Source organism: Actinocorallia sp. B10E7 (genome assembly GCF_039871655.1).
Classification (GTDB): domain Bacteria; phylum Actinomycetota; class Actinomycetes; order Streptosporangiales; family Streptosporangiaceae; genus Actinocorallia.
This window is the reverse complement of the sequence record NZ_JBDPLZ010000001.1, coordinates 674,130-783,208: the sequence shown is the minus strand read 5'-3', so window position 1 is coordinate 783,208 and position 109,079 is coordinate 674,130. Positions and strand designations below refer to the sequence as shown.

Sequence of the window (109,079 nt, the reverse complement as noted above, 5' to 3'; positions counted from 1 at the left end):
CTGCTCGAACTTCAGGTAGGTCTCGAAATCCTGCCGGAGGACGCGGCGTTGGCCCGCTCGTTGGATGGCGCGGTGGATGCGGATGAACAGGCCGTCGTTCTCCTGCCAGCCGTCGGTCTTGAAGTAGGTGTCCACGTCGAGGGCGGACTGTTCGGGGACGGGCTTGACGGTCTGCTCCAGCTGGGAGACCCATTGGGGCGTGCAGCCGAGGGCCCTGGCGAGCTGGTTCATGGACAGGCCGGCGCGGGTGCGCTGCCGCCGGAGTTCGATCGCGAAGTGGGCGCGTAGCGCGTCGGGGTCGGACTCGTAGGCGGCATGGGACATCAGTGTCCTCCGGCGCGTGGTTGGCGGGGGAACGGGCGGGTGGCCGTCCGGTTGACGCGAATTCGTAGCCGAGAGTAATCGCCTGGCGGCAGCCTGTCCGGTGGTTCCGGCATTCGGCCGGGCGTGCATCGGCCCAGGTGAGAGGACACGCGGAGCATGAAGAACAGCGCTACGGCGGGCGTCGAGCGGGACTTCCCCGACTGGCAGGTATGGCTGTCGCGGCACGGCGAGTACTGGGGCGCGGTCCGGCGGCGTCCAGTACCCGACCTCATCCCCACGATCATCATGGATTCCGAGGAGGAGCTGCGCGCGGCGCTGGCGGAGGAGACGGCGAATGCGCGTCGGGACGGGTGAACGGGGAGCAGGGCCGGTCGCGGGAGCGCGCGTCCGGCCCTGCGGGGTCACTGCGTGACGGAGACGGGGACGGCGGGGAGGTCGCCGATCTCGGCCGTGGTCGTGGGAGCGGAGGGGAGCTGGAGGAGTGCCCAGAAGTGCTTGGTCTCCTTCGGGTCGAAGTTGTTGGCGCCGATCCAGACGCCCGAGGTGGAGGAGCACAGGCAGAGGTTGGCGCGGGAGCTGCTGTCCCTCACGGTGTAGCGGGCGGGGCGGATGCGGTGGTCGCCGTCGGCCAGCTCGACGTTGATGGCGGCGTTGAAGCGGATGCGCTGCCAACCCTCGTCGTGGGACATCTCGTGGCGCCACGTCTCTTCAGGGTTGGTGTTCGTGACGGTGTAGGTGAGGACGCCGAGGCCGCCGCCGATGGGGCGCAAGGCGTCAGGGGCGACGGTGAAGCCGTCGGCTTGGGAGCTCGTGGAGGACGTGGCGGGCGCGGGGGTCTGCGTGGCCTCGGTGCGGGTGAAGGTGATGGTGACGCGGCGGTTGCGGCGGCGGCCCTCTTCCTCGTCGTTGGAGTAGAGAGGGCGGCGGGAGCCGAAGCCCTTCGGCTCGAACACCGCGCCGGGGACGAGGGCGCGCAGACGTTCGGCGACGGCTTCGGCGCGACGCTGGGAGAGCGGATCGTTGATCTCGTCGGTGCCGGTGGAGTCGGCGTGGCCCTCGACCCTGACGGTGCCGCCGCCGATCCGGGCGGCGGTCTTCTCCAGCAGGCGGCCGGCGGCGGGGGCGAGAGCGGAGGAGTCGACGGCGAAGAGCACGTCCGAGGAGATGCTGACCTCCACCTCGCGGCCGTTGTCGCGGACCTCGGTGTCGGGGTCCTCGGAGTGGGCTTCGATCGGGTAGACGACCTTCTCCCCGACGGGCGGCGGGACGGCCTGGCCGGGCGGAGCCGTCGGGGGTTCGTCGCTGATCGGGACGTTGAGGAACGGGGCGCCCATCTGGTGCAGCACCGTCGTCGTGCGGGCGCCGCCGGACGGGGCGGGGACCACCGCGAAGAACGTCTTGTGCTCGCCCGGGTCGAGATACGACTTGTAGTCGTCCTCGTCGGTGGAGCAGACGCATCCGCCGGGGGTCCGCAGCGGGGCGAGCACCTGCCGGGCCTCCGCGTCGACCAGGGCGATCCCGGTCGCGTGCTGAAAGTCCGGCCGGTCGCTGACGTGGTCGTTGATCTGGTGCATCGGGTTGAGGTGGTCGTCGTGGGTGTTGGTGATCCGGATCTGGACGAGCACGTGCTCGGGCCCGTACCGGTTGAGCCCGACGAGTTCCAGCCGCGACCTGTCGTTGGTGTCGACGTCGACCGTGGCGAGCGCGGGCCGGGTGTCCGGTCCGGCGGGCGGCGCGGGCAGCCCGGAGGCCGTCTTCTCCGGCGATGGCGACGGTGACGGTGACGTGCCGTCGGTGCAGGCGGCGGTGAGGAGGAGAAGGACCGCGGTGCAGGCGCGCCACGAGCCGCGTCGGGTGAGGCGGGGGAACATGGGGGACTCCTGAGAAAGGGGGGGATTTCCTCGATGAGAGTCTCCGGACGTCCGCCTGGTTCAGGGCGAGAGCCGGTTGATCACCCCGATCCGGTTCCAGGCGTTCATCGCGGTGATGACCGCGACGAGGGCGGCGAGCCGCTCCTGCGGGTAGTGCTCGGCCGCCTCCTCCCAGACGGCGTCGGAGACGCCCTCGCGGCCGGGCAGGAGGGTGCCTTCCTCGGCGAGGGCCAGGGCGGCGCGTTCGGCCGGGGTGTAGAAGGGCGACTCGCGCCAGGCGGCCACGCCCCAGATCCGGCGGTCGTCCTCGCCGTTCTTCTTCAGGTCGGCGCTGTGGAGGTCCACGCAGTAGGCGCAGCCGTTGAGTTGGCTGATGCGCAGGTACAGCAGGTCGATGGTGGAGTCGGGAAGCCCGGACGACCGTATGTACTTCTCGATCGAGGCCAGCCCTCTGTAGAGATCGGGGGCGGTGTTCCGGAGGTCAATCCTCATCGAGGCTCCTGAGTTTGTCGGGGTTCATCTGGATGTCGATCTCGCGGATCCGTCCGTCCACGACGGTGAAGCCGAAGACGCCGTTGACCGAACCGTCCTGGACGCGCAGCAGGCCGGGAGCGCCGTTGACCGTCGCCGGGGCGAACACCGAGGCGGAGGCGAACTTCGTCCGGACTCCGACGAGGAACCGGGCGACCCGTTCGGCGCCGGCCACGGGGTTGCGTGCCGCGCGCACCCGCCCGCCGCCGTCCGTGCGCAGGACGACGTCGGGGTCGAGCACGCCCAGCAGCTTCTCCAGGTCGGCGCCCGAGACGGCCTCGGCGAAGGCCGCCACGGCCCGCCGGTGTTCCGCCTCGTCCACGTCGAACCGGGGAGCCCGGGCGCGGACGTGCCGACGCGCACGTGAGGCCAGCTGACGGCACGCCTCCGGGGTGCGTCCGACGGCCTTCGCCACTTCGGGGAAGGCCAGCCCGAACACGTCGTGCAGGACGAACACGGTGCGTTCGGCCGGGCTCAACGACTCCAGGACGACGTGCAGGGCCAGGCTCATCGACTCGTCCAGGGTCACCCGGTCGGCCGGGTCCGGGGCGGTGACGTCGGGCTCTGGAAGCCAGGGCCCGACGTACCGTTCCCGGCGGTGCCGGGCCGACTTCAGCACGTCGAGGGCGAGCCGCGACACCGTCACCACGAGCCAGCCCTCGACGTCCCCGTCGACCCCGGCGCGCCACATCCGCAGCCACGCCTCCTGGACGACGTCCTCGGCCTCGGCCAGGTCGCCGAGCACCCCGTAGGCCACCCGGACGAGCCGGGGCCGCAGCACGTCGAAGCCGTCGGTCACGAGATCGTTCACATCCAGAGCACGAGACGGCCCGCCGAAGTGTGACATCGGAGGGGACTTTCGCAGGAGGAGAGCGCCGCGGTGTCACGGGCTCCTGGTGGGGTGGGTCTCCGCTTTCTTCGGCGGTGAGGAGCGCGAGGTGAGCCGGTGGTAGGCCAGGCCTGCCAGGAGGCCCCAGAAAGGTGCGCCGATTCCCAGGGCGGTGATGCCTGAGGCGGAGACGACGAGGGCGATGACGGCGGCCTCGCGGGCGTCGGGGTCCTGGACGGCGGCGTGCAGCGAGGAGGCGAGGGCGGCGAAGAGGGCCAGGCCCGCGACGGACTCGATGAGCAGGGGCGGGGCGGTGGAGATGAAGGAGACGGCCAGGCCCGAGGTGAGGCCGAGTAGCAGGTAGACGAAGCCGCCGGTGACGGAGGCGATCCAGCGGCGGTCGCGGTCGGGGTGGGCTTCGGGGCCCGCGGCGAGCTGGGCGGTGATGGCGGCGAGGTTGATGGCGTGCCCGCCGAACGGGGCTCCCAGGACGGTGCCGGCGCCGGTGGTGGCGAGGATGGGACGCAGGTCGGGGTGGTAGCCGTTGGCGGCCATCACGCTCATGCCGGGGATGTTCTGGGACGCCATCGTCACGATGTACAGGGGTAGGGCGATGCCGATGAGCGCGTTGAAGGAGAAGGAGGGCCACTCGAAGGTGAGGACGGGCCAGTAGCCCGACAGGGCGGGGGTCTCGGGGGAGCGGGTCAGCCAGATGGCGGCGACGGCGACGGCCAGGGAGGCGGGCACGGCCCACACCTTGGTGCGGGCGAAACGCCCCAGCACCAGCCAGGTCAGGACGACGGGGACGGCGGCGCGGGGCAGTTCGGCGACGGCCTTCACCGGCGCCAGGCACAGGGGGAGCAGGACGCCCGCGAGCATCGCCGAGGCCAGCGGGACGGGGATCGCCGCGAGCAGCCGGGCGAGCCGCGCGGACAGCCCGGTGATCGCGAGGAGGATCCCGGTGACGGCGAAGGCCCCCAGCGCCGCCCGGTAGGTGATGCCCTGGCCGACTCCGGCCGCCAGGAGCGCCGCGCCGGGCGTGGACCAGGCGATGCTGATCGGCGTTCGGTACCGCAGCCCCAGGTAGACGGCGCTCAGCCCCATCGTGACCGACAGGACGAGCAGCCCCGACGCGGCCTGCCGCTCGTCCGCGCCGATCGCGCGCAGGCCGGAGAGCACGACGGCGAACGAGCTGGCGAAGCCGACGATCGCCAGCACGATTCCGGCGAGTACCGGTTGCAGTCTCACGTGCGCCACCACCTCGCGGGCCGGGGGAGCCCGAGTGTTCCGTTTACGGAACAGTGAGTGTAGAACGCCCCGTTCCGTGAACGGAACACCCCCGTCGGGCATGCTTGGGGCCCATGACCGACGGACCGACCTTCGCCGCCGAGATCGGGCGGCGCATCCGTGAACTCCGCCGGGCCCGGGGGATCTCCCTTTCGGAGCTGGCGCACCGCGCGTCCGTCGGCAAGGCCACGCTGTCCGCGCTGGAGTCGGGCACCCGCAACCCGACCGTCGAGACGCTCTATGCGATCACGGCGCAACTGGACGTCCCCCTGGCCGCCGTCCTCGCGGACCCGGGCGCCCGCGCCGCCGAGACCGTCCACGGCGAGGCCGTCTCCGCTGAGCTGCTGGAGACGTTCGACGACCGGGACCACATCACCGAGCTCTACCGTCTGCGCATCCGCCCCGGCCGCCGCCAGGTCTCCCCGGCGCACCCCGAGGGCGTCACCGAGCATCTGACGGTGTTCGCCGGCACCGCCAGGGTGGGCCCCCTCGACGCGCCCGTCGTCATCCCCCCCGGAGCCCACGCCTCCTGGCGTTCGGACGTCCCGCATCTCTACATGACGGAGACGGGCGAGGAAGTGCACGCGGCACTGCTCATCCGCCATCCCCGCGCCTGACTGACGGAGCCGGCGGCTCCCCGGATCAGCCCAGCGTCCACTCTCCGGTCTGCGGGGCGAAACCGCTGTCCAGGGCGAACTGGAAGCCCGCGAGCTTGGTCTTCTTCGGCACCGAGAAGACGATGACGCCCTGGCGGCCCTTTCCGGGGGCGAGTTTCACCGTGTCCAGGAGAGGGCCGGCCGCGACCCCGGTGACCAGGGCCGCGTCGTACTGCTGGTCGTCGGCGTCGATGAGCTTGGCTCCGTTGGAGGGGGAGTCGTCGTAGGCCTGGGAACCGACGTTCTTGAGGGCGAGCCGCACGGCGACGAACCGGTTCCCCTTCTCCGGAGTGGTGAACTCGTCCGTGCTCTTGGTGTTCACGACCTTGAGCACCGTGACCGCGATCTTCAACTCCTCGTCGCTGCCCGCCAGGGTGATCTTGTCGCCGACCTTCGCCGCCTTGGCGGCGTCCTGCTTCTGCCCCTGCTCCTTGTCGGCCCCGTCCGGGGTGTTCGTCACCTCCGGGGCCGCGCATCCGGTCAGAGCCAGAGCCAGCACGGCGGTCAACGCGACGAAGGCCTTCTTCATGTCCACTCCCTGAACGGCGTTCTACAAGTGATCAGGCCGATTCTGGAGGGTCTTCTGTGACGTCTTCTGTGCCCCCTGACGCAAGTGACGGGAATTCACACCCATTCGCCGCCGCAACCGAAGGACACGATCGACGAAAAGGGCCCAGAGGCCCGGCCGGGGCCTTCTCAGAGGGCCGGGGATCCGACCGCGAAGGAGGAGATGCCCCTCAACGAGACGGGGGAGGACCAGGAAGGAAGGTTGTTGCGGATGGCGTCGGCCTCGTCGGCCTCGTAGTCGGGGACGCGGGGGCCGAGGCGGGGGACGTCGGCCACGTAGAACTCGGCGCTCTCGGCGACCAGGCGCAGCCGGGCCCGGGGGAGGAAGTCGAGGTCGAGGGCGAACAGGCCGTCCTCGGCGCCGGGAGTGGAGGCCACCACGTTCCAAGCGGTTCTGGGAGCGGGGCGGGGGTCGGCGGACCAGGTGAACTCGCGGACGCCGCAGGCGACGAGGACGGCGGCGTCGCCCTTGGGGAACCCCATGGTGGTGCGCAGTTCCAGGAGCAGGCCGGCGCGGGAGACGAGGGTCTCGACCCGGGTGTCCAGCAGTTGGGCCTCCAGGAGGCCGTCGGGTTCCCTGAGCGGGTCGCGTTCGGCGAGGGGGACGGCCTCGAAATCGGCGGCGTCCTGGAAGAGGTCTTCGGCTCGCAACATGGATGAGGCCTCCGAGGGGAGAGGTCTGCGGCCAGGTATCCGCATCATAGACACGGGCGCCGTCCTTCTCACGTCACGCGTTCGCGGGTCGCCCGCCGGTGTCCGCGGCCTCGATGAGGCGGCCCACTGGGACCATGTCCACATCTCGATGTACTGAGAACGAGGCCGCAGACGGATATCAGCCCAGATGCCGGGCGAAGAACCGCAGCGAATCGTCCTTCTCGAACGAGGGCACGTCTCCGTGCCCGCCGGGATCGGCGTGCAGCGTCTTCTCGGCCGACGCCAGGGCGTCGAACAGCGCCAGGCCCTGGGCCCGCGGCACCAGGGCATCGTCAAAGATCATCGTTCGTCTCCGCCGCCGGCCTCAGGCCAGGGCGAAGGACGCGAGGATCGGGTCGGCCACGGCAGGGGTGAGAGCCTCGGGCGGGCCTTCTAGGGAGACGGAGCAGAACTCGTCGTCGGAGACGGGAACGCGGAGTTCCAGCTGCCGGTAGGAGGTCTGGTCGTAGGCGCGGGCGCCCGCGACGCTGATCTTCAGCGCGGGCTTCCCGCTGACGGTCGTGTCCTCCACCTGGGCGCCGTCCTTGGCCTGGGCCTTCTTGCGCAGGGATTCCAGGTCGCTGCCGGTGAGGCCTCCGGAGGTGCAGGAGGCGTCCAGGTGGACGGCGAACGAGCCGGAGGCCGAGGCCGGGTCGAGCGCCCAGACCGCGCCCTTGTCCTTGAGCTCCTTGTTCAGCTCCAGCACGACGTCCCCGAACGGGTTGTCCTTGATCCCCCAGGAGACCTGGACGACCTCGGAGGTGTCCGTGGTGGGGTCGACCTGCTTCCACCCGGCGGGGACGGTGACGGTGAAGCCGCGCGAGCGCAGCACCTGGCCCTGGCCGGGGTCGGCCGAGGCCACGGCGGTCGAGGTGCCGGGCGACGGGGGAGACGTGGTCGTGGACGTGTCGTCCTGGCAGCCGGTGAGCAGCAGGGCGCTGGCGGCCGCGCACAGCGTGACGCGAGAGAACACGGGAGACTCCTGAGACGTAGGGGGTTGCCTCAGAGTAAGAGTCCGGTTCCCCGCAGGGGGTTCGAACTGAGATGTTCAGCGGCCCGTGGTGTTGCGGCGGATCTTCTGCAGCTCCTCGGTGATCTTGAACTGGTTGATGACGAACTCCAGCGCCATCCGCGTCAGCACCACCTGGAACAGCCAGAAGAGGGGGGCGACGACGACGGCCACGTAGAAGAACCTGTCGGAGTCCCCGCTGTTGCCGTCCAGGCCCCAGATGCCCAGGAACAGGAACATGCTGAGCAGCGTGATGACGGCCAGGGACAGGAGGTAGAAGCCCCGGATGAGCATCGGGGTGACCATCGCGTCGAACCTGGTGTCCAGCAGCGCCCCGAAGAAGCCCTTCTTGCGGACGACGGGATGCCCCTGGGACTGGCCGGGAGGGGGCGGCTGCGGCGGGCGCTGCTGCCCCTGCGGGGGGAGGGCCTGCTGGGGTCCGGTGTGGCCCTGCGGGGGAAGGGCGGGCTGGGGACCGGTCTGGCCGGGGAAGGCCTGCTGCGGGCCGGTGTGCTGGGGGCCGGGCTGCCACTGCCGCGGCGGGTTCTGGGGGTGCCCCTGCGGGGCCTGCTGCCCCGGCTGTCCGTACTGCTGGGGGTTGAACCTCGGCTGTTCGGACGGGGTCGTCATCCGCCTGCTCCTGTCATCGGGAAACCTGCGTCCACCTTAGAACGCGGGGCCCGGAGAACGCGGGCGGACATGGGGTGAGGTTCCCGTGCCGGGGGAAGGGGAAGGGGCATAAAAGGCAAATCACTCAGCCAAAACCAATTCCCTATGGATGTCCTGTCCATAGCCTCAGGCTATCGACTAGGGGGGAAGCATATGTGATGAGCATCACAAGGAGATGACTCGTTGTTAGCTGTGTCACATCGGCTGGGGAAGAGCGTAAGGTCGCCTTCCTCAGACCCCTGAGGAGGCTGCGATGGCTACGGTCGAAGCGCCCGCGAAGACGCGGGCGCGGATCTCGGCGAAGACCTTCCGGACCGACAACTGGCGCAAATACCCATATGTCACGTTCATCTTCTTCACCGCCTGGGTCGTCTACGCGACGGTCCGCGCGATGTGGGGCGGGGCCTTCTACGTCCCGGAGTACAACTACCTGACCCCGTTCTACTCGCCCTGCGTGAACGAGGCCTGTAGAAGCGTCACCCTGGACGGTGTGACGGGGAGCGCCGCGCACTTCGGCACGTTCGTACCCGCGACCGTGCCTTTTTTCATTCCCTACGCCCTGGTCTCCCTGCCGTTCCTCCTGCTCTTCCGTCTGACCTGCTACTACTACCGCAAGGCCTACTACCGGTCCTTCTGGGCCTCCCCGCAGGCGTGCGCCGTCCGCGAGCCGCACGCCAAGTACACCGGCGAGACCCGCTTCCCCCTCATCGGCCAGAACCTGCACCGGTACTTCTGGCTCATCGCCGGGGTCATCTCGGTGATCAACACCTATGACGCGATCCTCGCCTTCAAGGGCAAGGACGGCGGCTTCGGCGTCGGCCTGGGCAGCCTCATCCTGCTCGCCAACGTCGTCCTGCTGTGGCTCTACACGCTCTCGTGCCACTCCTGCAGGCACGTGATGGGCGGCCGGCTGAAGAACTTCTCCAAGCACCCCGTCCGCTACCGCCTCTGGACCTGGGTGTCGAAGATCAACGCCCAGCACGGCACGTACGCCCTCATCACGCTCGGCTCCCTGGTGGTCGCCGACTTCTACGTGATGCTCGTGGCCGGCGACATCATCAACGACTTCCGTTTCTTCAACTGAAGGCCCTCATGACTGAATTCGAACGACACCAGTACGACGTCGTCGTCATCGGCGCGGGCGGCTCGGGCCTGCGGGCGGCCATCGAGGCCCGGCTGCGCGGCAAGAAGGTCGCGGTCATCTCCAAGTCGCTGCTCGGCAAGGCTCACACCGTCATGGCCGAGGGCGGCGCCGCCGCCGCGATGGGCAACGTCAACAGCAAGGACGACTGGCAGGTCCACTTCCGCGACACCATGCGCGGCGGCAAGTTCCTCAACAACTGGCGGATGGCCGAGCTGCACGCCAAGGAGTCTCCCGAACGGGTGTGGGAGCTGGAGGCCTGGGGCGCGCTGTTCGACCGCACCAAGGACGGCAAGATCTCCCAGCGGAACTTCGGCGGCCACACCTACCCCCGGCTGGCGCACGTCGGCGACCGGACCGGCCTGGAGCTGATCCGCACCGTCCAGCAGAAGATCGTCTCCCTCCAGCAGGAGGACCACGCCGAGTTCGGCGACTACGAGGCCCGGCTCAAGGTGTGGGCCGAGACGACCGTCACGAGGCTGCTGAAGGACGGCGACCGCATCTGCGGTGCGTTCGCCTACGTCCGCGAGACGGGAAAGTTCGTGGTCTTCGAGGCCCCGGCCGTCGTCCTGGCGACCGGCGGCATCGGCAAGGCGTTCAAGGTGACGTCCAACTCCTGGGAGTACACCGGGGACGGCCACGCGCTGGCGCTGCTGGCCGGGGCGACGCTGATCAACATGGAGTTCATCCAGTTCCACCCGACCGGCATGGTCTGGCCGCCCTCGGTGAAGGGCATCCTGGTCACCGAGTCCGTCCGCGGCGACGGCGGGGTGCTGACGAACTCCGAGGGCAAGCGCTTCATGTTCGACTACATCCCCGAGGTCTTCAAGGAGCAGTACGCCACCACCGAGGAGGAGGGCGACCGCTGGTACACCGACCCCGACAACAACCGGCGCCCGCCGGAGCTGCTGCCGCGTGACGAGGTCGCCCGCGCGATCAACGCCGAGGTGAAGGCCGGGCGGGGTTCCCCGCAGGGCGGTGTCTTCCTGGACGTCTCCTCGCGGCTTCCCGCCGACGTGATCACCAGGAAGCTCCCGTCGATGTACCACCAGTTCAAGGAACTGGCCGACGTCGACATCACCAAGGAGCCGATGCAGGTCGGCCCGACCTGCCACTACGTCATGGGCGGCGTCGAGGTCGACCCCGACACCGGCGCGGCGCTGGTCCCCGGCCTGTTCGGGGCGGGGGAGTGCACCGGCGGCATGCACGGCTCCAACCGGCTGGGCGGCAACTCCCTGTCGGACCTGCTGGTCTTCGGCCGCCGGGCGGGCGCCGGCGCGGTCGACTACCTGGAGGCCCTCGACGCCCCGCCCGCGGTGCCCGCGGCGGAGATCGAGGCGGCGGCGGCCGAGGCGCTGGCCCCGTTCGGCCGCCCCGAGGGCGAGAACCCCTACTCCGTGCACAGCGAGCTCCAGCAGACCATGAACGAGCTGGTCGGCATCATCCGGACCGAGAGCGAGCTGGAGGAGGCGCTGGAGTCGCTGGAGAAGCTGCGCGAGCGGGTCGCGGGCGTGGGCGTCCAGGAGGCCGGGCCCGGCGGGCGCGGCTACCACCCGGGCTGGCATCTCGCGCTGGACCTGCGCAACATGCTGCTCGTCTCCGAGTGCGTGGCCAGGGCCGCGCTGGAGCGCCAGGAGTCGCGCGGCGGCCACACCCGCGAGGACCACCCCGCCATGTCCCCCGAATGGCGGAAGGTCAACCTGGTCTGCCGGCTGGACGACGACGGCAAGGTGACGCTGCGGCGCCAGCCGCTGGACCCGATGCGTCCGGATCTGCTGGCCCTCTTCGAGACCTCCGAACTGAAGAAGTACCTCACCGAGGAGGAGATCCCCTCATGAGCTATCTGGGCAGGTTCCGCGTGTGGCGCGGAGACAGCGGTGAAGGCTCGCTGCAGGACTTCGAGGTCGAGGTGAACGAGGGCGAGGTCGTCCTCGACGTCATCCACCGGCTGCAGGCCACGCAGACCCCGGACCTGGCGGTCCGCTGGAACTGCAAGGCGGGCAAGTGCGGCTCGTGCTCGGCCGAGATCAACGGCAAGCCGCGGCTGATGTGCATGACGCGGATGTCGACGTTCGCCGAGGACGAGACCATCACGGTCACCCCCGTCCGGACGTTCCCCGTGATCCGCGACCTCGTCACCGACGTGTCGTTCAACTACGAGAAGGCCCGCCAGATCCCGGCGTTCGACGGCGGCGACGTGGCCCCCGGCGACTTCCGGATGCAGCAGGTCGACGTGGAGCGCTCGCAGGAGTTCCGCAAGTGCATCGAGTGCTTCCTGTGCAACAACGTCTGCCACGTCATCCGCGACCACGAGGAGAACGAGCCGCAGTTCGCCGGCCCGCGCTTCCTCATGCGCATCGCCGAGTTGGAGATGCACCCCGCGGACGTCAAGGACCGCCGTGAGATCGCCCAGAACGACCACGGTCTGGGCATGTGCAACATCACCAAGTGCTGCACCGAGGTCTGCCCCGAGCACATCAAGATCACCGACAACGCGCTGATCCCGATGAAGGAGAGGGTGGCGGGCAAGAAGTACGACCCGCTGGTCTGGCTGGGCTCCAAGCTCGGCATCGTCCGCAAGGGCGAGGACACCCCCAGCGCCTGATCCCTCCGCGGGCCCGCCCGTGCGGGCCCGCGGAGGCGGCTACGGCAGCCGGTAGAGGATGACGCCGTCCTCTTGGGCGACGAGCTCGAAGCCGAGCCCCGGAAGGTCGGCTTGTGCGGAGTCCTGGACGGCCACCGGTCGCGGTACGTCCGTCCGCCGCTTCAGGTCGAGGGCGATCCAGCGGACGGGGCGGCTGCTTTCGCTGGGGAAGACGACGACGTCGGTTCGGTGGGCCAGCCGGGGAGTCAGGCGACTGCTGGCCGCCACGGAGGCGCCGTCCGGGATGAGGCGTAGTACCCGGTCGGCGGCGACGGTGTGGGGGTCGGCGCGGTAGAAGGCGGGGCTGAGCAGGTCGCCGAAGGAGCGCTGCGGGACGAGGGCGATCGCGACCGCGAGCGCGATCCAGGGCGCCGCGGCGGCGTGGAGGCGGAGCGGCGGACGGGTGCTCGCGCGTAGCGCGGTCATTCCCTCGACGGCCGCGACGAAGGCGATCGGCATGAGGATCGCGTTGTAATGGACGTCGCCGGTGTCCCAGTAGAGCGGGTTGTCGGAGGCCAACCGGGCCGTGAGCGAGGGAGCCGCGATGAGAAGGAGGCTTGAGCGCGGCGCTGTGAACGCGGTGGCCAGGAGCAGGAGCAGGACGAGGCCGAACTTCTCGGGGTGCTCGACGAAGCCCGCGGGCAGGCGGAGGACGCCGGACAGCCCGTCGGATGCGCGGTCGGCGTACGGGTAGACGCCGGCGTGGTTGAAGGCGGGGACGAACACCCGGATCGACAGCACGACGCCGGCCGCTCCCGCCGCGGCCAGGAAGAGACCGAGCCTTCGTCTGCGCCGGTACACGAGGTAAAGGCCGACTGCCGCGACGGTCAGGCCCATGTCCTCCTTGACCAGCAGAAGCGGCAGCGACCAGCAGGCGGCGGCGGTCCAGCGCTTCTCGGCGAGGGCGACCATCGCGAAGGCCAGGAGCGGGACGGCGAAGGCGATCTCGTGGAAGTCGAATGCGACGGCTCCCTGCAGTCCCCACGACAGCCCGTAGGCGAGTGCGACGGCCGTCCCCGCCGCTCGCCCGGTTCGCCGGATCGCGAACCGGGCGATGGGGAACACCGATGCGCACACGAGCACGCTCTGGGCGACCAGCAGCATCGCGGCGTCGGGCCAGAGCCGGTAGAACGGCGCCAGGACCGCCAGGATCGGGTGGAAGTGATCCCCGAGCAGGTGGAAGCCGGGGCCCTTGATCTCCGAGAGCGGCGCACCCGGCCCCGCGTAACCGCGGACCGCCTGGGTGAAGATCCCCAGGTCGTACGCGCTGGTCTCCATCCGCGCGTGGCGTCCGAGGGAGACCAGCGTGTAGACGGCCCCGAAGAAAAGCGCGGCCATTGCGGGAATCCACCGCGGATTCGTCGCTTCTGCACTGGTCGCCCCGAACTTTCGGTCGTTTATCGAATCTGTCGCGACCGGGGTGATCGAGGGGCTCATGGGAAATCGATGCTATCAGGAGTCCTCTTTGCGATGTGAATTCATCGTGCGACCGCCCATCTGACCTGCCCATTTATCCGGATGCTCGTTTTGATTATCAATCAAGCGTGAAGAACCATCCGGAGGTGAATTCCAGGGCGCCCTTGTCCGCCTCGCCCCATTCGGGGAATGGGGCGAGGCGGTCTCGCGTGTCCGGGCCCGGGACGGCGGAAGCCCCCGTCCCGGGAGGGGCGGGGGCTTCCGGAGTGCCGGGGGGCGCCTACTGGGCGGACAGCGCCACGTTGACCAGGATGTTGGCCAGGAGCGGGGCGTTGCGCTTCTTGCCGGCGTCCTTCAGCAGGGCGTCCAGGACCCAGGCGACCTTCTGGTCCTGGACGGAGTCGCCGGGGGCGGAGATCCGCACGAAGACGGGGCCGCCGGTGTAGGAGGCGGGCGCGACGGTGGCGGTCGGCTCCGTGACGGGCGCGGGCTCGGTGGTGGGGGCGGGGGTGGTGGTGGGCACCGGCTCGGTCGGGGTGCCGCCGAACTGGCCCATGATCTCCTGGAGCTTGGCGAAGATCGCGTTGATCTCGGTCGGCGTCAGCTTCATGGCCTCGCCGAACAGCTCGAAGAACCGGGTGAAGTCACCGGCCAGGACCTGGCGGGCGATCTCCGCCATGGTGGGGGGAAAGGCCGCCAGAACCTGCTCCACCAGGCTGAGCTCCTCGGCGACGGCGGCGCCCAGGACGACGGCCTTGGAGGGGGCGGCCTGCGCCGGGGTGACGGCGGTCAGGGCCGGGGTGATGGCCAGGGCCAGGGTCGCGGCGGCCAGAGCGGACTTGCGGATCTTCAAGGAGGGCTCCTCGTGGGGCGAAACTCGGGGGGGACGGCGAGGAGAAGGCTCGAATCCCTCGCGTCGAGCCCGCTAAGAGTAGTGACAGAAATGAACAACTTTCAAGATCTGTCCTGTAACGGTCTGGGAGTGACAAAACCCAACAAAAAGACGCTCCAGGGCGAGCCCTGGAGCGTCTCTCGCGTCGGCCGTGCCGACCCGTGCCGTAGCGGCGGAGGCTACTTGCCGGAGGCCTTCAGCCAGTCCTTGTTCATCCGGCCGATGAACTCCAGCGGGATGCCCTTCGGGCAGGCCACGGTGCACTCGCCGGTGTTGGTGCAGCCGCCGAAGTCCAGCTCGTCATGGGTCTTGACCATGTTGAGCACGCGGCTGTCCCGCTCCGGCTGGCCCTGCGGCAGCAGGCCCAGGTGCGAGACCTTGGCGGACATGAACAGCGAGCCGGAGCCGTTCGGGCAGGCCGCCACGCACGCGCCGCAGCCGATGCACTCGGCCGCGACGAACGCCTTGTCGGCGTCGGCCTTGGGCACCGGGGTGGAGTGCGCGTCCGGCGCGGTGCCGGTCGGCGCGGAGATGTAGCCGCCCGCCTCGATGATCTTGTCGAACGCGCCGCGGTCGACCACCAGGTCCTTGACGACCGGGAAGGCCTTGGCGCGCCACGGCTCGACGTCGATCGTCTCGCCGTCCTTGAACTTGCGCATGTGCAGCTGGCAGGTGGTGGTGTTGCGCTCGGGGCCGTGCGGCTGGCCGTTGATGACCAGCGAGCACATGCCGCAGATGCCCTCACGGCAGTCGTGGTCGAACGCGATCGGCTCCTCGCCCTCCAGGGTGAGGCGCTCGTTCAGCACGTCCAGCATTTCCAGGAACGAGGCGTCCTCGGAGATGCCGTCGACGTCGTAGGTGACCATCTGGCCCTTGTCAGCCGCGTCCTTCTGACGCCAGATGCGGAGCTTCAGCTTCATAGGTGTTCGCGCCTCTTACTTGTAAGAGCGGGTGCTCGGCTTGACGTACTCGAAGACGAGCTCTTCCTTGTGGAGGACCGGCTTGTCGCCTCCGGTCCACTCCCAGGCGGCGGCGTAGGAGAAGTTCTCGTCGTCGCGCTTGGCCTCACCCTCCTCGTCCTGGGACTCGGCCCGGAAGTGGCCGCCGCAGGACTCGGTGCGGTGCAGGGCGTCGATGCACATGAGCTCGCCGAGCTCCAGGAAGTCGGCGACCCGGCCGGCCTTCTCCAGCGACTGGTTGAGGTCGTCGCCGGAACCCGGAACGGTCACGTTCTCCCAGAAGTCCTCGCGCAGCTCGCGGATCATGCCGATGGCCTTGCGCAGGCCCTCGTCCGTCCGCTCCATGCCGCAGTACTCCCACATGATCTGGCCCAGCTCGCGGTGGTAGGAGTCCACCGTGCGGTTGCCCTTGATCGACAGGAACTTCTCGACCTGGCCCTTGACCTCGTCCTCGACCGCCTGGACGGTCTCGTCCGGCACCGGGGTGGCCGGGTTCTTCGCCAGGTAGTCGCCGACGGTCTGGGGGATGACGAAGTAGCCGTCGGCCAGACCCTGCATCAGCGCGGACGCGCCGAGGCGGTTGGCGCCGTGGTCGGAGAAGTTGGCCTCGCCGAGCACGAACATGCCGGGGATGGTCGACTCGAGGTCGTAGTCCACCCACAAGCCGCCCATCGTGTAGTGCACGGCGGGGTAGATGCGCATCGGCTGCTCATACGGGTTCTCACCCGTGATGCGCTCGTACATCTGGAAGAGGTTGTCGTACTTGGCGGCGACGGCGTCGCGGCCGAGGCGCTTGATGGCGTCCGCGAAGTCCAGGTAGACGCCCAGACCGCCGGGGCCGACGCCGCGGCCCTCGTCGCAGACGTTCTTGGCGGCGCGGGAGGCGATGTCACGCGGCACCAGGTTGCCGAACGCCGGGTAGATGCGCTCCAGGTAGTAGTCGCGCTCGTCCTCGGGGATGTCCGAAGGCTTGCGGGCGTCGCCGCCCTCCTTGGGCACCCACACGCGGCCGTCGTTGCGCAGAGACTCCGACATCAGAGTCAGCTTCGACTGGTGGTCGCCGGAGACCGGGATGCAGGTCGGGTGGATCTGCGTGTAGCAGGGGTTGGCGAACAGCGCGCCCTTCTTGTGCGCCCGCCAGGCCGCCGTGACGTTGGAGCCCATGGCGTTGGTGGACAGGAAGTACACGTTGCCGTAGCCGCCGGTCGCCAGGATGACCACGTCGGCGGTGTAGGACTTGATCTCGCCGGTGATCAGGTTGCGGACGACGACGCCGCGCGCCTTGCCCTCGTGCATGATCAGGTCGAGCATCTCGTGCCGGGCGTGCAGCTCGACGTTGCCGAGGTCGACCTGGCGCATCAGCGCCTGGTAGGCGCCGAGCAGCAGCTGCTGGCCCGTCTGGCCGCGGGCGTAGAAGGTGCGGGAGACCTGAGCGCCGCCGAAGGAGCGGTTGTCGAGCAGGCCGCCGTACTCGCGGGCGAACGGGACCCCCTGCGCGACGCACTGGTCGATGATCTGGGTGGAGATCTCCGCCAGGCGGTGCACGTTGGACTCGCGGGCGCGGAAGTCGCCGCCCTTGACCGTGTCGTAGAACAGGCGGTGCACCGAGTCGCCGTCGTTGCGGTAGTTCTTCGCGGCGTTGATGCCGCCCTGCGCGGCGATGGAGTGGGCGCGGCGCGGGGAGTCCTGGAAGCAGAACTGGATGACCTTGTAGCCGAGCTCGCCCAGGGTGGCGCCCGCCGAGCCGCCGGCCAGGCCGGTGCCGACGATGATGACGGTCTTCTTGCGCTTGTTGGCCGGGTTGACCAGCTTCACGTCGAACTTGCGCTGGGTCCAGCGGTCCTCGATGGGGGTGGCCGCCGGGGCCTTGGTGTCGGCGACGGGCTCGCCGACGCTGAAGTATTCGGTCTCGCTCATTAGTCGATCAACCCCACGGTCACGGAGAAGGGAACAACCAGGAATCCGACGACGATCAGCAGGGAGACGGCGGTGGCGAAGAGGTTCAGCGGAATCTCGCGCTTGGGGTTCTTCAGGCCGAGCGTCTGCACCGCGCTGACCAGGCCGTGGCGCAGGTGGAAACCGAGCGCGATGACGGCGGCCGCGTAGAAGGCGGTGACCCACCAGCGGTCGGGGGCGAAGCCGGCGACCACGTTCTGGTAGGCCTCACCGTGCACGCCGTTGGGGTTCACGGTGCCGACCGTCAGGTCGAGGATGTGCCACACCAGGAACAGCAGGATGATCACACCGCCCCAGCGCATGGTGCGCGCCGCGTAGGAGCCGTTGACCTTGGCGCGGTGCTGGTACTTCACCGGACGCGCGCGCTTGGCCCGCGCGGTCAGCTCGGCGGCGGAGCTGAAGTGGAGGAAGATGACGACCAGCAGGCCCACTCGCTGGATCCACAGGTACCAGCCCTCGTGCAGGGCGGGCTCACCGATGGTCCGCAGCCAGGCCGCGTAGCCGTTGAACTCCTCGAGCCCGAAGAAGATCTTCAGGTTGCCGAGCATGTGTCCAATGATGAAAAGCACCATCAGGCCGCCGGTCACGGCCATGATCGCTTTCTTGCCCACCGTGGACCGGTAGAGGGCGGGGATCGTCGCAATAGCCACGGGCCGAACCGTACAAATGTGACAACTATTAGGTCCAAGTCATGAACCGTCTAGTTTCCATAGCCGCAGGCTATGAGTGCTGCCGGGCAGGGGAAAACGCCGGTTGGTCCAGACCACTCCGGTGACGGACTTCACACGCTCACCGGGAACCCCTCGCGGGGGTGAGCGACCCGGCGGGCGCCTCGTGCTCCTTCGGAACAGGGTTCGAATTCACCGTACCCGGCGCTCCGGCACCCTTCCTCCGGGGTGCCCGGAAGGCGGTTGACTTGTGCTGACATACCCTGTCAAGGGTGTCGAAGTCTCGCTCGCTCACGCCGGAACGGCTCGTGGACGCCGCCCTGGCCGTCCTCGACGAGTCGGGGCCCGAGGCGTTCTCCATGCGCGCCGTCGCCGACCACCTCGGCATGGGCGTCATGTCCCTCTACCGCTACGTCGAGGACCGGGCGGAGCTGGAGATCATGATCGTGGAGCGAGTCCTGGGCTCCGTCTCCCTGGACCTCCCCCCGGCGCCCTGGCGCAACCGCGTCGAACTCCTGGTCGACCGGGTGCGCGTGGCCGTGGCGGCGCACCCCTCCACGATGCCCATGGCCGTCGCCCGCCGCAGGCACGTCCCCTCGATGCGCCGCTGGGCCGAGGCCGTCCTGGCGGTCCTCGCCGAGGCCGGCCTCCGGGGCGAGCGCCGCGCCGTCGCCCTGCGCGCCCTGATCTCCTACGTCATCGGCTCCATGGAACTGGAGCACCGCGACTCCCTCCCCGGCGTCGAGGCCCGGCCGGCCCCGGAGATCTCCCGCGCCGACTACCCCCACCTCGCCGCGAGCACCCGCGCCACCCAGCGCCTCTCCCGCGCCGAGGAGTTCCGCGGAGGACTCGCCCTCGTCCTCGACGGCATCGCCGGCAGCATCCGCTGACCGCCCCGCCGCTTCGGCGAGCGGGTCTTCAGGAGGGCGCCCCGGGGACGGGGGCGCGCCGGGTGTTCTGGAAGGAGCCGAACCGCCAGCCCTCCTCCGTCCGGACGGCGGTGAAGGTGACGGTGCTCCACTGGCTCGGGTCGGCCGGCGCGGGCACGGACTGGACCACGACCGCGACGTCCGGGGTGAGGAACCGGATCTTCGGAGGCTCCCCCTCCCCGAGCCTGCTCCCGCGCAGAGGGCCCTCGAAGAGCCCGCGATGGCTCTCCTCGATCGCCTCCCTTCCCGCGAAGTTGTGCCCGAAGAACGTGACGTAGTCGGCGTCTTCCACGAAGAGCTCCGCGTAGGCGCGCGCGTCTCCGTCGTTCCAGGCTTCGTTGAGCTTCTCCAAGAGCCGTCGGACGGCTTCGAGGTCGGACATGCCTCTCACTCCTCTTTCTCCAGGAGTCCGGCCCAGGCGAGTTCGCCTGAGGCGAGTTCGGTGAGCAGACGGTGAATCCAGGAGAGTTCCGCGGCGTTCACTTCTCGCGAGTACTCGACCTCGAGTAGCAGCATCCGCGGCAGATCGAGTCCTTGGAGTGTCGCGTCGGCGGTGGTGACGAGCCCCTCCAGCGCGGCGGCGCGCACCCGGAGGCAGCGTGCGATCTCCGTTGACGGCAGTACTCCGCTCAGGGACAGGGCCGCGTGGATGACGGTCGTGTCCGGGTCGGGCCGCTCCAGCATGTGCCGGAGCCGGTGCGCGAGCTCCTCCCGGCCCTCCCGGGTGATCCGGTAGACGGTGCGCTCGGGCCCCCGCCCCTCCCGCTCGACCTCGGCCACCTCGATCAGCCCGTCCCGGGCCAGCCGGTCCACCGCGTGGTACAGGCTCCGGGGGAGCCCGGAGACGTAGTCCTTGCGGGTGTCGAGGATGAAGCGGTGCAGCTCGTAGGGGTGTCGCGGCTTCTGCGTCAGCAGCGCCATCACCGTCGTCCCCACCAGGTCCCAACGTGCCATGAGCACTCTCCTAGCTAATGCAATTTGCACTATAGCAAATTGCATTAACTGGGACCATGGGTGAGTGCCACGGCTCCGGGGCGCTGCCCGACCTTCCGGCAAAGAACGCCGCCGGGCGGTCAGCGGGAGGCGAGAGCGAGCAGTTCGTCCACCGACCACTGGTCGTAGACATGTTCGCCGTACTTGGAGGCGAGCACCCGGCCGTCCGGCGCGATCAGGAAGTCGGCGGGCAGTCCCCACCTCCCCCCGTCGGGGAAGAGGGACGGGGCCTTGGTGCGGCCACGCAGCAGCAGCGCGGTGGAGCGCGCCAGCGACCGGAGCACCGGCCACCAGGCGCGGGGATGCAGCAGCGACCGCTTGGAGGACTCGACTCCGAACTCCCGGTAGAGCCTCTTGCCCGGGTCGGCGACGACCGCGAACGGCAGCTCGGCCACGTGCTCGCGCAGCTGGTCGGCGGGGGAGTGGAAGACGACGATCTCGCGGATCCCGGCCGTCCGGATCTCGTCGTACCGGGTGACGATCGAGCGCAGGTGCAGGTTGCAGACGGGGCAGCCGGCGAACCGCCGGAACTGCAGATGGATCAGCGCGTCCGGGTCGGGCACCCGCACGGCGGGCCCGGTCACGGATTCCAGTTCGCGGGCTCGCAGATGGGTTCCCTGTCTCAAGGCCATCGTTTTTGCTCCTCGCTCGGGGCCATGTAGGCGTATGCCGTACGCTCTCCAATGTAGGCGTATGCCGTACGCTGTCAAGCGTGCCGAGACCCAGATCGCTGACACCGCTCCAGATCGCCGAGGCGGCCCTGGCCGTCCTGGACGCCGACGGGCCCGGCGCGCTGAGCATGCGCGCCGTCGCCGCCCGGCTGGGCATGGGCACGATGTCCCTCTACCGCTACGTTGAAGACCGCTCCCAGTTGGAGGAGCTCATCGTGGAGCGGGTACTGGAACCGGTCGACACGACCGTCCCCGACGGGGACTGGAAGCAGCAGCTCCTGGCGCTGTCCGAACGGGTCCGCCGCGCCGTCGCCGCCCACCCCAACGCCGTCCCCCTGACGGCCGCGCACCGGCAGTCCTCGCCGTCGCTGCTGCGCTGGAGCGAGAGCGTGCTGGGCGTCCTCACCGCCGCGGGACTCACCGGCCGCGCCCGCGTCGTGGCCATGCGCGCCGTCCTCGCCCACCTCCTCGGCGCCCTGGAACTCGAACACCGCGCACCCCTGGCGGGCGAGGGCACCCGCCGGATGGCCGCCCTGCCCGCCGAGGACTTCCCCCTGCTGGCGGCCACGGCCCGCGACGCCGCCGCGGTGCCCTCCCCGGAGGAGTTCCGCCTCGGCTTCGAACTGCTCCTGGCCGGACTGGACGGCCTGGTCGCGAGCCAGGCCCGATCAGGCTGAGCCGAATCCGCCCGGCGAACTCCACGGTGTTTCCCGGGCGCTACCGGACTCCCGGGAGAACCCGGTGCCCGGCAAAGGACACGGCCGCCCTCCGAACGGGAGAACCCGCACGAAGGACGGCCGTGGTCGCCGGCAGAACGCCGCCGGGCGGTCAGCGGGCGGCGAGGGCGTCCTTGAGGAAGGAGACCTGCAGGTGCAGGAGGTTCTCGGCGACGACCTCCTGGGGGGTCATGTGGGTGACGCCCGACAAGGGCAGGACGGTGTGCGGGCGGCCGGCCGCGAGCAGGGCGCTGGACAGGCGCAGGGTGTGGGCGGCCACCACGTTGTCGTCGGCGAGGCCATGGATGATCATCAGCGGGCGCTCCAGCCTGGGGGCGTCCTCGATGAGGGAGTTGGCGGTGTAGACCTCCGGCTCCTCGTCGGGGTGGCCCAGGTAGCGCTCGGTGTAGTGGGTGTCGTAGAGGCGCCAGTCGGTGACGGGGGCGCCGGCGACGGCGGCGTGGAAGACGTCGGGACGGCGCAGGACGGCCAGGGCCGCCAGGAAGCCGCCGAAGGACCAGCCCCTGACGGCCACGCGCTCCAGGTCCAGCGGATACCGCTCGGCCGCGGCGTGCAGGGCGGCGATCTGGTCCTCCAGGACGACCTCGCAGAAGTCGCCGGCGATGGTGCGCTCCCACACCGGGCCGCGGCCCGGGCTGCCCCGGCCGTCGGCGATGACGACGGCGAAGCCCTGGTCGGCCAGCCACTGCGCCTCGCAGTACATGCGGGCCACGGACAGGACGCGCTGGGCGTGCGGGCCGCCGTACGGGTCCATCAGCACCGGCAGCCGCTCGCCGGAGGCCGGGTCGAAACCGGCCGGCAGCAGGACCGCGGTGCGGATCTCCCGCTGCCCGGAGGAGGACAGCTCGACCTTCGGGGTGATCACCGGCTGCTCGGCCAGGTTGGGGACCTCGACGTCCGTGCCGTGGATCCAGGTGCGCGAGCGGGTGGAGCCCAGGGTCGCGCCCGTCAGCACCGTGACGTCCCCGGCCCGGACCGCCGAGTACACGCCCGGCTCGTCCGTCAGCCGGGTGACGCCGCCCTCGGGGGAGTAGTCCCACACGTGGACCTCGGTCGGCTCCTGCGAGGCGGTGAACAGCACGGACTCGCCCCGCACGCCCAGCACCGAGCGGACCTGGAGCCCTTCGGGGGTGACCGGGGCGCCGCCGACGGTCAGCCGCCGGGTGTCGTCGTCGTCGAGCGTCCAGACCAGCGCGCCCGAGGCGGTGCGGGCCGGGACCCCCGGGACGATCTCCAGCCAGATGGAGTCGTGGTCGGCCTGCTCGACGGAGGTGTCGCCGTCGAGCACGTCCACGTTCAGGACGCGCAGGGTGCGCTGGTCGCGGGTCTGCACGACGATCAGCGGGCCGCGCTCGCCCCAGGACGCGCAGACCAGGTACGGGTACATGCCGCGGTCCCAGGCGACCGCGGTCTTGCCGGTGCCCTCGGCCTTCACCAGGAACAGGGAGACGATGGCGTTGGCGGTGCCGGCCGCCGGGTAGGCGATCTCCTGCGCGGGCCGTCCGGGGTTGGCGGGGTCGGCGATGTGCCAGCGCTGCACGGGCGTCTCGTCCACCCGGGAGACCAGCAGGCTCTGCCCGTCGGGCGACCACCAGTAGCCGCGCATCCGCCCCATCTCCTCGGCGGCGATGAACTCGGCCAGCCCGCAGGAGATCTGCGGGCTCTCCGGCCGTGCCACCACGGTGTCGGTGCCGGTGTCCAGCTCGATCACGTGCAGGGCGCGTTCGGCGACGTAGGCGACCCGGTTGCCGCGCGGGTCGAGCCGAGGGTCGAAGACCGGCGTCACGGCGGGCAGTTGCCGCACCGCGCCGTCGGTCAGGTCGACCAGGAACAGCTGCCCGGCCAGCGCGAAGACGGCCTTGCGGACCGCTTCGTCGGTGGCGTAGCCGACGATGCCGCCCGCGGCCTCCCTGGCCCGCTCCCGCCGGGCCCGCTCCTCGGCCGGCAGGTCGCTCTCGTCCACGTTCAGCCGGGCGGGGTCGGCCAGGAGGGTCTCCCGGCCGGTGGCCGGATCGAGCCTCCACAGGCAGGTGACCGGGTCGGTGCCTCCCCGGCTGCGCAGGAAGACCACGGACGAACCGTCGGGAGCGATCGTGATGCCGCGTGGCGCGCCCAGGGTGAAACGGCGGGTCCTGGCGCTCTGCCGGGGAAAGCTCATCGTCATGGATCAAGCCTAAGACGCGCCGCCGACACCCGGGCTCGCCCCCTGGCCTCCTGCGGATCATTACAGGTCTACACCTGTGTCGTGATCGATCTCACATCGTCACCCGAGATCTACTGCGCCCCTCTCCGAATCGGAGCAGACTGACGCCAGTCCCCTTCAGGGCAGGGCGACACGATTCCGGGAGCCGTCTGATGAAGCAGATCACACCCTTGCTCACCCTGGCCGCGGGAGTCGTCGTGGGCGGCGTCGTCTTCGGGCTCGACGTCCACGCGAATCAGGACGACGGGCGGCCTCCGGCCGCCGCGCCCGCCGCCTCCGCCCCGGCGGCCACCCCTCCTCCCGCCTCCGACGCTCCGGAACCCGCAGCCTCCCCGGCGGGCACCCCGGCCGCCGACGGCAGCTACGCCGGATACGCCGAGATCAAGGGGAAACGGGTTCCGCTGGCGATCACGATCCGGGCCGGCAAGGCCATCGCCTACCTGTGCGACGGCCAGAGCCTGGAGGCCTGGTTCAAGGGTGCGGCGGACACCGGGCTCCGGCTCGTCGGCAAGGACGGCGCAGGCCTCACCGGGCGGTCCGAATCCGGCGGGATCGCCGGTGAGGTGACCGTCGCCGGAGGAACGTACTCCTACACGCTCCAGGAGGCCCGCAAGCCGTCCGGCCTGTACCGGGCGACGGGCCCCACCAGGGAGGCCATCGGCTGGATCGTCCAGTCCGACGGGCAGGTCGGGCTGGCCACCTCGCCCGACGGCATCTCCCGTCCCGCGCCCGCCCTCGACCCCGCCACGCTGACCGCCACGGTCGACGGCACCCAGATCACCGCAGCTCCCGCCGATCCGGAGGAATAGCCATGGCCACCGCACCCCCGCCCGCTCCGCCGCCGTCCGCCGCCCAGGTTCCGCCCGCACAGGGCCCGTCGGCGGCCCTGCTGCTGGTCCCGCTGCTGGCGGGCTGCCTCGTCGCGGTCGCCCTCGGCGTCTACGGCAAGCTCCACGATCCGACGAGGGTCGGCGTCCTGCTCGCCGGCTTCTCCTCGGCGCCCGCCGCGAAGTCCTGGACCGCGACGGGAGCCGTCGTCTTCGCGGGCGTCCAGCTGCTCTCCGCGCTGATCCTGTACGGCAAGCTCGGCCCGGCGCCCGGGTGGATCGGGGCGGTGCACCGCTGGTCGGGACGGGCCGCCTTCCTCATCGCGATCCCGGTGGCAGTCCACTGCCTGTACGCCCTGGGCTTCCAAGCGGGCGACACCCGGGTCCTGCTGCACTCGCTGCTGGGCTGCCTGTTCTTCGGGGTCTTCACGGTCAAGATGCTCGGCCTGCGGGTGGAGCGGCTGCCCGGCTGGGCGCTGCCCGTCCTGGGCGGCCTGGCCTTCACCCTGCTGGTCGGGGTGTGGCTGCTGTCGTCCGTCTGGTTCTTCTCCACCAGCGGCTTCGTCACCTGAGGGCTCTTCGCCCAGGGGACCCCCGGACCGGAAGGCCCGGGGGTCCCCGCGTCTCGGGGAGCGGACTACTTGACGAGGACCAGATCGTCGCCGCGCAGCTCGACGGTGGCGGAGGGCAGGGGGCTGGACGCGGGGCCGCCTGCGACGGTCCCGTCGGCCACCTTGAACTTGCTTCCATGGCACGGGCACACGGCCTCGGCGCCTTCGATCTTGTTGACGGTGCACCCCTGGTGGGTGCAGACGGCCGAGAACGCGACGTACCGGCCCGCGGTCGGCTGGCTGACGATGACCTTGGCCTCGGGGAAGACCTTGGAGCCGCCGACGGGCACATCGGCGGCCTTGCCGATCACCTTGTCGGCGACCTCGCCGTCGTCCGCGGGGTCGGCCTTGCCGTAGACGCTGCAGCCGGTGGCGGCGAGGGCCAGCCCCGCCGCTCCGGTCGTCAGGATCGTGCGCCGGGAACTCACGTTCTCCATGATCGGGTCGCTCATGCTCCGAAGCCTGACACCTTCGGGGTCCTCGTGTCTGCATACCCGGAGGAACCGGTTCGGCGCTGTGGCGGACGGGTAAGCGACAATGGCGAGTGTGCAGCTCCAGCAACTGGCCTACTTCGTCGCGGTGGCGGAGATCCGCCACTTCACGCAGGCGGCCGAGTCGCTCGGCATCGCGCAGCCCTCGCTGTCCAAGCAGATCCGCTCGCTGGAGGGCGAGCTCGGCGCGCCGCTGTTCAGCCGGGCGCGCGGCAACATCACCCTCACCCCGGCCGGGGAGATCCTGCTCCCGCTGGCCAAACGCATCCTCGCCGACGTCGACACCGCGCGGCTGGAGGTGCGGGAGCTGGCCGGGCTGGTGCGCGGCCGGGTCCGGCTGGGCGCCACCCCGTCGCTGTGCGCGGGCCTCCTGGCCGACGTGCTGCGCCGTTTCCACGACGCCTACGCCGGCATCAGCCTCACCGTCGAGGAGGGCGGCTCCCGCGACCTGGTGCGCGAGCTGACCCGCGGCTCGCTGGACCTCGCGCTGGTCATCCTGCCGCTGGCCGAGGACACCCCGCTGGTGACCACCCCGATCCTGCGCGAGCACCTGGTCGTGGCGATGCCGTCGGACCAGCGTTCGCGGCGCTCCTCGATGGCCATCTCCGACCTGCGCGACCGGGACCTGGTGATGTTCCGTTCCGGTTACGACCTGCGCGACTCCACCATCGCCGCCTGCCGCCAGGCCGGGTTCGAGCCGCGTTTCGCGGTCGAAGGCGGCGAGATGGACGCGGTGCTGCGGTTCGTCGAGGTGGGCCTGGGCATCGCGGTGGTGCCCAGCATGGTGCTGGCCGGACGTCCCAGGCTGCGCGGCGTCCCGCTCACCATGGCGGACAACTCCGCGTCGGTCACCCGGCGGGAACTGCCGCCCCCGCCGGGGCTGCAGCGCACCATCGCGATCGCGCACCGCAAGGACGTCGCGCCCACGCACGCCGCCCGCGCCTTCCGGCAGATCCTGGAGGAGTTCCTGGTCGAGGCGGCGCGTGAGGAGACACTGCCGCCGGGCGTCCAGTACCTCTCCTGATCCGTCGGCTCAGGGCGGTCCAGCGTGATCAGGTGCCGTTCCAGGCGCGCCACAGCGCGGCGTAGGAGCCGGACAGCGCGAGGAGTTCGTCGTGCGTGCCGAGTTCGATGATCCGTCCGTCCTCGACGACCGCGACCCGGTCGGCGTCGTGCGCGGTGTGCAGCCGGTGCGCGATCGCGACGACGGTACGTCCCTCCAGCACCGCGCCGAGGGAGCGTTCGAGCTCCCGCGCCGCCCGCGGGTTCAGCAGCGAGGTGGCCTCGTCCAGCACCAGGGTGTGCGGGTCGGCCAGCACCAGCCGGGCCAGCGCGATCTGCTGCGCCTGGGCGGGGGACAGGACGGCGCCGCCGGAGCCGACCACCGCGTCCAGGCCGGGGCCGGACCAGCCGACGGCGTCCAGCGCGTTCCGCAGCTCGTCGTCGGAGGCGGGGCGCACCAGGGTGAGGTTCTCGCGCAGGGTCCCGCGGAAGACGTGGTGCTCCTGGGTGACCAGGGCGATCCGGTGGCGCAGCTCCTCCAGCGGCAGCTGTGCCAGCGGCACCGAGTCCAGCGTCACCGAGCCGGTGCGGGGCGCGTCGATCCCGGCCAGCAGCCGTCCGAGGGTCGACTTGCCGGCCCCGGACGGCCCGACGACCGCCAGCCGCTCCCCGGGCTTGAGGTCGAGGCTGACCCCGTGCAGCACGTCGCGGGTGCCGTAGGCGTACCGGACGTCCTGCGCCGACAGCTCCACCCCGTTCGGGACGTCGCCGTTCTCGCGGTCCTCGACGAGGTCGGCGACGCCCAGCAGCCGGGCGAGCGAGGCCCCGCCGAGCTGGAGTTCGTCCAGTTCCACCAGCAGCATCTCCAGCGGGTGCGCGAGCTGCTGGACGTACAGGGTCGCCGCGGTCACCTGGGCGAGCGAGACGTGCCCCTCCAGGTAGAGCCAGCCGCCGAACAGCAGGGTGAACGCGACCGGCAGCACGTAGCCCAGTTCCAGGGTGGGGTACCACAGGGTGCGCAGCCGCAGCGAGCGCCTCTCCATGCGGTAGCTGTCGGCGATCTGCCGGTCGGCGTACGCGCGGCGGTCGTGTTCGCGGCCGAGCGCCGTGACGGTCCGCGCGCCGCTCACCGTCTCGGTGAGCCCGTCGGCGATCTCCGCCCAGGCCGCGTTCTCGCCCAGGTAGACGTCGCGGGCGCGGGAGAGGTACCAGCGTGTGCTGAACACGAGCATCGGGACGACGAGCAGTGAGGGCAGCAGCAGCAGCGGTGAGGTCAGCGCGACCGCGCCGAGGGTGAGCGCGCCGATGATCAGGGCGATCAGCACTTGGGGCATGGCGTAGCGCACCGACCGGGTGAGGGTGTCGACGTCCCGGGTGGTGCGGGAGAGGAGGTCGCCCGTCCCGGCCCTCTCCACGGTGGCCAGCGGCAGCCGCAGCGTCCGGCTCACGAACTCCTCGCGCAGGTCGGCCAGGACCCGCTCGCCGAACCGGGCCGAGGAGGCGAACGCCTGCCGGGTGAGCACCGCCTGCAGCAGCACGAACAGGGCGATTCCCGCCGCGATCAGGTCGATCCGCCGGTGCGGGTCCTCCACCAGGCGGCCCAGCAGCCAGGGCGTCACCAGTCCGCAGGCGGCGGCCAGCCCGTGCAGGGCCACGGTGCGGGCCAGCGCGCCCGGGTGCCGCAGCACCAGGCGCTTGGCGTAGGCCTTGACCTCCGCGGAGGAGGCCACGGGCAACCGCATGATCACTCCCTGGAAGTCGGACGGTCGGGACGGGGAGCCGCGTGTTCGGGCTCCCGGGTGACGGCGGCCCGGTAGCCGGGGACGCGGGCCAGCAGGTCGCGGTGCTCTCCCTCGGCGGCGACGCGGCCGCCGGAGATCCAGACGACCCGGTCGGCCCGGTCCAGGAGCAGAGGGCTGGCGGTGAACACGACGGTGGTCCGCCCGGTTCGGTGCTCTCCGAGCCGTCCGGCGATCCGCGCCTCGGTGTGCGCGTCGACGGCGCTGGTCGGCTCGACCAGGACGAGCACCTCGGGGTCGGCGGCCAGCGCCCGCGCCAGCTTGAGCCGCTGCTGCTGCCCGCCGGAGAACTCGCGGCCGCCTTCGGCCACGAACCCCTCCAGGCCGACCGCCTCCACGACGTCCTCGGCGCACGCGTCCCGGATCGCCTCCCGAACCTCGGCTTCGGTCCCGGCGGGGGCCACCTCGGTGGCGAGGACGCCGGTGAACAGCCGGTCCTCGTTGCGGGCCACCAGGATCCGGCGGCGCAGGCCCGCCAGCTCGTCGAGCGGAACCCCGCCGTAGCGGGCGTCGCCGTCGGCGTAACCGCCCAGCCGGTCGGCCAGCGCCGGGGCCGCCTCCCCGGCGACGACCGCGGTGAGCAGGCCCGGCACGATCCGCAGCCCGGAATCCCCGTCGAGGAGCTCCCGCCCGTGCGGTTCGCGGGTGCCGTCTCCGGGGTGCTCGGGTTCCAGGTCGAGGATGCGGACGAGGCGGCCGGCCGCCACATGGGCCTTGGCGTAGGTCTCGGCGGTGTCGGCGAGCGTCCACAGCGGGTTCACCAGGAAGGCGGTGTAGCCGTAGCAGGCCACCAGCTGCCCCGCGGTGATGACGCCGTCGGCCGTGTAGCGCGCGCCCAGCCAGGTGACGGCCACCACCAGCAGCCCGGGCAGCAGCACGGCCGCGCCCTGCAGCATGGCGTCGGCCTCGCCGACGCGTTCCCCGGCCCGCCTGACCTCCTGGGACTCGGCGCGGAACCTGCGCTCGAACGGCTCCTCGCCGCCCAGCCCGCGCAGCACCCGCAGTCCCGCGACGAGGTCGGCGGCCCGGGTGGTCAGCTCTCCGGACAGCTCGCGCTGCACGGTCTGCCGGCGGTGCAGCGGACGCATCAGCGGGGCGCCGGCCAGCAGGATCAGCGGGACGCCGACCAGCACCACCAGCCCCAGCCGGGGCGTGGAGGACAACAGGACGACGGTCACCGCCGCGATCGCCGCCACCGAGCCCCCGGCGCGGACCAGGATCTCCATGGCGTTGCCGAAGCGGGAGACGTCGGCGAGGCCGACCGCGACGACCTCGCCGGTGGTCAGCCTCTTGGAGAGAGTCGCCCCCAGCCGGGTGGCCTGCCGGGTGACGAGCTGCAGGGTGCGGTAGGCGGCGTCCAGCCAGATGAAGACCGAGAGCCGGTGCCGCATCGGCCCGGCGAAGGCCTGGAACAGGCCGAGCAGCAGGACGAGCAGCGACCAGCGCAGCAGCGCGGAGCCGTCCCGGGCGAGCAGCCCGGCGTCGATGGCCCGGCCGATGAGGGCGGGCAGCATCGCCTGGGCGACCATCAGCGCGACGCTCAACCCGATGGCGGGGACGAGGTCGCGGGCCTGGACGCGCGCCAGCCATGCCAGGAACCGCCAGGGCCCGCGATGGTCGGGCGTCCCGGGATCGGAGACCGGCAGGGAGCGCATCCTCTGACGGTAAGTAACAAAGTGTTGACGATGCCATCCATTTTTTTCGCCCCCGTCCTGATCACCGCCGGTGGAGGAGGCGCCGGGCGACGGGCCGGGGCACCCTGGTAACCGGAGTGGTCCGTACCGCTGGTTACGCTGCTGCACATGAGCGATCGCCGCGTCCTGTTCATGCACGCCCATCCCGACGATGAATCGATCAATACGGGCGCGACCATGGCCCGGTATGCGGCGGAAGGCGCCCATGTCACCCTGGTCACCTGCACGCTGGGGGAAGAGGGCGAGGTCATCCCGCCGGAGTACGCCGCGCTGGCCTCCGACCGGGAGGACAGGCTGGGCGAGCACCGGATCTCGGAGCTGGCCGACGCCTGCGAGGCGCTGGGCGTCACCGACCACCGGTTCCTGGGCGGAGCGGGCCGCTGGCGGGACTCCGGCATGGCCGGCGTGTCCTCCAACGAGCGGCCCGGCGCGTTCTGGCAGGCCGACCTGGACGAGGCCACCGCCCAGCTCGAGGAGATCGTCCGCGACGTCAGGCCGCAGGTGATCGTCACCTACGACGACAACGGCTACTACGGTCACCCCGATCACATCCAGGCGTACAAGATCTCGTGGCGGACGTTCGAGAAGTCCCAGGGCACCGACTGGCAGATCGACAAGTTCTACGCCATCGCCATGCCGCGCTCGGTGCTGGCCCGTTCGGTGGCGGTGCTCAAGGCCAGCAGCCCGTTCCGCAGCCCCGGCAGCGTGGACGAACTGCCCTACGGCATCCCCGACGACCAGGTGACGACGGCCATCGACTGCCGCCCCTACCTGCCGCGGAAGCTCGCCGCGCTGGCCGCCCACCGCAGCCAGATCACCGTCGAGGGCACCCACTTCGCCCTGTCGAACAAGGTCGGCCAGCAGGCTTTCGGGGTGGAGTACTACACCAGGCTGGCGGGCCCGGAGGGGCCGCTGGGGGCGGACGGGCGTGAGAACGACCTGTTCGGCGGACTAACCTGAGCTTCCGTGAACAGGTCGGACAGTGTCCTCACGGGCGCACTTTACGGATTTCTCGCGCTGGGGGGCGTGTTCCTCGCCCTGATCGGCTCGTTCAGTTTCGGGCGCTCGCTCCTGACCGCCCTGGGCCTGTGCGCGCTCAACCTGGTGGCCTTCCGCGCCGCGGGCTGGGCGGCCGGCGGGCGCGGCGGCGCGATGATCCCCGCCGCGACCTGGCTCACCACCGCCGGAATGCTCTCGATGCCCCGCGCCGAGGGCGATGTGATCATCACCGGCGGAGCCAATGGAATGATCTTCCTGTTCGGCGGAGCCGCCGCCGCGCTGGCCGCCACCGCCCTCACCCCCGCCACCCGCTCCTGGCTGACCGGACTCCCCCATGACGCTCCCGCCCGATCCCACTGAGTTCCGCCGCGTGGTCGGTCGCTTCGCCACCGGGATCACGGTGGTGACGACCGTCGTGGACGGCGTCGACCACGCGATGACGATGAACGCCTTCACGTCCGTCTCGCTCGACCCGCTGCTCGTCCTCTTCTGCGTCGAGAAGAAGGCCCGCTTCCACAAGGTCGTGCTGGACGCGCCGACCTGGGCGGTGTCCATCCTGGGGGAGGGCTCCGAGGCCGCCTCCTCCTGGTTCGCCACCCGGGGCCGCCGGTGGGAGGACCAGATGGACGGCTGGGGCGTCCACCGCGGAGAGGCCACCGGCGCTCCCGTCCTGGACGAGGCCATCGGCGCGCTGGAGTGCCGCACCCACTCCGTCCACGACGCGGGCGACCACACCGTGGTGATCGGCGAGGTGCTGTCCGTCAGCACCCCGTCGGAGCGCGACCCGCTGCTGTACTACCAGGGCGCCTACCGCGGTCTCAGGAGCGAATGACCTCCCGGCCGCCGGGCCGGTAAAAAACGCATCATGAATCCCGCGCCCATTTCCGGGAGCGGCGGGCGGATTTAGCCTGAGTTCATGACGACCACTTCCGCCCGGTTGCTGGAGCTGTCCGAAGCACATTCGGCTCACACCTATCATCCGCTGCCCGTGGTGATCTCCCGGGCGGAGGGCGTCTGGGTGACCGATGTGGAGGGCCGCCGCTATCTGGACATGCTCTCCGCCTACTCGGCCATCAACTTCGGGCACGGGAACCCCAGGCTGGTCGCCAGGGCCAAGGAGCAGCTCGACCGGGTCACGCTCGTCAGCAGGGCCTTCGAGCACGACCAGTTCGGGCCGTTCGTGCGGGACCTGGCGGCACTGTGCGGCAAGGACATGGTGCTGCCCATGAACTCCGGCGCGGAAGCCGTCGAGACGGCGCTGAAAACCGCGCGGAAATGGGGTTACGAGGTCAAGGGGGTTCCCGCGGGGCAGGCCAACATCATCACTTTCCACGGCAATTTCCACGGGCGGACGACGACGATCATCTCCTTCTCCGACGACCCGGACGCCCGCGACTCCTACGGCCCCTACACGCCGGGGTTCCGGATGGTGCCGTACGGGGACGTCGAGGCGCTGCGCGCGGCGGTCGACGACGCCACGGTGGGCGTCCTCATCGAGCCGATCCAGGGGGAGTCGGGGGTCAACGTGCCGCCGCCGGGATTCCTGCGGGCGGTCCGCGAACTGTGCACCGAGGCCGGGGTCCTGATGATCGACGACGAGATCCAGGCGGGCCTCGGCCGGACCGGGCTGACGTTCGCGGCCGACCACGAGGACGTCGTGCCCGACGTCTACGTCCTGGGCAAGGCGCTGGGCGGCGGCATCACGCCGGTGTCGGCGGTGGTCGCGAACGAGGACGTGCTGGGGGTGTTCAAGCCGGGCCAGCACGGCTCGACCTTCGGCGGCAACCCGCTGGCGTGCGCGATCGGCCGGGAGGTCGTCGCGATGCTCCGGGAGGGCGTCTACCAGCGCAACTCCGCCGAGCTCGGCGCCTATCTGCACGAGCGGCTCGGCGGGCTGCCGGGCGTGCGGAGCGTGTCGGGGCGGGGCCTGTGGGCGGGGCTGAGCCTGGGGCGCGCGGCCAGGCCGGTGTCGGAGCGGCTGATGGAGCTGGGCGTCCTGGCCAAGGAGACGCACGAGACGATCCTGCGGCTGGCGCCGCCCCTGGTGATCACCAGGGAGGAGCTGGACTGGGCGCTGGAGCGGCTGGAGGCCGCGCTGGTCACGGGCCGATGAGCTACTGGTCGGTAGGATTCAGGTCATGACCTTCGCGACAGCAGACCTCATCGACGACTTCGACGCCGAACTGCTCAGCTGTGAGACCCAGTTCCGCCAGTACGGCGGCAATCCCGTCTTCAGCGGGCCCATCACCACGATCCGCTGCTTCCGCGACAACGGCCTGGTGAAGAGGACGCTGAACAGCCCCGGCAACGGGCGGGTCCTGGTCGTCGACGGCGGCGGCTCCCTGGCCTCCGCGCTGTGCGGCGACCTCATCGCCAAGGCCGCCGTCGACAACGGCTGGGGCGGCATCGTCATCCACGGCGCCGTCCGCGACACCGTCACCCTCGCCACGCTGCCGATCGGCATCAAGGCGCTGGGCTCCAACCCGCGCAAGAGCGCCAAGGACGCGGCGGGCGAGACGGACGTGCCCGTCACGTTCGGCGGCGTGGAGTTCAAGCCCGGCGACTGGCTCTACAGCGACTACGACGGCATCGTCGTCGCCGGGCGGGACGTGCTGGCGGAGACCGACTGACCGCCCGCCGCCGCGCCTAGTCGCTCGCGCCGGGCTGGAGCCGGCTCATCAGGGTGGAGAACTCCTCCAGGGTCAGCTTGCCGTCGAGGGTGAGATCGGCGGTCAGCATGATCTCGACCACCCGCGCGGTGCTGCCCTCCTGGCCGAGCGCGCGCATCAGGTTGCGCAGCTCGTCCATGTCGATGTAGCCGTCGCCGTCGGTATCGATCAGATCAAAAGTAGCTTTGTACTCATTCGTCACGGGGGCACCGTATCTCAGTGGCCCTTGATCGATCCGACTTTGGCGACTTCGACGGTCCGCGCGCCGCGCACACCGCCCAGCGTGACCTTCCGGAGGGAGGTGTTGTCGGCCAGGCTGGTCTCCACCAGGCGGCGGGCCGGGTTGGCGGTGACCTCGAGGTAGTAGACGCCGTTCGGGACGCGCGTGATGTCGAAGGACTGGCCGGGCAACGAACGCTCGTAGGTGTCGCCCGAACCGGCCTCCAGGACCTGGCGCACCGACACCGAGGTGTTCTCACCGCATGAACTGGACAGGTCGGTGTTCTCCGGCCGCCAGTTCGCGCCCTCGACCGTCAGGTCGATCTGGTCGGTGTTCGCGAGGCAGAACGCCTCCTTCTGACCCCGGACGACGCGCTTCCTGTCGGCGGACAGGAGACGGTAGGCGGCGAAGTCCTTGAAGTGCCAGTGCTCGTGGCCGTCCTTGGGGTCCCACTCGAACCCGCCCGTCTTCACGAAGCCCGCCTGGCCGCCGTCCGCGTCGTAGAAGTACTGGTAGGCGTCCATGACTTCCTCGCCGTCGCGGCGGAAGCCGTCGACGACGAGGCGCGACGGGCCCGCGTTCCACACCGTCGTGGAGAACCGCAGGTAGTCGCGCTTCTTGACGATTTGCCCGGCGTCGTTCTCCTTCGAGACCGTGACGTCCCAAGCCGGCAGAGCCCTCAGGTTCGGCTTCGGCCCTTCCGGAACCGTTGATTCGCCGGACGGGCGGCTCCCCGGCTCCGTACTTCCGTCCTTGGCGGCGAGTGTGACACGCCGCTCCGACCGCCCTTCGGCGTCGCGGACGGTCAACCGGACCGTCCGGGCCTTACCCGAGACGCCGAACAGCCTCCGGTACTTCCGCGCGACGGACACCTCGACGCTGTACCTGCCGGGTTTCAGGTCGGTGAGACGGTCGCCGACGGGTGTGACGGCGAGTGCCCAACCCCGCTGGACACCCCACACCGTGCCGAGCGTGAACGGGTGGGCCGGACACGACTCCGGATAGAGGTCGACCGGCGCGGCGTCGCGCCGGACACGGTTGGCGACGCCTGCCGGACAGAACTTCTGGGCGACCCGCTTCACCGTCCTGCCGCGCTTGTTCTTCACCTTGAGTTCGAGGAAGCCGGGCAGGCCGGAGAAGTCCTTCACCGGCCCGGACAGCCTCACGTCCCGGCTTCCGGCCCGCCGGTAGACCTCCGGAGGCCGGTCGTAGGAGGCGCGCTTCACGTGCAGTTCGAACCGCTCGTCGGCCGCGAGATAGACGCCGAGATCGAGCACCACGCCGGAATCGCCGGGGTAACGGTCGACGGTGACGCTTCCGGTGGCGGTGATCAGGCGCAGAGCCGGTTCGTCCGCCGAGACGGGAGCGGCGGGCAGCACGGTGGCGGCCAAACAGGAGAATCCAGCACAAAAGACACGGAACATGGTGACTCCGAGTGAGGGGAACGGGGGTATGGCTGAGAGTATCCGTCCGATCACTGCATGTGCGGAGAATTCGGGAGAACGCATGCGGCCTTCTCCTGTTCGCGCAGGTCCGTTGGCCGTTCATGACGATGAGTCGCCTATCGATGACCTAAAGTCATGGTCATGTTTCTCTTGAGGAGACGGACGTTGCTGCGGCACCCCCTCGCCTCGCCGGTCACCGCGCAGAGCCTGTACCGCGCGCTGGCCCTGCCCCGAGGCCGCATGGTCCTGTCCGAGGGCCGCATACGCGTCGACGGCGGCCGGGACGCCCGGACCCTCGCCGCCCGGCTGGCATGGGAACTCCCCGACGAGGTCCGCGTGGAGCTCTACGCCGACCGGATCGTCATCGCGGGAGAGCCCTCTCCCGAACACGACGCGGCGCTGGAGTACCTGGCGGAGCAGCTGGCCCCCTTCGCCGAGTCCCGCCAGTGGGCGGTACGGCGCGCACCGACCGTCCTGATGCCGCGCGGTCCCGCCTATGTGCGCCCCGACCTGGCGTTCCCCCGCGCCGGCTCGTCCTGGCCCGGGGAAGTCCTGCTCGGCTCCGACCTGGCCCTGGCCGTGGAAGTCGCCGCGGCCCCTGACCCGTCCGACGACAGAGACCTCAAACGCGCCTTCTACGCCTTGGCCGGCGTGTCCTGCTACCTGCTGCTCGACCTGCCCCGGCGCCAGACGGTCCTGTTCGACATCCCCTGCGACGGCGACTACCAGCAACGCTCCGCCGTTCCCCTGGGCGAATCCCTCCGGCTTCCCGACGGCCCCCTCCTGCGGACCGCCATACCCGACTGACCGGTTCGGCTGCGAAGAGTGCCCGGCTGGTCGCACAATGCACCCATGATGCGACTCCTCGTCTTCTGTTCCGTTCTGGCACTGGCGTCGACCACCGGCTGCGAGAAGGACCGGACGGAACCCGCCCCCGTCCCGTACACCGCGGTCCCGCAGACCCCGCCTCCCTTCGAGCAGCCCACGGCCCCCGTGTTCCAGCCGTGATCTCGCTGATACGGGAACTGCATCGATCTTGTGGCCTGGACGTGATCAACCGCCGGTTATCGTGCGCTCACCGGAGAAGAAGGAAAGGTTGGCGCGATGACGGAGGAAACCAACAGGGGGCGCAGGGTGTCCGGCGACCAGCGGGCAGAACTGGCGCGGACCGCGGCCGAGCAGTACGCGGAGGGCCGCAGCATTCGGGCGCTCGCCGCCGAGCTGGGACGCTCGTACGGCTTCGTCCACAAGTTGCTGGGCGAGGCCGGTGTCGAACTCCGCGGCCGGGGCGGCAACAACCGCTCGAAGAAGGGCTGACCCAGCCAGGGCAGTTCGACCGGCACGGTGAACTGGGGGCGGTTCCCGTGCCACCATCCGCGACGAACCGTGGGCCGCTCACTCCGAGCGGCCCACGGTCGTTTCGGCCGGGCGTCGGTTCGCGCGGCGCGGGCCCAAGGCAACGACCGTCCCAAGAAGCCCTCGGGCACGGCACGCTCCGTTGACACGGCGATCACGGAGAGAAACCCTCACCGTATGGATCGTCCCGTACGGCTGGCGCCGGGGCTCCTGGTGCTGATGGGACTGGCTTCAGCGGCCCTGGTGCTCACTTTCCTGCGCACGGCGTCGGCGTGGGCGGCTCCTGCGGCTCTCGCGTTGATGCTGACCATCGCGGTGCACCCCATCCGGGACCGTCTGGCCCGGATGGGTGCACCCGAATGGGCGCGCTTCCTGGTGCCGCTCCTGGTCATCCTGGTCTTCCTGGGAGCGATGGGCCTGGCCCTGGCCGTCTCCGTCAGCCAGCTGATCTCCCTGCTGCCGCGGTACTCCACCCAGGTCGTCAACATCGGCAACGACGTGACCGCTCTGCTGGCCCGCATCGGCGTGGACACCAGCCACCTGACCCGGCAGATCGGCGAGCTCAACCCGGCCAACCTGGTCCCCGTCCTGCAGACCTTCCTGAACGGCGTGATGAGCGTCTCCTCCACCGGGGTCTTGCTGGTCACCCTCCTGGTGGCGATGTGCCTGGACGCCACGGCCCTGGGCCACCAGCTGACCGTCCTGGAATCCGACAAGCCCGACCTGGTCCGCGCGATGCGCAGCATCGTCCGCGACACCTACAGCTACCTGAAGGTCAGCACCATCTTCGGCTTCCTCATGGCCGCCCTGGACGTCATAGTCCTCTACATCCTGGACGTGCCCCTGCCGCTCCTGTGGGGCCTCCTGGCCTTCATCGCCAACTACATCCCCACCATCGGCTTCCTCCTGGCCCTCATCCCTCCCGCCCTCCTCACCCTCCTCATAGCGGGCCCCGCCAAGGCCATCGCCGTCGTCGTCGCCTACCTCGTCATCAACTTCGTCACCCAGTCCCTCCTCCTCCCCAAGTTCCTGGGCGGCGCCGTAGGCCTCTCCGTCACCCTCACGATGTTGTCGCTGATCGTCTGGACGTCCGTCCTGGGCCCCCTGGGCGCCATCCTCGCCGTCCCCCTCACCCTCATGGTCCGAGCCCTCCTCCTGGACATAGACCCCGGAAAAGCCTGGGCCGGCCGCCTCCTCACCGGCGCACCCCCCAACCCGGAGTGACCCCTCCACACACCCCGGACACCACGCGGCCCCGCAGCGCAGAAACGACCCCACGGGACGGGCCAAGCAGCCGACCTCACCAGGACCACGGATTCCAACAGCCTTGAGCGGGACGCCCAGATGAAGGACGGCGCTTGGCGGCGACAGGCAGGACCGGGTCAGCCCAGCACGGTGAGCTTTGGAAGTCGGCCTTCGGTGCGTAGGCCAGCTGTTTCCAGGGGGATCGGAGTGGAGCCGAGCTTGGCCGAGTCGATTCGACCGGGCGGGCTGTAGGCGGACAGAAGATACACACCTGGCTCAATGCCATGAGGAACGTGGAAGGTGAAGCTCCCCTCAACAGGGAAAATCCAGGCGCATTCAGAATATCGGTACAGCTGATCCTTCTTGTCCGAGGTGAGCTTCGCGGGAATCTTCAAAGTGGAGTCGCCCGAGGGAAAGCGGTCTGATCGTCCACCGGGGTACAACCAGACTTCCGTATCGGCGTTCTTGAACTCCTCGCCTGTGAAAATTCCGCCCATCCCTACGGTGTACGGCCGATGATAGGTGCCGGGGCCGTTGCTATTGGGGTCGTGGCATCGGTAAATGTTCTCCGACAAGTATTCCAGACCCCACGTCGCTCGAGCCTCGAAGTAGACGCGCAGGGTGACCCGGGTCCCGTGGGTGACTCTCGCCGGAGTGACCGACAATCGGTAACGTGTGCCAGGACCGGCTTTGCTCCCTACCGGGATACTCGGATTGCCCGTGACAAGGGAAGCGTTGTGGAACCACTGTTCGTAGGAGGCTGTTGAAGCTCCTCCAACGTCAGGACCGCTCAGCATCAGCCAGCAAGCGGTTCCGGTGGCAAGAGCGCCTGCTCCGACAGCAGCGGTTTTTCCACCACCGATCTTCGTAAGCCAGCCGGTTTTTCCTGTGCCTCCACTCAGCACGGTGGAGGCGGTACTTGTTCCCGCCTGGGCGCTTCCGGAGCCGAAGGCGAGCAACGACAGAGGGAACAGCGCAGCGAGCGAGACGGCTCCAGAAGCCAGCGCGGCAAGTCCCCGCGGCTCCCAATCCGATCCATAGATGTCGGCCGCGACTCTTTCCAACTGCCCAACGAAAACCAGGGCTCGCGATGGCCGGTCCATCGGGTCCTTGGCCATACCGGCGGCGACCAGATCGCGTAGCTCTTCTGGAAGCTCCTGCAAAGGCGCAGGCTTTTGTAGGTGGCAGGCCGCCATCTCCGTCAAGTTGCCTGATCGAAACGGCGAGTGTCCCGTTACGCACTCGTAGAACACACAGGTGGCGGCGTATACATCGGTGGCGGGTGTCGCCTCCTCCCTTCTCCACTGCTCAGGAGCCATGTAAGCGGGGGTTCCGCTCATCGAGCGTTCGCCTGCCAAGGTGGCGACTCCGAAGTCGATGAGCTTGCTCTGCCCATCTTCCTGAACCATCACGTTGGCGGGTTTGTAATCCCGGTGAACGATGCCCATCTGATGAGCTGCGTCGAGTCCTAGCAGAGATCCCTTCAGCACGGCCAGCGAAGCTTCGATCGTCAGCCGTCCATGCTGCTTGAGTACCTGCTGCAGAGAGACTCCGTTGATCGCCTCCATCACGATCGCGGCTTGGGCACCGGTTTGCAGGTATTCCCGAACCTGCGCCACATGCGGATGACGTACTTTCGCCAGAAGCTCGGCCTCTCGGCGAAACCCGTTCACCTGCCGCTCATCGCGCAACAGGTTCGGAGCCAGGAACTTGATGGCCACCAGTTCCGATGACTCGGTGTACCGGGCCAGGACCACTCGTCCTTGCGCGCCTTGTCCCAGTTCTTGCAACTCGACGTACCGGGACAGTGATTCGGCAGTGCTCACCCGAATCGCTTCAACTGATCCATCAGTAGTTCTGTGGCCTTCTCCGCTATTGGTTCTCCCGAATCCTTGGGGGTCACACGCTTCCAGTAGATCGAGCTGAAGATCAGGTTTCCGCGCTGCGCGTAGTCGATTGAGAAGTAAAAGACGTTGATGTTGCTGATGGCAGGCGGGTACACGGACTTCTCAAATCCACGGAGGTGACGCCATCCAGCGATCTCGTCCTCGGTGAGTTTCCAAGCGTCATCGTGCTGGTAGGTGAACTTCTTCTTCGGAAGGCGTTCGAGTGGGATTTTCTTGCTAGCCGGACATTTGGCGAGTGAACTGCGCGCAATGTCCATTGCCCGTGTTGCTTGAGTAGCGTCCGGGTAGACGGCAATAAAATGACTGTAATTGGCCCCTCTTGTCCTGTACTTGGGCTCGCCGAAAATTTCAGTCGACGTCTTCGGATTCCCGGGGAGGCTGATCTTTGAATTGGAACAGCCGCGTAGCTTTCCTTCCTTGAAGGAAGTAATGGGGAGGTCGCTTTTGGCCCAATTGCTCCCCAGATCTTTCATATCGATTAGAGCTCCCTCTGCCTGTTCGACCGTGTAAGTGGGAACGGGAGTGGGTGTAGGGGTGGTGGCTGCGGCCGTCGGTGAGGGTCTGGCTCCGTCTTCGCTGCATCCAGCCAGAACCATGGCCAGGCAGATCATGCCGGCGAGGGTGCTGTGTGAGCTGGTTTTAGACAAAGCCGCCCTTTCGTTTTAGTTGTCGTTCGCTTCTGTCTGAATTTCGTCGACTACAAGTTCGATTTCTCCGGCTGGTGACGCATATTCCGCGTCGACGACACCCGCGACGCCATCAGGGCAAGTGCCTGCACAGGTCCATGTGATGTTCCAGTAGGGAGTGGCCGTTATTTCGAATGCCTCCATGCCATGGTAGGCCGAGGAGGTTTTGAAGTAGTAGTCACACTCTTCTCCCGGGCCCTCTCCGTTGGGTCGGCCCGGGCCTTCGCAGATCAACTCGTCTTCGACGAGGTCCCAGAGAACATACTTCAGTTCGGCTGTGGCCGTAATGGTCTGCGGTTGAACCCCTTCGGCTGCGCCGACTGCTGCTTGAACCGTAAGGTCTTCAGCTTGATCGGCGGGAATCCAGAAAGACGTCTTCACTCTGACGAAGGTCTTGGGGTCCGGTGCGCTCTCGATGGTGGGGACGGGAAACTCGATCTTATTGAACGCTTTTGCGATTGTGTCTTCGGTATCGGGTACCGCTGCTTCCTCGACTTCCCCGTTGTTTCCGGTGATCAGCCCGTCGTCCGTAGTGTTCAGGCCATCACCGGGGTCGTTGTTTCCCCCGTTGCCTCCGCCGTCGTCTCCGTTACCGTTACCGTTACCGTTACCAGGGTTTCCTGGAGCTCCGGGATTTTCTCCTTCAGCGGCGCAACCAAGACCGCCGTTCGCTTCACAGGGGCCAGCGTGGGCGGGAACAGGGAAAGCGAAGAGGGACGCGGCCAGGGTCAGGGCCAGGAGGGCGAAGCGGGAGGGGGTTGTTCTGAGGGGGGTCAGCATCGCTTTCCCTTTCGGGCTTCGGCGGCCTTCCAGGTGGTGCCGTCGTACTGGAAACGGGCTTGGTAGGTGTACGTGCTGCTCTTGTCGGTGCCGCCGATGCGTTTTCCGGTCTTGGCGGAGAACTTGTAGGCGCCGAGGGTGCGCACGCAGTCGACCACGACGATGGAGGAGAGGTCCTTGGACCGGGAGCCGATCTTGGGGTTGAGGACGTTGCGGAAGCGCCAGATGACGCCCTTCCTGTCCTTGAACGTCGCGTCGACGTCCTTGGTGATGATGCCGAGGAGCGGGTCGGTGGCGACTTCGGCCAGGGGGTCGGGATCGCCGGTGGCGTAGGCCTTCTCGTATGCCCGCTGGTATGCGCGGTACCGCTCCAGGACGGTCTTGTCGGCGTCGGCCCGGGACACGGTCGGTTGGAGGGACGCCGCGGCGGCGGGGTCGGTCCTCGGGGCGGGCGGGGTGCCGGCGGGGGTGAAGGCGCCGTCTTCGGAGGGGGTGTCCTTGGAGGAGGACGAGGCGCAGCCGGAGAGCGCGAGTGTGAACAGCAGGGTCACAGCGGGGAGGCCGTGCCGGGCTTTCTCCATGGTGTCCGCTCAATCCGGCGTCGCGGGCTATTGCACGACGGGAGCCTACAGAGGCGTCAGATCACTTGTAACCCCTGTACCGCAAGAGTTATCGACGTTTCACCGGAATCAGCAGCTGGGGCGGTACGCACCAAGAAGTTGAAATTTTGGGCATCCCTTCTAAGGGTATGCATCACGACCGTGATTGTTTGTCAGGAACGTCCGCTCGGGCCCCCTGAAACGTTGTCGAGCGGAGAAGAGTGGTGGAGACTCTCTGCGATCGGGAGGAGAGGACGAGATGAACAACGCGGCTAGGCATGTCCTGGGGTTCGGGGTCGGGGTGCTGGCGTTGCCGGCTCTGGTGGCGCTGCTCTGCTACGGAATCGTGGAGTTCGCCCAGGTCTACCGCGAAATGGGGGAGACATCACCGCTCGCGTTCGTGGCCGTGGGGGCGGGGGGAGCGCTCCTGGGGCTCCTCTGCGGATCGCGCCTCTCGCCGCTGGCCTCGCTGTTCCCGGGGCTGGTGCTCTTCGCCTACGGCGTGGTCTGGACGTTCGACCCGTATGTGGTGTCCGGCTATGTGACGGACGTGCTGCCGGAGGGGATGAGATTCGGGCTTCTGGCCCTGGAGAGCACCGGGATGCTCCTGGTGCTGGGGTGCGCCCTGCTGGTCGCGTCGGCGCCGCCGTCGCGCTGGCGGGCGATGCCCAAGCCGCCGCCCGTCCCCTACCCGCAACTGCCGTTCGCGACGCCGGGGCAGCCGGGCGCAGGGAGCCCGCCGCCCGCCGACGGCCCGCAGGCACCCCCGCTGCCGTACCAGCCGGGAACGTGAGACCGTGGGGCCGCAAGCACAGACTTACCGAACGGTGGTCATGCCCCCTGAAGGCGTGGAGGTGAACGATGGTGGGAGCCGAGGAGCGGTTGCGGCTGCGGCACCGGGTCGAAGGGGAGGTCACGGTGGTGCGGCCCGGCGGTGAGGTGGACGTGTTCACCGCGCCGGCGCTGCGGGAGTTCCTGCTGGAACTCCTCGAAGGAGGCATGCGCAGGCTCGTAGTAGACCTGTCGGACGTGTCCTTCCTGGACAGCACGGGTCTGGCGGTGCTGGTGGGCATCTGGCAGCGGTTGCGCTACCACGAGGGCTCCTTCGCGCTGGCCGAGGCGAACGCGAGCATCTCCCAGGTGCTGCACACGACGAGGCTGGACCAGCCGCTCCGGCTGCACGACACGGTCGACGAGGCCGTCGCCGCCGCGTAGAAGCGGGGCGGGCCCGGCTCCGCGAGCGGGGGGCCGGGCCGCGGGCGGGCCCTCAGTAGCCGGCGGCCGGGTCGACGAGCCCGACGAGAGGCTCTCCGGCGGCGAACAGACGGACGTTCTCCGCCACCCGCTCGCACAGCATCGTCGCCACGTATTCCGACGAATCAGCACAATGAGAAGTGATCAATACCTGGTCGTGACCCCACAGGGGGTGATCGTCGGGTAGCGGCTCGGGGTCCGTCACGTCCAGTCCGGCCGCGGTGAGCCGTCCGGCGTCCAGGGCCTTGAGCAGCGCCTCGGTGTCGACGTGCGGGCCGCGCGCCACGTTCACCAGGACGGCTCCGGGCGGCAGCAGCGCGAACTCGGGCGCCCCCACGATGTGCCGGGTCTCGGGGGTCAGCGCCAGCGCCACGACGAGCACGTCCGTGGACGGCAGGACGGCGTGCAGCTCGGAGACGGGCAGGGTCTCGTCGGCGCCCTCCAGCGGGGTGGCGCTGCGCCGGAGCACCCGCACGCGGCAGCCGAACGGCTGGAGGAGCCGGACGAGTTCGGTGGCGATGCCGCCGCCGCCGAGGATGGTCACGTTCAGCCCGCCCAGGGAGCGCGGGTCGATCGGGTTCCAGTGCGGGGCCCGCGCGTGCCGGACGAGGTCGCGCAGGCAGGCCAGGGCGAGCATGAGGGCGTGTTCGCCGACCTGCTTGGCGTAGGAGCCCTTGGCGCAGGTGAAGGCCTGGGGGCGGGAGAGGACCTCGGTGAAGTGCTCCACCCCGGCCCAGGGGAGCTGCACCCAGCGCAGGCGCGGGTGGGCGTCCAGGACCTCCATCAGAGGCTCGGGGCCGCCGGGGAGCAGCCACACCAGCGCGTCGGCCTCCGGGAGGGGGACGACCTCGCCGCCGCCGCGTTCGACGGCCCGCGCCACCCGCTCCCGCAGGGGGCCCACGGACACGTCGGTGGGGCGTCCCACCCCCTCGATCGCAGCCTCCGGGGCGATCGCGATTCTGACTTTCATGTCGGGCAGTTTGCCATCCTCTCGTTAAGGTCATGATTTCGGTCAGTGACGGATGACTCGCCCATAGCCATAGAATCTGCGATCTTCGCGAGTTACTGTGATCTACACGAGCGATTCACCAGATGAGGAGGCGTCGGATGACCGAAGCGGTGAAAAAGGGTGAACGTCTGACCGGTGCTCGGCGCGAGCAGCTGGCGAAGGACCTGGCGGAGGCCTACCAGTCGGGCCGGAGCATCAGGCAGCTCGCGGCGGAGACGGGACGCTCCTACGGTGCCGTGCACCGGCTCCTGGTGGACCACGGAGTCGCCCTGCGCGGCCGAGGCGGAGCCCGGCGCGCCAAAGCGTCCTCCTGAGGCGTCCGCCCGATCAGGCGGAGTCCAACAGGGCCCGTACGGCTTCCGGAACGGTGTCGTACAGGGGGATCACCCGGTCCAGACGGGTGATCTCGAAGGCCTTGCGCACCCGGGGGATGGCACCGGCCACCGCCACCCCAGGGCCGAGCCCCCGGGTCATCTTCTGCGTGGTGACGATGCTGTTGAGGCCCGCCGCCGCGCAGAAGCGCACATCACGCAGGTTGACGATCAGGGCGCGGTCACCGAAGCCGATGGACTCCAGCAGCGCTTCGCGGAACCTGGGCTCGGAGACGACGTCCAGCTCCCCGTGAACGTTGATCAGTACATAACGTCCGTAGTCGGCTACTTCCGCCGCATAGTCCATGGAAGCCCCCTTCCCCCGTGACTATTCAGAGTCACTCGCCTACGGGTGGTTGCCAAGAGGGGCGGGCGAAATTTACCGATCCTTACCCGGGGGCATGCACGCTGGTCTGGATCTCCCGGACGATCACCCGGGTGTGCCCGGAGACCTCCAGGACAGGCAGCGTCCCGGAAGGCGCGTCGCAGTCGCCCTCGCACTTCCAGGACACCTCGTACTCGACGGTCGCGGTGACGGTGTAGGGCTCGGGCGAGGACCGCGTCCAGACGTGGGAGCAGGGGCCGTCGGGGCCGCTGGACCCCACACAGACCTCCTGGCCGTCCCCCAGGTCCCAGCGGACCCGCAACGGGCGCCCGGTCAGCACGACCCGCTGCCCGGCCGCATCGGCCTTCGCCTGGTAGACCTTCCACAGGTCCGGTTCCAGCCACAGGAAGGTCCGCAGCCCGACATAACTCGTGGGCGACGGCCGGGTGCGCGGCACCGGAAGCGGCATCTCCAGCCGCGCCTGCGCCATCCGGGCGACCTCCGCCGTGCTCACCTTCGGCGCCGCGATCAACGTCGTGACGCAGAACCGCGACTCCTCCGGGCAGCGGACCAGCACGTAGGAGTCGGCCTGCCGCGGGTACCGCGACTGCGCCGGACGCCCGCCGGAGAGCGTCTGGAGGCAGGTGACGGTCGCGGCGATCTCGCACCGGGGCTCCACAGGCTGAGGCTCGGGCGGGGCGAACAGCACCGGGCCCAGGATCAAGGAGGTCAGCATGCCCGCACCTCGCTGATCCGCGCGACCTTCCAGTGCTGTCCCAGCCAGGAGTCCTCCAGCTTGAGCCGGATCTCCACCAGTTTCTGCTCGGCCACCGGACGGGGCCCGAGCCGCCGCCCGGTCGAGGCGTCGAAGACGGCCAGACCGGGGGAGCTGACGCAGTCCAGCACGAGCGCCGTCCGGTTCCCGATCCACGCGAGCCGCGGGTTGAGCGCCAGATGGGTGCGCCGCACCACCGACCGGCGGTGCTGCTCCTCGACCAGGCCGGTGAGCCGGGAGGCGAAGGGCTCGGCGGTGACCTCCGGTATCCGGGAGGCCGTGTTGGTGGCCAGCGAGGACTCCAGGACCCGGTGGAACTCCCGGTAGGCGTCCAGGACGGCCAGGGGCGGCGGCCCGGCCGACCGCGGCGGGGGAGGCGCGGGCGGAGCCGTCCCCGAAGGCGCGTACCCGCCGCCGGAGGCGTGGGAGGCGCAGGCGGCCAACGGGAGGACCAGGGCACAGGCCAGGGCGGGGCGCATGGGCCGGGAGCTTAGAAGCGCCCCGGGCGGCCCAGAGGTGCTTCGACCAAGTCTTGGCCGAAGCACCTCTGGAAGATTCCGGTCAGCCGAGCAGGGCCAGCAGTCGCCGGTCCGGTTCGGCTCCGCGTTCCAGCGGGTCGATCAGCTCGTCCAGGTCGATCCGGTCGAAGTCCGGACCGACCAGCACGTGCTGGCGCAGCACGTGCTCGGGCCGGTACCCCCGGCGGCGCAGGACGTCGCTGACCAGCGGGACCAGGATCCGGCTGATCGGGAACAACTCGGGCGACTGCCCGCCGCACGCTCCCAGGATCGCCGCGGCCCGCCCTTGCCGAACGAGTTCGAGCACGTCCCGGGCGAGCACCACGGGGTGGCCGAGCATCTCGGCGACGACCCCGCGGACCAGGACCGCGCACTGGGTGGCGGCGTCCTCCCACACCGCGGTGTCGACCGCGTCGAAGGTCACCGCGCGCAGACCCGCGGGCTCCGACCCGGCAGGGGCCCGCTTGCCGAACCTGGCCGACGTGGGGCAGGGCGCGGGCGGCAGCGGAGGGGGAGTGACCGGCCCGGGCGCGGCGCTGCCGAGCCGCTCGGCCAGCAGTTTGGCGAACCCCGCCTCCACCTCGACGGGCAGGGGCCGCAGCGGCACCGGACGGACGCCCGGCGCCGAGGCCGGGACGCGGGGGGTGCCGAGCAGGGCCGTGACCCGTCCGGCGAGCTCGGGGAGCTCGAACCTCTCGCGCTCCTGGCCGAGCCGCCAGCGCCAGGCCGCCCAGAAGTCCACCGGGTACCAGCCGGCGGCGGCCAGCGGCCCGACGTACTGCAGCACGAAACGCTCGAAGTTCAGGGAGAGATAGGAGGCGTGCACCAGCGCGGCGGCGACCGATTCGGGTGAGACGACCTGCGCGACGAGCGCGTCGGCGGTGGCCTCGGCGCCGGTCCCTCCGGCGGGCACCAGCCGCGAGGCCGCGTGCAGGTGCACCAGTTCGTGGGCGACGACCGCCGCCAGTTCGTCGGCGGGCAGGTCCAGGACGTAGGGGAGCCCGAGCAGCAGCCTGCCGGGCAGGGCGACGACCTCCGGCACCGGATACAGGTCGATCTCGGCGGGAGCCGGCACGCCGAGCCGGGCCGCGGTGTCGGCGACCAGCAGCCACAGATCCGGTTGGCTCTCGGCTGTGATCGGCACGGCGGCCGGTGCCGCACCGAAGCCGGGTGCTGTCTTCATCATCAGAAGCCGGAGGCTACCAACGTGTTAAGACGAAATGACCGGGCGGCCAGCGTTCGTGGCGAGACTCACGCGAACCGGCGGGGAGCCCGGGGCGTCTGAGGCGGGTGCCTAGGCTGGAGGCATGTTGCGCCTTATGGAGGCCCGGACCGGACAGGTCGTCGGAGTCCGGCCCGGGCCTCTGAGACTCTACGTCCACCAGCCGGATGACCTGCGCGTCTGTCTCACCGCGGACGTGCTCCGCAGAGTGGGGCTCAGGCTGCGCCGCCGTGTCCTCACCACCGCAGCTCACACGGCCGATCACGGATGGCTGAACATCCCCCCGCTGGAGGCCGGAGAGCCCCTTCCAGGGGCGGTGGGTGTGGGAAACCTCACCTCCGGGGCCGCCGTCGGGGTGGCGGAATGGAAGTCGTCCGGGCATGAGGGCGCCGAACCCGCGGCGTTTCGGCTCGCCCTGCTGCGCCACCGTTACCGCCAGGAAGCGGACCTCGGGCCGGAAGCGGTCAGCGAGGCCGCGGCCGATCTGGAGCGCTGGCGCGGCCGGCTGGCCCAGTGGGCGACCCTGCCGTCCCGGCCGATCCACGGCCCCTACGCCGAGGAGACCCTGGAGGCCCTCTGCGACGACCTGGACGTCCCGCGGGCCCTGGCCGTCCTGGAGCGGCTCGTGGACGACGAGGAGGTCGCCCCGGGCTCGCGCCTGGAGACCGTCCTGCAGCTCGACCAGATCCTGGCGCTGGAGCTGCCCGCGGCCATCGGGACCCGTTAGAAGGGGCCGGTCGGGAAGGCGTCGAAGCCGGGGGGCGGGGCGCTGTCGGCCTTGCGGACGGCGGCGAACCGCAGCCGGACGTAGTCGGCGACCCAGCCGGACTCCCGGCGCAGCGCCGGAGCCGCCAGCTCGTTCACCCGCTCCAGCAGCGGCTGGATGAGCGGCGGCGGCACGTCCCGCAGCGGCTCGGCGGCGAACACCCGCACCCAGTCGGCGGCGCCGTCGGGCCCTTCGGTCATCCGGGTGGGGCGGTCGAAGTACTCCAGCAGCCGGACGGTGAAGCCAGCCTCCTCCAGCCGGGTGGCGTAGCCGGCCGGGGTGGGGAAGAACCACGGCAGTTCCGGCTCGGTCAGCCCGAACTCCCGCCAGGCCGTCTGCATCGCGGCGATCAGCTCGGCGCAGTTGCCGGCCCCGCCCATCTCGGCGACGAACCGCCCTCCGGGCCGCAGCGCCGAGTACACGTGCGCGATCACCGCGTCGGGGTCGCGGGCCATCCAGTGCAGCGCCGACATGGAGATCACCGCGTCGTAGGCGTCGGAGACGGTGAAGTCGTGGGCGTCGCCGACGGCGAAGGACAGTTCGGGGAACTGGGACGTGGCCTGGGCGATGAGGTGGGGGTTGCCGTCGATGCCCAGCGGGCGCGCGCCGCGCGCGTGCAGTTCGGCGGTGAGCAGGCCCGCGCCGCAGCCCAGGTCGATGACCTTCTCGCCGGGCTGGGGGTCCAGCAGGTCGATCAGTGGCGCGCCGTGCGCGGAGACGTATCCGAAGGCGGAGTCGTACGTCGCCACGGACCAGTTCATAGAAGTGAAGATAGCTGACGAAAGTCCACGTGCGTGGAGGGACGTGCCCGCTGGAATCGGCGGCGCCAGGGCCTCCGGGGGCGCCGGAGGGGTGATCTCTTAGACTCGCCCCCGACGTCGAGCCGGAAGAGGTGGACCATGGAGTACCAGGAGATCGGCTACCAGGTCGAGGACGGCATCGCCACGATCACGTTGAACCGGCCCGACCAGCTGAACGCCTACACCAACCGGATGCGGCTGGAGACGCTGGACGCGTTCGACCGGATCGACGCCGACGACGAGGTGCGGGTCGTGGTCGTCACCGGCGCGGGCCGGGCGTTCTGCGCCGGAGCCGACCTCTCGGCCGGGGCGGGGACCTTCGACTACGACCAGGCCCCGGAGATGTTCGGCGGGGACGACCGCCTCCAGGACGGCACGCCCCGCGACGGCGGCGGCACCGTCGCGCTGCGCACCGCCCGCTGCCTCAAGCCCGTCATCGGCGCGATCAACGGTGCGGCCGTCGGCGTCGGGGCGACCATGACCCTGCCGATGGACGTGCGGATCGCCTCGGAGAAGGCGAGGTTCGGGTTCGTCTTCGCCCGCCGCGGCATCGTCACCGAGGCCGCCTCCTCCTGGTACCTGCCGCGCATCGTGGGGATCTCCCAGGCGATGGAATGGGCGATGACCGGCCGGGTCTTCCCCGCGTCCGAGGCGCTCGAGGGGCGGCTGGTCTCCAAGGTGGTGCCGCACGAGGAGCTGCTGCCGGCCGCCTACGCGTTGGCCCGCGAGGTCGTCGACAACACCTCGGCCGTCGCGGTCGCCTCGATCCGCCGCCTCATGTACGCGGGCCTGTCGGCCGAGACGCCGTGGCAGGCGCACGCCAACGACTCCCGGCTGATGACCGTGCTGGGCGCCGCGCCCGACGTGGCCGAGGGCATCGAGTCGTTCCTGAACAAACGCCCGCCGGTCTTCCCGATGAAGGTCTCCCGCGACCTGCCGGACGTCGTGCCGGACTTCCCCCGGCACCGGGAGGACTGAGGGACACTTTCAGGAGCGCCGGCGGCGTGGCGGCGCGGGCGGGACGACCTTGCCCGCGACGATGATCTCCTCGGGGACCTCGACGAGCTCGTCGTCGCGGCGCCGCACCGTCAGCACGCCGTCGGACCAAGATTCGAGTATGCCGACGACATCGGAGTACTCTCCGGTCTGCAGTCGGCGGCGCAGCGAGACCCGCTCGCCCATATCGGCTGGTGAGACCTTGACGACAAGGTGTGCGGCGAAACGGGATGGCAAGTGGGCACCCCCACGTCGAAATGAAGACCCGTGGACCGCAATACTATTGCCCACAAGCTTACGGTGAGCCGTGGCTGACGGCGGGGCCGGGAAGTTCTGAGAGGAGTACGGCGTGACCTACGTCATCGCGCAGCCTTGCGTGGACGTTCTCGACAAGGCGTGCATCGAGGAGTGCCCTGTCGACTGCATCTACGAGGGGCAGCGTCAGCTCTACATCCACCCGGACGAGTGCGTCGACTGTGGTGCGTGCGAGCCCGTGTGCCCGGTAGAGGCGATCTACTACGAGGATGACCTTCCGGACCAGTGGAAGGACTTCTACAAGGTCAACGTCGAGTTCTTTGAGGAGCTGGGTTCGCCCGGCGGCGCCTCCAAGGTCGGCAAGATCGAGCGTGACCACCCGATCACTGCTGCGCTTCCCCCGCAGGGCGAGTAACAGCCGTATCCCCCTCTCGGCCGTGACCAACCTCAGGTCACGGCCGAGAGGCATGTCTGGAGGAGAAGACCGATGGAGCTGCCCGACTTCCCGTGGGACCGGCTGGAGCCGTACAAGAAGACGGCCTCGGCCCATCCCGGAGGGCTCGTGGACCTGTCCGTCGGCACTCCCGTCGACCCGACCCCCGAGGTGGCGCGCAAGGCGCTGGCCGAGGCGTCCGACGCGCCCGGCTACCCGCAGACGTGGGGGACGCCCGCGCTGCGCGAGTCCGTCGCGGGCTGGCTGAACCGCCGGCTGGGCGTGCGGGCCGATCCGGCCGCGGTCCTGCCCGCCATCGGCACCAAGGAGCTCGTCGCCTGGCTGCCGCTGCTGCTGGGCGTCAAGCCCGGCGACACCGTCGTCTTCCCCGAACTGGCCTACCCGACCTACGACGTGGGCGCCCGCATCGCGGGGGCCACCGGCGTGGCCACCGACGGGCTGCTCAAGCTCGGCCCGACCCGGCCCAAGCTGCTGTGGATCAACTCCCCGTCGAACCCGACGGGCAAGGTCCTGCCGCCCGACCACCTGCGCAAGGTCGTCTCGTGGGCGCGTGAACGCGGCGTGACGCTCGTCAGCGACGAGTGCTACATCGAGCTGTACTGGGAGGGCGACGAGCCCGTCTCGATCCTGCACCCGGACATCTGCGGCGGCTCCCACGAGGGCCTGCTGGCCATCCACTCGCTGTCCAAGCGCTCCAACCTCGCCGGATACCGCGCCGGGTTCGTCACCGGCGACCCGGCGCTGGTCAAGGGGCTGCTGGAGCTGCGCAAGCACGCGGGCATGATCATGCCCGCCCCCGTGCAGGCCGCGATGGCCGCCACCTACGACGACGACGCCCACGCCGCCGAGCAGATCGAGCGCTACCGGGCCCGCCGCGCCGCCCTGAAGGCGGCCCTGGAGGCCCACGGCTTCCGCGTCGACCACTCCGAGGCGTCCCTCTACCTGTGGTCGACCCGCGACGAGCCCTGCTGGGACACCGTCTCCCACCTGGCGTCCCTCGGCATCCTCGTGGCCCCCGGCGAGTTCTACGGCCCCGCCGGCTCCCGCCACGTCCGCGTCGCGATCACCGCCACCGACGAACGCGTCGCCGAAGCGGTCTCCCGCCTCGGCTGAAAGGCCGATACCATCCGGCTGTTCTCCCCCCGGACAGCGGATGGTTCGAGTGCCCAGCGCGCTGGATGTGCCCTACCGCGACACGAGCGCCGACGCGCTCGTCTTCGCGTTGGACGAGCCGTGTCTGGAGGCGCTTGCCGTCCGGGACCTCACCGTCGCCGGGCTGGACGTGCAGCTGCGGCTGCTCGGGGCGTCCCACCAGGTGGTCGCCGGGCCCGTCACGGAGACGGTCGCGTGCCTGCCCGGACGGGAGGGCGAGCTGCCGTGCGCGGTGGAGCGCTCCCTGGACGGCTGGACGTACACGTTCTCGGCGCGCAGGTACCGTCCCGCCGACTTCTCCGCCGAGATCGTCCGCGTCGAGCGGCTGCTGGACGGCCCGGACTCGCTGAGCGGGGTGTTCCCTGGGGCGCCCGGGGCACTGACCGGGATCGTGCTGGACGCGCTGCCCGCGGGGGCGGCCTGGCGGACCTGGCACACCTATCCGGGGACCGGGGAACTCGTGGAGACGGCCACCCGGATGGTGAGGGCATGAAGAAAGCGATGATCGGCGGCGGGATCCTCATGCTGGTCGGCGTGATCATCCTGGCGCTGACGGTGCGGGGCGGCACCCGTTCACCGCGGGAGTGGATCTCCGGGCGGTTCCCGGCGGGCGGAGGCGGCTACCAGTCGGGGCAGCCGCCGATCCGGACCGCCGGCGAGATCATCGGGCATTCCAGGCCGGTGGACCGGGTCTACGACCCGGCCGGGGTGTTCCTGCGTTATCCCGGTGCCGTGGTCGCGGTCCTTCCGGCGGCGACGGGCAGCGTGATCCACGTCGACACCCCCGAACGCGGCTACCAGCGCTGGCGCGGGTACGTGAACGGGCGCTGGGGCGGTCCCGGCGGCCGGGCGTCCCTGTTCCGCGGCGGCGGCCCGGGGGGCGGCAAATGAGCGGGGGCGGCGCGAAGCCCGACGAGAGGAAAAAGAAGAAGGGCAACGGCGGCTGGATCGGCTGCCTGATCGTCCTGGCGGCCTTCGCGCTGACCGTCGTGCTGCCGATCGGCTGGTCGCTGTGGGACGAGGGGGCCTTCGACCCCGACCTGTCGGACGACATGACGGCCGTCGCGCTGGGGCCGGCCGAGACCGCGCGGCTGGCGGAACGGCTGCAGGAGGCGTCCCGGCGGCACGGGATCTGCTACGGCTGGGAGGTCGACGCGGACACCGGGGCCCCGGTGGAGGTCGGCTCCAACCTCGGTGCCGGCGTGGACGCCAGGAAGGCCGACAAGGCCACCTGCCCGGAGTGGATCGTGCTGAAGGCCGACTACTTCTACCTCGACAAGGAGTGGAGTTCGGTCGGCTACACCGTCCTGGACAGCTACGACGCCGTCCAGTTCAGCCTTGACGAGCTGACCTCCAGCGGTGTGCTGGACGGCACCGAGCTGGGCGAGCGGGGCGTCGCCCAGCTCGCCGACGCGATCGGCTCGCTGCCCCTGCTGGCGGCGGAGGCGGATCTCGCGCCGGCGCTCCCCGCTCAGGAGCAGGTCTTCTCCCCCTCCGCCACCGTCGACGACGAACTGGACTCCGGTCGCGGGGCCGGCTGGTGGTTCCTGGTCGGCCTCGGCTCCCTGCTGGTCGGTCTCGGCCTCCTGTGGATCATCAGGAGCGCCGTCAAGGAATGGAAGTGGAGGAGGGGCCTGTGATCTACGACGGCCTCCTGGACGAGGTCCTGGCCACCCTGGCCTACGGGGTGCTGGGCGTCGGGCTGCTGGCGCTGGGTTTCCTCGTCGTGGACGTGCTGACGCCGGGGCGGCTCGGCCACGTCATCTGGACCGAGGACGGCCGGGGAGGGGCGATCGTCCTGGCCGCCAAGCTGCTGGGCATCGGGGCGATCGTGACGACGGCGATCGCCACCAGCTCCGACGATCTGGCCGAGGGGCTGCTCGGGACCGCGGTGTTCGCGCTGGTCGGGCTGGCGCTGAGCGTCGTCGCCTTCTTCATCCTCGACTGGATCACTCCCGGGAGGCTGGGGGAGACCCTGCTGTCGGGCGGGTCCACCCCGCACGCCTCCTGCTGGGTGGTGGCGGCCACCGACCTGGCGACCGCGGCGATCGTGTCCGCAGCCGTCGCCTGATGCGGCGCGCGCTGCCCGCGCGCGCAGCGCGGGTGATGGTGCTGGCCGCCGTCTTCGTGTGCGCGGCCTGCGGGCTGGTCTACGAGCTGGCGCTGGTGGCCCTGGGCAGCTATCTCGTCGGGAACTCGATCACGCAGGCGTCGATCGTCCTGTCGGTGATGGTGTGCGCGATGGGCGTGGGGTCGCTGGCGGCCAAACCGCTGCAGTCCCGGGCGCTGGTGGCGTTCGCGGTGATCGAGGCGGTGCTGGCGCTGCTCGGCGGCCTGTCGGTGCTGCTGCTTTACGCGGCGTTCGCGTGGCTCGACCTGTACGTTCCGGCGCTGGTGTGCGCGGCGTTCGTGCTGGGCGCGCTGATCGGGGCGGAGATCCCGCTGCTGATGACGCTGCTCCAACGCATCCGCGAGCAGGAGGCCGGGAGTGCCGTCGCCGACCTCTTCGCGGCCGACTACGTGGGGGCGCTCGTCGGCGGTCTGGCGTTCCCGTTCCTGCTGCTGCCGGTGTTCGGGCAGATCAAGGGGGCCCTGGTCGTCGGGACGGTGAACGCGGTCGCCGGTGTCGCGGTCGTGCTGTGGGTGTTCCGGGCCGACGTGAGGAGGACGACGAGGGCCGTCCTGTGGGGCGCGATGGCGGGCGTGCTCGTCGTGCTGACAGGCGTGTACGGGCTGGCCGACCGGTTCGAGATGACGGCGCGGCAGGCGCTCTACAAGGACCCGATCGCGTTCTCCACGCGCACCCACTACCAGGAGATCGTGCTGACGCGGAAGGTGTCGCTGTCGGGGCGCGAGGACATGCGGCTCTTCCTGAACGGCGACCTCCAGTTCTCCTCGGTGGACGAGTACCGCTACCACGAGTCCCTGGTGCACCCGGCGCTGGCGGGGCCGCGTGCCCGGGTGCTGGTCCTCGGCGGCGGGGACGGGCTGGCGCTGCGGGAGGTGCTGAAATACCCCGACGTCCGGGAGGTCACGCTGGTCGAACTCGACCCGGCGATGATCACGATCGCGCGGACGTATCCGCCGCTGGTCTCGCTGAACGCCCGCGCCTTCGGGGATCCGCGGGTGGAGGTCGTCAACCGGGACGCCTTCGTCTGGGCCCGGGAGGGCCGGGCCGTCTACGACGCGGTGGTCGTCGACTTCCCCGACCCGGACGCGGTCGCGACCGCCAAGCTGTACTCCGTCGAGTTCTACGGGCTGGCCGAGCGGTTGCTCGCGCCCGGCGGGCGCATGGTCGTGCAGGCGGGGTCGCCGTTCTTCGCGCCGAAGTCGTTCTGGTGCATCGAGAAGAGCATCCGGGCGGCGGGCCTGAAGACGGTGCCGTATCACGTGGACGTGCCGAGCTTCGGGGATTGGGGGTTCGTGCTGGCCTCCCGCACGGAACCCGCGCCGGCCATGCCGTCCGGCGCCCCCGCGACGCGCTTCCTGGACGGGCGGGTGCTGGAGGCGTCGACGGTGTTCGCCGGGGACCTGCGGCGCTCGGACGTCGAGGAGAACACCCTGGTCAAGCCGGTGATCGTCGGCTACGAGGATTCCGAGTGGAGCGAGTTCTGAGTTTCGCCTCCCCGAAGCGACCATTTTGGGAAGAATGATCACTTCCCTGTCGGTCTACTGAGAGGTGTGCGGCATGGCTCCCATCGCCATGGTCAGGGCCTATGTGGAGAAGATCGTGCTGGAGATGCTGGGCGGCGAGGGCCCCCTGCACGTCGACGACGACGGCTCGATCCCGGTGCGGCGCGGCAGCGCCCTCTTCCACATCGACGTGATCGACCGCGGGGAGAACCCGGCGCTGGTCTGCGTGTGGTCGGTCGTCCTGCGCAACGCGGCGGGCGGCCGGAGCCTGCTGAAGGCGCTGAACGACCTCAACTCCCGCATCCTGCAGGCGCGCGTCTACCTCAAGGACGGCGACGTCATCATGAGCACGGAGCTGCTGGCCGACACGGTCACCGTCGAGAACCTCTCCTACGCGGCGGACGCGATCGGCTCGCTGGCCGACAAGTTCGACGACGAGCTCCAGGAGAGCTTCAGCGGCCACAAGTCCTTCGAGGAGGACGACGAGGACGACGACGCGGTGATGGTGTGAGGCTCGCGGAGTTCAGTGACGAGCTCGCCGCCCTGGCGGGCCGGGTCCTGCCGAGCGTGGTGGCGCTGAGCGTCCACTGCGGGCAGAAGGTCGGGTACGGGTCGGGCTTCGTGCTCGACGGCGACCGGCACGTGGTCACCAACCAGCACGTGATCGAGGACGGCGACGAGATCATCGCGGAGCTGCCCGGGCTGCCGTCGCGGCCCGCGAAGGTCGTCGGGTTCGACCGGCTCACCGACCTGGCCGTCCTGGAGCTGGAGGGGGAGACCCCCGAGCATCTGGAGCTGCGGCCGGAGCCGGCCCGGCTGGGCGAGCTGTGCCTGGCGCTGGGCTCGCCGCTGGGCCTGTACCCCGAGTCGGTCTCACTGGGGATCATCAGCGGGCTGGCCCGCTCGCTGCCCACCAGGGGCTCCGCCCGGTCGCTGGAGCGGGTGCTGCAGACCGACTGCGCGATCAACCCCGGCAACTCCGGCGGGCCGTTGGTGGACGCGCGGGGCCGGGTCCTGGGCGTGAACACCGCGATCCGGGCGGACGGCGCGGGCATCGGCTTCGCGGTCCCGGCCGGGACGGTCCGGGCCGTCGCCGCCGAGCTGATCGCGCAGGGGCGGGTCAGCCGGGCCTCGCTGGGCATCGCGATCGCCGAACGCCATGTGGAGATCGACGGGCGGACCGTCAAACGCCAGGTCGTCACCCGGATCGGGCGCGACGTGAACCACGACCTGAGGGTCGGGGACGCGCTGCTGGCGATCGACGGGGTGGAGATCGACGGCCGGGCGGCGCTGTACGACCAGCTCGGCGGGGACCGCGTCGGCCGGACCCTGACGCTCGCCGTGCACCGCGACGGGCAGGTCTGCAATGTGCAGGTGATCCCTTCCGCGCTGGACGACTGAGTCGGGACAGTCCGACGTACAATCCGGGGAAATCAGAGATTTTGGAAGGTTCCCATGCTGGAGCTGGCACGCCCCGCCGTCGACGTCCGAGCCGACGGTCTGGCTTTCACCCTGGACCTCCCGCCGCAGGAGGCCCTGGCCTCCCGCGCCTGGACGGTGGCGGGGATCGCGGTGGAGGCGCGGCTGCTGAGCACCGGCCACCAGGTGGTGGCGGGCCCGCTGGCAGAGACCGTCGCCGAGCTCTACGGGCTCGAAGGGCCGCTGCCGTACGAACTGCACCGGGAGGTCGGCGGCTGGTCGTACGGTTTCACCGCCGACATCTACAAGCGTGACTACGCCGACTTCAACCGCGCGGTGGCCTTCCTGCGCAACTACCTGACGGGCCGGGACGACGCCCTGGCCGCGGTCTTCCCCCTCCAGAAGGACGAGCTGGGCGGGGTGCTGGTCCGGCAGGTCAAGCGGGGTCTGGAGTGGCGGGCCTGGCACACCTTCCCCCGTACGCGGCAGATTGTCAGTACCCGGACCCGGATGCTCATCGGCTGACAAAGCGGGTGCTAATCTGACGCCGTCAGTGAGTACTTACCTGGGAGTGTGGCCCGTGGCGCGCGAGATCTTCAACGAGGAACACGAGGCGTTCCGCGACATGGTGAGGTCCTTCATCGCGAAGGAGATCACGCCTTACCACGAGCAGTGGGAGAAGGACGGCATCGTCTCCCGCGACGTGTGGCTGGCGGCCGGCCGCGCCGGACTGCTCGGCATCGACATCCCCGAGGAGTACGGGGGCGGCGGCAACGACGACTACCGCTACTACGTGATCTTCAACGAGGAGCTGGCCCGCGCCGGCGTGCACGGCCCCGGCTTCGCCGTCCACAACGACATCAACGGCGGCTACCTCCGCCAGCTCGCCAACGACGAGCAGAAGCAGCGCTGGTTCCCCGGCTACTGCTCCGGCGAGATCATCACCGCGATCGCGATGACCGAGCCCGCCGCCGGCTCCGACCTGCAGGGCATCAAGACCACCGCCCTCAAGGACGGCGACCACTACGTCCTGAACGGCTCCAAGACCTTCATCTCCAACGGCATCCTCTCCGACCTGGTGATCGTCGTCGCGAAGACCGACCCGTCGGCCGGCTCCCGCGGAGTCTCCCTCCTGGTCGTCGAGCGCGGCATGCCCGGCTTCGAGCGCGGCCGGAACCTTGACAAGGTCGGCATGCACGCCCAGGACACCGCCGAGCTGTTCTTCGACAACGTGCGCGTCCCCGCCGCCAACCTCCTCGGCGAGGAGGGCATGGGCCTCATCTACCTGATGCAGAACCTGGCCCGCGAGCGCCTGTCCATCGGCGTCTCCGCCCTCGCCGGCGCCGAGACCGCCTTCGAGCAGACCCTCGAGTACTGCAAGACCCGCACGGCCTTCGGCAAGCCCATCGGCGCCTTCCAGAACACCCGCTTCAAGCTCGCCGAGATGAAGACCGAGCTCACCTTCGCCCGAGCCTTCACCGACCAGTGCATCCTGGCCGACACCACCCACAGCCTGACCCCGGACAACGCGGCCATGCTCAAGTGGCGCAACACCGAGATGTGCAAGACGGTCGTCGACACCTGCGTCCAGCTCTTCGGCGGCTACGGCTACATGACCGAGTACCCGATCGCCAAGGCCTACCAGGACGTCCGCATCCAGACGATCTTCGGCGGCACCACCGAGATCATGAAGGAGATCATCGGCCGCAGCCTGTTCGCCTAGTCCTGATCTGCCTCTTCATGGGGCGGCGTCAGATCGGCGGGCCGGTACGTCGTCGGCCGACCGTGTGCACGACGGCTCTCGTATGACGAAGGCCTCGGGGCCCTGGCTCCGAGGCCTTCGTCATGGCTTCGAGAGCGGGTCCTGGACGGTTTTCAGTACAGGGTGAGCTTGCTGCTTTCCTGCGGCAGCCGTGAAGGTCTCTTGTGATTCACCCCTCTATATGTTTGGGCATATATATGCTTGACTGTATGAGCGGGGGATACGAGATCGAGATGGAGCAGTGGCTGAAGGAGCTGCCCGACAAGGCATACGGCCAGGCGCTCTTCTATCGCGATCTTCTCGCTTCCAGGGGTCCTTCGCTGGGCTTCCCGTATGCCGGCCATCTCAAGGGGAAGGTATGGGAGTCGCGTCCGGCGATCCTGGGCGTCGAGACCCGTATCACCTACTGGCTGACGAGCGAAAGGCGGGCCGTGCTGTTGACGGTCTTCAACAAGACGCGACGCAGTGAGCAGAAGCAGATCGACCGGGCGGTGCGTGCTCAGGAGACGTGTGAGGCGGAGCATCATGGCCACGCTGAGAAGATCTACGACAGGGAGCCGCGATGAGCGGGCACAGGAAATGGGAGCGCGCCGAGCGCGATACCGAAGAGGTCGCCCAGGGCTACGAAGAGGCTCGACTCGCCTATGAGCTGGCCGAGTGGGCGCGCAAACGGCGCAAGACCCTGGGACTCTCCCAGGCCGCGGTCGCGGCACGGGCGGGGATGACTCAGCCGGCCCTGTCGGTCCTTGAGGCGGGCGGTACCATCCCGACCATTCCGCTGCTGCGGCGTCTCGCCCGTGCTCTCGATGCCGATTTCCAGGTCGGTTTCAAGACTCGTGAGGCAGGTCGGGTAGAGCTCCTCGACGCATGCTGATCCGGTAAGTGCCGGTTGCCGTGTGTGATCGTCCGGGCGGCGCCGTGGACGTGTGAGCCCCAGGCCCGGTGCGTCCGCTCGGCCCGGCTCGGGGCCTCGGCGAGTAGCCGTCCCTCTTCCACGGTGACCGTCCAGCTCGGCAGGTCGAGTGCCGCCGGGTCGGGCAGGACCGGACTCCGGGCTCTCCGTGCCTGCTCGCGCAGCGCCTGCCGGAGTTCTTCGGCGCTGGGGAACCCGGTGTGCGGTGCCGACCGCGTGTACGACGGCTCTCGCATGACGAAGGCCTCGGGGTCCTGGGCTCCGAGGCCTTCGCCACAGCGCCAGGGGCGAGGCCCGGACGGTTTTCAGTACAGGGCGAGCTTGCTGCTTTCCTGCGGCAGATTCTCGGGGGCCACGACGGTGTAGCCCAGTTCCTTGAGTACGCGGGCCGCCTCGTCGGGGCAGTCCCGGACCACGACACCCGTCTGCACTCTGCGCCAGGCGCGGCGGCCTTCATGGATCGCCTCCCTCCAGCCGGCCTCGCAGTCGATGCCGAACTCCTCGATGAGGAACTGGAGGACATCCTCCAGACAAGGCCGGAACCGCGGAGCGCCGAGGGGAAGGTGGAGGCTGGAGAGCTGAGGGATGGTGGGCGAGGCTTCACCGAGCTGCTGCGCGCGTTTCTTGATCCGCAGGTTGCTCTTCCCGCCCGTGAGTAGCAGATAGACGATCTCGTCGCGGTGGGCGTGCATGTGGAAGTGCGCGCTGGGGACGTTGCTCTCGGGCTTGCGCAGGTATTCCCAGCGGAACAGGGGCTCGGGACGGCCGCCGACCATCCGGACGTGGGCCCTGGAGTCCTCGATCGCCAGGAAGTGCTGTTCGCCGTCCCAGGTGCATTGGAGGGCGACGGTCAGTTCAAGGCGCGGAGTGCCGTCGATCTTGATCGGGATGGCGGGGGAAGGACCGCCCTCGGGTGTCCTGGTCCGAGGACGCCGGACACGGTAGCGGTGAGTGCGTTGGCGAAGTTCTCGGCTTGACGGCGGAGCTCGTCGTCTTCTGACATCAATCGTTCAGCAGGAAATCGATGTTGTCGATGGCATCCAGAATGTCCAGCTGCTCAGTGGTGAGCTGGTATGTGGCGGCGAGGCGGCGCAGCTCCGCCTCGGGTAGCCCGGCCCGCTTGAGCAGGTCCCTGCGCTCCTGCCGCAACTCGGCGTTCGAGCGGCTGATCACCGTGGTCACGGGCTCCTCCTTCGGGCGGATGTCGTCCATGGACGAGTTAACCTGCGGTCTCAGACATTCTGGCCGCGAGCCTGGCCCTACTTCAGGGTCTTCCCGCACATTAACTCAGGAACCGTTGCCAGAAGGTGAGATCAGTTGACCTGCTCTTGATCTTTACCTGTGCGTGTGATCACCAGGCCCACGACCAAGTCCACCGTGGGAACGGCTGGGCGGGTCGGCCTTGATCGTAGTGGCCGGACAGGAGAACGGCGCCGATGCGCGAACGCCTTTCTCCGCACGGGAAGCCGGACCAGACCTGGACGCCCGCCCTCGTCAACCGGAGCTCATGGACGGCGGCGCGACCGCGCGTCTTCCACACCCGAACCGAAGAACGTCCGCTTATCTGGCGGTATGCGGTTGGGGGCGGTCGGCCCCGCATCGGCTGCGGGTGGCCTCGAACCAGGCCCGGTGCGTCCGCTCGGCTCGAATCAGGGCCTCGGTGAGCGCGTCGTAGGCGTCGCAGAGGATGTGCAACTCCTCCACGCTCCGGGCTGACGCCTGGTTCTGCGCCCCCGCCATCCACTGGTAGAGGCTGTAGGACCTTCGTGCCTCGGCGAACAGCCATCCCTCTTCCACGGTGACCGTCCAGCCCGGCAGGTCGAGTGCCGCCGGGTCGGGCAGGACCGGACCCTGGGCTCTTCGCGCCTGCTCGCGCAGCGCCTGCCGGAGTTCTTCGGCGCTCCGGCAGATCACCGTCGGGTCGATCCCGGCCCGCACGTCCCGCCGCGACGCCACCCAGTCGTCCCCGGCGCGCCCGTCTCGTTTGCGCGAGCGGAAGATCCGCCAGCCGGGGTGTTCGGCCTGCAGCCGGGTCAGGGCGTCGCCGCCCCGGGGCATCGTCAGGCGGATCTCGGCGTCGTCGGGAGCGGACGGTTCGTCGGTGCTCATGGGGCCTCCCTGAAATACTCGAAGTCACTCTCACTCTCCGTGTCATTGGTTTAGCGTGCTGTGCATTACCGGATACGCCATACACGGGTGGGTGAGCGATGACCGTCAGGGAGACGATCGACCCGGACTCCTCCTTGTGGGCCTGGCTGGCCTTCGACCTGTGGCTTCACCGGACTCGGCGGGGACTCTCGCTGGCTCAGACGGCGCGGATCGTGTATGTGACGCGCGGCACTGTATCCAACTGGGAGGCGGCGCGCGGGCGGCCGTCCGACCGGCACCTGAAGCTTCTCGACGAGGCGTGGGACACGGGTGGCCACTTTCAGCGGTTGCACCGGTATGCGACCCAGGGGCACGATCCGGACTGGTTCCGGCAGTACGTGCAGTACGAGGCGTCGGCCGAGGTCATCAAGGTCTTCCACGGGAAGGGCATCCCGCTTCTGGTCCAGACCGAGGCCTATGCCGACGCGGTGCTGAGGGCGGCGGGACATGTCGAGATCGCCGAAGAGGAAACTCAGGCACGGATGAAACGGCAGGAGATCCACAATCGGAAAACGCCGCCACGCCTCTGGATTCTCATCGACCAGGATGTTCTTGAGCGTCCGGTCGGGAGTGCTGCTGTTATGCGTAAGCAGTGCGAGCACCTCCTTGAGATCTCAGAGCGAGCACATGTCAGTGTTCGCGTGATCCCACGGTTGGCTGGTCCGCACCCTGGAGATGACGGCCCCTTCCAAGTGTTGAAGATCAAGGGACGGGAGATCGCCTACGCCGGTGCGCAGCTCGGTGGACGTCTGATCGAGGCCGGTGACGAGGCTGATGCTCTCGCAGTAAAGTTCGAAGAAATCGGGGCGCTCGCCGAATCCCGGGACGCTTCGAGGGACCTGATCATTCGGACCATGAGGATGTACGAGTGACCAATTGGCGGAAGAGTTCCTACACGGGCACCGGCAACGACAACGTCTGCGTCGAAGTGGCGGCTTTGGGAAGCAGGATCGGGCTGCGGGACTCCAAGAATCGTGGCCTCGGGAAGTTGGAGGTCCGGCGGGAGGCGTTCGCCGGGCTCGTTTCGCGGGTGAAGCGCGGCGAGTTCGGGCTGTGACCGTTCATCGTCCGACTCGCTGAGAACCGCCCTGCCTCCGTGCGAGTCCATGGCGGGACAAAACCGACATGTCTTGTCAACTTGGTAATTCATGTTTTAAACGCCTGGAGCCCCGGTATGTCGCTTCGGGGCGCGCGGTGTGCGGCGGGCCCCGGAACCGAGCCCTCCTACGGTCCGGCGCGGGGAGAGCAGACCCCGCGCCGTCCGTCCGGGTCCGCCCTCGAAAGGAACGTCATGAACAGGGTTCAAGGCAGGGTCGCTTTCATCACCGGTGCCGCGCGCGGCCAGGGCCGCGCGGAGGCCGTCAGGCTCGCCGAAGAGGGCGCCGACCTGATCCTCACCGACCTGTGCGCGTCCCCCACCGAGACCGACTACGCGGCGGCCACGCCCGAGGAGCTGGCCGAGACCGTCGCCCTGGTCGAGAAGCTCGGCCGCCGCGTCGTCCACAGCGTCGCCGACGTGCGCGACCTCGAGGCGCTGGAGGAGCTCGTGCGGCGCGGCGTCGACGAGCTGGGCCGGCTGGACATCGTCGTCGCCAACGCCGGCGTCGTCAACTGGGGGCGCTTCTGGGAGATGAGCCCGCAACGCTGGCAGGACATGATCGACATCAATCTCACCGGCGTCTTCAACACCCTGCGCGCCGCCGTCCCCGCGATGATCGCCGCGGGCAACGGGGGCTCCATCATCGCGACCAGCTCCGTCGCGGGCATCAAGTCGCTGCCCGGCCAGTCCCACTACAGTGCGGCCAAGCACGGCGTCGTCGGCTTCGCCAAGTCCGCCGCCATCGAGCTCGCGCCCTACGGCATCCGCGTCAACACCATCCACCCGTGGGGTGTCCGCACCCCGATGGGCGAGATGGGACCGGAAGCCGAGAAGATCTTCACCGACCACCCCTCCTACGGTGCCTCCATGGGCCAGATCCTGACCGACCCGGTCTTCTCCGAGCCCGAGGACATCGCCAACACCGTCCTCTTCCTCGCCTCCGACGACTCCCGCACCATCACCGGCGCGCAACTCCCCATCGACCACGGCGCGACCAAGGTCTGACCCGCTCCCTGCGGCCCTGACCCGCCGCGCGTCCTCGATGCGCGGACGCACACGCGGGGACGCTCCGCAGGGGTACCAGCGGGTCTCGGGTATGGAGGCGACTCCCACCGTGGTGAAACGCACCCGGAGCGGCACGGAGTCCGGCTGATCCAAAGATGGCATGCCGCCCTCGCGCGTAGCATTGCGCGCGAGGTGAGGGGCGTGGACTACGAGGAGATCAGCGATCTGCGGCGGCAGAGCGCGGCGTGGCGGTTGTTGCGGGCCGACAACGCGGCTCTCGGTACGGAGGGCCCCGGCCTGACCTGCCGTCGGGTAGTCTGAGGGCAGCAACCTGTATCGGTGCTTAGGCCGCAGGCCGAACACCACATCCTAAGGCCGCTCCTCGGAGCGGCCTTAGCGCTATCTTTACTCTCCGTGTACTTCTGCTACCTGGATGAATCCGGAGGGTGTGAACCTCCCGACCTCGGTATAGAGGCGACTCCCGCCATGGTGATCGGAGGGCTGATCATCGAGGCGAGTCACGTCCCGGCGCTCACCCGGGACTTCCTGGCCCTCAAACGCCGGTTCTTCCCCGGTCGGTTCACGCGCAGCCCGGCTCTGGATCATGTGCTGACCGAGATCAAAGGCAGCGAGATTCTGCAGATGACCCGCAGCCCGTCCCGGAACAAACGCCGTCAGGCCGACCTGTTCCGCACCGGTCTTCTGGATTTGGTCGAAGGCTATGGATGTCGGCTGGTCGGCCGGGTGTGGGTGAAAGAGGTGGGTAAGTCTCTTAAGCCCGAAGCGACCTATTGTTATGCGGTTCAGGACATCGCCCTGCATTTCAGCCAGTTTCTTCTGGGCAGGAACGCCACCGGGGTGCTGATCGCTGACGGCCGCAGCCAGAATCTCAACATCCCGGTGGCGCACTCGGTGTTTACCCAGAAGTGGCGCACAGGAGGCGATCCTTACCCAGCGATGCTGGAGGTTCCGTTGTTCGCGCATAGCGACAATCACGTTGGTCTGCAGCTGGCGGACCTGATCGCCTCCACCCTGGTCTTCCCCATGGCGGCCTGTTCGTACGGCGCACCGTCTGGTTCGGCACATGGTTCCGGTCGCTACTTCGCCGTGCGGACGGCATACGGGGCAAGGGTTCGTGGACTGCAGCACCGTTACCGCGACGAGACCGGAAGGTGGAGAGGCGGCCTCGTCGTCTCCGATCCAGCTGGGAAGCGCTCAGGTTCACTTCTGTTTCAGCCTTGAGTGCGTCTGAGAGCAGACCATAGATCCTGAAGACCGAGTCGAAGAGGAAACGCACCCGGAGCGGCACGGAGTCCGGCTGATCCAAAGGTGGCATGCCGCCCTGGTGCGTAGCATTGCGCGCGAGGTGAGGGGCGTGGACTACGAGGAGATCAGCGACCTGCGGCGGCAGAGCGCGGCATGGCGGTTGTTGCGGGCCGACAACGCGGCTCTCGTACTGAGCTTCCTCGGCAGGGTGTTCGTCAGCGAGAACGTGCGGTCCATCTCGGCCGCCGATCTGGCCGGACGGTTGGACGACGAGCTGTACGCGCTGAACGAGCGGCTCGGGCAGGGGACCTTCCCCAAAGCGGCCAAGGCCTACCTGGACGACTGGGCGGACCCCCGGATGGGGTATCTGCGTAAGTACTATCCGGAAGGGACCGACGAGCCCTGTTTCGACGCCACTCCGGCCGTGGAGAAGGCCCTGGGCTGGGTGAGGGCGCTGACCGAGCGGTCCTTCGTGGGCACCGAGTCGCGGCTCAACACGATCTTCGAGTTGCTGCGGCAGATGGTCTACGGCGCGGCGAGCGACCCCGAGGCGCGGCTGGAGGAGCTGAGGCGGCGTCGGCGGGAGATCGACGAGGAGATCGCCAGGGTGGAGGCGGGTGACTTCCGCACGCTGGAACCCACGGCGCAACGGGAGCGCTACCAGCAGGTCACCGGCACGGCGCGCGAACTCCTGGCGGACTTCCGGGAGGTCGAGGCCAACTTCCGGGCGCTCGACCGCCGGCTCCGGGAGAAGATCTCCACCTGGGAGGGGCCGAAGGGCGCCCTCCTCGACGACATCCTGGGCAACCGGGAGAGCATCACCGACTCCGACCAGGGCAAGAGCTTCCAGGCGTTCTACGACTTCCTGCTCTCGAGCGCACGCCAGGAGGAACTCTCCGGGCTGCTCGAGCAGGTGCAGTCCCTGGAGGAGATCGACGACCCCGATCCGCGGCTGCGCTACGTGCACTACGACTGGCTCGACGCGGGCGAACAGACCCAGACGACGGTACGGCAGCTGTCAGAACAGCTCAGACGATTCCTCGATGACCAGGTGTGGGCGGAGAACCGGCGGGTCGTGGAGATCGTCCGGAGCATCGAGAAACACGCGCTGGCCGTCCGGGTCGAGGGGCCGGTCCCCGTGACCACCCGGCTGGAGGGCACCGCGCCGGAGCTGGGCCTGCCGATGGAACGGCCCCTCTACACCCCGCGCGTCAAGAAGCCGATCAAGAGCACCGGCATCGCGGCCGGCAGCGAGGACTTCGCCGTCGACCTTTTGTTCGAGCAGTTCCACGTCGACAGGGCCGAACTCGCGGCGGAAGTCCGGCGCGCGCTGCAGAACAGATCCCAGATCGGGCTGGCCGAGCTGATCCGCGAACGCCCGCTGTCCCAGGGGCTGGCGGAGCTCGTCGGCTACCTCGGGCTGACCGACGAGGCCTTCCAACTGGTGTACGACGAGACGAGGACCGAAGAGGTGACCTGGCAGGACGACGACGGGGCGGAACGCACGGCGACACTGCCCAGGGCCAACTTCTGCCGCACGGGAGGCGAGTGGTGAGCGCCGAGCTGTCTCTCGCCGTCACCCAGGTGATGAAAGGGGTCGTCTACAGGGACGGCCACGAGAAGGCCTGGCGGCATCTGCTCGAACTGCGGTCCCAGGTCAGCGACCATGTCGCGGTGCTCGGGCTGGTCCTGGTCGTCGACGAGGCCGAAGGCTACGCGTTCCTGAGATCGAGGCCCGAGGACGACGAACAGGACGGGCCGCCCCGGCTGATCCCCAGACGCTCCCTCTCCTTCCACGTCAGCCTGCTGCTCGCGCTGCTGCGCAAACGGCTGGCCGAGTTCGACGCCCGCGGCGCCGACACCCGGCTGATGCTGACCCGGCAGCAGATCGTCGACATGCTCACGCTCTTCCTGCCCGACGGCAGCAACGAGGCCCGGCTGGTGAACCAGGTGGACACCCACATCAACAAGGTGATCGAGCTGGGCTTCCTGCGGCGGGTGACCGGGCAGGACGACCTGTTCGAGGTGCGCCGGATCCTCAAGGCGTTCGTCGACGGCCAGTGGCTGGCGGGATTCGAAGAGGGCCTCGCGGCCTACGCGGGTCAGCTGTCCGGGGAGGCGGGCGAATGACCGGGGCGTTGTTCAGCTCGGTGGAACTCGACGACGCCGAGGGGGAGACCCTGGCGGGCTACCGGCTGAAGCGGCTGGAGCTCTACAACTGGGGCACCTTCGACGGGCGGGTCTGGACCTTCCGGACCGACGGCAGGAACGGCCTGCTCACCGGCGACATCGGCTCGGGCAAGTCCACGGTCGTCGACGCGGTGACCACGCTGCTGCTGCCGGCGAACCGCATCGCCTACAACAAGGCGGCCGGCGCGGAAGGCAGAGAACGCAGCCTCCGCTCCTACGTGCTGGGATTCCACAAGTCGCAGCGCAACGAGGAGACGGGCGTGTCCCAGCCGGTGGCGCTGCGCGGCTCCGACTCCTTCTCGGTGATCGTCGGGGTGTTCGCCAACGAGGGCTACGAGACGACGGTGAGCCTCGCCCAGGTCTTCTGGATGAAGGACGCCAACCAACCGGACCGTTTCTACGCGGTCGCCGACCACGACCTTTCGATCGCCGGGGACTTCACCGAATTCGGCACCGACATCGCGGCGCTCAAACGGCGGCTGCGCAAAGGCGGAACGAAGGTCCACGACGACTTTCCCGCCTACGGCCGGGACTTCCGGCGCAGGCTCGGCATCGAATCGGAACAAGCGATGGAGCTGTTCCACCAGACGGTCTCCATGAAGTCCGTCAGCGACCTGAACAAGTTCGTCCGCGACCATATGCTCGAGCCCTTCGACGCCGCGGCCTGGACGGCGAAACTCATCGCGCACTTCGACGACCTGACCCGGGCGCACGACTCGGTGAAACGGGCCGAGGAGCAGCTCCAAGCGCTGACCCCGCTGCTGGAGGAATGCGACAGGCACGACAGGCTGCGCGACGAGATCAACGGCCTCAGCGGGCAGCGGGACGCTCTTCGCTACTTCTTCGCCGACCACAAGGCCGTACTGCTGCGGCAGCGCCTCGACGAACTGAACGGGCAACTGGACGCGCGCCGCCGGGAGCACAGAGAACTCAGCGAGCGGATCAAAGAGCTGCGCGCCAGGCAGGCCGCACTGGTCAGCGAACGCGAAGGCAAAGGCGGGGCTCGGCTCACCGAACTCGAGACACGCATCAAAGAAACCGAACACGTCAGGGACGAGCGGTCGGGCCGGGCCCGGGTCTTCGGTGACAGGCTCGCCGAGGTGGGGCTCGCCACGGTGGAGACCGCCGAGCAGTTCACCGTCCGGTCGCGGGAGATCCGCGAGGCCGTCCGGAAGACAGGGGAGTCGCGCGAAGACCTTCAGGCGGGCCTCGACGAACTCGGCGTGGAAGGACGGCAGCTCAAAGACCGGGCCGAGGCGCTCAACAAGGAGATCCGCAGCCTCCGCGACCGCAAGAACAACATCCCGACCCACCGGCTGGAGTTGCGTGCCTGGCTCTGCCGGGAGCTGGACGTGCGGGAGGAGGACCTGCCGTTCGCCGGTGAACTGATCCGGATCCGCCCGGAGGAGAGCCGCTGGGAGGGAGCGGCGGAACGGCTGCTGCGTCCCTTCGCGTTGTCGATGCTGGTGCCGGAAAACCTCTACACCGAGGTCTCCGACTGGATCAACGAGCATCATCTCGGCGCCAGGCTCGTCTACTACCGGGTGCCGGCCGATCTTCCCGCCCGGAGCCCGGACCCGCGCGGACACGGTCCTGCGCTCGCGACCAAACTGCAGATCAAGGACGGCGAGTTCTACCCCTGGCTGGAACGTGAGCTGGCGGGGCGGGCAGGGCACCTGTGCGCGGAGAACATGGCCGAGTTCCGCCGGGCGCCGAAAGCCGTCACCGTCGAAGGCCAGATCAAGAGCGGCGGCGGCCGCCACGAGAAGGACGACACCAGACGTATCGACGACCGCGGCGCCTACGTCCTCGGCTGGACCAACGAGCAGAAGATCGAGGCTCTGCTGCGGCAGGCGGCGGAGCTCCAGGAGAAGCAGAGCCGGCTGGAAACACGGCACAAGCGGCTCCAACGCGAACGGGAGACCGTGTTCTCCCACGAGAAGGTCCTCGCCTTGCTCGGGGAGACCACTGACTTCACCGAGATCGACTGGCAGAGCCAGGTCAACCTGATCGCCGGCTTGTCCGACGAACTGCAGGCGTTGCGGGAGTCCTCCAGGGAGCTGGAACGTCTCACCGAGCAGATCGAGGCGGTGAACGCCGGGATCGAACGGGCGGAGTCGACCCGGGGAGACTGCCTGAGAGCGATCGGCAGGCTGGAAGACCGGATCAAAAGCGCGTCAGACGAAGCGGAGAAGGCTTCGACGATGCTGGCCGAGCCCGCCGCTGCCGCCGCTGCCGCATACTTCCCCGCTCTCGTCCGCGGCTTCCCCGGACCAGATGATCCGGCCGAATGCGATCGGGCCGAAGCCGAGGCGGCCAAGGCGCTCACCGGCAGGATAGACGGGCGGTCCAAAGCGCAGAGCACCTCGGCCAACCGGATCGTCGCCCAGATGGCCGACTTCCGCAGGCGCCATCCGGCCGAGACGACGGACTTCGACGACTCCGTGCTGTCGGCGCCCGGATACCGGGAACTGCACGCGCGGCTGGTCGACGACGACCTGCCCAGATTCCGGGAGCGGTTCAAGACCTACTTGAACACCAACACCATCAACGACATCGCGGGGTTCAGCTCGAAGCTCAGCCAGCAGGCCGATCTGATCCGGCAGCGGGTCGCGGTGATCAACGATTCGCTGCTGGCCGTCGAGTACAACCCCGGCCGCTACATCCGGCTCCAGGCCGAGGCGAGCCCCAACACCGACGTCCGCGAGTTCCAGGCCCAACTGCGTGAATGCACGGCCGGGACCCTGTCGTCGAACGTCTCCGACCAGTACTCCGAGGAGAAGTTCCTGCAGGTCAGCCGCCTCATCGAACGATTCAGGGGAAGGGAGGGCCTGACCGGCGAAGATCGCGCCTGGACCAGGCGCGTGACCGACGTCCGCAACTGGTTCGTGTTCTCGGCGTCGGAGAGGTGGCGTGCCGACGACACCGAACACGAGACGTACTCCGACAGCGGTGGCAAGTCCGGCGGCCAGAAGGAGAAACTGGCCTACACGATCCTCGCCGCGTCCCTGGCCTACCAGTTCAAGCTGGAGTGGGGCGTGGCCAGATCCAAGACCTTCCGGTTCGCGGTGATCGACGAGGCGTTCGGCCGGGGCTCGGACGAGTCGACCCGCTTCGCTCTCCGGCTCTTCCGCAACCTCGGCCTCCAACTGATGATCGTCACGCCGCTCCAGAAGATCCACGTCATCGAGCCGTTCATCTCCGCCGTCGGCTACGTCGACAACGTCAACGGCCGGTACTCCAGACTGCAGACCCTGACGATCCAGGAGTACAAGGCCCGCCGGAACGCGCACGCGGCGGCCCGGTGACCTGGACCACCCCGCGGGACGTGCGGGAGAAGCTCCGCAAGCGGTGGTCGTCCGGCGCCTACCTGACGGCGTTGGCCTCCGGCGAGACCTGGCAGCCGCTGCCCGTGCCGATCCGCGGACCGCGTGCGGCCGAGCTGGCGTCCCGGTTCGAAGAGGTCAGACGTTGGGTCGCGCTCTGGGAGAACGAGCGCCGTCTGCGGATCGAACACAAACAGATCGGCGCCCGGACCCTGGGCGCCAACACGATCCCCTTCCGCGCGTGGGTCGACGACCGGGAGACGCTTTGGGCGCTCCTGGACACCGCGGACTCGGTCCGGACCTTCCGCACCCTTCTGGATGACACGGCGGCGCAGTCACAGGAACTGGCGGCATGGGTCGCCGCCAACCCGATGAAAGCCCTCGCTCTGTCCGACGCCTGGCCTTCGATCCTCGCCGCCGTCCGCTGGATCGACGAACGGGCCGATCCCGGAATGTTCCTCCGCCACATCGACGCTCCGGGCGTCGACACGAAGTTCATCGAACGCCATCGAGGGGTGCTGGCGACTCTGCTGGACCTCCAGCTCGACCCCCGCCGGATCCGGGATGAGCAGCCGCGCTCGGACTTCGAGGCCAGATATGGGTTCCAGAAGAAACCGGAGCAGATCCGGTTCCGCCTCCTCAACGGCTCGCGCCTGTCCGGATTCTCCGAGCTCACGGTTCGCGCCGCCGAGTTCATCAGTCGGCCGGAGGGCGTGACGACCGTCTACGTCATCGAGAACGAGATCACCTATCTGGCCTTCCCTGACACACCGGGAGCCATGGCCGTTCTCGGCGGCGGGTACGCGGTCAACCTGCTCTCGTCCCTCCGCTGGCTCGCCGATACCGACCTCGTCTACTGGGGGGACATCGACACCCACGGACTCGCCATCCTCGGTCGCCTCCGAGCCGGCTTCCCGCACACCGAGTCCATGCTCATGGACGAGGCGACTCTCCTCTCGCACCGCACGCACTGGACCCTCGAACCCGTGCAAGCCGGGCTGCCTGAGTCTCTCAACCCGGCGGAGACAGCGCTCTGGAACGATCTGTCCACCCACCGCCACGGCCCATCGATACGTCTCGAGCAGGAACGGATCCGCTTCTCCGCGATCCGCGACCACTTGGCGCGGAGATCAACCCGCTGACCGCGTGATCCCGCCACCCTGGACGAAGATCTGGTGAGAAGACGGGCTGATCTTCCCGCCCTCGACGGGACGCCGCTCACCTCCCGGCCGGACACCGCGTCCCTACCGTGGACGGTATGGAGATCGGTTTCGAAGAGCTGCACGAGGCGTGCGGCACGATGATCAGCGGCGACCACGAGCAGGCCCGCCGGGACCTCGGCGGACTACTGACCGCCGTGCGCGAACACGGCCCCCGCTGGATGGAGGGACTGCTCCACGCCCTGCTCGCCGACGCCTGCGGACGGCTCGGGAACACCGCGGACGGGATCGAGCACTTCCGCGCGGCGGTCGCCACCGGCTGGAACGACTGCGTCGCGGCCGTCACGGAACCGGGCCTGGCGGCACTGTCGGCGGCACCGGAGCACCGGGAGGTCTACCGGCGGATCACGGTCTCCCCGGCAGACCTGGAAGAACTGCGGTGGATCCACGCCGAACGCGCGAACATCGACCACGACACCGGCATGATGATCACCGAGAACGTCGGCCGGAAGGACGGCTCCCCGACCGAGGTCCCGCAGGTGCTCCTGCCCACCCGCACCCCCGACGGCCTCGGCGTGCCCGCCGCCCGGGCAATGCTGCGCCTGCGCCAGCGCGGCCAGCTGCACGCCGTACTGACCTCCGACACCCTGCGCCGCTCCCATCTCACTTCGATGGCGGTGATCGGCAACATCGGCTCGTCGCCCTTCGGCGGCTCCGGCTTCGGCGGCTCCGGCTTCGGCGGCATGGGCTTCGGCTCCCAGGCGATGGAGGCCGCCTCCTCCCAGGCCCTCGCGAACTCCCGCGCCGTCACCCGGCGGGCGGCCGTCCGAGCCCGGTCCTTCTGCCCGACGATCGGCCTGTCGACCCTCCCCGCCCCCGCCCCCGCCTGACTCCGCCCGATGCTTCACCGCGGGGTGAGCCTGACCACCGGGTACTCGCGGTCCGTTTTGCGCTGGTACTTCTCCAGCCGGGGTTGGGCGGCGGCGATGCGCTTCCACGCCTGATCGCGCTCGGCGCCGTCGAGCACGCGCGGCTCCACCGGAACGGCGCCGCGGCCGGGCAGCTCGACCGATGCCCGGTCGGGGCGCCCCATCAGGTTCAGATGCCAGTCCGGGTGCCGGCCCTTGCCTCCCGAGGCGACGACCAGCCAAGCGTCCTCGCCGTCGGCGAACCACGCCACAGGCGTCTCCCGCATCTCGCCGCTCCGGCGGCCCGCAGTGTGCAGGATCAGGACGTCCATCCCCATGAACGACCCGCGCCCGCCCCGGAGCTTACGATTCACGCGAGCGTTCATACGGTGCTGCATCCACCGGGAGAACGCCCCGTGTCCTGCACCGCTTCCCGTCTTCCGCTCACCTGACATCTGCTGCCTCCAGCCATTCGCTTCGACGCCCGTCACGTTCACGCTAGAGAAGGGGCGGCCGGGGAGGCTTCTCGATTCCTGACCGATCCGGTGGCCCCGGCCCTCGATCAGCGCGGGCTCTCCCGCGGGACCCTATGAGCGAGCCACCTCGTAGTCGGGGAGAGGGTCCGGGGCGGTGCGGGTCGTCGGGCGCATGGCCAGGATCAGTACGGCCAGCCCGGCGAAGATGACCGCGGCGATGACGCCGGTGACATGCAGGCCGGCGGTGAAGGCCTCTCGCGCGGTGCGCAGGAGTTCCGCGCCCTGGCCGTCGGGCAGACGGCGACTGGCGGCGACCGCGTCGGCCAGGGAGTCGGACGTGCCGTCCATCCGGCTGCGGTAGACCACCGCGGCCACCACGCCGAGCAGCGCGAGGCCGAGCGAACCGCCGAAGTAGTTGCCGGTCTCCGACATCGAGGCCGCCGAGCCGGCGCGTTCGGGCGGCACGGATCCGACGACCAGTCCGGTGCCCAGCGCGAACAGCGGGCCGGTGCCCAACGCCAGTACGGCGATGCCGGTCATCACCAGTGGCAGGTCGCCCGTACCGTCGACGCCGACCAGCAGCAGGCAGCCCAGCGCCGACCCCGCCAGCCCGCCTGCGATCGCGGTCGTCTGCCTCATCCGCCGGGCCAGCGCCGGTGCGGCGATGGTGCCGGCCGCCACGCCCAGGCCCATCGGTGCGAAGAGCATCGCGGACGCGATCGGCGAGAAGCCCAGCACGCTCTGCAGGTACTGGGTCACCAGCAGGCCCGTGCCGGCCATGGCGATGCCGGCGAAGACCAGCGCGACGATCACTGCCGTGAACGGGCGGTTGCGCAGCAGCCGCAGGTCCAGCAGCGGGGTCTCCAGCCGCAGTTGCCGGCGTACGAACAGGATTCCGATGGCCGTGCCGACGACGAGGGCCGCCGCCGGCACGGCCCGCGCGTCCTCGACGGTCAGTCGTTTGATGCCGTACACCATCAGGAGCACCGCCGCGAGCGACAGTCCGGCGCTGACCGGGTCCAGTCGGCCGACCTGGTCGCCGCGGGACTCCGGCAGCAGGACGGGCCCGGCGAGCACCAGCAGCGCCATCGCCGGTACGGCGGCCAGGAACACCGATCCCCACCAGAAGTGCTGGAGCAGGAGTCCGGCGAGCACGGGTCCGAGCGCGCCGCCGGTGAACTGGCAGGCCGCCCAGATCGCGATGGCCTTCCCGCGCTGCCGTTCGTCGCGGAACATGGTGGTGAGCAGGGCGAGGGTGGCCGGTGCCAGGGCCGCGCCGGCCACGCCCAGCAGCGCACGCACGACGATCAGCATCAGCGGGCCGGTCGCGAAGGCGGCCACGGCCGACAGCGCCGCGAACGCCGCCGCGCCGACGATCAGCAGCCGCCGGTGGCCGACCCGGTCGGCGAGCGTGCCCATCGTGATGACCATGCCGGCCACCAGGAATCCGTAGCCGTCGCTGATCCACAACTGCTGGACGCCGGTGGCGCCCAGGTCGGCGCTCAGCCTCGGGAGCGCGAGGAGCAGCGCCGTCGTGTCCATCGCGACGAGGAATGTCGGCAGCATGAGGAGGGCCGCTCCCAGCCATGCCCGGTTGATTCGCATCTCTGGTAACTCTCTGTTCTCTCTGTTCTCTCGATGTACCGCCGGTTGGTCGGAGCGGCCGGAGGATTCTTGACATCGGTACGGGAGCTCCATGCGAAAGTTCTGGCTTGGATGTCAAGACGGCGGAGGCGGCTCCGACCAACCGGTGGAAGGGCCCGGTCCGGGCCCGTGAACCACGAGGGGTGCGAGATGCAGTTCCTGATCAGCATGCACATCAATCCGGCGGTGCTGGACGCGCTGACCGACGAGGAGAAGGCGGCGATCGGCGAGGGCCACGGCGCGTTCATCGAGGCGCTGAAGGATTCCGGCGAGCTGATCACCACGCAGGCGCTGGTCGACCCGTCGCAGGCCGTCGTGGTGTCGGTGCGCAACGGCCAGCCGGCGGTGACCGACGGCCCGTTCCTGGAGTCCAAGGAGTACCTGGGCGGTTTCTACCTGATCGACTGTCAGGACAAGGAGCGGGCGATCGAGTTGGCGGCGCGGATCCCGGACGCCGCGATCGAAGGTCTGGGTGTCGAAGTGCGGCAGGTGATGTTCGCCGACGGACAATTGGAGGCATGACAGCCCCGCCCATCGAGGACCTGCTGCGTGAGCTCACGCCGCGGGTCCTCGGCGCGTTGGTGCGCCGGCACGGCCGGTTCGAGGAATGCGAGGACGCCGTGCAGGAGGCCGTCCTCGCCGCCGTCGTGCAGTGGCCGGCCGAGGGCGTGCCGGGCAACCCGCGCGGTTGGCTGGTGGCCGTGGCGTCCCGGCGGCTCATCGACCAGATGCGCAGCGACCACGCGCGCCGTGAGCGGGAGTCGGCGACGGCCGTCGAGGCGGCGCCCGAGGTGCCGGACACCGACGACACGCTCGTCCTGCTGTTCCTGTGCTGCCATCCGGCGCTGACCCCGGCCTCCCAGACCGCGTTGACGCTGCGGGCGGTCGGCGGTCTGACCACAGCCGAGATCGCCCGTGCGTTCCTGGTGCCGGAGGGCACGATGGCGGTCAGGATCAGCCGGGCCAAGCAGCGCGTCAAGGCCGCAGGCAGCTCGTTCGGCCTGCCGGACGGCGCGGAGCGCGAGGACCGGCTGCGGGTCGTCCTGCACGTGCTCTACCTGATCTTCAACGAGGGTTACACCGCGTCCTCGGGCAGCCGGCTGCATCGCGCCGACCTCGCGCGCGAGGCGATCCGGCTGACCCGGATGGTGCACGCCCGACTCCCCGAGGACGGCGAGGTGAGCGGGCTGCTCGCGCTGATGCTGCTGACCCACGCCCGCCGGGAGGCCCGGACGACGGTGGCCGGAGACCTGGTGCCCTTGGACGAGCAGGACCGTGAGAAGTGGGACCGCGAAATGATCGATGAGGGCATCGGGCTGGTCAAGGAGTCGCTGGCCGGCCCGGCGCTGGGGCCTTACCAGTTGCAGGCCGCCATCGCCGCCACGCACGCCGACGCGGCCACGGCCGAGGAGACCAACTGGCCGCAGGTGCACGCCCTCTACCTGATCCTGGAACGGATCGCGCCCAACCCGATGGTCACCCTCAACCGGGCGATCGCGCTCGCCGAGACCGAAGGCCCGCAGGCCGGGCTGGCCCTGCTGTCCACATTGGACAGCGACGAGCGGATGGCCGGGCATCACCGGCTGTTGTCCGTACGGGCGCATCTGCTGGAGAAGACCGGCGACGCGGCAGGGGCGTACGAGCACTACCGTCGCGCCGCGAAGGCCACCGCCGGCCTCGCCGAGCAGCGCTACCTGGAGTCCCGGGCCGGCCGAGTGAGGACGTGGCCTCTCGCTCCGCCAGGTCCCGCGCGGGAACCGGAAAACGCCGCCACGCCTGGGGATTCTCATCGTAGGCGGGGTAGGACATGAGGATCGCGTCCTGCCGCAGCAGCTTCTGGATGCGGTGGTACTCCGGCCCGAACGCCGATCCGGGCGGTGCGGGCTGCGCCCGCATCGACCGGGCCGCCGACATCAGGAACACCATCAGGTTCCCGCCGCACGCCGACCACGCTCCCGGCTGGGCCGGGAACCCGATGTATCCGGGGAACGGAGACGGCTGATCCGGCAGGGTGTTCAACCCGAGGAACAGCCGCGCCTCCTCCGTCGGCCCGGCCTCCCGGCAACCGTGCAGCACCCCGTGCGCCACCCGCCCCAACTCGCCCAGGCCGTGGTCGGGAAATTCGGTCACCAAACGTACCCGCGTGTCACTCACCGTTCCATGGTGGTGCGACGACGCGTCTTCCACACGCGAACCGAAGAACGTCCGCTTCTCTGGCGGTATGGGGGAGTCCGCTCCTCGGCGGTCCGCTTCGAACCAGGCGCGGTGGACGGGTTCGGCGCGGATGAGGGCTTCGGGAAGCGCGTCCGTCAGTGAGTCGGACGTAGAACTCTATAGAAATTTTAGTTTTATGCATTGCGTCTTCAGCAAACTAAAAGTGACTATGGGTTGTCAGCGGCTAAGCTGCTGCCATGCTGGTGGAGCCCCGGAACGCGCGTGACAGGTTGTGGCGTGTCGCGGCGGGGCAGAGCGGCTACTTCACCGCAGCCCAAGCTCTCCAAGAGGGCTACTCCTACCAGGCGCAGCGGTTCCACACCCAGCGGGGGAACTGGATCCGCATCGATCGAGGCATCTACCGATTCCGGGAGTTCCTCGAACTGGACACCGGCGACACGGCCTCGCTGGCCCGGTGGAGCCTGTGGAGCAAGAACCGTGCGGTCGTCTCGCATCTCACCGCGCTCGCCGTCCACGATCTCGGTATCGCCAATCCCCGCGCCGTCCATCTGACCGTGCCACCAGGCTTCAGGCAGAACGATCCGGCTGTCGTCCTCCACCGTGCCGTCCTCGACGAGGACGACATCGTCCAGCGCGAGGGCTTCAAGGTGACCTCCCCGCTGCGCTCGATCGCGGAATCCGCCGCGATCCCCGCCGATCAGGATGTCATCGACTCAGCGGTCTCGGAGCTCCTGGAACGTGGTGAAGCCACCCGGCGGCAACTCCTCCACGCAGCACAGCGGCTGGGTGCCCAGGCTTCGCTGGGAGTGGAACGGGCACTCCAGGAGAAGAGTTAATGAACTCGTACAAGTCGCCTGCCGACCTGCGGAAGGCGCTGGAGATCAGGCTCAGGCGGCAGGCCGAGGCGGACGGCACCGACCTGGGTCGACTTCGCCGACGCGCGTTGTTCGATCGGATTGCCGCCCGACTCGCCGCCACCGAGCCCGGCTGGTGGGTCCTGAAGGGCGGCACCGCCCTGGAGTTCCGATTCCTCGATCGAGCGCGTGCCACGAAGGATCTCGATCTCGCCCTGCGGGACGGAGATCTCAGCGGTGCCGCCCTGAAGGATGAACTGATCGAGACCCTGGCGGAAGATGTCGACGGCGACTGTTTCGTTTTCCGGGTGGGACCGCCTCGGGAACTCGAACGTGACTCCGAGGGCCGTGCGGCCTGGCGTTTCTCCGTTGAAGGGTTCCTGGCCGGCAAGCTGTACGCGTCGGTCAGGCTGGATGTGGTACAGCGGGCAGAAGAGCTGGCGGCCACCGAGCAGATCGAGTTGCCGGGTGTACTGGCATTCGCTGATATCGCCCCCCGGAAGATCGAAGCCGTCCATAGAAATCAGCACTTCGCAGAGAAGCTGCACGCTCTCACCCGCGACTACGGTAACCGGCCCAACACCAGGGTGAAGGACCTCATCGACCTGGTGCTGTTGATCGAGGACGGCCTGCAACCGGATCGCGAGTTGGTGTCGGTGGCCCGCCATGTCTTCGACGTACGTGCCACGCATGTACTGCCTCTGTCCATTCCCGACCCGCCCCCTTTCTGGGCAGACGTCTATCCGGTCCAGGCGGACGGACTCACCGATCTCCCCGCCGATCTTCCCAGCGCGCTGCTGATCGTCCGTGGTTTCTGGGACACCGCACTCGTCGACGAAACGGAATCCTGACTTCGCATGTCACCATGCGGAACCGAACAGCAGATCAGCCGTCACGGTTCAGTTCGGTCACCAGGGCTACCCGCGACGCTGCCTCGCTGTTCGAACTCGAGGGCGGGGGCCGCTGCGGAGCCGCGGGAACGCCCGATCCCTTGGGAGCCGGGCGTTCTTCGGGTGCTCGCCGAACTGGAGCGTCGCGGCATGGAGAGGGTGTGGGGACACGCCGGTGGGCGGGCTCAGGGCGTGTCAGTAGCGGCGGCTCCAGCGCCTGTCGCTTTCGTGGTGGCTGTGCGAGTCGTCGGAATAGAAGGCCGCGACCAGAACGAGCATCGCGATGAACAGGATGAAGAGGAAAGCGGCCTGGGAGAGACTCGAACTGAACATCATGTCCTTCTCTCGGGGGTCAAGAGCGGAACGAATGGCTTTCGCCATCCATTGTGCAAGACCCGGTGAACTGTCTGTGCCATGCCGCGGAGCGGGTGCCGGAACCGGCAGTCGTGCGACCGGCGGGTTCGCCCGCCGTGAATACCCGGTGACCTGGTATTTCTGCCTTTCCTGTGACGGGGCGCACAGGAAAGGCGAGGTCCGGGGCGGCTGTGACTGTAACGAAGGCCACGCGGCGGGGCGCCGGATTTCCGTCGTGTTCGGCTTCCGGCCGGGCAGGCGTCGCCTGCCAAAGCGTATGGAGTCCATTGTGCTCGTGCTTCGGGTAACTGATCCTTAGTTATCCCGTAATGTGACGGAATCATTTTCCGGCGATTCCTGTGATGGAATTCACCGACCGTCGCTCGCCCGGCCGGATCGTGCCCGTCCCGCCGACGGTGTCATCGTCCGCGATACCCGAGGAGACCCATGGCGCTGACCACGTCCGCGCTCGTCGTCCTCACGGCGGCAGGGCCGAAGGTCCCTTGAAAGGCGGGGCCTTGTGCTGTAACCGTCACGGGCGTCCGAAGCCAAGGCTGGAGATGGAGGGCGACCGCGGAGAAGGTGATCGGTGATGGGTTGGGCTGACTTCCTGGTACTGCTCGGTTCGATCGGGTTGATCGCCTGGTCGGGATGGTTCTTCTTCGGTCCGCGCCGGGCGCACGGCGCCGAGCTGGAAGGCGGGGTGCAGCGGATCGAGGTGACGGTGCGGGGCGGGTACCGTCCGGACGTGATCCGGGTCCGCCAGGGAGTGCCGGTCGAGCTGGTCTTCGACCGGCAGGAGAGCGGGGACTGCACCTCCCACGTGGTCTTTCCCGATCTGCGGGTGAACGCCGCGCTGCCCGCCTTCCAGCGCACCACCGTGCGGCTGCCCGCGGACGAGGCCGGCACGTTCCCCTTCGCGTGCGGGATGAACATGATCCACGGGACGCTGCGCGTCGAACCGGCCGAGGGGCCGCCGCCCACGGCTCAGCGGGAACCCGAACAGGCGGAAGCCACCTCGGGAGACTCCGATGAGAGCGTGACGGCGGCCGAGACCGAGGCGGCGCAGGCGGCCGAGCGGCGGGCGGAGATCAGGGACCTGACCCGCCGGTTCGTCGTCGGAGCGGTGCTGACCTTTCCGGTGCTGGTCGCGGTGATGGCGCATGACCTGTTCATGGCCCACTGGGTGCCCGGCTTCCTGCTGGAGCCCTGGGTGCAGCTGGCGCTGATCACACCGGTGATGTTCTACACGGGCCTGCCGATCCACCGCACCGGCTGGCTCACCCTGGCCCATCGCTCCGCGGACATGAACAGCCTCATCACCCTGGGCACCACGGCCGCCTACGTCTACAGCCTGATCGTCACCCTCGCGCCCGGCCTGCTGCCCGAGGACGTCCGCGAGGTGTACTTCGAGGCGGTCGGGGTGATCCTCACCCTGATCATGCTGGGGCGGCTGCTGGAGGCCCGCGCCAAGGCCGGAACCGGCGAGGCCATCCGCGCGCTGCTGGGCCTGCAGGCCCGTACCGCCCGGGTCGTGCGCGACGGGGCCGAGACCGAGCTCCCCGTCGAGGACGTGGTGGTCGGCGACGAACTGGTGATCCGCCCCGGGGAGAGGATCCCGGTCGACGCGACGGTCCTGTCCGGCTCCTCGGCCGTGGACGAGTCGATGGTCACCGGGGAGCCGATTCCGGTCGCCAAGTGCGCGGAGGACACCGTCATCGGGGCGACGATCAACGGCACGGGCTCCCTGCGGGTGCGGGCCGCCAAGGTCGGCTCCGACACGATGCTCGCCCAGATCATCCGGATGGTGCAGCAGGCCCAGGCGTCCAGAGCGCCCATCCAGCGGCTGGCCGACACCGCCTCGGCCTACTTCGTGCCCGCCGTCGTCGCGATCGCGATCGCCGCCTTCGCGCTGTGGTTCGTCTTCGGTCCCGTCCCGGCGTTCACCTTGGCGCTGGTGTCGGCCGTCGCGGTGCTGATCATCGCCTGCCCGTGCGCGCTCGGCCTGGCCACACCCTTGTCGATCATGGTCGGGACGGGCAAGGGCGCCACCTCGGGCATCCTCATCCGCTCCGCCGAGGCCCTGGAGACCGCGCACAGGCTCGACACGATCGTGCTCGACAAGACCGGCACCATCACCGCGGGCAAGCCCGCCCTCACCGACGTCCACACCGCCGACGGCATGGACGAGGCCGACCTGCTGGCCCTGGTCGCCGCCACCGAGTCCGACAGCGAACACCCGCTCGCCGCCGCCATCGTCACCGGGGCCCGGGACCGCGATCTCCGCCTGCCGCCGGTGAGCGAGTTCACCTCGGTCACCGGCAAGGGCGTGCGCGCCGTCGTGGCAGGCCGCACGGTCCTGGTCGGCACCGCCCGGCTCCTGGCCGACGCCGGTATCAGCGCCGCGGCGCTGGAGCAGGTCGCCGCCGCCTTCTCCGCCCAGGGCAAGACCTCGGTGTTCGCGGCCGTCGACGGACGTCCCGCCGGAGTGGTCGCGGTCGCCGACACCATCAAGGACGACTCAGCCCAGGCGATCGCCCGGCTGCGAAGCCTCGGCCTCGACGTCGTCATGATCACCGGGGACAATGCCCGGACGGCCGCGGCGATCGCCGCCCAGGTCGGCATCGAGCGCGTTCTCGCCGAGGTCCTGCCCGAGCACAAGGCCGACGAGATCCGCCGGCTCCAGGCCGAGGGCCGCCGGGTCGGCATGGTCGGCGACGGCATCAACGACGCCCCCGCCCTGGCCGCGGCCGACATCGGGCTGGCCATCGGCACCGGCACCGACGTCGCCATCGAGGCCGCCGACATCACCCTGATCTCCGGCTCCCTCACCGGGGTCGTCACCGCCATCGCCCTCTCCCGCGCCACCATGCGCAACATCCGGCAGAACCTCTTCTTCGCCCTGGCCTACAACGCCGTCGGCGTGCCCATCGCCGCCGGTGTCCTCTACCCGTTCCTCGGCATCCGGCTCTCGCCGATGATCGCCGCCGCGGCCATGGCCCTGTCCTCGCTGTCGGTCGTCACCAACGCCAACCGGCTGCGCCGCTGGCACCCCGCCCCGGCGCCGACCATGACCGCGCCGCCTCCGACCTCGCCTCACGTCGAGACCTTCGACCGGGCCGAAACCCCCGAGCGACCGGCCGCCCGAGCCGCGGCGACGAGGAACCGGGCATGAGCGAACGCGCCACGACCGGCGCGGATACCTCGACCTCGGCGCTTGGCGCGAGGAGCTGACCGCCACCGGCAAGACCGCCGTGATGACTCTGGAGCCGGATCTGTGAATCCGGGTCGCCCAGAGGCCGGGCGGCCGCCTTCGGATCTGGAGACTTGTGCTTTGGGATATACCCCCCTACCGTATCTGCTTGTCTCATAGATACCCCCCGGGGGTAAGGAGTGATCATGTCTGTCTCTTCGTCTCCGCCGACCGCCCGCCGTTGGTGGGCGCTGGCGCTCATCGCCCTGGCCCAGTTCATGGTGATCATGGATACATCGATCATCGGAGTGGCGCTGCCCCGCATCCAGGAGGACCTGGGCTTCTCGCAGGAGAACCTGTCCTGGGTGTTCAATGCCTATGTCGTCGCCTTCGGCGGTCTGCTGCTGCTCGGCGGCAGGCTGTCGGACCTGTTCGGCGCGCGTCGTCTGTTCGGGATCGGCTGGCTCGTGCTGCTCGTCGGCTCGGCGGTGGCCGGGGCCGCTGATGGTGTGGCGGTCGAGCTCGCCGGACGTGCCGTGCAGGGGGCCGGAGCCGCCCTCATCGCGCCCTCGGCGCTGACGCTGCTGATGATGCTGTTCGGCGCGGACCCGCGTGAACTGACCAGGGCTCTGGCCCTGTACGGTGCCGCCGCTCCGGCCGGAGGCACCGCGGGCGTGTTCCTGGGCGGGGTCATCACCGAGTACGTCTCCTGGCCGTGGGTGTTCTACGTCAACATCCCCATCGCCGTCCTCGCCCTGGCGGCCGCACCCGCGCTGATGCCCGCCGGGAACTCCGGGGCGCGCGGTTCGATCGACGTGGCCGGTGCACTGACCGTCACCCTGGGTCTGGGCTCTGTGGTGTACGCGGTGGTGCGGGCACCCGAGGTCGGCTGGGCGTCGGCGGAGGTCTGGGGTGTGCTGGTGGCAGGCCTGGTGCTGCTGGCGGTGTTCGCGGCGATCCAGGCGACCCGCAGGGAACCGCTGATGCCGCTGTCGATCTTCCGCGCGCCCGGGCTGGGTGCGGCCAACCTGGCCCAGCTGCTGCTGGGCGCGGCGTGGATCCCGATGTGGTTCTTCCTGAACCTCTACCTGCAGCAGGTGCTGGGCTACAGCGCTTTCCCCTCCGGCGCGGCACTGCTGCCGATGACCGTGCTGATCATGATCGGGATGGTCGTCCTCGCCCCCCGCGCCATCGGCCGCTTCGGCCCCAAAGCGGTCACCGTCGCGGGTCTGGCCGTCCTGGCGGCGGGCATGGTCTGGTTGTCGCTGGTCCGCCCCGACGGCACCTTCCGGGTGGACGTCCTGCCGGCCTCACTGGTGGCGGCGCTGGGCATGTCGCTGGCCTTCATCCCCTCGCTGGGCACCGCGATCTCCTCCGCCCGTCCCGAGGAGGGCGGCCTGGCCTCCGGGATCGTCAACACCGGCTACCAGGTCGGCTCGGCTCTCGGTCTGGCCGCGATGACCGCCCTGGCCGCCTCCCGCGGCGCCGACCAGCCGGGGAACCTGATCGCCCTCACCGGCGGCTTCTCCGCGGCCTTCCTCGGCGCGGGTCTGATCGCCCTCGCCGGAGCGGTCCTGGCGGCGGTGACCCTGCCGTCCCCGCGCCCCGTGCCAGGACCGGAGTCCCCGACCGGGCGCGACGCACTCACCGCCCCTTGAGCAGTGACGCCGCGGGGCCGCAGCCGGCGACCCCGCGGCGTGCAAGGAAGCAGCCGAACTGCCCTTCGCGGTTCACCGAGCCGGAGTCCGCGGCCAGAGCGCGGTGGAGTCGTCGAAGTCGGGCCGATTCCCGCCGCTCCGAGGGCTGGACAAACGTATGGTATACAGATGTATTGTCGGTTGAACAATCGTATTGGGGGCTGAATTGAGTGGTCGTCGGAAGCCCGCGGCCGAGGATCTGACCGCGCGAGCGCGGATCAGGGACGCGGCGCTGCTGGAGTTCGCCGAGCACGGTGTCAAAGGGGCGACGATCCGGGGGATCGCCAAGGCCGCCGGAGTGTCGCCGGGGCTCGTGCAGCACCACTTCGGCACGAAAGAAGAGCTGCGTGAGGCATGTGACGCCTACGCGCTGGAGACCATCCGCGGGATCAAGCGGCAGGGGCTCGGCGAAGAGATGGGCGATCCGGAGTTCCTGTCGGCGGCGGTCGAGGTCGGGTTGCCGATCCAGCGGTACATGGCCCGGGCTCTGGTGGACGGGTCACCGGCGGCCACCCGGTTGTTCGACGACGCGGTGGCCTTCAGCGAGGAACTACTCGGAAGCGGTGCCCCGGGGGTGAACGCGCCGAACACCTCGGACCCGCACGCCTACGCGGCGGTGCTGACGGGGATGAGCTTCGGGCTGATGGTTCTACACGAGCATCTGTCGAGAACGCTCGGCGTCGACACCTTCAGCAGGGAGGGATACAGGCGGCTGGCGCTGGCGATGCTGGACGTCAACGACGACAGGCTGATGAGCCCGGAGCTCGTCGCCCAGGCCCGCGCGGCGCTGCAGCAGCTACCGGCCACCGGGCGGAGCGGCGATGCGGACTGATTCCCTCTCGACCTCGGCCGCCGGCGCCTGCAAGGCCGACTCCGATCCGCCCCGGACCGTGTGGACTCTCCCGCCGATTTCCCCTGTTCTCCACGCGCGGTCCCTCACCCCGTCCGGCCGGTCCATGCACTAGGCGGCGGAGGGGTCGGCGGCCGTGCGCCCAATCCCCTCCGACCCTCAAGAGGCGCTGGATATGAACACACCGGCAACGCCCCCCATCTCGGTGTCCGGCCTGACCAAGTCGTTCGGCCCGACCCGTGCCCTGGACGGTCTGGACCTGACCGTCCGGGCCGGCGAGGTGCACGGCTTCCTCGGCCCGAACGGGGCAGGAAAATCCACCACGATCCGGATCCTGCTCGGCCTGCTGCGCGCCGACGGCGGCGCCGTCGAGCTGCTCGGCGGCGACCCCTGGCGGGACGCGACCGTGCTGCACGGACGCCTGGCCTATGTGCCCGGCGACGTCACCTTGTGGCCCGATCTGACCGGCGGCGAGGTCATCGACCTGATCGGCCGGATGCGCGGCGGCATCGACCACCGCCGCAAGGCCGAACTGCTCGAACGTTTCGAGCTCGACCCGCGCAAGAAGAGCCGCACCTACTCCAAGGGCAACCGGCAGAAGGTCGGGTTGGTCACCGCGCTGGCCTCCGACGCCGAACTGCTCATCCTGGACGAGCCGACCTCCGGCCTGGACCCCCTGATGGAGGAGGTGTTCCAGGACTGCGTCCGCCAGGCGCAGCGCGCCGGGCGCACCGTACTGCTGTCCAGCCACATCCTCAGCGAGGTCGAGGCGCTGTGCGACCGGGTGACCATCGTCCGCAAGGGCCGCACGGTGGAGACCGGCACCCTGGACGAGCTGCGCCACCTCACCCGCACCTCCGTCGACGTGGTTCTGGACACCGTGCCGGAAGGGCTGGCCGCGCTGCCCGGCGTCCACGGCCTGCGGGTGGACGGGAACCGCGTGCGCTGCGAGGTCGACACCGCCCGCCTGGGCGAGGTGCTGGCCCGCTTCACCGCGGCCGGGGTGCGCACCCTGACCAGCAGGCCGCCCACGCTGGACGAGCTGTTCCTGCGCCACTACCAGTCGGAGGCCGCGTGATGAGAGCGCTCACCGGAACGCGCGGCCTGATCAGGCTGGCACTGCGCCGTGACCGCGTGCGGCTGCCGCTGTGGGTGCTGTTGCTAGGGCTGGTCCCGTCGAGCTTCGTCTCGGCCACCGAGCAGCTCTATCCCACCGCCGCCGAGCAACTGCAGTACGCCCGCACCACCGGGACCAACCCCACTTTCCTTGCCCTTTACGGGCCGTTGTACGACCCGGGCGTGGGAGGCATCGTGGTGCAGCGCGCCGGGATGTTGTCCGTGGTCATCGCGTTGATCAGCGCCCTCACCGTGATCCGGCACACCCGTGCGGAGGAGGAGGCGGGACGGCGCGAGCTGCTCGGCGCGACCGGGACGGGGCGGGCCGCGCCCTTGGCGGCCGCCCTGGCCGTGGCGATGTCCGCCTGCCTGGCCAGCGGAGCCCTGGTGGCCGCGGGAATGATCGGCCAGGGGATGCCCGCCGCGGGGTCGGTCGCGTTCGGTCTCCAACTGGTCGTCGGCGGATGGGTCTTCGCCGCGGTCGCGGGCCTGGTCGCTCAGCTCACCGTCAGCGCGGCGGCGGCGCGGGGGCTGAGCCTCGCGGTCCTCGGCTCCGCCTTCCTGATCCGGATGGCCGCCGACGCCGGCGGCCCGTCGTGGCTGGCCTGGGCCTCCCCTCTGGGCTGGGCCCAGCGGCTGCGGCCCTACGCCACGGAACGCTGGTGGCCGCTCGCCGTCGCCGGCGCCGTCACGGTGGCGCTGGCCTGGTCGGCCGGACGCCTGGCCGCACGTCGTGACCTCGGCGCGGGAATGCTGCCCGAGCGGCTCGGACCCGCCGACGCGGCGCCCCGTCTGGCCGGGCCGTTCTCGCTGGCCTGGCGGCTGCACGGCCGCACGCTGTACGGCTGGCTCGCCGGATTCGCCGCGCTGGGCGCCGTCTACGGCGGCTTCGCCGGCGGCGTGCAGGACATGATCGCGGACAACCCCGACCTGCGGCAGATCTTCACCCGCCTGGGCGGTGAGGGCGGACTCGTGGACGCCTACTTCGCCTCGGTGATGGGGATCCTGGGCGTCATCGCCGCCGCTTATGCGGTCGCGGCCGCCTCGCGGTTGCGTTCGGAGGAGGCCGCCCTCCTCGTCGAGCCGCTGCTGGCCACCCCGACGGGCCGGCTGCGCTGGGCGTCCGGCCACCTGGCGGTGGCCGCGGCGGGCTCGGCGGCGGTACTGGCGGCCGGCGGTCTGGCCGCCGGCCTGGTGCACGGGCTGAACTCCGGGCGGCTGCGCGACGACCTGCCGGAGGTGTTCGGCGCCGCGATGGTCCAGCTGCCCGCCGTCTGGCTGATCGCCGCGATCTGCGTGGCCCTGTTCGGCCTGCTTCCCCGGCTCACTGCCCTGTCCTGGGCGGCGGTGGCCGCAGCGGGGATCATCATGGTGTTCGGAGCCGCGCTCGACCTGAGCCAGACGGTCCGCGACCTCTCCCCGTTCAGCCACGTCCCCCGGATCGGCTCCGCCGACTTCACCCCGGTGCCGCTGATCGGGCTGCTGATCGTGGCCGCCGTCCTGACGGCCCTCGGCCTGGCCGGCTTCAGACGCCGGGACCTGGCTTTGGGCTGAGGCGCCGCGTGGCCATGGTGCCGGCGATGAACCGTCCCGCCTCGGGCGCATGGGCGCGCAGGTCGTAATCGCTCTCCAGCCGCAGGTGGCGGAGCACTGAAAGGTATACGGCGCCGACCATCTCGGTGAGCAGCGCCGGGCCGTAGTCGGTCCGCACGTCGCCTTGTTCGAGGCCGGCGTCGATGATCCTGCGCAGCTGCTCGTGGAAGAGCGCGCTGCGGACGGCCGTGGTCTCCCGGTTCTCGGCCCGCTCCAGTTCGAAGGCCACCATCGCGAGGTATCCCGGCCGCCGGTCGACGGCCTCGACCAGGTCGGTGAAGAGCAGAAGGATGCGCTCCTCGGTCGGCGCCGGCCGTGCGAGGAGCTGGGTGATCAGGGAGCCGAGGTTTCCGACCTGCTCCTGCCAGAGGGCGAGGAGGAGATCGTCCTTGGTGCCGAAGTAGTTGAAGAACGTCGCGCGCGAGATGCGGGCGGCCGAGGCGAGATCGACCGCCGTGGTGCCCTCGACCCCGCGTTCGAGGAAGAGCTTCTTGGCCGCGTCGAGAACCCTGGCCCGGGTCTCCCGCCGGTTCTGCTCGCGCCGTCCGGTCAACTCGACTTTCCCCTCCGCCCGGCACGGGTCGCCAGTGAAGCGGAATGGTATCGCGTGACCCTCTCCGACCTGGAGGAAGCCTGTCTTAGTGAGCGGGACCACAGTGCTGCCGTGAGTGTGACCTGGAGTACAGATTGGACCGCAGTCCAACTTTTGCCCCGACGGACTGCCCCCAGAGGAGAAGTCATGTCCCAGTTCCAGGACCGCATGGCGTTCCGTGACCGCACGGTGGTGGTCACGGGTTCGGCATCCGGCATCGGCGCCGTGGCGGTCGAGAAGTTCCGAGCAGGCGGCGCCAAGGTCATCGGTGTCGACCGCGTCCCCACCGCGGGAGCCGACCTCCACATCGTCGGAGACCTCAGCACCCGTACCGGCGTCGAGGACATCGCCGAACGTCTCGACCAGCCGATCGACATCCTGATCAACAACGCCGGCGTGGCGGCCACGCAGCCGTGGCGGACCGTACTGGGAGTCAACGCGCTGGCCCCCCGCGACCTGACCCGGCTGCTGATGCCGCAGTTCAGGCCCGACCCGGTCGTGGTCACCACCGCGTCGATGGCCGGATTCATGTGGGCGCAGAACTACGGGCTCATCCAGCGGTTCCTCAGGACCGAGGACTGGGAGGAGGCGCTCGACCTGGTCAAGGAGTACCCGGGCCTGGAGACGACCTGCTACAACCTCTCCAAGGAGATCGCGATCGTCAACGCCGGCGACCTCGCCGTCAACGGCAAGCACATCAACCTGCGCTCCAACAGCGTCTCGCCCGGCACCGTCGGCACGCCGCTGCTGGGTGACTTCGTCGCCACGATGGGCGAGGAGAACATCAACGGCACCGTGACCTGGGCCGGCCGGCACGCCGCCGCCGAAGAGGTCGCCGACGCCATCCTCTTCCTGGCCTCCCCCCAGGCCACCTGGATCAACGGCGTGGACCTGGCCGTCGACGGCGGCCTGAACGCCATGGTCTTCCGCAACTACATCGCCCCGGCGATGGCCGCGATGGCCGAAGGAGGCGCGGCGTGAGCGAGTCCCTGATCTCCGTCAACCCGTCCACCCTCGAGGAACTCGGCAGCACGCCGGTCACCACCCTGGAGGAGCTCGACCGCCTGGTTCGGGCCGCCGACCGCGCGTCGCGAGACTGGCGCACCGACCGCGACCGGCGCCGCCGCATGCTCGCCGCCTGCTCGTTCGTGATCATGGACAACCAGCAGGAGCTGGCCGAACTGCTCGTCCGCGAGCAGGGCAAGAGCATGTCCGAGGCGTCCGGCGAGGTGTGGATCACCGGCCGCTGCTTCGCGCACATGGCCCGCGTCGACTGGCCCGAGACCGAGGAGGCGGTGCCCGCGCCGGGCCGGACCGCGCAGATCGTGCGCAAGCCGTACGGCGTCGTCGGCGCGATCGTCCCCTGGAACTTCCCCGTGTTCCTGCTGGCCGCCAAGGCCGCGCCCGCGCTGGCCGCCGGCAACACCGTGGTCGCCAAGCCCGCGGAGTCGGTGTCGCTGACGGTGACCCGCTTCATCGAGCTGCTGAACAAGGTGCTGCCCGAGGGCGTGATCAGCGTCGTCAACGGCGACGCCGCCGTCGGCCGGGGGCTCATCGAGCACAAGCTGGTCCGCAAGGTGTCGTTCACCGGCTCCACCGCGGTGGGCCGCGAGATCATGCGCACGGCCGCCGCGTCCATCACCCCGGTCACGCTGGAGCTGGGCGGCAACGACCCGGCGATCGTGCTCGACGACGCCGACATCGCGAACGCGGCCGCCAGGCTCGCCGCCTCGGCCTATTTCAACGCGGGCCAGATGTGCGTCGCGCCCAAACGCGCCTACGTGCCCGAGCACCTCGTCGACGCCTTCTGCGACGCCTTCGCCGAGGCCATGGGCGGCATGCGGGTCGGCGACCCGACGCAGCCCGGCGTCACCATGGGCCCCCTCCACAACCGCGCGCAGCTGGACGTGGTGCGGAACCTGCTGAACAAGGCGCTCGCGGACGGGGCGACCCTGGTCAAGGGAGGAGAGCGGGGCACGGACCTGCCCGGGCACTTCCTGGAGCCGACGCTGCTGCGCGACTGCACCGACGCGATGGGCATCGTCGCCGAGGAGCAGTTCGGCCCCGTCTTCCCGGTCGTGGCCTACCGCGACCTGGAGCAGGTCATCGAGACCGTCAACGGGCAGGAGTTCGGGCTCGGCGCCTCGGTGTGGGGCGCGGACACCGCGCGGGCCGTCCAGGTCGCCGGACGCGTCGAGGCGGGCTCGGTGTGGGTCAACCAGCACAACGCCCTGGAAGTGGAGCTGCCGTTCGGCGGCGTCAAGGGCAGCGGCTTCGGACGTGAGGGAGGGTCGGCCGGCGTGGAGGACTTCCTTCAGGTCAACGTGCTCAGCGTCAAGGAGGGCGTCCCCTCCGCCGGCGGCGCCGCGCCCGTGCCGCCCGAGCAGGAGATACAGCAGGAGATCAAGACCAGCGAGACCGACCTGGACGCGCTGCGGGTCACCCTGGGCTCCTGGCTCGCCGAGCGCACCGGCGCCGACGTGCGGCTGGAGAACCTGCGCCGCCCCGAGCACTCGGGCATGTCCAGCGTGTCGGTGCTCTTCGACGCCTCATGGACCGAGGGCGGTGCGCCGCGGCGGGCCGAGCTCGTGGCGCGGCTGGCCCCGGAGGCCTCGGCCGTCCCGGTGTTCCCCGGCTACGACCTGGAGCGCCAGTACGAGGTGATGACCGGCGTGCACGAGCACTCCGAGGTCCCCGTGCCGCGGGTGCGCTGGGTGGAGCCGTCCGCAGACGTCCTCGGCCAGCCGTTCCTGGTCATGGACCGCCTGTCGGGTTCGGTGCCGGTCGACAACCCGCCGTACGTCTTCGGCGGGTGGCTCGCCGAGCTCGACCCGGCTCGGCGGCGGGAGCTCCAGGACGCCAGCGTGGACGTCCTGGCCGGCATCCACGCGATCGCGGACCCGGCCTCGAAGTTCCAGGGCTTCGCCGCGAACGCCGGGTTGCGCGCCCACTTCGAGAACGAGCGCCGCTACTACGAGTGGAGCCATCAGGAGGACGGCGTCCGCATCCCGCTGCTCGAGGAGGCGTTCTCCTGGCTGGAGGAGCACTGGCCCTCGCAACCCTCGGCCGACGTGCTGTGCTGGGGCGACTCCCGCGTCGGCAACATCATGTACGACGGCACGCGGCCGGTCGGCGTGCTCGACTGGGAGTCGGCGTGGCTGGCCCCCCGCGAGATGGACCTGGGCTGGTTCGTCTTCTTCCACAGCATGTTCCAGGACATCGCCGATGTGTTCGAGATGCCCGGGCTTCCGGAGATGTTCCGGCGTGACGACGTGGTGGCCCGCTACGAGCGGACCTCGGGCGTCGAGGTCCGGGACCTGGACTTCTACCTCACCTACGCCGCGCTGCGGCACGGCACCGTGATGGCCCGGATCCACCGCCGCCGAATGCACTTCGGCGAGGCGGAACGTCCGGAGGACCCGAACGAGTACGTCCTGCACCACCAGATGCTGCGGCAGCTCATCGACGGCACCTACGACTGGAAGTGAGCCCGCTATGACCCACCACTACGACGGAGAGCCCCGATGAAGCCCTCACCCCTCGACGAACTGCCGGTCCACCAGGCACCGCTGTCCATGGCGCGCGTCGCCAGCACCGACAAGAACTTCTACGACCGGTACTACTTCAACGCCCACGACCGCACCGGCGAGCGGTTCCTGGTCATGGGCACGGGCATCTACCCCAACCTCGGGGTGATCGACGCGTTCGCGACCCTGCGGTCCGGCGACCGGCAGTGGGCGGTGCGCTTCTCCGACGCCCACCAGGCGGGCGAGCTGCGCACCGAGGTCGGCGGCTTCCGGGTCGAGGTGATCGAACCCCTGCAGAAGCTGCGGGTGGTCTGCGAGCACGAGAGCCTCTCCTTCGACCTCACCTGGGAGGGGTCGTTCCCGGCGGCGCTGGAGGAGCGCCACGTCCTCGACGCGGGGCCGCGCTCGATCCTCGACGCCACCCGGTTCGCGCAGGTCGGCAGCTGGTCCGGGACGCTGGCGTTCGACGGCGGCGAACTGGCCGTGGACCCCGGCACCTGGATGGGCAGCCGGGACCGCTCCTGGGGGATCCGCCCGGTCGGCGACGCCGACCCCGCCGGCCGGCTCGGCGACGAACCGACCGACGGGCACTGGTGGACCTACGCCCCGCTGAGGTTCGACGACTACGCGCTGCTCGTCATCATGCAGGAGAGCCCGGACGGCCACCGCACGCTCAACCACGCGACCCGCACCTTCGCCGACGGCCGCGTCGAACAGCTGGGATGGCCGCGCACCGAGATCGACTACCGGAGCGGAACCCGCTACCCGGAGTCGGCCCGGCTGCACCTGACCAAGCCCGACGGCTCGCCGCTCGTGGTGGAGATCGAGACGCTCGGCTGCGTGTCGCTCACGGTCGGCGCCGGGTACGGCGGGGACCCGGACTGGCAGCACGGGCAGTGGAAGGGCCGCGACTGGTCCTCGGCCTCCGAGTACGACCTCACCGACCCCGGGATCGTTGGCCGGCTCCCGTACTCCACCGTCGACCACATCGCCCGCGCCACCTGCGAGGGAAGCGTCGGCTACGGCATGTTCGAGCACGCCGTGATGGGCCGGCACGACCCGTCGGGCTTCAAGGGCTGGCTCGACATGGCCCCCTGACGGCCACCCGGCCGCCCGGCGTCAGCGGTCGACGGACGACGCCATCGCCGCCGAGCGTGCGGCGGGTGAAGAGAGGGCCCCGTCCGGTTTCGCCGGACGGGGCCTGACGTCGTCGGTGGCATCAGGGCAGGAAGACGACCGTCCGGCCCCTTTTTAACGCGTTGTGCGGCGGAAGGGGTGTTCTTAGGATGACGCTGTTCGTCCCCCGCCGCCGACGACGAGGGGGCGGGCAGTGCTCGATCTGTGCTTCGACCTGGAGACCCAGGATCCCGACGACGTCCTGACGTTGTGCCTGGTCGCACGGCATCCTCGGGTGCGGCTGCGGGCGGTGACGGTGACGCCCGGCTCTGCCGGTCAGGTGGGTCTCGTCCGGCATGTGCTGAGGCTGCTGGGCCGGGAGGACGTCCCGGTGGGCGCGCGGGACCCGGAGACCGGCAAGGAGTACGTGTCGGGTTTCCACCGCCGCTGGCTCGGCGGGTGGTCTCCGGCCGAGCCGGACGGCGACCCCGCCGACGTCCTGCTCCAGGTGCTCGCGGAGCATCCGGAGGCCGTGCTGCTGACCGGGGGCCCGCTGCGGAACCTGCGTCTGCTGCTGGAGCGCGGACGCCCGGTGCGGCTGGCGCGCTGGGTGGCCCAGGGCGGTTTCGCGGGTGACCCGCTGGTCCCGGCGGAGCGGCGGCTGGCGAAGTTCGACGGATTGACGGCCTGCCCCACCTTCAACTTCAACGGCGAGCCGGTGGCGGCCCTGATGGCCCTCGACGACTCCGCCCCGATCGTCCGGCGCGAACTCGTCTCCAAGAACGTCACCCACGGCGTCCGCTACGACCGCGTGTTCCACGAACGGCTCGCGCCGTGCCGTGACCGCACCGCCGGCCTCGCCCTGATCCACCAGGGCATGGAGCTCTATCTGCGTCGCCGCCCCGGCGGCAAGCTCCTGCACGACCCGACGGCGGCCTGCGCCGCGATCGACCCGTCCGTCGCCGACTGGGCCGAGGCCCGGATCACCCGTGAGCCCGGCGGCTGGGCGGCCCGTCCCGCCCGGGGCACCCGCACCTTCATCACCACCGGCCTGGACCACGACCGCCTGTTCGCCGTCTTCACGGAGGGCGGCTCCCGTCCGGCGTGAGGGAGCCGCGCTTTCTCACCGGGTGTGCGAGGCCGGTTGCGGACAGGGGGCGAGGGAACCGCTCGGTGCTGTCAGGCAGTCCGGGAGGTGTGGCTTTCTTGAGGAACCTGAGCTCGCTGAACGACTACATGTCCCATCTGGGAGAGGACGACGACGACCCGGTTCTGGATCCGGAGCTGCCCGCGTCGGTGAAGCGGAAGATGTACTTCGTGCCGGGAGCGCTGTATCCGGCGGGCGGGTTGCCGCGCAGGCGGTTGTTCGGGGGGCGCAAGCCCGTGGACGTGCTGTTCTGCCTGTGGACCGCGCCGCTGCTGACGTTCCTTCCGGCGCTGGTCGTCCCGTTCATCGGGGTGGTCGGCGAGATGTATCCGCGGCGGACCGTGGCCTCCGGGTGGGCGATGCAGGCCGCGATCGTCGGCGGGTTCACGTGGTTCGCGGACTGGACGCTGTTCCTGCTGATGATGGTGGTCCAGCCGGTCGTGTTCCTCGTGCTGCTCCACCGTTGCGGCGAAGGACCGGTGGGACGCCTCGCCCGCAGGCACTACGGGCGTTACGTGCGCGTGCAGGACCTCGACGGGCCCAGCGAGGCACTACTGGAACGCGCCCGCGCGGCGGTCCGCACGGTGTCACGTTCCCGGGTCAACCGGGAGGGGCTGCTCGACGACATCCGCAACACCGTCACCCTGCCCCGGCAGCTGTGGGAGGCCGCCCACACCCTGCGGGAAGTGAGCGTCCTGGCCGCCCACCATCGCGACGCCGACCTGTCGGACGCCGAGATCAGGCGGCTGCTCGCCCCCCAGCTCCAGGTCCTGGACCTGGCCACCCGGTCCGCCCTCACCCGCATCGAGGCGCTGGAGCGGTACGCCGCCCAGGTCCGGGCCGCCGACCGCGCCCTCGAACAGTGGGAGATCCTGCGGCGTGTGGCGACCCACAGCGACGCCTACCAGGAACTCCTGGCCAGGACCGTCCGCGACGAACTCGCCGCCGTCGAGATCGCGGACCTCACCGAACAGGCCAGGATCATCGAGCACGCCCTGCGCGCCAGCGTCGCCGACGCCCGCCGCGCGGGTCTCGCCCTGCTCCCCGACACCCCCGCCCGGAAGGCCGGCTGATGCCCCGAAAGCCCACCTTGGCCAAGCTCCCCATCTCGTTCGGCGCCTATGTGCTCTTCTTCCGCATCCCCACAGGCCTCAGTGTTCTGGGCGCTCTGCTGGTCCTCTTCCAGGCTCTCCTCTTCCTCCTCGTCCTCCTGGACTGACCCGCAGGCCGGCAAGCCTTTCTCGGCACACCCGAACGATCAGCCTGTAGTCCCCGGCGTCCTTCTGCCTCCTATGAGGACGATCCGGGGCTGGCTTGGGATGCCCAGGTCCAGTATCAGCGAGATGCTGTTCGTGCCCTGGGTTCCGACCAGGGCGCGGAGCCGCAGCCGGTCCGCGGGCCTCAGCTCGGTCCGAGCATGGCGGCCGAATCAGGCCTGGACGCAATGGCTTGCGGGGATGGGGCGTCGGGAATATCCGGCGGCTTCGCTCATGCTGCATTGCGTGTGACAGACGTCGTGGAGGTGACACGATCCGAGGCGGCTGAGGCCGTGCCGGGATCGACATGGGAGATGTCGAGTCTGCGCTGTGTTCGGCTGCCGTCGGGTATGACGCTCGCCGATCTTCCCGGCCCGAGGTGGTCGCTGGTGCGGGACGGCGCGGTCACGCTCGAGACGGCGGGTGGAACGGAGCTGCTCGTCGGCGGGGACGCGGTTCTCGTCGACGCCCGCACCGCCCACCGGCTCATCGCGTCCGAGCACTCCGACCTGGTCGTCGCGGACCTGCGTCTGGTCGTCCCGGTGCATCGGCTGCCGAGTCCGCTGGTCGTCCGTGACTTCGGGACCCGTCACGTCGGCGTCGCTGCGCTCGTCGGGAAGTGTCCGCTCGAAGACAGGCGACGGACAGAGCTCTTCGTCAAGAGCTACGGCAGCCTCATCGGGGCGGCGATGACCGCCTCCTGGCTCGAGGAGGAGAGGCGTGACGGCGGCGACGCCTCGCCGGATCCGGTCGTCGCCGCCATTGTGGCCGCCGTCACCGCCCGGCCGGGAGAGCCTTGGACGGTCGAGCGGATGGCGCGTCTGGCGCATCTGTCGCGTTCGGCGCTCGGTGAGCGGTTCCGCCGCGCGCTCGGCCGCAGCCCCGTCGAGGTGCTCCGGGAGGTGCGGATGCAGGAGGCGCGGCGGCTGCTCGGCGACCACTCCCGGCCGGTGGAGCACGTGGCGTTCGCCGTCGGCTACGGGTCCGCCGCGGCTTTCAGCCGGGCGTTCTCCTCGCACCACGGGGTCGCGCCGCAGGCGTGGCGCGGTGCCTCAACCACGCGGGACCCGGAGCAGCGCGAAGCCCACACCGGCCGCGACGGCCGACGCCGTGCCGAGCAGAAGCGCCGACGTGACGCCGTACGCGTCGAGGAGTGCGCCTCCTGACGCGGAGCCGAACGTGATCGCCATCTGGAACGCGGTCACCTGCAACGACAAGGCGGACTCGGCACGCTCCGGCTCGACGCGGGTCACCCACAGCTGGGTGGCGACCGGGACCATGTTGAAGGCCAGGCCCCACAGCACGACCGCCACCGTCAGCAGCGGCAGCGTCGTCGCGGTCGCGGTGAGGAGAAGGCCGCCGCCGAGCAGAAGCGGCGCCGCCGCGGCCACCACCCGCAGCCGGCCGGCGAACCGGCCCGCCGCCAGGTTGCCGACCATGCCGCCCGCGCCCCAGGCCAGCAGCAGCCAGGTCGTGCTCGCGGGATCGACCTCCTCGATGGCGACCCTGATGTAGGGGTAGGCGGCGAAGTTGCCGAACGCGACGAGGACCACGCACAGCACACCGGCCATCAGCCGCCGGTTGGCGACCGCCTGCCGCAGCATGGTGAAACCGGCGGACGGGTGCGCGGGCACGGACGGCAGCGTCCTGGCGACGGCCAGCGCGCTCAGGGCGCTGAGGACGGCCGCGCCGACGAACACGGCGCGCCAGCCGACCTCGTCGCCGAACAGGGACGCGAGGGGGACGCCCGCGATGGTCGCGACGGTGACGCCGAGCGCGATGGACGTCGAGACCATGTGGTCCCGCCCCGGCACGGCACGGGTTCCCGCGCCGAACGCGAACGACCAGTACCCCGCGATCGCGATGCCGAGCACGAGTCGGCCGAGGAGCAGGACGGCGAAGCCGGGGGCGACCGCCACCGCCAGGTTCGAGACGACCGCCGCGCCCAGCAGCGCGACCAGCACCGTGCGCCGGTCGGCCCGCGGCAGCAGCACCGCGATGCTGGGCGCGGTGACCGCGCCGGCGATCGCGGTCGCCGCGACCGCCAGACCGGCGACGCCCTCACTGACCCCGATGTCGGCGGCCATGGCGGGCAGCACGCTCGCCGGCAGGAACTCGCTGGCCACGAGGGCCCCGATCCCGGCCGCGAGCGCGGTGAGCGGAGGCCAGGCCCGGTTCGCGGGCGTCGACGGGGTCTTGAGCGGAGGGGCGTCGGAAGGGGGTGAGGAGGATCGAGTCGTCATGGACTCAGCCTCGCCGCCCCCGCGCCGTGGTGGTTGATCGTGTGACTCGCGCGGTTGACCGTGTGACCGGACCGGGTGCCCCTCCGAGGGGCTTCGCTCATCGGGACTGGTGGTTGTGGAGGTAGGCGAGGACGGCCAGTACGCGGCGGTTGTCGTCGTCTGAGGGGACGAGGCCGAGTTTGGTGAAGATGCCGGCGGTGTGCTTGGCCACGGAGCTCTCGCTCAGGTAGAGCCGCTGGGAGATGGCGGCGTTGGAACGGCCCTCGGCCATCTGCTCCAGGACTTCGCGCTCGCGCGGCGTGAGCGCGGCCAGCGGCTCGTCCCTGGCGTTGCCCGCCAGGAGTTTGGAGATGACCTCGGGGTCCATCGCGGTGCCGCCGGCGGCGACCCGGCGGACGGCGTCGACGAACTGCTCGGCGTTGAACACCCGGTCCTTCAGGAGGTAGCCGACGCCTCCCGAGCCGTCGGCGAGCAGCTCGCGCGCGTAGAGCTGCTCGACGTGCTGCGACAGGACCAGGATCGGCAATCCGGGTACTCGCCTGCGTGCCTCCAGCGACGCTTGGAGCCCTTCGTCGGTGAACGTCGGCGGCAGCCGCACGTCCACGATCGAGACGTCCGGGCGCAGCTCCAGCAGGCCCTTGAGCAGTTCCGGGCCGCTCTCCACGGCCGCCACCACCTCGAAGCCGTGGGCCTGCAGCAGGTGCACCAGCCCGTCCCGGAGCAGGTAGAGATCCTCGGCGACGAGTACCCGGTTCATCGGAGGCACGATACGCTCCGCGGCTCGGTCCGGCGCAGGCGGTTCTCGCGGTTGTAGACGGAGGGGAGGACGGCGGCCGCCACGTACATGGCGGTGCCGAGCAGAATCATGAACGCGATGAACGGCCACTGCCACGGCTCCGGCAGGTACAGCGCGAGGAACCAGCTCTTGTTCTCCGGGCCGGTCGCCTTGAAGACGCCGGCCACGATCCCCTGCGGGAAGAGCGGGCACCACGACGTCGTCCACAGGAAGACCAGCACGGCGGCCTTCCAGCGCGGCAGCTCGGAGATGTCCCCGGCCCAGTGCTGGGGCAGCACCCGGGGCAGCTCGATGCACGCCGTGGTCGGCCCGCCCGGCGGGCTGTCGATCGCCAGCACCCCGTCGAAGGCCGCCAGCCTGCGTTCGATCCCGGCCAGACCGCTGCCCTTCGCCGGGTCGGCTCCACCCCACCCGTCATCGGTGACCGTGACGCGCAGGTTCGGTCCGTTGCCGCTGATGTCCACCTGGACCGACTCGGCTCCGCCGTGCCGGGCGGCGTTGGCCAGCAGCTCGCTGACCGCGAAGTAGGCGGCGGCCTCCACCGGCGCCTCCGGACGGTGCGGCAGGTCCACCTCGACCGACACCCGCAGCGGGATGTCCAGGGCCAGCGCCCGCACGGCGTCACCGAGTCCGCGTTCGGCCAGCACCGGCGGATACACGCCGCGGATCACCCTGCGCAGCTCGGTCAGCGTCTCCGCCGACGCCTCCTTGGCCTTGGCCATCAGCGCCTTGGCGGCCCGAGGGTCGGAGTCCATGAGCCGTTCGGCGGCCCCGATCGTCATACCGAGCGCCACCAGCCTGGCCTGGGTGCCGTCGTGCAGGTCGCGTTCGATCCTGCGCATCTCGGCGGCCTGCGTGTCCACCGCGAAGTTGCGCGCCCTGTTGAGGCGTTCCAGCCGTCCGGCCATGCGGCTGGACGTGGTGGCGGCGAGCAGCAGCTCGCACCAGAGCGCGTACACGCGCAACCCCCGTCCGGGGAGCAGCACCAGCAGCGGCAGGAGCATCACCTTGACCGGCGGGTCCAGCAGCAGCCAGAGCGCGTCGCGCCAGGTCGCCGGGTCGGTGACCATCCACCTCCAGCGGTCGTTCCAGGCCGGTATCCGAGGCGTCTTGTAGAGGGTGCGGTGCGATCGGTACAGGCCGTCGGCCTGCGGTTGCGGGGGCGGCGGCTCCGGCAGGTACGGCGGGTCGATGCGCACCCCGGCGGAGTCGGCCACCAGGCGCCTCGTCCTTCCCGTCACCCGCCTGATCATCCGCACCTGCGGCGGGAACAGGAACACCATGCCCAGGCCGAAGGTGAGGATCAGGCACAGGAACGTGGACGCGAGGGTGAGGAGCTCGGCGACGAGGAGTGCCGACAGCACCAGTACGTGACCGAACTTCCGCAGCATGCCACCAGTGTGGGCGACGGTCATCGATCCGTACATTGCACCTAGATACACCCCTGGCTGGTATCTAACGCGATTCACGGGAAAGGACGGCTTTCCTAGCGTCAAGGTCTATGAACGTCATCGAGGTTAAGAACCTCCACAAACGCTACAAGGACCAGGTGGCGGTGGAAGACGTGTCGTTCGAGGTCCGGGCCGGAGAGATCTTCGGAGTCCTCGGCCCGAACGGCGCCGGCAAGACCACCGCCGTGGAATGCGTGTCCGGGTTGCGGACCCCCGACCGCGGCACGATCCGCGTCGCCGGCATCGACCCCTTCCAGGACAGGGACGCGCTGCGCCGCGTGCTCGGCGTGCAACTGCAGAGCGCCGCGTTGCCCGACAAGATCAAGGTGTGGGAGGCGCTCGACCTGTACGCGTCCTTCTACACCGACCCCGAGGACTGGCGGGAGCTGATGGAGCGGGTCGGCCTGGTCGCCAAGCGCGACAGCAGGTTCGGCGAGCTCTCCGGCGGCCAGCGGCAGCGGCTGTCCGTCGCGCTCGCCCTGGTCGGCAGGCCGCGCATCGCGGTGCTCGACGAGCTGACCACCGGCCTGGACCCGCAGTCCCGCCGCGACACCAGGGAGTTGGTCGAGCACGTGCGCGACTCCGGCGTGACGGTCGTGCTCGTCACCCACTTCATGGAGGAGGCGGAGCGGCTCTGCGACCGGATCGCGCTCATCGACTCCGGCCGGGTCGTCGCCACCGACACTCCCGCCGGGCTCATCGCGCGGGTGGGCGGCGGGAAAAAGGTGCGCTTCCAGCCCTCCGCCCCGGTCGACGACTCCCTGTTGCTGGCCCTGCCGGAGGTCACGGACGTCAGCCGCGACGGCGACCAGGTCGTGGTGGCGGGCACCGGCGACCTCGCCGTGGCCGTCACGCTCGCGCTGGCCGAACACAAGATCGTCCCTGGTGCCCTGCACCTCGAGGAGAACACGCTCGACGACGCGTTCCTCGCTCTCACCGGAAGGAAGCCGGCGTGAAGAAGATCCTGGCCGTCGAGGCCAAGCTGTTCCTGCGTGACTGGGCCGCCGGGGCGTTCGCCCTGCTGCTCCCCGCCCTCCTCGTCGTGGGCATAGGCCAGATCCCCTACCTGCGGAAACCGGACCCGGCGTTCGGCGGGGAACGTTTCATAGACGCCCAGCTCCCCGCCCAGATGATCCTGCTCGCGCTGCTGACGGTCTCCTTCACCGTCCTGCCCACCACGCTGGCCACCTACCGCGAGCAGGGCGTGCTGCGCCGGATGTCGACGACCCCGGTGCACCCGTCCCGCCTCCTCGGCGCCCAGCTCCTGCTCAACCTGACCGTCGCCGCCCTCGGCGCGACCCTGGTGGTCGTCTCCGCACGCCTGGTGCTCGGCTCCCGCCTGCCCGCCCAGCTCCTGGGCTTCCTCCTGGTCTTCCTCCTGGGCGCCGCCGCCATGCTGGCCCTCGGCCTGGTGATCGCCTCGATCGCGTCCAACGGCAAGACCGCCCCCACCATCGGCTCCCTCGTGATGTTCCCCCTCCTCTTCGTGGCCGGCATGTGGATCCCCCGCGAGATCATGCCCGACCTCCTCCGCACGATCAGCGACTACTCGGTCGTAGGCCCCTTCGTCAACGCCATGCGCGACACCTGGTCCGGCGACTGGCCCCGGCTCCAGCACGTGGCCGTCATGGCCGCCGGCCTCGCCCTGTTCTCGGGCCTGGCCGTCAAACTCTTCCGCTGGGAGTAGACGCCCGCCGACGGCTCGGCTCGGAGGCCTTGCGGAGCCTGCGGGCGGGCCGGTGCGGGGAGCACCCGAGGGCGGGCTCTCCGGGGAGATGAAGCGCGGATAAGCTGACGGAGAGTCATCTTTGATCTCGTTGAGTGTCAAGAGGATCTAGGGGCCCGTTCTCTGCGGTAGGGCGCGCGCCGTCCGTCTGCTCTGGGGTCCCCTGTGGAGGTCGCAGTGGGGAAACCTGAGGCCGTTTACGAGAAGGTGTTCCGATACGGACCGGCTCCTACGGCGCTGCTGACGCCGGACTTCGTCATCTTCGCGGCCAATGACGCCTACCTGAAGGTCTCCGGCAGGCGTTCCGAGGACCTGGTCGGCAAGGTCATCTTCGAGGTCTTTCCCGGTGATCCCACGGACCCGGAGGCCAACGGGCCGGGGAGGCTGCGTGCCTCTCTTAAAAGGGTGCTGGAGACGGGCATACGGGACATCATGCCGCTGCAGAAGTACAGCGTCGAGGCGCCCGGAGGGCAGGGGGAGTTCCAGGAGCGCTACTGGAGCGTGGTCAACGCGCCCGTCCCGGGCCCGGACGGCCGGGTGGAGATGATCATTCACCGGGTCGAGGAGATCACCGGTCTGCTGCACCGGCTGCGCAGAGCCCGCGAGGCCGCCGGCGCCGACGCCCGGGCGGAGCTGGAGAGCATGGAGAACGAGGTGCACGCGCGCAGCCGCGAGCTCCAGGAACTCAACGCACGGCTCACCATGGCCCACGATCAGCAGCGTCGGCTCGCCACGGAGCTGCAGGAAGCGATCGAAAGGCAAAGGCGGTTCGTCTCCGACGCCTCCCACGACCTGCGCAACCCGATCACCGGACTGCAGATCCGGTTGGAGGACGCGCTCTCCGACCCTGAGGCCGACCCCCGGCAGGTCCTGGCCGCGGTGCTGCAGGACGCTCAGCGGCTCAACGATCTCGTCGCCGACCTGCTCGAACTCTCCCGCCTGGACGCCGGAGCGCCCGCCCCCGCCGAACCGGTCGATCTGGGGCACCTCGTCATGTGGGAGCTCGAACGCCACGACCTCACCCATCCGGTCGTCACCCGTCTCGCGGACGGCGTCGTCGTGTTCGCCTCCAGGGTCCGGCTGGCCCGGCTGCTGGGCAACCTGCTGACCAACGCCGACCGGCACGCCGAGCGCGAGATCCGGGTCAGCGTGGCCGCCGAGCCGCCTGACGCGGTGCTGGAAGTCGTCGACGACGGGCGGGGGATCCCGCCGGGCGAGCGTGAGCGGATCTTCGAACGCTTCTTCCGCTCGGATCTCGCCCGCCGTAAGGAGCCGGGAGGCACCGGTCTGGGCCTGGCCATCTGCCGTGAGATCGCCCGAGCCTACGGCGGCCGCGTCTACGCCGCCGGCAACCCTTCCGGAGGCGGACGTCTCGTCCTGCGCCTCCCTCTGGCCAAAGAAACTAGCAGTGGTAGGTTAGCGCCAGCGCCGTCCAAGACCACGACCCGGGAGGACCCCGACATGCGCCGTACCGTTTTCAACGAGGACCACGAGGCGTTCCGCCAGACCCTGCGCGCCTTCATCGAGGCCGAGGTGACCCCCCACTACGAGCAGTGGCTCGCCGAGGGCCAGGTGCCGCGGGAGTTCTACTACAAGCTCGGCGAACTGGGCGTCTTCGGCATCGAGGTGCCCGAGGAATACGGCGGCGCCGGCATCGACTCGTTCAAGTTCACCGCGATCCAGTCCGAGGAGACGGCCCGCGCCGCGGTGTCCTTCGGCGGCTCCGGCGTCCACGTCGCGCTGTGCCTGCCCTACCTGCTCAGCCTGGGCACAGAGGAGCAGAAGCAGCGCTGGCTGCCGCCGTTCGTCACCGGTGAGACCATGTTCGCGATCGCGATGACCGAGCCGGGCACCGGCTCCGACCTCGCCGGGATGACGACCACGGCGAAGCTGTCGGAGGACGGCACCCACTACGTGCTCAACGGCGCGAAGACGTTCATCACCGGCGGCGTGCACGCCGACCGCGTCATCGTCTGCGCCCGCACCTCGCCCCCGAAGCCGGAGGACCGCCGCTTCGGGATCTCGCTGCTGGTCGTGGACACCAAGGCCGAGGGCTACTCCGTCGGGCGCAAGCTCGACAAGCTCGGCCTGAAGACGTCCGACACGGCGGAGCTGGCGTTCCAGGACGTGAAGGTGCCCGTCGAGGACCTGCTCGGCGAGGTGGACAAGGGCTTCTCCTACCTCGGCCAGAACCTGCCGCAGGAGCGCTTCAGCATCGCCTACGGCGCGTACGCGCAAGCCACGGCGGCGGTGGAGTTCGCCAAGAAGTACGTCCAGGAGCGTCTCGTCTTCGGCAAGCCGGTGGCGTCCTTCCAGAACACCAAGTTCGAGCTGGCCGCCTGCCAGGCCGAGGTGGACGCCGCCCAGGCGGTCGTCGACCGCGCGCTGGAGGCGCTGGACGCCGGTGAGCTCACCCCCGCCGAGGCGGCCTCCGCCAAGTTGTTCTGCACCGAGGTCGCGCACCGCGTCATCGACCGCTGCCTGCAGCTCCACGGCGGCTACGGCTTCGTCAACGAGTACCCCATCGCCCGCCTCTACGCCGACAACCGCGTCAACCGCATCTACGGCGGCACCTCCGAGGTCATGAAGATGATCATCGCCAAGGACATGGGCCTCTGACGGACGGCCGGATCCGTCGGCGCGTGGCGGATCCGGCGTTCTGTGGTCCCCCCGGCTCTCCCGCGGCGCGCCGACCGGGCCGACCCGGACGGCGTGACGTACGGGCGGGTGTGACGTGAGTCACTCGGGGGCATAGTGCTGGCAGAGGTGACGAAGGGGGCGACACCGTATGTCGGGGATGATTCGCACGTCCTATCACGCTGTCGGGGCCGGGCTGGGAGTGCTGGGGCTCGCGGTCGGTCTGGTCGCGCCTGCTTCTGCTCGTCCACGAGAAGAGACGGTGAGAGCGCTCGCCGTGACCACTTCCCTTCAGGATTACCTGGAGGAGATCATGCGGACGCTTCCCGGGAGGGGGAGCGAGCGCTTTGTGGAAGGGCGCGGCGCGGAAGTGGCGAGGGTGGGGGCGGGTGTGTCGGCCGCCCGGTCCGGACGGCTCGCCTGGGCGCGAACGGTGCTGGCGCGGGTCGGCTACCGGGTGGTGCGGGTGACCGACACCGGCACGCGCCGGGACTATCTGGTGATCCGGGAGCCGGCGCCATGCCGCCGGTGCTGGGGCACCTACGTGCTGCCGGCGGGCGGGCGGAGCCGGGCGACCGTGGTCGAGGTGCCGCATCCGCGCTCCGACGAGCACACCGAGGCCTTCGGGACCGAGGCGTTCCAGGCCCTCAACGCCTCGGCGCTTCTCATCGCCGGCACGCATCGCGCTGCCAACAGGAGTGCGGCGTCGGACGTGGCGCACAACGGGGGCAGCGCGTTCACGGCGGTCCACCGCAGGCTCACCGCCAGGGGGACTCTCGTCCTGCAGTACCACGGCTTCGGGCGCGCGGGGCGCGCACGGTATCCGCAGGTGGTGATCAGCGACGGGGTCGACCGCAAGGGTACGGGGGCCAGGCCGCCCGCCCACCTGCGTCGTCTGGAACGGAATCTGCGGGCGCGGGGAATCAGCGCGGGAGTGTTCGACGGAACCCGCTGGCGTGACCTGGGGGCCACCCGCAACGTCCAGGGCGCCCACACCCGAGCGCAGGGCGGTCGTTTCGTCCATATGGAGCACGCCCCTGAGATCCGCCGCTCCGAGGCGGAGCGTACACGGGCGATCAGAGCGGTCAGGATGACCTTTCCCTGACCCCGCGGAATCGAGGGGACCTGTGAAGGCCGCCGGGAGGACCGTTGGGGCGGTCTTCCGGCGGCCTTACTCGTTTCGGGGTGTCTTCGAGGTCACTGGCGGGGGGAGGTGAGGTGGGGGTTGCGGGCCAGGAGCACGCCGAGGGCGGCGTAGCCGACGATGAGGTGGGTGCCGCCGACCCAGCCGGAGACCTGGGCGCCGAACATGGCGTAGGAGGGGACGGCGACCAGGGCCCAGCTCTCGGCGATCAGCGGCCACCAGCGCAGGGCGCCGCGCCAGCGGGCGGCGAAGGCCAGCTTGACGCCGATGATCGCCATGCCCAGCATCGACAGCGGCCAGAAGAGGTCGAGGGTCATCAGCCAGGCGTCGTCGCCGACGGACCTCGGCAGGACGCCGTGCAGCAGCGACCAGACGGCGGCCAGGCCCAGGAACACGGCCTCGACGCGCAGGGCGATCCGGGCGGCGCGGGAGGTGCCGATGGCCCGGGTCCTCATCTGCACCCACAGCAGGCAGAACACGCCGAGCTGGAACAGCAGGCCGGTCAGGTCGACGATCCGGACGCCGGCTCCCTTGCCGCCCTCGCTGCCGAGCACGAGGGTGGCGGCCGCCCAGCAGAGCGCCCCGGTGGTCAGGCCCAGGCCGGCGAGGCGGACGGCGCGGGCGTCGACCGGTCCGCCGTCGGCGGAGGAAGGGTCCCCGGCGCCGAGGTCCGTGCGGGCCCTGGCGGGCTGGTTGGTGATGTGCGTTTCCATGATTCCTTCTCCCGGAACTCTTGGGGCTCTCGAAGCGCGGCCCAGGTGCGCCGCGGTGAGTCCACGATCCGTACCCGGCGTCCCAAGCCGGCAGAGCCGCCCATCCCGGATCCGCGCCCGGAAATCTCGGGCTGTGTCCTAGGACTCCAGACCCAGGGCAAAAGCGGAAATGACGTCCACAATGTCGGTGTGGCAGAGGTCAGCGCGGCGCGTTCGGGCACGGTGGACATGGCGGAGACGACGCGGGCGGAGGGTGTGAGGGCGGCGCGTTCGTCCGTGGCTCCGGCGGTCCTGACGGTTCTGGCGGTCGCGTTCGCCGTCGGCACGGTGGTGCTGGACGCGGGCAACCGGGGGGTGACGCTGCCGCCGAACACCGGGCTGGAGAAGTACGGCCGGCTGGCGGCCCTGTCCGGACTGGCCCAGGCGCTGCCGGGAGCGCTGCTGCTGCGGCGGCTGCCGCGGCATCCCGTCGCCTGGGTGCTCGCCCTGTCGGGGTTGCACTGGACGGTGAACGGGTTCGCGGGGGCCTGGGCGGTGCGCGGGCTCTACGTGTCACCGGATCTGCCGGGCGTCCCGCTCGCCTACTGGCTCTTCACCCGGTTCGGCGCGGCGCTCATGCTCGGACTGCCGTTGCTGCTCCTGCTGTTCCCCGACGGGCGACTGCCTGCGGCCAGGGGGTGGCGGTGGCCGTCGGCCGCCAGCCTGGTCCTGACGGCGCTGCTCCCGGTGGTGTGGGCGTTCGTGCCCGCGGACGTGGTGATGGACGTCCAGGGCGAGCCGCTGCCCCCCGAGGAGATCCGGCTCGACCTCGACCCCCTCGGCGTCGGCCTGCCGGACGCGTTCTGGCGGCCCGTGCTGCAGACCGCCCAGCTCGTCATAGCGCTGAGCCTCGTGGTGCCGTTCGCGGTCATGGTGCACCGCTACCGGGGCTCGGACGCCGAGCGGCGGGCCCAGATCCGCTGGCTGACCTGGGCGGCGCTGGTGAACATGTTCGTGGTGATGCTGGTGCTGGTGACCTCGTCGCAGATCCCCTCACTGCTGCTGTTCCTCGGGTTCTCGCTGGTCTCCGGCGCCGTCTTGGTCGCGGTGAGCAAGTACCGGCTGTACGACATCGACCGGGTGCTCCCGGCGACTCTCCTGTACGGCGTGCTCGCGGCCCTGGTCGTCGCGATCGACGTCGCCGTGTTCACCGTCGCGGGCAGCGTCCTGGGCGAACGGGACTCCGCGCTCACCGCGATCGTGATCGTCGCGGTCGGGTACGCGCCGCTGCGGACCTGGTTGTGGCGGGCGGCGCGCAGGCTGGTGCGGGGCTCGCGCGACGACCCGTACGCCACGGTCTCGACGCTCGCCGCGCGGCTGGACCAGGCGAGCGGCCCGGACGAGCAGCTCGCGGCGCTGGCCCGCACGGTCGCCGACGCGTTCCGGCTGCCCTACGTCCGGGTGGAGATCGAACGGCCGGACGGGGCGCGTTCGGTGGTCGAGCACGGTACGCCGCGCGGCCCGTCGGTGTCGTTGCCGGTCGTCTACTCCAAGGACGCGGTGGGACGGCTGGTGCTGTGCCGGGCCGAGCTGTCGGAGCGGGACCAGCGGCTGCTGGGCGACCTCGTCCGGCAGGCCGCGGCGGCGGCGCGCGCCAGCGAGCTCAGCGAGGACCTGCAGCGCATCCGCGCGCAGCTCGTCGTGGCCCGCGAGGAGGAGCGGCGGCGGCTGCGGCGCGACCTGCACGACGGGCTCGGGCCGAGCCTGGGCGCGGTGGCGCTGCGGATCGAGCTGGCCCGCAACCTCGCCCGCACCGAGCCGGAGAGGTCCGACGCGATCCTGGAGCAGACGGCCGCCGAGGTGTCCGGGGTGATGGCCGACGTGCGAAGGCTCGTCCACGACCTGCGCCCGCCCGCGCTGGACGAGCTCGGGCTGCTGCGCGCCGTCCAGCAGCACGCCGACCGGGTGCGCTCCAGCGGCCTGCGGATCGTCGTGTCCGGCGGGGAGGGGCTGGACGCGCTGCCCGCCGCCGTTGAGGTCGCGGCGTACCGGATCGTGTCGGAGGCGCTCGCGAACGTCGTGCGGCATTCGGGCGCGGGCCGGTGCGACATCACGCTGGACGTGCGCGAGGGGGTGCTGGAGGTCCTCGTCCAGGACGACGGTTCGGGCATCGGCCCCGACACCGAGGCGGGCGTCGGGATGTCGTCGCTGCGGGAGCGCGCGTCCGAGCTGGGCGGCGACTGCGCGGTCGTCTGCCCGCCTGAGGGCGGCACACTGGTCCGCGCGAGGTTGCCGTGGGAGAGGGAGACCACCGATGCCCGATGAGCCGATCCGGGTGCTGCTCGCCGACGACCACCCGGTGTACCGGGACGGGCTGGCGATGCTGCTGGACTCCAATCCCGGCCTGGAGGTGGTCGGCACGGCCGGGACCGGGTTCGAGGCGGTGGAGCGCGCCGCGGAGCTCCAGCCGGACATCGTGGTGATGGACGTGGGGATGCCCGGCCTGGACGGGATCGAGGCGACCCGCCGGGTCGTGGCCGACAGCCCGCACATCGGCGTCGTGGTGCTGACGATGTCGGAGGAGGACGCGACGCTCTTCGCCGCGATGCGGGCCGGGGCGCGCGGCTACCTGCTGAAGGGCGCGAACCAGGCGGAGATCGTCCGCGCGATCGTCGCGGCCTCCCACGGCGACGTGATCTTCGGCCCGTCGGTCGCGCGCAGGGTCGCGGAGTTCTTCACGGGTCCGACGCCGCCGTCCCGGGGGCGTTCCGACGATCCGGCGTTCCCCCGGCTCACGCCGCGTGAGCGGGAGATCCTCGATCTGGTCGCCGCGGGGAGGTCCAACGCCCACATCGCGGAGGTCCTGTTCCTGTCGCCCAAGACGGTCCGTAACCACGTGTCGAACGTCTTCACCAAGCTGCACGTGGCGGACCGCGCCGAGGCGATCATCCGGGCCCGCGACGCGGGTCTCGGCCGCTGAGCGGATGAACGCGAATTACTTTCAAGTAGGGGGTGACTTGGCTCACTTGGCGATGTAGAACTTATTTCAGTTCGTCAGAGTGAGGAGTGTCACATGCAAGAAGATGGCGTGCACAGACCGGGGTTTCCTGCGTTGTCGCGTCGGGGATTCATGGTTGGAATTGGTTCTACATTGGGGGTCGCCGCCTTCGGGCTGCGGCCCTCTTCGGCCCGGGCGGCGGCGCCCGCGG

Annotated in this window: 117 protein-coding genes and 1 pseudogene (2 of these 118 cut by a window edge); 72 read left to right on the top strand and 46 right to left on the bottom strand. The window is 69.9% G+C overall.

What is annotated here, in order from left to right; translation table 11 throughout:
- Positions 1–324, bottom strand: partial view of a helix-turn-helix transcriptional regulator gene (locus ABGB12_RS03845; protein ID WP_347674624.1) — the start only. It extends 522 nt beyond the left edge of the window; 324 of the gene's 846 nt are visible here — the first part of the coding sequence; its start codon is at positions 322–324; its stop codon lies off the left edge, out of view.
- Positions 325–480: 156 nt separating this feature from the next.
- Between ABGB12_RS03845 and ABGB12_RS03840 the strand changes: the two genes are divergently transcribed.
- Positions 481–678, top strand: a complete 198-nt coding sequence (locus tag ABGB12_RS03840) for a hypothetical protein (RefSeq protein ID WP_347674623.1) — start codon at positions 481–483, stop codon at positions 676–678.
- A 47-nt stretch (positions 679–725) separates the two neighbouring features.
- Here ABGB12_RS03840 and ABGB12_RS03835 read toward each other — a convergent pair whose 3' ends face one another.
- The 4 genes from ABGB12_RS03835 to ABGB12_RS03820 form a co-directional block, all read right to left on the bottom strand.
- On the bottom strand, positions 726–2,195 hold the full coding sequence (locus ABGB12_RS03835; protein WP_347674621.1) for an OmpA family protein: 1,470 nt from the start codon (positions 2,193–2,195) through the stop codon (positions 726–728).
- 60 nt (positions 2,196–2,255) lie between these two features.
- On the bottom strand, positions 2,256–2,687 hold the full coding sequence (locus ABGB12_RS03830; protein WP_347674620.1) for a carboxymuconolactone decarboxylase family protein: 432 nt from the start codon (positions 2,685–2,687) through the stop codon (positions 2,256–2,258).
- Positions 2,677–3,537, bottom strand: coding sequence for an RNA polymerase sigma factor SigJ (sigJ, locus tag ABGB12_RS03825; protein ID WP_347674619.1), 861 nt, complete (start codon positions 3,535–3,537; stop codon positions 2,677–2,679). The genes ABGB12_RS03830 and sigJ overlap by 11 nt, the downstream gene beginning before the upstream one ends.
- Positions 3,538–3,609: 72 nt before the next feature.
- Positions 3,610–4,803 carry a benzoate/H(+) symporter BenE family transporter gene (locus tag ABGB12_RS03820; RefSeq protein ID WP_347674618.1) on the bottom strand — a complete coding sequence of 398 codons (1,194 nt, stop codon included), beginning with the start codon at positions 4,801–4,803 and terminating at the stop codon, positions 3,610–3,612.
- 113 nt (positions 4,804–4,916) lie between these two features.
- Here ABGB12_RS03820 and ABGB12_RS03815 point away from each other — a divergent pair, with 113 nt between their 5' ends.
- Positions 4,917–5,459 (top strand): helix-turn-helix transcriptional regulator, encoded by a 543-nt coding sequence (locus tag ABGB12_RS03815; RefSeq protein ID WP_347674616.1) that lies wholly within the window; start codon positions 4,917–4,919, stop codon positions 5,457–5,459.
- A 25-nt stretch (positions 5,460–5,484) separates the two neighbouring features.
- Here ABGB12_RS03815 and ABGB12_RS03810 read toward each other — a convergent pair whose 3' ends face one another.
- The 5 genes from ABGB12_RS03810 to ABGB12_RS03790 all read right to left on the bottom strand — a co-directional run bounded on the left by ABGB12_RS03810 (position 5,485) and on the right by ABGB12_RS03790 (position 8,397).
- Positions 5,485–6,027 carry a DUF4352 domain-containing protein gene (locus ABGB12_RS03810; RefSeq protein WP_347674614.1) on the bottom strand — a complete coding sequence of 181 codons (543 nt, stop codon included), beginning with the start codon at positions 6,025–6,027 and terminating at the stop codon, positions 5,485–5,487.
- 167 nt (positions 6,028–6,194) lie between these two features.
- A complete protein-coding gene (locus ABGB12_RS03805) occupies positions 6,195–6,719 on the bottom strand; it encodes a hypothetical protein (protein WP_347674613.1) in 525 nt (174 codons plus the stop codon).
- A gap of 178 nt (positions 6,720–6,897) precedes the next feature.
- Positions 6,898–7,062 carry a hypothetical protein gene (locus tag ABGB12_RS03800; protein ID WP_347674612.1) on the bottom strand — a complete coding sequence of 55 codons (165 nt, stop codon included), beginning with the start codon at positions 7,060–7,062 and terminating at the stop codon, positions 6,898–6,900.
- A gap of 21 nt (positions 7,063–7,083) precedes the next feature.
- Positions 7,084–7,731 (bottom strand): hypothetical protein, encoded by a 648-nt coding sequence (locus tag ABGB12_RS03795; RefSeq protein WP_347674610.1) that lies wholly within the window; start codon positions 7,729–7,731, stop codon positions 7,084–7,086.
- Positions 7,732–7,806: 75 nt separating this feature from the next.
- On the bottom strand, positions 7,807–8,397 hold the full coding sequence (locus ABGB12_RS03790; RefSeq protein WP_347674608.1) for a DUF4282 domain-containing protein: 591 nt from the start codon (positions 8,395–8,397) through the stop codon (positions 7,807–7,809).
- A 292-nt stretch (positions 8,398–8,689) separates the two neighbouring features.
- Between ABGB12_RS03790 and ABGB12_RS03785 the strand changes: the two genes are divergently transcribed.
- From ABGB12_RS03785 to ABGB12_RS03775, 3 genes are read left to right on the top strand one after another with little or no spacing between them, the layout of a single operon-like run.
- Positions 8,690–9,520: a hypothetical protein gene (locus ABGB12_RS03785; RefSeq protein WP_347674606.1), complete on the top strand. Its 831-nt coding sequence runs from the start codon at positions 8,690–8,692 to the stop codon at positions 9,518–9,520.
- Positions 9,521–9,528: 8 nt separating this feature from the next.
- Positions 9,529–11,415, top strand: a complete 1,887-nt coding sequence (locus ABGB12_RS03780) for a fumarate reductase/succinate dehydrogenase flavoprotein subunit (RefSeq protein WP_347674604.1) — start codon at positions 9,529–9,531, stop codon at positions 11,413–11,415.
- Positions 11,412–12,182, top strand: coding sequence for a succinate dehydrogenase/fumarate reductase iron-sulfur subunit (locus tag ABGB12_RS03775; protein WP_347674602.1), 771 nt, complete (start codon positions 11,412–11,414; stop codon positions 12,180–12,182). The genes ABGB12_RS03780 and ABGB12_RS03775 overlap by 4 nt, the downstream gene beginning before the upstream one ends.
- 39 nt (positions 12,183–12,221) lie before the next feature.
- Here the strand turns inward: ABGB12_RS03775 and ABGB12_RS03770 are convergent, their stop codons facing one another.
- The 5 genes from ABGB12_RS03770 to ABGB12_RS03750 form a co-directional block, all read right to left on the bottom strand.
- Positions 12,222–13,559 (bottom strand): DUF2079 domain-containing protein, encoded by a 1,338-nt coding sequence (locus ABGB12_RS03770; protein ID WP_347674601.1) that lies wholly within the window; start codon positions 13,557–13,559, stop codon positions 12,222–12,224.
- Positions 13,560–13,917: 358 nt separating this feature from the next.
- Positions 13,918–14,490: a hypothetical protein gene (locus ABGB12_RS03765; protein WP_347674600.1), complete on the bottom strand. Its 573-nt coding sequence runs from the start codon at positions 14,488–14,490 to the stop codon at positions 13,918–13,920.
- A 218-nt stretch (positions 14,491–14,708) separates the two neighbouring features.
- Positions 14,709–15,449 (bottom strand): succinate dehydrogenase/fumarate reductase iron-sulfur subunit, encoded by a 741-nt coding sequence (locus tag ABGB12_RS03760; RefSeq protein ID WP_347674598.1) that lies wholly within the window; start codon positions 15,447–15,449, stop codon positions 14,709–14,711.
- Between the two features lie 15 nt (positions 15,450–15,464).
- Entirely contained in the window at positions 15,465–17,405 is a 1,941-nt protein-coding gene (locus ABGB12_RS03755) for a fumarate reductase/succinate dehydrogenase flavoprotein subunit (RefSeq protein ID WP_347674597.1), read from the bottom strand.
- Positions 17,405–18,094 (bottom strand): succinate dehydrogenase cytochrome b subunit, encoded by a 690-nt coding sequence (locus tag ABGB12_RS03750; RefSeq protein ID WP_347674596.1) that lies wholly within the window; start codon positions 18,092–18,094, stop codon positions 17,405–17,407. The genes ABGB12_RS03755 and ABGB12_RS03750 overlap by 1 nt, the downstream gene beginning before the upstream one ends.
- Positions 18,095–18,384: 290 nt before the next feature.
- On the opposite strand from ABGB12_RS03750, the gene ABGB12_RS03745 reads away from it, so the two are divergent.
- Positions 18,385–19,002 carry a TetR/AcrR family transcriptional regulator gene (locus tag ABGB12_RS03745; protein WP_347674594.1) on the top strand — a complete coding sequence of 206 codons (618 nt, stop codon included), beginning with the start codon at positions 18,385–18,387 and terminating at the stop codon, positions 19,000–19,002.
- Positions 19,003–19,030: 28 nt separating this feature from the next.
- Here ABGB12_RS03745 and ABGB12_RS03740 read toward each other — a convergent pair whose 3' ends face one another.
- From ABGB12_RS03740 to ABGB12_RS03730, 3 genes are all read right to left on the bottom strand, one after another.
- Positions 19,031–19,423 (bottom strand): SgcJ/EcaC family oxidoreductase, encoded by a 393-nt coding sequence (locus tag ABGB12_RS03740; protein ID WP_347674592.1) that lies wholly within the window; start codon positions 19,421–19,423, stop codon positions 19,031–19,033.
- Between the two features lie 5 nt (positions 19,424–19,428).
- Positions 19,429–19,995: a PadR family transcriptional regulator gene (locus ABGB12_RS03735; protein ID WP_347674590.1), complete on the bottom strand. Its 567-nt coding sequence runs from the start codon at positions 19,993–19,995 to the stop codon at positions 19,429–19,431.
- 119 nt (positions 19,996–20,114) lie between these two features.
- Complete coding sequence (locus ABGB12_RS03730) at positions 20,115–20,666, bottom strand: peroxiredoxin-like family protein (protein WP_347674588.1); 552 nt, start codon at positions 20,664–20,666, stop codon at positions 20,115–20,117.
- Positions 20,667–20,746: 80 nt separating this feature from the next.
- Between ABGB12_RS03730 and ABGB12_RS03725 the strand changes: the two genes are divergently transcribed.
- Entirely contained in the window at positions 20,747–21,382 is a 636-nt protein-coding gene (locus ABGB12_RS03725; protein WP_347674586.1) for a TetR/AcrR family transcriptional regulator C-terminal domain-containing protein, read from the top strand.
- A 151-nt stretch (positions 21,383–21,533) separates the two neighbouring features.
- Here ABGB12_RS03725 and ABGB12_RS03720 read toward each other — a convergent pair whose 3' ends face one another.
- Positions 21,534–23,606, bottom strand: a complete 2,073-nt coding sequence (locus tag ABGB12_RS03720) for an alpha/beta fold hydrolase (RefSeq protein WP_347674584.1) — start codon at positions 23,604–23,606, stop codon at positions 21,534–21,536.
- Positions 23,607–23,797: 191 nt separating this feature from the next.
- On the opposite strand from ABGB12_RS03720, the gene ABGB12_RS03715 reads away from it, so the two are divergent.
- Complete coding sequence (locus ABGB12_RS03715) at positions 23,798–24,454, top strand: hypothetical protein (RefSeq protein ID WP_347674583.1); 657 nt, start codon at positions 23,798–23,800, stop codon at positions 24,452–24,454.
- A 2-nt stretch (positions 24,455–24,456) separates the two neighbouring features.
- Positions 24,457–25,044: a DUF6529 family protein gene (locus ABGB12_RS03710; RefSeq protein WP_347674581.1), complete on the top strand. Its 588-nt coding sequence runs from the start codon at positions 24,457–24,459 to the stop codon at positions 25,042–25,044.
- Positions 25,045–25,109: 65 nt separating this feature from the next.
- On the opposite strand, the gene ABGB12_RS03705 is transcribed toward ABGB12_RS03710, so the two are convergent.
- Positions 25,110–25,535: a Rieske (2Fe-2S) protein gene (locus tag ABGB12_RS03705; protein WP_347674580.1), complete on the bottom strand. Its 426-nt coding sequence runs from the start codon at positions 25,533–25,535 to the stop codon at positions 25,110–25,112.
- A gap of 94 nt (positions 25,536–25,629) precedes the next feature.
- On the opposite strand from ABGB12_RS03705, the gene ABGB12_RS03700 reads away from it, so the two are divergent.
- On the top strand, positions 25,630–26,598 hold the full coding sequence (locus ABGB12_RS03700; protein ID WP_347674578.1) for a LysR family transcriptional regulator: 969 nt from the start codon (positions 25,630–25,632) through the stop codon (positions 26,596–26,598).
- A 28-nt stretch (positions 26,599–26,626) separates the two neighbouring features.
- Here ABGB12_RS03700 and ABGB12_RS03695 read toward each other — a convergent pair whose 3' ends face one another.
- Positions 26,627–28,318, bottom strand: coding sequence for an ABC transporter ATP-binding protein (locus ABGB12_RS03695; RefSeq protein WP_347674576.1), 1,692 nt, complete (start codon positions 28,316–28,318; stop codon positions 26,627–26,629).
- 2 nt (positions 28,319–28,320) lie between these two features.
- Positions 28,321–30,030, bottom strand: coding sequence for an ABC transporter ATP-binding protein (locus ABGB12_RS03690; RefSeq protein WP_347674574.1), 1,710 nt, complete (start codon positions 30,028–30,030; stop codon positions 28,321–28,323).
- 147 nt (positions 30,031–30,177) lie between these two features.
- Here ABGB12_RS03690 and mshB point away from each other — a divergent pair, with 147 nt between their 5' ends.
- From mshB to rraA, 5 genes are all read left to right on the top strand, one after another.
- Positions 30,178–31,029, top strand: a complete 852-nt coding sequence (gene mshB, locus ABGB12_RS03685; RefSeq protein WP_347674572.1) for an N-acetyl-1-D-myo-inositol-2-amino-2-deoxy-alpha-D-glucopyranoside deacetylase — start codon at positions 30,178–30,180, stop codon at positions 31,027–31,029.
- Positions 31,030–31,035: 6 nt separating this feature from the next.
- Positions 31,036–31,428: a DUF6113 family protein gene (locus ABGB12_RS03680; RefSeq protein WP_347674571.1), complete on the top strand. Its 393-nt coding sequence runs from the start codon at positions 31,036–31,038 to the stop codon at positions 31,426–31,428.
- Complete coding sequence (locus tag ABGB12_RS03675; RefSeq protein WP_347674570.1) at positions 31,403–31,900, top strand: flavin reductase family protein; 498 nt, start codon at positions 31,403–31,405, stop codon at positions 31,898–31,900. The genes ABGB12_RS03680 and ABGB12_RS03675 overlap by 26 nt, the downstream gene beginning before the upstream one ends.
- A gap of 84 nt (positions 31,901–31,984) precedes the next feature.
- Positions 31,985–33,181 carry an ornithine--oxo-acid transaminase gene (rocD, locus tag ABGB12_RS03670; protein ID WP_347674568.1) on the top strand — a complete coding sequence of 399 codons (1,197 nt, stop codon included), beginning with the start codon at positions 31,985–31,987 and terminating at the stop codon, positions 33,179–33,181.
- Positions 33,182–33,206: 25 nt separating this feature from the next.
- Positions 33,207–33,698: a ribonuclease E activity regulator RraA gene (rraA, locus tag ABGB12_RS03665; protein WP_347674567.1), complete on the top strand. Its 492-nt coding sequence runs from the start codon at positions 33,207–33,209 to the stop codon at positions 33,696–33,698.
- A 16-nt stretch (positions 33,699–33,714) separates the two neighbouring features.
- Here the strand turns inward: rraA and ABGB12_RS03660 are convergent, their stop codons facing one another.
- Both ABGB12_RS03660 and ABGB12_RS03655 read right to left on the bottom strand, forming a co-directional pair.
- The gene (locus ABGB12_RS03660; RefSeq protein ID WP_347674565.1) at positions 33,715–33,939 is read right to left on the bottom strand and encodes an EF-hand domain-containing protein; all 225 of its coding nucleotides are present in this window, start codon (positions 33,937–33,939) and stop codon (positions 33,715–33,717) included.
- Positions 33,940–33,953: 14 nt separating this feature from the next.
- On the bottom strand, positions 33,954–35,348 hold the full coding sequence (locus tag ABGB12_RS03655) for a lysyl oxidase family protein (protein ID WP_347674564.1): 1,395 nt from the start codon (positions 35,346–35,348) through the stop codon (positions 33,954–33,956).
- A gap of 219 nt (positions 35,349–35,567) precedes the next feature.
- Here ABGB12_RS03655 and ABGB12_RS03650 point away from each other — a divergent pair, with 219 nt between their 5' ends.
- The 4 genes from ABGB12_RS03650 (at position 35,568) to ABGB12_RS03635 (ending at position 37,982) form a co-directional block, all read left to right on the top strand.
- Entirely contained in the window at positions 35,568–36,209 is a 642-nt protein-coding gene (locus ABGB12_RS03650; RefSeq protein ID WP_347674562.1) for a Uma2 family endonuclease, read from the top strand.
- Positions 36,210–36,254: 45 nt separating this feature from the next.
- Complete coding sequence (locus ABGB12_RS03645; RefSeq protein WP_347674560.1) at positions 36,255–36,410, top strand: hypothetical protein; 156 nt, start codon at positions 36,255–36,257, stop codon at positions 36,408–36,410.
- A gap of 96 nt (positions 36,411–36,506) precedes the next feature.
- Entirely contained in the window at positions 36,507–36,719 is a 213-nt protein-coding gene (locus ABGB12_RS03640; protein WP_347674558.1) for a helix-turn-helix domain-containing protein, read from the top strand.
- Positions 36,720–36,935: 216 nt separating this feature from the next.
- The gene (locus tag ABGB12_RS03635; RefSeq protein ID WP_347674556.1) at positions 36,936–37,982 is read left to right on the top strand and encodes an AI-2E family transporter; all 1,047 of its coding nucleotides are present in this window, start codon (positions 36,936–36,938) and stop codon (positions 37,980–37,982) included.
- A gap of 158 nt (positions 37,983–38,140) precedes the next feature.
- Here the strand turns inward: ABGB12_RS03635 and ABGB12_RS03630 are convergent, their stop codons facing one another.
- From ABGB12_RS03630 to ABGB12_RS03615, 4 genes are read right to left on the bottom strand one after another with little or no spacing between them, the layout of a single operon-like run.
- Positions 38,141–39,829 (bottom strand): serine/threonine-protein kinase, encoded by a 1,689-nt coding sequence (locus ABGB12_RS03630; protein ID WP_347674554.1) that lies wholly within the window; start codon positions 39,827–39,829, stop codon positions 38,141–38,143.
- Positions 39,826–40,521 carry a hypothetical protein gene (locus tag ABGB12_RS03625; RefSeq protein ID WP_347674552.1) on the bottom strand — a complete coding sequence of 232 codons (696 nt, stop codon included), beginning with the start codon at positions 40,519–40,521 and terminating at the stop codon, positions 39,826–39,828. The genes ABGB12_RS03630 and ABGB12_RS03625 overlap by 4 nt, the downstream gene beginning before the upstream one ends.
- Positions 40,522–40,572: 51 nt before the next feature.
- Positions 40,573–41,376, bottom strand: a complete 804-nt coding sequence (locus tag ABGB12_RS03620) for a hypothetical protein (protein WP_347674550.1) — start codon at positions 41,374–41,376, stop codon at positions 40,573–40,575.
- Positions 41,370–41,957, bottom strand: a complete 588-nt coding sequence (locus ABGB12_RS03615) for a hypothetical protein (RefSeq protein WP_347674549.1) — start codon at positions 41,955–41,957, stop codon at positions 41,370–41,372. The genes ABGB12_RS03620 and ABGB12_RS03615 overlap by 7 nt, the downstream gene beginning before the upstream one ends.
- 277 nt (positions 41,958–42,234) lie before the next feature.
- Between ABGB12_RS03615 and ABGB12_RS03610 the strand changes: the two genes are divergently transcribed.
- Complete coding sequence (locus ABGB12_RS03610) at positions 42,235–42,768, top strand: hypothetical protein (protein ID WP_347674547.1); 534 nt, start codon at positions 42,235–42,237, stop codon at positions 42,766–42,768.
- Between the two features lie 68 nt (positions 42,769–42,836).
- Entirely contained in the window at positions 42,837–43,190 is a 354-nt protein-coding gene (locus ABGB12_RS03605; RefSeq protein ID WP_347674545.1) for an STAS domain-containing protein, read from the top strand.
- Positions 43,191–43,242: 52 nt separating this feature from the next.
- Here the strand turns inward: ABGB12_RS03605 and ABGB12_RS03600 are convergent, their stop codons facing one another.
- Positions 43,243–44,199, bottom strand: a complete 957-nt coding sequence (locus ABGB12_RS03600; protein ID WP_347674544.1) for a D-isomer specific 2-hydroxyacid dehydrogenase family protein — start codon at positions 44,197–44,199, stop codon at positions 43,243–43,245.
- A gap of 137 nt (positions 44,200–44,336) precedes the next feature.
- Between ABGB12_RS03600 and ABGB12_RS03595 the strand changes: the two genes are divergently transcribed.
- On the top strand, positions 44,337–44,552 hold the full coding sequence (locus ABGB12_RS03595; RefSeq protein ID WP_347674543.1) for a helix-turn-helix domain-containing protein: 216 nt from the start codon (positions 44,337–44,339) through the stop codon (positions 44,550–44,552).
- A gap of 13 nt (positions 44,553–44,565) precedes the next feature.
- Here the strand turns inward: ABGB12_RS03595 and ABGB12_RS03590 are convergent, their stop codons facing one another.
- The 4 genes from ABGB12_RS03590 to ABGB12_RS03575 form a co-directional block, all read right to left on the bottom strand.
- Positions 44,566–44,916 carry an STAS domain-containing protein gene (locus ABGB12_RS03590; RefSeq protein WP_347674541.1) on the bottom strand — a complete coding sequence of 117 codons (351 nt, stop codon included), beginning with the start codon at positions 44,914–44,916 and terminating at the stop codon, positions 44,566–44,568.
- A gap of 82 nt (positions 44,917–44,998) precedes the next feature.
- Positions 44,999–45,670 (bottom strand): hypothetical protein, encoded by a 672-nt coding sequence (locus ABGB12_RS03585; protein WP_347674540.1) that lies wholly within the window; start codon positions 45,668–45,670, stop codon positions 44,999–45,001.
- Positions 45,664–46,188, bottom strand: a complete 525-nt coding sequence (locus tag ABGB12_RS03580; protein ID WP_347674538.1) for a hypothetical protein — start codon at positions 46,186–46,188, stop codon at positions 45,664–45,666. Before ABGB12_RS03580 ends, ABGB12_RS03585 begins: the two co-directional genes overlap by 7 nt.
- 82 nt (positions 46,189–46,270) lie before the next feature.
- Positions 46,271–47,410: a hypothetical protein gene (locus ABGB12_RS03575; RefSeq protein ID WP_347674536.1), complete on the bottom strand. Its 1,140-nt coding sequence runs from the start codon at positions 47,408–47,410 to the stop codon at positions 46,271–46,273.
- A 124-nt stretch (positions 47,411–47,534) separates the two neighbouring features.
- Here ABGB12_RS03575 and ABGB12_RS03570 point away from each other — a divergent pair, with 124 nt between their 5' ends.
- The gene (locus ABGB12_RS03570) at positions 47,535–48,176 is read left to right on the top strand and encodes a hypothetical protein (RefSeq protein WP_347674535.1); all 642 of its coding nucleotides are present in this window, start codon (positions 47,535–47,537) and stop codon (positions 48,174–48,176) included.
- Here the strand turns inward: ABGB12_RS03570 and ABGB12_RS03565 are convergent.
- On the bottom strand, positions 48,173–48,976 hold the full coding sequence (locus tag ABGB12_RS03565; protein ID WP_347674533.1) for a methyltransferase domain-containing protein: 804 nt from the start codon (positions 48,974–48,976) through the stop codon (positions 48,173–48,175). The genes ABGB12_RS03570 and ABGB12_RS03565 overlap by 4 nt on opposite strands.
- Before the next feature lie 138 nt (positions 48,977–49,114).
- Here ABGB12_RS03565 and ABGB12_RS03560 point away from each other — a divergent pair, with 138 nt between their 5' ends.
- A complete protein-coding gene (locus tag ABGB12_RS03560) occupies positions 49,115–49,993 on the top strand; it encodes a crotonase/enoyl-CoA hydratase family protein (protein ID WP_347674532.1) in 879 nt (292 codons plus the stop codon).
- Positions 49,994–50,002: 9 nt separating this feature from the next.
- Here ABGB12_RS03560 and ABGB12_RS03555 read toward each other — a convergent pair whose 3' ends face one another.
- Positions 50,003–50,197 carry a hypothetical protein gene (locus tag ABGB12_RS03555; RefSeq protein WP_347674531.1) on the bottom strand — a complete coding sequence of 65 codons (195 nt, stop codon included), beginning with the start codon at positions 50,195–50,197 and terminating at the stop codon, positions 50,003–50,005.
- A 163-nt stretch (positions 50,198–50,360) separates the two neighbouring features.
- On the opposite strand from ABGB12_RS03555, the gene fdxA reads away from it, so the two are divergent.
- From fdxA to ABGB12_RS03490, 13 genes are all read left to right on the top strand, one after another.
- A complete protein-coding gene (gene fdxA, locus ABGB12_RS03550; protein WP_344449758.1) occupies positions 50,361–50,681 on the top strand; it encodes a ferredoxin in 321 nt (106 codons plus the stop codon).
- A gap of 72 nt (positions 50,682–50,753) precedes the next feature.
- Positions 50,754–51,833 carry a succinyldiaminopimelate transaminase gene (gene dapC, locus ABGB12_RS03545; protein ID WP_347674528.1) on the top strand — a complete coding sequence of 360 codons (1,080 nt, stop codon included), beginning with the start codon at positions 50,754–50,756 and terminating at the stop codon, positions 51,831–51,833.
- Positions 51,834–51,882: 49 nt separating this feature from the next.
- Positions 51,883–52,365, top strand: coding sequence for a DUF2617 family protein (locus ABGB12_RS03540; protein WP_347674527.1), 483 nt, complete (start codon positions 51,883–51,885; stop codon positions 52,363–52,365).
- Positions 52,362–52,763 carry a DUF4247 domain-containing protein gene (locus ABGB12_RS03535; protein ID WP_347674525.1) on the top strand — a complete coding sequence of 134 codons (402 nt, stop codon included), beginning with the start codon at positions 52,362–52,364 and terminating at the stop codon, positions 52,761–52,763. Before ABGB12_RS03540 ends, ABGB12_RS03535 begins: the two co-directional genes overlap by 4 nt.
- Positions 52,760–53,512 carry a hypothetical protein gene (locus ABGB12_RS03530; protein WP_347674524.1) on the top strand — a complete coding sequence of 251 codons (753 nt, stop codon included), beginning with the start codon at positions 52,760–52,762 and terminating at the stop codon, positions 53,510–53,512. Before ABGB12_RS03535 ends, ABGB12_RS03530 begins: the two co-directional genes overlap by 4 nt.
- Positions 53,509–53,943, top strand: coding sequence for a DUF350 domain-containing protein (locus tag ABGB12_RS03525; protein WP_347674522.1), 435 nt, complete (start codon positions 53,509–53,511; stop codon positions 53,941–53,943). Before ABGB12_RS03530 ends, ABGB12_RS03525 begins: the two co-directional genes overlap by 4 nt.
- On the top strand, positions 53,943–55,487 hold the full coding sequence (locus tag ABGB12_RS03520) for a polyamine aminopropyltransferase (RefSeq protein WP_347674521.1): 1,545 nt from the start codon (positions 53,943–53,945) through the stop codon (positions 55,485–55,487). The genes ABGB12_RS03525 and ABGB12_RS03520 overlap by 1 nt, the downstream gene beginning before the upstream one ends.
- 73 nt (positions 55,488–55,560) lie before the next feature.
- Positions 55,561–56,016: a YbjN domain-containing protein gene (locus tag ABGB12_RS03515; protein WP_347674519.1), complete on the top strand. Its 456-nt coding sequence runs from the start codon at positions 55,561–55,563 to the stop codon at positions 56,014–56,016.
- Complete coding sequence (locus tag ABGB12_RS03510; protein ID WP_347674517.1) at positions 56,013–56,906, top strand: trypsin-like peptidase domain-containing protein; 894 nt, start codon at positions 56,013–56,015, stop codon at positions 56,904–56,906. The genes ABGB12_RS03515 and ABGB12_RS03510 overlap by 4 nt, the downstream gene beginning before the upstream one ends.
- A 54-nt stretch (positions 56,907–56,960) precedes the next feature.
- Positions 56,961–57,449, top strand: a complete 489-nt coding sequence (locus tag ABGB12_RS03505) for a DUF2617 family protein (protein ID WP_347674516.1) — start codon at positions 56,961–56,963, stop codon at positions 57,447–57,449.
- Between the two features lie 55 nt (positions 57,450–57,504).
- Positions 57,505–58,647, top strand: coding sequence for an acyl-CoA dehydrogenase family protein (locus tag ABGB12_RS03500; RefSeq protein WP_347675034.1), 1,143 nt, complete (start codon positions 57,505–57,507; stop codon positions 58,645–58,647).
- A gap of 248 nt (positions 58,648–58,895) precedes the next feature.
- On the top strand, positions 58,896–59,252 hold the full coding sequence (locus tag ABGB12_RS03495; protein WP_347674515.1) for a type II toxin-antitoxin system RelE/ParE family toxin: 357 nt from the start codon (positions 58,896–58,898) through the stop codon (positions 59,250–59,252).
- Positions 59,249–59,560 (top strand): helix-turn-helix transcriptional regulator, encoded by a 312-nt coding sequence (locus tag ABGB12_RS03490; protein WP_347674514.1) that lies wholly within the window; start codon positions 59,249–59,251, stop codon positions 59,558–59,560. Before ABGB12_RS03495 ends, ABGB12_RS03490 begins: the two co-directional genes overlap by 4 nt.
- A 344-nt stretch (positions 59,561–59,904) precedes the next feature.
- On the opposite strand, the gene ABGB12_RS03485 is transcribed toward ABGB12_RS03490, so the two are convergent.
- The 3 genes from ABGB12_RS03485 to ABGB12_RS03475 form a co-directional block, all read right to left on the bottom strand.
- On the bottom strand, positions 59,905–60,375 hold the full coding sequence (locus tag ABGB12_RS03485; RefSeq protein WP_347674512.1) for a hypothetical protein: 471 nt from the start codon (positions 60,373–60,375) through the stop codon (positions 59,905–59,907).
- Positions 60,376–60,601: 226 nt separating this feature from the next.
- Complete coding sequence (locus ABGB12_RS03480) at positions 60,602–60,781, bottom strand: hypothetical protein (protein ID WP_347674510.1); 180 nt, start codon at positions 60,779–60,781, stop codon at positions 60,602–60,604.
- A gap of 378 nt (positions 60,782–61,159) precedes the next feature.
- Positions 61,160–61,708 carry a hypothetical protein gene (locus tag ABGB12_RS03475; protein WP_347674508.1) on the bottom strand — a complete coding sequence of 183 codons (549 nt, stop codon included), beginning with the start codon at positions 61,706–61,708 and terminating at the stop codon, positions 61,160–61,162.
- Between the two features lie 98 nt (positions 61,709–61,806).
- Here ABGB12_RS03475 and ABGB12_RS03470 point away from each other — a divergent pair, with 98 nt between their 5' ends.
- The 10 genes from ABGB12_RS03470 (at position 61,807) to ABGB12_RS03425 (ending at position 72,683) form a co-directional block, all read left to right on the top strand.
- Positions 61,807–62,619: a helix-turn-helix transcriptional regulator gene (locus ABGB12_RS03470; RefSeq protein ID WP_347674507.1), complete on the top strand. Its 813-nt coding sequence runs from the start codon at positions 61,807–61,809 to the stop codon at positions 62,617–62,619.
- A complete protein-coding gene (locus ABGB12_RS03465; protein ID WP_347674506.1) occupies positions 62,616–62,804 on the top strand; it encodes a DUF397 domain-containing protein in 189 nt (62 codons plus the stop codon). The genes ABGB12_RS03470 and ABGB12_RS03465 overlap by 4 nt, the downstream gene beginning before the upstream one ends.
- A gap of 234 nt (positions 62,805–63,038) precedes the next feature.
- A complete protein-coding gene (locus tag ABGB12_RS03460; protein WP_347674504.1) occupies positions 63,039–63,851 on the top strand; it encodes a mycofactocin-coupled SDR family oxidoreductase in 813 nt (270 codons plus the stop codon).
- Between the two features lie 192 nt (positions 63,852–64,043).
- Positions 64,044–64,172, top strand: coding sequence for a hypothetical protein (locus ABGB12_RS03455; protein ID WP_347674503.1), 129 nt, complete (start codon positions 64,044–64,046; stop codon positions 64,170–64,172).
- Positions 64,173–64,265: 93 nt separating this feature from the next.
- Positions 64,266–65,093 (top strand): DUF3800 domain-containing protein, encoded by an 828-nt coding sequence (locus tag ABGB12_RS03450; RefSeq protein ID WP_347674501.1) that lies wholly within the window; start codon positions 64,266–64,268, stop codon positions 65,091–65,093.
- Between the two features lie 103 nt (positions 65,094–65,196).
- Positions 65,197–66,672 (top strand): DUF3375 domain-containing protein, encoded by a 1,476-nt coding sequence (locus ABGB12_RS03445; protein WP_347674500.1) that lies wholly within the window; start codon positions 65,197–65,199, stop codon positions 66,670–66,672.
- Positions 66,669–67,247, top strand: coding sequence for a DUF4194 domain-containing protein (locus ABGB12_RS03440; protein ID WP_347674499.1), 579 nt, complete (start codon positions 66,669–66,671; stop codon positions 67,245–67,247). Before ABGB12_RS03445 ends, ABGB12_RS03440 begins: the two co-directional genes overlap by 4 nt.
- On the top strand, positions 67,244–70,615 hold the full coding sequence (locus ABGB12_RS03435; RefSeq protein WP_347674498.1) for an SbcC/MukB-like Walker B domain-containing protein: 3,372 nt from the start codon (positions 67,244–67,246) through the stop codon (positions 70,613–70,615). Before ABGB12_RS03440 ends, ABGB12_RS03435 begins: the two co-directional genes overlap by 4 nt.
- Positions 70,612–71,775: a DUF3322 domain-containing protein gene (locus ABGB12_RS03430; RefSeq protein WP_347674496.1), complete on the top strand. Its 1,164-nt coding sequence runs from the start codon at positions 70,612–70,614 to the stop codon at positions 71,773–71,775. The genes ABGB12_RS03435 and ABGB12_RS03430 overlap by 4 nt, the downstream gene beginning before the upstream one ends.
- A 116-nt stretch (positions 71,776–71,891) precedes the next feature.
- Positions 71,892–72,683, top strand: coding sequence for a hypothetical protein (locus tag ABGB12_RS03425; RefSeq protein ID WP_347674495.1), 792 nt, complete (start codon positions 71,892–71,894; stop codon positions 72,681–72,683).
- Between the two features lie 14 nt (positions 72,684–72,697).
- On the opposite strand, the gene ABGB12_RS03420 is transcribed toward ABGB12_RS03425, so the two are convergent.
- Together ABGB12_RS03420 and ABGB12_RS03415 are read right to left on the bottom strand one after the other, a co-directional pair.
- Positions 72,698–73,087, bottom strand: coding sequence for a nitroreductase family deazaflavin-dependent oxidoreductase (locus tag ABGB12_RS03420; protein ID WP_347674494.1), 390 nt, complete (start codon positions 73,085–73,087; stop codon positions 72,698–72,700).
- Positions 73,088–73,288: 201 nt separating this feature from the next.
- The gene (locus ABGB12_RS03415) at positions 73,289–74,782 is read right to left on the bottom strand and encodes an MFS transporter (protein ID WP_347674492.1); all 1,494 of its coding nucleotides are present in this window, start codon (positions 74,780–74,782) and stop codon (positions 73,289–73,291) included.
- 189 nt (positions 74,783–74,971) lie between these two features.
- On the opposite strand from ABGB12_RS03415, the gene ABGB12_RS03410 reads away from it, so the two are divergent.
- The 5 genes from ABGB12_RS03410 to ABGB12_RS03390 all read left to right on the top strand — a co-directional run bounded on the left by ABGB12_RS03410 (position 74,972) and on the right by ABGB12_RS03390 (position 78,701).
- Complete coding sequence (locus tag ABGB12_RS03410; protein ID WP_347674491.1) at positions 74,972–75,343, top strand: YciI family protein; 372 nt, start codon at positions 74,972–74,974, stop codon at positions 75,341–75,343.
- On the top strand, positions 75,340–76,632 hold the full coding sequence (locus ABGB12_RS03405; protein WP_347674490.1) for a DUF6596 domain-containing protein: 1,293 nt from the start codon (positions 75,340–75,342) through the stop codon (positions 76,630–76,632). The genes ABGB12_RS03410 and ABGB12_RS03405 overlap by 4 nt, the downstream gene beginning before the upstream one ends.
- Positions 76,629–76,823: a hypothetical protein gene (locus ABGB12_RS03400; RefSeq protein ID WP_347674489.1), complete on the top strand. Its 195-nt coding sequence runs from the start codon at positions 76,629–76,631 to the stop codon at positions 76,821–76,823. Before ABGB12_RS03405 ends, ABGB12_RS03400 begins: the two co-directional genes overlap by 4 nt.
- A 409-nt stretch (positions 76,824–77,232) precedes the next feature.
- On the top strand, positions 77,233–77,832 hold the full coding sequence (locus ABGB12_RS03395) for a type IV toxin-antitoxin system AbiEi family antitoxin domain-containing protein (protein ID WP_347674487.1): 600 nt from the start codon (positions 77,233–77,235) through the stop codon (positions 77,830–77,832).
- A complete protein-coding gene (locus ABGB12_RS03390; protein ID WP_347674485.1) occupies positions 77,832–78,701 on the top strand; it encodes a nucleotidyl transferase AbiEii/AbiGii toxin family protein in 870 nt (289 codons plus the stop codon). The genes ABGB12_RS03395 and ABGB12_RS03390 overlap by 1 nt, the downstream gene beginning before the upstream one ends.
- A 234-nt stretch (positions 78,702–78,935) precedes the next feature.
- On the opposite strand, the gene ABGB12_RS03385 is transcribed toward ABGB12_RS03390, so the two are convergent.
- Positions 78,936–79,073, bottom strand: coding sequence for a hypothetical protein (locus ABGB12_RS03385; RefSeq protein WP_347674483.1), 138 nt, complete (start codon positions 79,071–79,073; stop codon positions 78,936–78,938).
- Positions 79,074–79,686: 613 nt separating this feature from the next.
- Between ABGB12_RS03385 and ABGB12_RS03380 the strand changes: the two genes are divergently transcribed.
- From ABGB12_RS03380 to ABGB12_RS03360, 5 genes are all read left to right on the top strand, one after another.
- On the top strand, positions 79,687–82,269 hold the full coding sequence (locus ABGB12_RS03380; RefSeq protein WP_347674482.1) for a heavy metal translocating P-type ATPase: 2,583 nt from the start codon (positions 79,687–79,689) through the stop codon (positions 82,267–82,269).
- A 224-nt stretch (positions 82,270–82,493) separates the two neighbouring features.
- Entirely contained in the window at positions 82,494–83,945 is a 1,452-nt protein-coding gene (locus tag ABGB12_RS03375; protein WP_347674481.1) for an MFS transporter, read from the top strand.
- Between the two features lie 205 nt (positions 83,946–84,150).
- Entirely contained in the window at positions 84,151–84,816 is a 666-nt protein-coding gene (locus ABGB12_RS03370) for a TetR family transcriptional regulator (RefSeq protein WP_347674480.1), read from the top strand.
- Positions 84,817–85,009: 193 nt separating this feature from the next.
- Complete coding sequence (locus ABGB12_RS03365; RefSeq protein WP_347674478.1) at positions 85,010–85,912, top strand: ABC transporter ATP-binding protein; 903 nt, start codon at positions 85,010–85,012, stop codon at positions 85,910–85,912.
- Positions 85,912–87,504, top strand: a complete 1,593-nt coding sequence (locus tag ABGB12_RS03360) for an ABC transporter permease (protein WP_347674476.1) — start codon at positions 85,912–85,914, stop codon at positions 87,502–87,504. The genes ABGB12_RS03365 and ABGB12_RS03360 overlap by 1 nt, the downstream gene beginning before the upstream one ends.
- On the opposite strand, the gene ABGB12_RS03355 is transcribed toward ABGB12_RS03360, so the two are convergent.
- Positions 87,476–88,096: a TetR/AcrR family transcriptional regulator gene (locus ABGB12_RS03355; protein WP_347674474.1), complete on the bottom strand. Its 621-nt coding sequence runs from the start codon at positions 88,094–88,096 to the stop codon at positions 87,476–87,478. The genes ABGB12_RS03360 and ABGB12_RS03355 overlap by 29 nt on opposite strands.
- Positions 88,097–88,282: 186 nt before the next feature.
- On the opposite strand from ABGB12_RS03355, the gene ABGB12_RS03350 reads away from it, so the two are divergent.
- From ABGB12_RS03350 to ABGB12_RS03320, 7 genes are all read left to right on the top strand, one after another.
- Entirely contained in the window at positions 88,283–89,116 is an 834-nt protein-coding gene (locus tag ABGB12_RS03350; protein ID WP_347674473.1) for an SDR family oxidoreductase, read from the top strand.
- Positions 89,113–91,623: an aldehyde dehydrogenase family protein gene (locus ABGB12_RS03345; protein ID WP_347674471.1), complete on the top strand. Its 2,511-nt coding sequence runs from the start codon at positions 89,113–89,115 to the stop codon at positions 91,621–91,623. Before ABGB12_RS03350 ends, ABGB12_RS03345 begins: the two co-directional genes overlap by 4 nt.
- Before the next feature lie 36 nt (positions 91,624–91,659).
- Positions 91,660–92,760, top strand: coding sequence for a hypothetical protein (locus tag ABGB12_RS03340; protein WP_347674469.1), 1,101 nt, complete (start codon positions 91,660–91,662; stop codon positions 92,758–92,760).
- Between the two features lie 232 nt (positions 92,761–92,992).
- Positions 92,993–93,886, top strand: coding sequence for a nucleoside hydrolase (locus ABGB12_RS03335; RefSeq protein ID WP_347674468.1), 894 nt, complete (start codon positions 92,993–92,995; stop codon positions 93,884–93,886).
- 98 nt (positions 93,887–93,984) lie between these two features.
- Complete coding sequence (locus ABGB12_RS03330) at positions 93,985–94,998, top strand: hypothetical protein (protein WP_347674466.1); 1,014 nt, start codon at positions 93,985–93,987, stop codon at positions 94,996–94,998.
- Complete coding sequence (locus ABGB12_RS03325; RefSeq protein ID WP_347674465.1) at positions 94,998–95,144, top strand: hypothetical protein; 147 nt, start codon at positions 94,998–95,000, stop codon at positions 95,142–95,144. Before ABGB12_RS03330 ends, ABGB12_RS03325 begins: the two co-directional genes overlap by 1 nt.
- Before the next feature lie 387 nt (positions 95,145–95,531).
- The gene (locus tag ABGB12_RS03320; RefSeq protein ID WP_347674463.1) at positions 95,532–96,347 is read left to right on the top strand and encodes a helix-turn-helix transcriptional regulator; all 816 of its coding nucleotides are present in this window, start codon (positions 95,532–95,534) and stop codon (positions 96,345–96,347) included.
- Here the strand turns inward: ABGB12_RS03320 and ABGB12_RS03315 are convergent.
- The 3 genes from ABGB12_RS03315 to ABGB12_RS03305 all read right to left on the bottom strand — a co-directional run bounded on the left by ABGB12_RS03315 (position 96,234) and on the right by ABGB12_RS03305 (position 99,611).
- A complete protein-coding gene (locus tag ABGB12_RS03315) occupies positions 96,234–97,424 on the bottom strand; it encodes an MFS transporter (protein ID WP_347674461.1) in 1,191 nt (396 codons plus the stop codon). The genes ABGB12_RS03320 and ABGB12_RS03315 overlap by 114 nt on opposite strands.
- A 97-nt stretch (positions 97,425–97,521) precedes the next feature.
- Positions 97,522–98,181: a response regulator transcription factor gene (locus ABGB12_RS03310; RefSeq protein ID WP_347674459.1), complete on the bottom strand. Its 660-nt coding sequence runs from the start codon at positions 98,179–98,181 to the stop codon at positions 97,522–97,524.
- The gene (locus ABGB12_RS03305; protein ID WP_347674458.1) at positions 98,178–99,611 is read right to left on the bottom strand and encodes a histidine kinase; all 1,434 of its coding nucleotides are present in this window, start codon (positions 99,609–99,611) and stop codon (positions 98,178–98,180) included. The genes ABGB12_RS03310 and ABGB12_RS03305 overlap by 4 nt, the downstream gene beginning before the upstream one ends.
- A 110-nt stretch (positions 99,612–99,721) precedes the next feature.
- Between ABGB12_RS03305 and ABGB12_RS03300 the strand changes: the two genes are divergently transcribed.
- The 5 genes and pseudogenes from ABGB12_RS03300 to ABGB12_RS03280 all read left to right on the top strand — a co-directional run bounded on the left by ABGB12_RS03300 (position 99,722) and on the right by ABGB12_RS03280 (position 105,139).
- Positions 99,722–100,627, top strand: coding sequence for an ABC transporter ATP-binding protein (locus tag ABGB12_RS03300; RefSeq protein ID WP_347674457.1), 906 nt, complete (start codon positions 99,722–99,724; stop codon positions 100,625–100,627).
- Positions 100,624–101,358, top strand: a complete 735-nt coding sequence (locus ABGB12_RS03295) for an ABC transporter permease (RefSeq protein WP_347674455.1) — start codon at positions 100,624–100,626, stop codon at positions 101,356–101,358. The genes ABGB12_RS03300 and ABGB12_RS03295 overlap by 4 nt, the downstream gene beginning before the upstream one ends.
- Positions 101,359–101,562: 204 nt before the next feature.
- A pseudogene (locus tag ABGB12_RS03290) lies at positions 101,563–102,780 on the top strand (ATP-binding protein); the annotation flags it as partial.
- Positions 102,781–102,858: 78 nt separating this feature from the next.
- Positions 102,859–104,016, top strand: a complete 1,158-nt coding sequence (locus ABGB12_RS03285; RefSeq protein WP_347675032.1) for an acyl-CoA dehydrogenase family protein — start codon at positions 102,859–102,861, stop codon at positions 104,014–104,016.
- Between the two features lie 295 nt (positions 104,017–104,311).
- The gene (locus ABGB12_RS03280) at positions 104,312–105,139 is read left to right on the top strand and encodes a hypothetical protein (protein ID WP_347674454.1); all 828 of its coding nucleotides are present in this window, start codon (positions 104,312–104,314) and stop codon (positions 105,137–105,139) included.
- 92 nt (positions 105,140–105,231) lie between these two features.
- Here the strand turns inward: ABGB12_RS03280 and ABGB12_RS03275 are convergent, their stop codons facing one another.
- A complete protein-coding gene (locus ABGB12_RS03275) occupies positions 105,232–105,891 on the bottom strand; it encodes a hypothetical protein (RefSeq protein WP_347674453.1) in 660 nt (219 codons plus the stop codon).
- Between the two features lie 189 nt (positions 105,892–106,080).
- On the opposite strand from ABGB12_RS03275, the gene ABGB12_RS03270 reads away from it, so the two are divergent.
- The 3 genes from ABGB12_RS03270 to ABGB12_RS03260 all read left to right on the top strand — a co-directional run.
- Positions 106,081–108,195 carry a sensor histidine kinase gene (locus ABGB12_RS03270; protein ID WP_347674452.1) on the top strand — a complete coding sequence of 705 codons (2,115 nt, stop codon included), beginning with the start codon at positions 106,081–106,083 and terminating at the stop codon, positions 108,193–108,195.
- Complete coding sequence (locus ABGB12_RS03265) at positions 108,185–108,850, top strand: response regulator transcription factor (protein WP_347674450.1); 666 nt, start codon at positions 108,185–108,187, stop codon at positions 108,848–108,850. The genes ABGB12_RS03270 and ABGB12_RS03265 overlap by 11 nt, the downstream gene beginning before the upstream one ends.
- A gap of 171 nt (positions 108,851–109,021) precedes the next feature.
- Positions 109,022–109,079: the 5' end (the start) of a GMC oxidoreductase gene (locus tag ABGB12_RS03260; protein ID WP_347674448.1), read on the top strand. Its footprint extends 1,502 nt past the window's final position; only the first 58 of its 1,560 coding nucleotides appear in the window; its start codon is at positions 109,022–109,024; its stop codon lies off the right edge, out of view.

Coding starts and splice junctions, on each gene's coding strand:
- ABGB12_RS03695 (WP_347674576.1), bottom strand. CDS start 28,318: ATGCGGTTGCCCGTGGCCTCCTCCGCGGAGGTCAAGGCCTACGCCAAG.
- ABGB12_RS03775 (WP_347674602.1), top strand. CDS start 11,412: ATGAGCTATCTGGGCAGGTTCCGCGTGTGGCGCGGAGACAGCGGTGAA.
- ABGB12_RS03275 (WP_347674453.1), bottom strand. CDS start 105,891: ATGGAAACGCACATCACCAACCAGCCCGCCAGGGCCCGCACGGACCTC.
- ABGB12_RS03830 (WP_347674620.1), bottom strand. CDS start 2,687: ATGAGGATTGACCTCCGGAACACCGCCCCCGATCTCTACAGAGGGCTG.
- ABGB12_RS03785 (WP_347674606.1), top strand. CDS start 8,690: ATGGCTACGGTCGAAGCGCCCGCGAAGACGCGGGCGCGGATCTCGGCG.
- ABGB12_RS03400 (WP_347674489.1), top strand. CDS start 76,629: ATGAGGATCGCGTCCTGCCGCAGCAGCTTCTGGATGCGGTGGTACTCC.
- ABGB12_RS03530 (WP_347674524.1), top strand. CDS start 52,760: ATGAGCGGGGGCGGCGCGAAGCCCGACGAGAGGAAAAAGAAGAAGGGC.
- ABGB12_RS03625 (WP_347674552.1), bottom strand. CDS start 40,521: ATGATCTGCCTGGCCATGGTTCTGGCTGGATGCAGCGAAGACGGAGCC.
- ABGB12_RS03580 (WP_347674538.1), bottom strand. CDS start 46,188: ATGCGCCCCGCCCTGGCCTGTGCCCTGGTCCTCCCGTTGGCCGCCTGC.
- ABGB12_RS03810 (WP_347674614.1), bottom strand. CDS start 6,027: ATGAAGAAGGCCTTCGTCGCGTTGACCGCCGTGCTGGCTCTGGCTCTG.
- ABGB12_RS03690 (WP_347674574.1), bottom strand. CDS start 30,030: ATGCGCTCCCTGCCGGTCTCCGATCCCGGGACGCCCGACCATCGCGGG.
- ABGB12_RS03320 (WP_347674463.1), top strand. CDS start 95,532: ATGACGCTCGCCGATCTTCCCGGCCCGAGGTGGTCGCTGGTGCGGGAC.
- ABGB12_RS03605 (WP_347674545.1), top strand. CDS start 42,837: ATGGTGGGAGCCGAGGAGCGGTTGCGGCTGCGGCACCGGGTCGAAGGG.
- ABGB12_RS03460 (WP_347674504.1), top strand. CDS start 63,039: ATGAACAGGGTTCAAGGCAGGGTCGCTTTCATCACCGGTGCCGCGCGC.
- ABGB12_RS03610 (WP_347674547.1), top strand. CDS start 42,235: ATGAACAACGCGGCTAGGCATGTCCTGGGGTTCGGGGTCGGGGTGCTG.
- ABGB12_RS03425 (WP_347674495.1), top strand. CDS start 71,892: ATGGAGATCGGTTTCGAAGAGCTGCACGAGGCGTGCGGCACGATGATC.
- ABGB12_RS03590 (WP_347674541.1), bottom strand. CDS start 44,916: ATGGACTATGCGGCGGAAGTAGCCGACTACGGACGTTATGTACTGATC.
- ABGB12_RS03780 (WP_347674604.1), top strand. CDS start 9,529: ATGACTGAATTCGAACGACACCAGTACGACGTCGTCGTCATCGGCGCG.
- ABGB12_RS03595 (WP_347674543.1), top strand. CDS start 44,337: ATGACCGAAGCGGTGAAAAAGGGTGAACGTCTGACCGGTGCTCGGCGC.
- rocD (WP_347674568.1), top strand. CDS start 31,985: ATGACGACCACTTCCGCCCGGTTGCTGGAGCTGTCCGAAGCACATTCG.
- ABGB12_RS03620 (WP_347674550.1), bottom strand. CDS start 41,376: ATGCTGACCCCCCTCAGAACAACCCCCTCCCGCTTCGCCCTCCTGGCC.
- ABGB12_RS03715 (WP_347674583.1), top strand. CDS start 23,798: ATGAAGCAGATCACACCCTTGCTCACCCTGGCCGCGGGAGTCGTCGTG.
- ABGB12_RS03470 (WP_347674507.1), top strand. CDS start 61,807: ATGACCGTCAGGGAGACGATCGACCCGGACTCCTCCTTGTGGGCCTGG.
- ABGB12_RS03310 (WP_347674459.1), bottom strand. CDS start 98,181: ATGAACCGGGTACTCGTCGCCGAGGATCTCTACCTGCTCCGGGACGGG.
- ABGB12_RS03815 (WP_347674616.1), top strand. CDS start 4,917: ATGACCGACGGACCGACCTTCGCCGCCGAGATCGGGCGGCGCATCCGT.
- ABGB12_RS03835 (WP_347674621.1), bottom strand. CDS start 2,195: ATGTTCCCCCGCCTCACCCGACGCGGCTCGTGGCGCGCCTGCACCGCG.
- ABGB12_RS03395 (WP_347674487.1), top strand. CDS start 77,233: ATGCTGGTGGAGCCCCGGAACGCGCGTGACAGGTTGTGGCGTGTCGCG.
- ABGB12_RS03405 (WP_347674490.1), top strand. CDS start 75,340: ATGACAGCCCCGCCCATCGAGGACCTGCTGCGTGAGCTCACGCCGCGG.
- ABGB12_RS03730 (WP_347674588.1), bottom strand. CDS start 20,666: ATGGCCTTGAGACAGGGAACCCATCTGCGAGCCCGCGAACTGGAATCC.
- ABGB12_RS03285 (WP_347675032.1), top strand. CDS start 102,859: ATGCGCCGTACCGTTTTCAACGAGGACCACGAGGCGTTCCGCCAGACC.
- ABGB12_RS03645 (WP_347674560.1), top strand. CDS start 36,255: ATGATGCGACTCCTCGTCTTCTGTTCCGTTCTGGCACTGGCGTCGACC.
- ABGB12_RS03570 (WP_347674535.1), top strand. CDS start 47,535: ATGTTGCGCCTTATGGAGGCCCGGACCGGACAGGTCGTCGGAGTCCGG.
- ABGB12_RS03265 (WP_347674450.1), top strand. CDS start 108,185: ATGCCCGATGAGCCGATCCGGGTGCTGCTCGCCGACGACCACCCGGTG.
- ABGB12_RS03675 (WP_347674570.1), top strand. CDS start 31,403: ATGACGCTCCCGCCCGATCCCACTGAGTTCCGCCGCGTGGTCGGTCGC.
- ABGB12_RS03390 (WP_347674485.1), top strand. CDS start 77,832: ATGAACTCGTACAAGTCGCCTGCCGACCTGCGGAAGGCGCTGGAGATC.
- ABGB12_RS03575 (WP_347674536.1), bottom strand. CDS start 47,410: ATGAAGACAGCACCCGGCTTCGGTGCGGCACCGGCCGCCGTGCCGATC.
- ABGB12_RS03420 (WP_347674494.1), bottom strand. CDS start 73,087: ATGAACGCTCGCGTGAATCGTAAGCTCCGGGGCGGGCGCGGGTCGTTC.
- ABGB12_RS03415 (WP_347674492.1), bottom strand. CDS start 74,782: ATGCGAATCAACCGGGCATGGCTGGGAGCGGCCCTCCTCATGCTGCCG.
- ABGB12_RS03555 (WP_347674531.1), bottom strand. CDS start 50,197: ATGGGCGAGCGGGTCTCGCTGCGCCGCCGACTGCAGACCGGAGAGTAC.
- ABGB12_RS03485 (WP_347674512.1), bottom strand. CDS start 60,375: ATGGTCGGCGGCCGTCCCGAGCCCCTGTTCCGCTGGGAATACCTGCGC.
- ABGB12_RS03585 (WP_347674540.1), bottom strand. CDS start 45,670: ATGCTGACCTCCTTGATCCTGGGCCCGGTGCTGTTCGCCCCGCCCGAG.
- ABGB12_RS03635 (WP_347674556.1), top strand. CDS start 36,936: ATGGATCGTCCCGTACGGCTGGCGCCGGGGCTCCTGGTGCTGATGGGA.
- ABGB12_RS03380 (WP_347674482.1), top strand. CDS start 79,687: ATGGGTTGGGCTGACTTCCTGGTACTGCTCGGTTCGATCGGGTTGATC.
- dapC (WP_347674528.1), top strand. CDS start 50,754: ATGGAGCTGCCCGACTTCCCGTGGGACCGGCTGGAGCCGTACAAGAAG.
- ABGB12_RS03800 (WP_347674612.1), bottom strand. CDS start 7,062: ATGATCTTTGACGATGCCCTGGTGCCGCGGGCCCAGGGCCTGGCGCTG.
- mshB (WP_347674572.1), top strand. CDS start 30,178: ATGAGCGATCGCCGCGTCCTGTTCATGCACGCCCATCCCGACGATGAA.
- ABGB12_RS03805 (WP_347674613.1), bottom strand. CDS start 6,719: ATGTTGCGAGCCGAAGACCTCTTCCAGGACGCCGCCGATTTCGAGGCC.
- ABGB12_RS03565 (WP_347674533.1), bottom strand. CDS start 48,976: ATGAACTGGTCCGTGGCGACGTACGACTCCGCCTTCGGATACGTCTCC.
- ABGB12_RS03520 (WP_347674521.1), top strand. CDS start 53,943: ATGCGGCGCGCGCTGCCCGCGCGCGCAGCGCGGGTGATGGTGCTGGCC.
- ABGB12_RS03315 (WP_347674461.1), bottom strand. CDS start 97,424: ATGACGACTCGATCCTCCTCACCCCCTTCCGACGCCCCTCCGCTCAAG.
- ABGB12_RS03490 (WP_347674514.1), top strand. CDS start 59,249: ATGAGCGGGCACAGGAAATGGGAGCGCGCCGAGCGCGATACCGAAGAG.
- ABGB12_RS03560 (WP_347674532.1), top strand. CDS start 49,115: ATGGAGTACCAGGAGATCGGCTACCAGGTCGAGGACGGCATCGCCACG.
- ABGB12_RS03340 (WP_347674469.1), top strand. CDS start 91,660: ATGAAGCCCTCACCCCTCGACGAACTGCCGGTCCACCAGGCACCGCTG.
- ABGB12_RS03375 (WP_347674481.1), top strand. CDS start 82,494: ATGTCTGTCTCTTCGTCTCCGCCGACCGCCCGCCGTTGGTGGGCGCTG.
- rraA (WP_347674567.1), top strand. CDS start 33,207: ATGACCTTCGCGACAGCAGACCTCATCGACGACTTCGACGCCGAACTG.
- ABGB12_RS03475 (WP_347674508.1), bottom strand. CDS start 61,708: ATGAGCACCGACGAACCGTCCGCTCCCGACGACGCCGAGATCCGCCTG.
- ABGB12_RS03505 (WP_347674516.1), top strand. CDS start 56,961: ATGCTGGAGCTGGCACGCCCCGCCGTCGACGTCCGAGCCGACGGTCTG.
- ABGB12_RS03515 (WP_347674519.1), top strand. CDS start 55,561: ATGGCTCCCATCGCCATGGTCAGGGCCTATGTGGAGAAGATCGTGCTG.
- ABGB12_RS03325 (WP_347674465.1), top strand. CDS start 94,998: ATGCCCCGAAAGCCCACCTTGGCCAAGCTCCCCATCTCGTTCGGCGCC.
- ABGB12_RS03535 (WP_347674525.1), top strand. CDS start 52,362: ATGAAGAAAGCGATGATCGGCGGCGGGATCCTCATGCTGGTCGGCGTG.
- ABGB12_RS03495 (WP_347674515.1), top strand. CDS start 58,896: ATGAGCGGGGGATACGAGATCGAGATGGAGCAGTGGCTGAAGGAGCTG.
- ABGB12_RS03710 (WP_347674581.1), top strand. CDS start 24,457: ATGGCCACCGCACCCCCGCCCGCTCCGCCGCCGTCCGCCGCCCAGGTT.
- ABGB12_RS03640 (WP_347674558.1), top strand. CDS start 36,507: ATGACGGAGGAAACCAACAGGGGGCGCAGGGTGTCCGGCGACCAGCGG.
- ABGB12_RS03365 (WP_347674478.1), top strand. CDS start 85,010: ATGAACACACCGGCAACGCCCCCCATCTCGGTGTCCGGCCTGACCAAG.
- ABGB12_RS03600 (WP_347674544.1), bottom strand. CDS start 44,199: ATGAAAGTCAGAATCGCGATCGCCCCGGAGGCTGCGATCGAGGGGGTG.
- ABGB12_RS03770 (WP_347674601.1), bottom strand. CDS start 13,559: ATGGCCGCGCTTTTCTTCGGGGCCGTCTACACGCTGGTCTCCCTCGGA.
- ABGB12_RS03790 (WP_347674608.1), bottom strand. CDS start 8,397: ATGACGACCCCGTCCGAACAGCCGAGGTTCAACCCCCAGCAGTACGGA.
- ABGB12_RS03305 (WP_347674458.1), bottom strand. CDS start 99,611: ATGCTGCGGAAGTTCGGTCACGTACTGGTGCTGTCGGCACTCCTCGTC.
- ABGB12_RS03755 (WP_347674597.1), bottom strand. CDS start 17,405: ATGAGCGAGACCGAATACTTCAGCGTCGGCGAGCCCGTCGCCGACACC.
- ABGB12_RS03300 (WP_347674457.1), top strand. CDS start 99,722: ATGAACGTCATCGAGGTTAAGAACCTCCACAAACGCTACAAGGACCAG.
- ABGB12_RS03350 (WP_347674473.1), top strand. CDS start 88,283: ATGTCCCAGTTCCAGGACCGCATGGCGTTCCGTGACCGCACGGTGGTG.
- ABGB12_RS03840 (WP_347674623.1), top strand. CDS start 481: ATGAAGAACAGCGCTACGGCGGGCGTCGAGCGGGACTTCCCCGACTGG.
- ABGB12_RS03735 (WP_347674590.1), bottom strand. CDS start 19,995: ATGGCACGTTGGGACCTGGTGGGGACGACGGTGATGGCGCTGCTGACG.
- ABGB12_RS03705 (WP_347674580.1), bottom strand. CDS start 25,535: ATGAGCGACCCGATCATGGAGAACGTGAGTTCCCGGCGCACGATCCTG.
- ABGB12_RS03760 (WP_347674598.1), bottom strand. CDS start 15,449: ATGAAGCTGAAGCTCCGCATCTGGCGTCAGAAGGACGCGGCTGACAAG.
- ABGB12_RS03410 (WP_347674491.1), top strand. CDS start 74,972: ATGCAGTTCCTGATCAGCATGCACATCAATCCGGCGGTGCTGGACGCG.
- ABGB12_RS03385 (WP_347674483.1), bottom strand. CDS start 79,073: ATGTTCAGTTCGAGTCTCTCCCAGGCCGCTTTCCTCTTCATCCTGTTC.
- ABGB12_RS03360 (WP_347674476.1), top strand. CDS start 85,912: ATGAGAGCGCTCACCGGAACGCGCGGCCTGATCAGGCTGGCACTGCGC.
- ABGB12_RS03740 (WP_347674592.1), bottom strand. CDS start 19,423: ATGTCCGACCTCGAAGCCGTCCGACGGCTCTTGGAGAAGCTCAACGAA.
- ABGB12_RS03435 (WP_347674498.1), top strand. CDS start 67,244: ATGACCGGGGCGTTGTTCAGCTCGGTGGAACTCGACGACGCCGAGGGG.
- ABGB12_RS03615 (WP_347674549.1), bottom strand. CDS start 41,957: ATGGAGAAAGCCCGGCACGGCCTCCCCGCTGTGACCCTGCTGTTCACA.
- ABGB12_RS03720 (WP_347674584.1), bottom strand. CDS start 23,606: ATGACGATGAGCTTTCCCCGGCAGAGCGCCAGGACCCGCCGTTTCACC.